Origin of the sequence: Alicyclobacillus sp. TC (assembly GCF_016804365.1) — a bacterium.
Taxonomy (GTDB): Bacteria; Bacillota; Bacilli; order Alicyclobacillales; family Alicyclobacillaceae; genus Alicyclobacillus_I; species Alicyclobacillus_I tolerans.
On the sequence record NZ_CP044434.1, the window covers coordinates 805,383 to 920,725 of the forward strand.

At 44.7% G+C, this 115,343-nt stretch carries 112 protein-coding genes, 2 tRNA genes, 1 pseudogene and 1 other annotated feature (1 of these 116 only partly in view); of the genes and pseudogenes, 87 read left to right on the forward strand and 28 right to left on the reverse strand.

Annotated features, from left to right (window positions below):
* Nucleotides 1-914, forward strand: partial view of a sodium:solute symporter family protein gene (locus FY534_RS03845; protein ID WP_072874336.1) — the 3' portion only. The gene continues 700 nt to the left of window position 1, outside the view; the window shows 914 of its 1,614 coding nt (coding positions 701-1,614); its start codon lies off the left edge, out of view; its stop codon occupies nt 912-914.
* Nucleotides 915-1,095: 181 nt separating this feature from the next.
* Entirely contained in the window at nt 1,096-2,103 is a 1,008-nt protein-coding gene (locus FY534_RS03850) for an LLM class flavin-dependent oxidoreductase (RefSeq protein WP_238413650.1), read from the forward strand.
* 77 nt (nt 2,104-2,180) lie between these two features.
* Here FY534_RS03850 and FY534_RS03855 read toward each other — a convergent pair whose 3' ends face one another.
* Both FY534_RS03855 and FY534_RS03860 read right to left on the reverse strand, forming a co-directional pair.
* Nucleotides 2,181-3,356, reverse strand: a complete 1,176-nt coding sequence (locus FY534_RS03855; RefSeq protein WP_072874335.1) for a S53 family peptidase — start codon at nt 3,354-3,356, stop codon at nt 2,181-2,183.
* Between the two features lie 63 nt (nt 3,357-3,419).
* Nucleotides 3,420-4,484 carry a G1 family glutamic endopeptidase gene (locus tag FY534_RS03860; RefSeq protein ID WP_072874334.1) on the reverse strand — a complete coding sequence of 355 codons (1,065 nt, stop codon included), beginning with the start codon at nt 4,482-4,484 and terminating at the stop codon, nt 3,420-3,422.
* A gap of 327 nt (nt 4,485-4,811) precedes the next feature.
* On the opposite strand from FY534_RS03860, the gene FY534_RS03865 reads away from it, so the two are divergent.
* The 4 genes from FY534_RS03865 to FY534_RS03880 all read left to right on the forward strand — a co-directional run bounded on the left by FY534_RS03865 (nt 4,812) and on the right by FY534_RS03880 (nt 9,550).
* Nucleotides 4,812-6,020: a helix-turn-helix domain-containing protein gene (locus tag FY534_RS03865; RefSeq protein WP_203115255.1), complete on the forward strand. Its 1,209-nt coding sequence runs from the start codon at nt 4,812-4,814 to the stop codon at nt 6,018-6,020.
* Nucleotides 6,021-6,305: 285 nt separating this feature from the next.
* Nucleotides 6,306-7,172, forward strand: coding sequence for a glycosyltransferase family 2 protein (locus tag FY534_RS03870; protein WP_072874332.1), 867 nt, complete (start codon nt 6,306-6,308; stop codon nt 7,170-7,172).
* 47 nt (nt 7,173-7,219) lie between these two features.
* Nucleotides 7,220-8,200, forward strand: coding sequence for an aldo/keto reductase (locus FY534_RS03875; protein ID WP_072874331.1), 981 nt, complete (start codon nt 7,220-7,222; stop codon nt 8,198-8,200).
* Nucleotides 8,201-8,350: 150 nt separating this feature from the next.
* Nucleotides 8,351-9,550, forward strand: coding sequence for an ornithine--oxo-acid transaminase (locus FY534_RS03880; RefSeq protein ID WP_072874330.1), 1,200 nt, complete (start codon nt 8,351-8,353; stop codon nt 9,548-9,550).
* Between the two features lie 86 nt (nt 9,551-9,636).
* On the opposite strand, the gene FY534_RS03885 is transcribed toward FY534_RS03880, so the two are convergent.
* Complete coding sequence (locus FY534_RS03885; protein WP_072874329.1) at nt 9,637-9,993, reverse strand: winged helix-turn-helix transcriptional regulator; 357 nt, start codon at nt 9,991-9,993, stop codon at nt 9,637-9,639.
* Between the two features lie 152 nt (nt 9,994-10,145).
* On the opposite strand from FY534_RS03885, the gene trxA reads away from it, so the two are divergent.
* From trxA to FY534_RS03905, 4 genes are all read left to right on the forward strand, one after another.
* Entirely contained in the window at nt 10,146-10,466 is a 321-nt protein-coding gene (trxA, locus tag FY534_RS03890) for a thioredoxin (protein WP_072874328.1), read from the forward strand.
* A 284-nt stretch (nt 10,467-10,750) separates the two neighbouring features.
* Nucleotides 10,751-11,935, forward strand: a complete 1,185-nt coding sequence (locus tag FY534_RS03895; protein WP_072874327.1) for a M20 family metallopeptidase — start codon at nt 10,751-10,753, stop codon at nt 11,933-11,935.
* Nucleotides 11,936-11,957: 22 nt separating this feature from the next.
* Complete coding sequence (locus FY534_RS03900) at nt 11,958-12,146, forward strand: DUF3311 domain-containing protein (protein WP_072874326.1); 189 nt, start codon at nt 11,958-11,960, stop codon at nt 12,144-12,146.
* 3 nt (nt 12,147-12,149) lie between these two features.
* A complete protein-coding gene (locus FY534_RS03905; RefSeq protein WP_072874325.1) occupies nt 12,150-13,589 on the forward strand; it encodes a sodium:solute symporter family protein in 1,440 nt (479 codons plus the stop codon).
* A gap of 63 nt (nt 13,590-13,652) precedes the next feature.
* Here the strand turns inward: FY534_RS03905 and FY534_RS03910 are convergent, their stop codons facing one another.
* On the reverse strand, nt 13,653-14,048 hold the full coding sequence (locus FY534_RS03910; protein WP_072874324.1) for an acyl-CoA thioesterase: 396 nt from the start codon (nt 14,046-14,048) through the stop codon (nt 13,653-13,655).
* Between the two features lie 132 nt (nt 14,049-14,180).
* On the opposite strand from FY534_RS03910, the gene FY534_RS03915 reads away from it, so the two are divergent.
* Both FY534_RS03915 and FY534_RS03920 read left to right on the forward strand, forming a co-directional pair.
* Nucleotides 14,181-15,305, forward strand: coding sequence for a zinc-dependent alcohol dehydrogenase family protein (locus FY534_RS03915; RefSeq protein ID WP_072874323.1), 1,125 nt, complete (start codon nt 14,181-14,183; stop codon nt 15,303-15,305).
* A 12-nt stretch (nt 15,306-15,317) separates the two neighbouring features.
* Nucleotides 15,318-16,412, forward strand: a complete 1,095-nt coding sequence (locus FY534_RS03920; RefSeq protein WP_238413651.1) for an NAD(P)H-dependent flavin oxidoreductase — start codon at nt 15,318-15,320, stop codon at nt 16,410-16,412.
* A 22-nt stretch (nt 16,413-16,434) separates the two neighbouring features.
* Here FY534_RS03920 and FY534_RS03925 read toward each other — a convergent pair whose 3' ends face one another.
* From FY534_RS03925 to hutU (FY534_RS03945), 5 genes are all read right to left on the reverse strand, one after another.
* Nucleotides 16,435-17,397, reverse strand: coding sequence for an agmatinase family protein (locus tag FY534_RS03925; RefSeq protein ID WP_072874322.1), 963 nt, complete (start codon nt 17,395-17,397; stop codon nt 16,435-16,437).
* An 18-nt stretch (nt 17,398-17,415) separates the two neighbouring features.
* Nucleotides 17,416-18,684 (reverse strand): imidazolonepropionase, encoded by a 1,269-nt coding sequence (hutI, locus tag FY534_RS03930; RefSeq protein WP_072874321.1) that lies wholly within the window; start codon nt 18,682-18,684, stop codon nt 17,416-17,418.
* Between the two features lie 82 nt (nt 18,685-18,766).
* On the reverse strand, nt 18,767-20,431 hold the full coding sequence (gene hutU, locus FY534_RS03935) for a urocanate hydratase (protein ID WP_072874320.1): 1,665 nt from the start codon (nt 20,429-20,431) through the stop codon (nt 18,767-18,769).
* 185 nt (nt 20,432-20,616) lie between these two features.
* The gene (locus tag FY534_RS03940; protein WP_072874319.1) at nt 20,617-21,567 is read right to left on the reverse strand and encodes an AraC family transcriptional regulator; all 951 of its coding nucleotides are present in this window, start codon (nt 21,565-21,567) and stop codon (nt 20,617-20,619) included.
* The gene (gene hutU / locus FY534_RS03945; RefSeq protein ID WP_238413652.1) at nt 21,564-23,177 is read right to left on the reverse strand and encodes a urocanate hydratase; all 1,614 of its coding nucleotides are present in this window, start codon (nt 23,175-23,177) and stop codon (nt 21,564-21,566) included. The genes FY534_RS03940 and hutU (FY534_RS03945) overlap by 4 nt, the downstream gene beginning before the upstream one ends.
* A gap of 153 nt (nt 23,178-23,330) precedes the next feature.
* Here hutU (FY534_RS03945) and FY534_RS03950 point away from each other — a divergent pair, with 153 nt between their 5' ends.
* The 3 genes from FY534_RS03950 to FY534_RS03960 all read left to right on the forward strand — a co-directional run bounded on the left by FY534_RS03950 (nt 23,331) and on the right by FY534_RS03960 (nt 27,873).
* Nucleotides 23,331-24,698 (forward strand): purine-cytosine permease family protein, encoded by a 1,368-nt coding sequence (locus FY534_RS03950; RefSeq protein WP_072874317.1) that lies wholly within the window; start codon nt 23,331-23,333, stop codon nt 24,696-24,698.
* 142 nt (nt 24,699-24,840) lie between these two features.
* A complete protein-coding gene (locus FY534_RS03955) occupies nt 24,841-26,085 on the forward strand; it encodes a beta-ketoacyl-[acyl-carrier-protein] synthase family protein (RefSeq protein ID WP_072874316.1) in 1,245 nt (414 codons plus the stop codon).
* 48 nt (nt 26,086-26,133) lie between these two features.
* Entirely contained in the window at nt 26,134-27,873 is a 1,740-nt protein-coding gene (locus tag FY534_RS03960; protein ID WP_072874315.1) for a class I adenylate-forming enzyme family protein, read from the forward strand.
* A gap of 145 nt (nt 27,874-28,018) precedes the next feature.
* Here FY534_RS03960 and FY534_RS03965 read toward each other — a convergent pair whose 3' ends face one another.
* Nucleotides 28,019-28,324 (reverse strand): LysM peptidoglycan-binding domain-containing protein, encoded by a 306-nt coding sequence (locus FY534_RS03965; RefSeq protein ID WP_072874314.1) that lies wholly within the window; start codon nt 28,322-28,324, stop codon nt 28,019-28,021.
* 172 nt (nt 28,325-28,496) lie between these two features.
* Between FY534_RS03965 and FY534_RS03970 the strand changes: the two genes are divergently transcribed.
* Complete coding sequence (locus tag FY534_RS03970; protein WP_072874313.1) at nt 28,497-29,417, forward strand: DMT family transporter; 921 nt, start codon at nt 28,497-28,499, stop codon at nt 29,415-29,417.
* 85 nt (nt 29,418-29,502) lie between these two features.
* Here FY534_RS03970 and aceA read toward each other — a convergent pair whose 3' ends face one another.
* From aceA to FY534_RS03985, 3 genes are all read right to left on the reverse strand, one after another.
* A complete protein-coding gene (aceA, locus tag FY534_RS03975; RefSeq protein WP_072874312.1) occupies nt 29,503-30,783 on the reverse strand; it encodes an isocitrate lyase in 1,281 nt (426 codons plus the stop codon).
* Nucleotides 30,784-30,863: 80 nt separating this feature from the next.
* Entirely contained in the window at nt 30,864-31,067 is a 204-nt protein-coding gene (locus FY534_RS03980; RefSeq protein WP_072874311.1) for a hypothetical protein, read from the reverse strand.
* A 153-nt stretch (nt 31,068-31,220) separates the two neighbouring features.
* A complete protein-coding gene (locus FY534_RS03985; RefSeq protein ID WP_072874347.1) occupies nt 31,221-33,263 on the reverse strand; it encodes a S9 family peptidase in 2,043 nt (680 codons plus the stop codon).
* 137 nt (nt 33,264-33,400) lie between these two features.
* Here FY534_RS03985 and FY534_RS03990 point away from each other — a divergent pair, with 137 nt between their 5' ends.
* On the forward strand, nt 33,401-34,522 hold the full coding sequence (locus tag FY534_RS03990; protein WP_072874310.1) for a hypothetical protein: 1,122 nt from the start codon (nt 33,401-33,403) through the stop codon (nt 34,520-34,522).
* Between the two features lie 47 nt (nt 34,523-34,569).
* On the opposite strand, the gene msrB is transcribed toward FY534_RS03990, so the two are convergent.
* A complete protein-coding gene (gene msrB / locus FY534_RS03995; protein WP_072874309.1) occupies nt 34,570-35,007 on the reverse strand; it encodes a peptide-methionine (R)-S-oxide reductase MsrB in 438 nt (145 codons plus the stop codon).
* A 134-nt stretch (nt 35,008-35,141) separates the two neighbouring features.
* On the opposite strand from msrB, the gene FY534_RS04000 reads away from it, so the two are divergent.
* From FY534_RS04000 to FY534_RS04040, 9 genes are all read left to right on the forward strand, one after another.
* Complete coding sequence (locus FY534_RS04000; protein WP_072874308.1) at nt 35,142-35,513, forward strand: hypothetical protein; 372 nt, start codon at nt 35,142-35,144, stop codon at nt 35,511-35,513.
* A 134-nt stretch (nt 35,514-35,647) separates the two neighbouring features.
* On the forward strand, nt 35,648-35,785 hold the full coding sequence (locus FY534_RS04005; RefSeq protein ID WP_165611988.1) for a hypothetical protein: 138 nt from the start codon (nt 35,648-35,650) through the stop codon (nt 35,783-35,785).
* 217 nt (nt 35,786-36,002) lie between these two features.
* Entirely contained in the window at nt 36,003-36,815 is an 813-nt protein-coding gene (locus tag FY534_RS04010; RefSeq protein WP_072874307.1) for a DUF4430 domain-containing protein, read from the forward strand.
* Nucleotides 36,812-37,747, forward strand: a complete 936-nt coding sequence (locus FY534_RS04015) for an energy-coupling factor transporter transmembrane component T family protein (protein WP_072874306.1) — start codon at nt 36,812-36,814, stop codon at nt 37,745-37,747. The genes FY534_RS04010 and FY534_RS04015 overlap by 4 nt, the downstream gene beginning before the upstream one ends.
* The gene (locus FY534_RS04020) at nt 37,744-39,465 is read left to right on the forward strand and encodes an ABC transporter ATP-binding protein (protein ID WP_072874305.1); all 1,722 of its coding nucleotides are present in this window, start codon (nt 37,744-37,746) and stop codon (nt 39,463-39,465) included. The genes FY534_RS04015 and FY534_RS04020 overlap by 4 nt, the downstream gene beginning before the upstream one ends.
* On the forward strand, nt 39,447-40,205 hold the full coding sequence (locus tag FY534_RS04025) for an ECF transporter S component (RefSeq protein WP_072874304.1): 759 nt from the start codon (nt 39,447-39,449) through the stop codon (nt 40,203-40,205). Before FY534_RS04020 ends, FY534_RS04025 begins: the two co-directional genes overlap by 19 nt.
* Nucleotides 40,206-40,226: 21 nt before the next feature.
* Nucleotides 40,227-41,459 carry a prenyltransferase/squalene oxidase repeat-containing protein gene (locus FY534_RS04030; protein WP_203115256.1) on the forward strand — a complete coding sequence of 411 codons (1,233 nt, stop codon included), beginning with the start codon at nt 40,227-40,229 and terminating at the stop codon, nt 41,457-41,459.
* A 146-nt stretch (nt 41,460-41,605) separates the two neighbouring features.
* The gene (gene aspD / locus FY534_RS04035) at nt 41,606-43,303 is read left to right on the forward strand and encodes an aspartate 4-decarboxylase (protein ID WP_238413653.1); all 1,698 of its coding nucleotides are present in this window, start codon (nt 41,606-41,608) and stop codon (nt 43,301-43,303) included.
* Nucleotides 43,304-43,359: 56 nt separating this feature from the next.
* On the forward strand, nt 43,360-43,632 hold the full coding sequence (locus tag FY534_RS04040) for a GIY-YIG nuclease family protein (RefSeq protein ID WP_203115257.1): 273 nt from the start codon (nt 43,360-43,362) through the stop codon (nt 43,630-43,632).
* On the opposite strand, the gene FY534_RS04045 is transcribed toward FY534_RS04040, so the two are convergent.
* Nucleotides 43,596-45,377 (reverse strand): M3 family oligoendopeptidase, encoded by a 1,782-nt coding sequence (locus FY534_RS04045; protein ID WP_238413654.1) that lies wholly within the window; start codon nt 45,375-45,377, stop codon nt 43,596-43,598. The two genes, FY534_RS04040 and FY534_RS04045, sit on opposite strands and share 37 nt — an antisense overlap.
* A 147-nt stretch (nt 45,378-45,524) precedes the next feature.
* Between FY534_RS04045 and msrA the strand changes: the two are divergent.
* The 6 genes and pseudogenes from msrA to hemZ all read left to right on the forward strand — a co-directional run.
* Nucleotides 45,525-46,042: pseudogene (msrA, locus tag FY534_RS04050) on the forward strand (peptide-methionine (S)-S-oxide reductase MsrA); the annotation flags it as partial.
* A 16-nt stretch (nt 46,043-46,058) separates the two neighbouring features.
* Nucleotides 46,059-47,504 carry an MFS transporter gene (locus tag FY534_RS04055; protein ID WP_238413655.1) on the forward strand — a complete coding sequence of 482 codons (1,446 nt, stop codon included), beginning with the start codon at nt 46,059-46,061 and terminating at the stop codon, nt 47,502-47,504.
* A 102-nt stretch (nt 47,505-47,606) separates the two neighbouring features.
* Nucleotides 47,607-49,037 carry an amino acid permease gene (locus FY534_RS04060; RefSeq protein ID WP_203115259.1) on the forward strand — a complete coding sequence of 477 codons (1,431 nt, stop codon included), beginning with the start codon at nt 47,607-47,609 and terminating at the stop codon, nt 49,035-49,037.
* Between the two features lie 75 nt (nt 49,038-49,112).
* Entirely contained in the window at nt 49,113-50,579 is a 1,467-nt protein-coding gene (locus FY534_RS04065) for an amidase (RefSeq protein ID WP_203115260.1), read from the forward strand.
* 31 nt (nt 50,580-50,610) lie between these two features.
* Complete coding sequence (gene metA, locus FY534_RS04070; protein ID WP_072874299.1) at nt 50,611-51,525, forward strand: homoserine O-acetyltransferase MetA; 915 nt, start codon at nt 50,611-50,613, stop codon at nt 51,523-51,525.
* A 33-nt stretch (nt 51,526-51,558) separates the two neighbouring features.
* Complete coding sequence (hemZ, locus tag FY534_RS04075) at nt 51,559-53,130, forward strand: coproporphyrinogen dehydrogenase HemZ (protein ID WP_203115261.1); 1,572 nt, start codon at nt 51,559-51,561, stop codon at nt 53,128-53,130.
* Here hemZ and FY534_RS04080 read toward each other — a convergent pair.
* Nucleotides 53,085-53,489 carry a phosphotransferase family protein gene (locus FY534_RS04080; RefSeq protein WP_203115262.1) on the reverse strand — a complete coding sequence of 135 codons (405 nt, stop codon included), beginning with the start codon at nt 53,487-53,489 and terminating at the stop codon, nt 53,085-53,087. The two genes, hemZ and FY534_RS04080, sit on opposite strands and share 46 nt — an antisense overlap.
* Before the next feature lie 11 nt (nt 53,490-53,500).
* Nucleotides 53,501-54,025, reverse strand: a complete 525-nt coding sequence (locus tag FY534_RS04085) for a hypothetical protein (protein ID WP_203115263.1) — start codon at nt 54,023-54,025, stop codon at nt 53,501-53,503.
* Between the two features lie 26 nt (nt 54,026-54,051).
* On the opposite strand from FY534_RS04085, the gene FY534_RS04090 reads away from it, so the two are divergent.
* The 18 genes from FY534_RS04090 to FY534_RS04175 all read left to right on the forward strand — a co-directional run bounded on the left by FY534_RS04090 (nt 54,052) and on the right by FY534_RS04175 (nt 71,110).
* Nucleotides 54,052-54,297 carry a hypothetical protein gene (locus tag FY534_RS04090; RefSeq protein WP_083574248.1) on the forward strand — a complete coding sequence of 82 codons (246 nt, stop codon included), beginning with the start codon at nt 54,052-54,054 and terminating at the stop codon, nt 54,295-54,297.
* 36 nt (nt 54,298-54,333) lie between these two features.
* Nucleotides 54,334-56,484: a HelD family protein gene (locus FY534_RS04095; protein ID WP_203115264.1), complete on the forward strand. Its 2,151-nt coding sequence runs from the start codon at nt 54,334-54,336 to the stop codon at nt 56,482-56,484.
* A 112-nt stretch (nt 56,485-56,596) separates the two neighbouring features.
* Nucleotides 56,597-56,899: a hypothetical protein gene (locus tag FY534_RS04100; protein ID WP_072874294.1), complete on the forward strand. Its 303-nt coding sequence runs from the start codon at nt 56,597-56,599 to the stop codon at nt 56,897-56,899.
* Between the two features lie 240 nt (nt 56,900-57,139).
* Nucleotides 57,140-59,086, forward strand: coding sequence for an acetate--CoA ligase (gene acs, locus FY534_RS04105; protein ID WP_203115265.1), 1,947 nt, complete (start codon nt 57,140-57,142; stop codon nt 59,084-59,086).
* A gap of 147 nt (nt 59,087-59,233) precedes the next feature.
* Nucleotides 59,234-59,824 carry an acetate uptake transporter gene (locus FY534_RS04110; protein ID WP_072874292.1) on the forward strand — a complete coding sequence of 197 codons (591 nt, stop codon included), beginning with the start codon at nt 59,234-59,236 and terminating at the stop codon, nt 59,822-59,824.
* A 226-nt stretch (nt 59,825-60,050) separates the two neighbouring features.
* Nucleotides 60,051-60,136: transfer RNA gene (locus FY534_RS04115), tRNA-Leu, on the forward strand.
* A gap of 120 nt (nt 60,137-60,256) precedes the next feature.
* Nucleotides 60,257-60,649: a hypothetical protein gene (locus FY534_RS04120; RefSeq protein ID WP_203115266.1), complete on the forward strand. Its 393-nt coding sequence runs from the start codon at nt 60,257-60,259 to the stop codon at nt 60,647-60,649.
* 321 nt (nt 60,650-60,970) lie between these two features.
* Nucleotides 60,971-61,171 carry a cold-shock protein gene (locus FY534_RS04125; protein ID WP_072874290.1) on the forward strand — a complete coding sequence of 67 codons (201 nt, stop codon included), beginning with the start codon at nt 60,971-60,973 and terminating at the stop codon, nt 61,169-61,171.
* 145 nt (nt 61,172-61,316) lie between these two features.
* Nucleotides 61,317-61,391 (forward strand) — tRNA-Val (locus FY534_RS04130).
* 302 nt (nt 61,392-61,693) lie between these two features.
* Nucleotides 61,694-62,092 carry an IS200/IS605 family transposase gene (gene tnpA / locus FY534_RS04135; RefSeq protein WP_203115267.1) on the forward strand — a complete coding sequence of 133 codons (399 nt, stop codon included), beginning with the start codon at nt 61,694-61,696 and terminating at the stop codon, nt 62,090-62,092.
* Nucleotides 62,093-62,100: 8 nt separating this feature from the next.
* Nucleotides 62,101-62,439, forward strand: a complete 339-nt coding sequence (locus tag FY534_RS04140) for a helix-turn-helix domain-containing protein (RefSeq protein WP_203115268.1) — start codon at nt 62,101-62,103, stop codon at nt 62,437-62,439.
* On the forward strand, nt 62,397-62,966 hold the full coding sequence (locus FY534_RS04145) for an RNA-guided endonuclease InsQ/TnpB family protein (RefSeq protein WP_203115269.1): 570 nt from the start codon (nt 62,397-62,399) through the stop codon (nt 62,964-62,966). The genes FY534_RS04140 and FY534_RS04145 overlap by 43 nt, the downstream gene beginning before the upstream one ends.
* A 346-nt stretch (nt 62,967-63,312) precedes the next feature.
* A complete protein-coding gene (locus FY534_RS04150) occupies nt 63,313-64,878 on the forward strand; it encodes a malate:quinone oxidoreductase (protein WP_203115270.1) in 1,566 nt (521 codons plus the stop codon).
* Between the two features lie 67 nt (nt 64,879-64,945).
* Nucleotides 64,946-65,842, forward strand: a complete 897-nt coding sequence (locus FY534_RS04155) for a 3-hydroxyacyl-CoA dehydrogenase (RefSeq protein ID WP_203115271.1) — start codon at nt 64,946-64,948, stop codon at nt 65,840-65,842.
* Nucleotides 65,843-66,014: 172 nt separating this feature from the next.
* Nucleotides 66,015-68,093 (forward strand): TasA family protein, encoded by a 2,079-nt coding sequence (locus FY534_RS04160; protein ID WP_203115272.1) that lies wholly within the window; start codon nt 66,015-66,017, stop codon nt 68,091-68,093.
* Nucleotides 68,081-69,124, forward strand: a complete 1,044-nt coding sequence (locus tag FY534_RS04165; RefSeq protein ID WP_238413656.1) for an alpha/beta hydrolase family protein — start codon at nt 68,081-68,083, stop codon at nt 69,122-69,124. The genes FY534_RS04160 and FY534_RS04165 overlap by 13 nt, the downstream gene beginning before the upstream one ends.
* A 92-nt stretch (nt 69,125-69,216) precedes the next feature.
* Nucleotides 69,217-70,407, forward strand: a complete 1,191-nt coding sequence (gene nagA, locus FY534_RS04170; RefSeq protein ID WP_072874285.1) for an N-acetylglucosamine-6-phosphate deacetylase — start codon at nt 69,217-69,219, stop codon at nt 70,405-70,407.
* A 232-nt stretch (nt 70,408-70,639) separates the two neighbouring features.
* Nucleotides 70,640-71,110, forward strand: coding sequence for a C40 family peptidase (locus tag FY534_RS04175; protein WP_072874284.1), 471 nt, complete (start codon nt 70,640-70,642; stop codon nt 71,108-71,110).
* A 367-nt stretch (nt 71,111-71,477) separates the two neighbouring features.
* Here FY534_RS04175 and nadA read toward each other — a convergent pair whose 3' ends face one another.
* Nucleotides 71,478-72,437, reverse strand: a complete 960-nt coding sequence (gene nadA / locus FY534_RS04180) for a quinolinate synthase NadA (protein WP_072874283.1) — start codon at nt 72,435-72,437, stop codon at nt 71,478-71,480.
* 289 nt (nt 72,438-72,726) lie between these two features.
* Between nadA and nadC the strand changes: the two genes are divergently transcribed.
* The 6 genes from nadC (at nt 72,727) to FY534_RS04210 (ending at nt 76,548) form a co-directional block, all read left to right on the forward strand.
* Nucleotides 72,727-73,569, forward strand: a complete 843-nt coding sequence (gene nadC, locus FY534_RS04185; RefSeq protein WP_203115274.1) for a carboxylating nicotinate-nucleotide diphosphorylase — start codon at nt 72,727-72,729, stop codon at nt 73,567-73,569.
* A 38-nt stretch (nt 73,570-73,607) separates the two neighbouring features.
* Entirely contained in the window at nt 73,608-75,203 is a 1,596-nt protein-coding gene (gene nadB, locus FY534_RS04190) for an L-aspartate oxidase (RefSeq protein WP_203115275.1), read from the forward strand.
* Between the two features lie 66 nt (nt 75,204-75,269).
* Nucleotides 75,270-75,524, forward strand: a complete 255-nt coding sequence (locus FY534_RS04195) for a hypothetical protein (protein WP_072874280.1) — start codon at nt 75,270-75,272, stop codon at nt 75,522-75,524.
* A complete protein-coding gene (locus FY534_RS04200) occupies nt 75,521-76,015 on the forward strand; it encodes a hypothetical protein (RefSeq protein ID WP_072874279.1) in 495 nt (164 codons plus the stop codon). The genes FY534_RS04195 and FY534_RS04200 overlap by 4 nt, the downstream gene beginning before the upstream one ends.
* Before the next feature lie 13 nt (nt 76,016-76,028).
* A complete protein-coding gene (locus FY534_RS04205; protein WP_072874278.1) occupies nt 76,029-76,277 on the forward strand; it encodes a hypothetical protein in 249 nt (82 codons plus the stop codon).
* 19 nt (nt 76,278-76,296) lie between these two features.
* Nucleotides 76,297-76,548, forward strand: coding sequence for a hypothetical protein (locus FY534_RS04210; RefSeq protein WP_072874277.1), 252 nt, complete (start codon nt 76,297-76,299; stop codon nt 76,546-76,548).
* 100 nt (nt 76,549-76,648) lie between these two features.
* Here the strand turns inward: FY534_RS04210 and FY534_RS04215 are convergent, their stop codons facing one another.
* Nucleotides 76,649-77,617 (reverse strand): type I phosphomannose isomerase catalytic subunit, encoded by a 969-nt coding sequence (locus FY534_RS04215; RefSeq protein WP_072874276.1) that lies wholly within the window; start codon nt 77,615-77,617, stop codon nt 76,649-76,651.
* A gap of 304 nt (nt 77,618-77,921) precedes the next feature.
* Between FY534_RS04215 and ytxC the strand changes: the two genes are divergently transcribed.
* The 16 genes from ytxC (at nt 77,922) to FY534_RS04295 (ending at nt 91,285) form a co-directional block, all read left to right on the forward strand.
* The gene (gene ytxC, locus FY534_RS04220; protein ID WP_072874275.1) at nt 77,922-78,791 is read left to right on the forward strand and encodes a sporulation protein YtxC; all 870 of its coding nucleotides are present in this window, start codon (nt 77,922-77,924) and stop codon (nt 78,789-78,791) included.
* Nucleotides 78,792-79,509: 718 nt separating this feature from the next.
* A complete protein-coding gene (ltrA, locus tag FY534_RS04225; RefSeq protein WP_203114930.1) occupies nt 79,510-80,925 on the forward strand; it encodes a group II intron reverse transcriptase/maturase in 1,416 nt (471 codons plus the stop codon).
* Nucleotides 80,926-81,061: 136 nt separating this feature from the next.
* Complete coding sequence (thrS, locus tag FY534_RS04230; RefSeq protein WP_203115526.1) at nt 81,062-82,978, forward strand: threonine--tRNA ligase; 1,917 nt, start codon at nt 81,062-81,064, stop codon at nt 82,976-82,978.
* Nucleotides 82,979-83,027: 49 nt separating this feature from the next.
* Nucleotides 83,028-83,155: a sequence feature (ribosomal protein L20 leader region), on the forward strand.
* 28 nt (nt 83,156-83,183) lie between these two features.
* Nucleotides 83,184-83,702 (forward strand): translation initiation factor IF-3, encoded by a 519-nt coding sequence (gene infC / locus FY534_RS04235; protein ID WP_072872737.1) that lies wholly within the window; start codon nt 83,184-83,186, stop codon nt 83,700-83,702.
* 164 nt (nt 83,703-83,866) lie between these two features.
* Nucleotides 83,867-84,064, forward strand: coding sequence for a 50S ribosomal protein L35 (rpmI, locus tag FY534_RS04240; RefSeq protein WP_072872736.1), 198 nt, complete (start codon nt 83,867-83,869; stop codon nt 84,062-84,064).
* 101 nt (nt 84,065-84,165) lie between these two features.
* On the forward strand, nt 84,166-84,525 hold the full coding sequence (gene rplT / locus FY534_RS04245) for a 50S ribosomal protein L20 (RefSeq protein ID WP_072872735.1): 360 nt from the start codon (nt 84,166-84,168) through the stop codon (nt 84,523-84,525).
* 127 nt (nt 84,526-84,652) lie between these two features.
* Nucleotides 84,653-85,459, forward strand: coding sequence for a TrmH family RNA methyltransferase (locus tag FY534_RS04250; protein WP_203115277.1), 807 nt, complete (start codon nt 84,653-84,655; stop codon nt 85,457-85,459).
* Between the two features lie 45 nt (nt 85,460-85,504).
* Nucleotides 85,505-86,056, forward strand: coding sequence for a divergent PAP2 family protein (locus FY534_RS04255; protein ID WP_238413657.1), 552 nt, complete (start codon nt 85,505-85,507; stop codon nt 86,054-86,056).
* A 144-nt stretch (nt 86,057-86,200) separates the two neighbouring features.
* The gene (locus FY534_RS04260; RefSeq protein WP_072872733.1) at nt 86,201-86,422 is read left to right on the forward strand and encodes a spore coat associated protein CotJA; all 222 of its coding nucleotides are present in this window, start codon (nt 86,201-86,203) and stop codon (nt 86,420-86,422) included.
* Complete coding sequence (locus tag FY534_RS04265; protein ID WP_203115278.1) at nt 86,419-86,682, forward strand: spore coat protein CotJB; 264 nt, start codon at nt 86,419-86,421, stop codon at nt 86,680-86,682. The genes FY534_RS04260 and FY534_RS04265 overlap by 4 nt, the downstream gene beginning before the upstream one ends.
* A 162-nt stretch (nt 86,683-86,844) precedes the next feature.
* Nucleotides 86,845-87,849 carry an aldose epimerase family protein gene (locus FY534_RS04270; RefSeq protein ID WP_203115279.1) on the forward strand — a complete coding sequence of 335 codons (1,005 nt, stop codon included), beginning with the start codon at nt 86,845-86,847 and terminating at the stop codon, nt 87,847-87,849.
* A gap of 17 nt (nt 87,850-87,866) precedes the next feature.
* On the forward strand, nt 87,867-88,889 hold the full coding sequence (locus tag FY534_RS04275) for a LacI family DNA-binding transcriptional regulator (RefSeq protein WP_072872730.1): 1,023 nt from the start codon (nt 87,867-87,869) through the stop codon (nt 88,887-88,889).
* A gap of 139 nt (nt 88,890-89,028) precedes the next feature.
* The gene (locus tag FY534_RS04280; RefSeq protein WP_072872729.1) at nt 89,029-89,823 is read left to right on the forward strand and encodes a glycosyltransferase family 2 protein; all 795 of its coding nucleotides are present in this window, start codon (nt 89,029-89,031) and stop codon (nt 89,821-89,823) included.
* The gene (locus FY534_RS04285) at nt 89,790-90,509 is read left to right on the forward strand and encodes a glycosyltransferase (RefSeq protein ID WP_072872728.1); all 720 of its coding nucleotides are present in this window, start codon (nt 89,790-89,792) and stop codon (nt 90,507-90,509) included. The genes FY534_RS04280 and FY534_RS04285 overlap by 34 nt, the downstream gene beginning before the upstream one ends.
* Before the next feature lie 125 nt (nt 90,510-90,634).
* Entirely contained in the window at nt 90,635-91,078 is a 444-nt protein-coding gene (locus FY534_RS04290) for a hypothetical protein (RefSeq protein ID WP_072872727.1), read from the forward strand.
* 12 nt (nt 91,079-91,090) lie between these two features.
* Nucleotides 91,091-91,285 carry a hypothetical protein gene (locus FY534_RS04295; protein WP_072872726.1) on the forward strand — a complete coding sequence of 65 codons (195 nt, stop codon included), beginning with the start codon at nt 91,091-91,093 and terminating at the stop codon, nt 91,283-91,285.
* On the opposite strand, the gene FY534_RS04300 is transcribed toward FY534_RS04295, so the two are convergent.
* Nucleotides 91,264-92,037: a glycosyltransferase family 2 protein gene (locus FY534_RS04300; protein ID WP_203115280.1), complete on the reverse strand. Its 774-nt coding sequence runs from the start codon at nt 92,035-92,037 to the stop codon at nt 91,264-91,266. The two genes, FY534_RS04295 and FY534_RS04300, sit on opposite strands and share 22 nt — an antisense overlap.
* 246 nt (nt 92,038-92,283) lie before the next feature.
* On the opposite strand from FY534_RS04300, the gene cobU reads away from it, so the two are divergent.
* The 4 genes from cobU to FY534_RS04320 are packed head-to-tail and all read left to right on the forward strand — an operon-like array spanning nt 92,284 to nt 95,608.
* The gene (gene cobU, locus FY534_RS04305; RefSeq protein WP_203115281.1) at nt 92,284-92,832 is read left to right on the forward strand and encodes a bifunctional adenosylcobinamide kinase/adenosylcobinamide-phosphate guanylyltransferase; all 549 of its coding nucleotides are present in this window, start codon (nt 92,284-92,286) and stop codon (nt 92,830-92,832) included.
* Nucleotides 92,829-93,788 (forward strand): adenosylcobinamide-phosphate synthase CbiB, encoded by a 960-nt coding sequence (cbiB, locus tag FY534_RS04310; RefSeq protein ID WP_203115282.1) that lies wholly within the window; start codon nt 92,829-92,831, stop codon nt 93,786-93,788. The genes cobU and cbiB overlap by 4 nt, the downstream gene beginning before the upstream one ends.
* A complete protein-coding gene (gene cobS, locus FY534_RS04315) occupies nt 93,776-94,522 on the forward strand; it encodes an adenosylcobinamide-GDP ribazoletransferase (protein WP_203115283.1) in 747 nt (248 codons plus the stop codon). The genes cbiB and cobS overlap by 13 nt, the downstream gene beginning before the upstream one ends.
* Nucleotides 94,523-94,534: 12 nt before the next feature.
* Nucleotides 94,535-95,608: a pyridoxal phosphate-dependent aminotransferase gene (locus tag FY534_RS04320; RefSeq protein ID WP_203115284.1), complete on the forward strand. Its 1,074-nt coding sequence runs from the start codon at nt 94,535-94,537 to the stop codon at nt 95,606-95,608.
* Here FY534_RS04320 and FY534_RS04325 read toward each other — a convergent pair.
* On the reverse strand, nt 95,605-96,198 hold the full coding sequence (locus FY534_RS04325; protein ID WP_203115285.1) for a histidine phosphatase family protein: 594 nt from the start codon (nt 96,196-96,198) through the stop codon (nt 95,605-95,607). The two genes, FY534_RS04320 and FY534_RS04325, sit on opposite strands and share 4 nt — an antisense overlap.
* Nucleotides 96,199-96,336: 138 nt before the next feature.
* Here FY534_RS04325 and FY534_RS04330 point away from each other — a divergent pair, with 138 nt between their 5' ends.
* On the forward strand, nt 96,337-96,906 hold the full coding sequence (locus FY534_RS04330; protein ID WP_072872719.1) for a manganese catalase family protein: 570 nt from the start codon (nt 96,337-96,339) through the stop codon (nt 96,904-96,906).
* A gap of 96 nt (nt 96,907-97,002) precedes the next feature.
* A complete protein-coding gene (gene pcp, locus FY534_RS04335; RefSeq protein ID WP_072872718.1) occupies nt 97,003-97,665 on the forward strand; it encodes a pyroglutamyl-peptidase I in 663 nt (220 codons plus the stop codon).
* 155 nt (nt 97,666-97,820) lie between these two features.
* Here pcp and FY534_RS04340 read toward each other — a convergent pair whose 3' ends face one another.
* The 4 genes from FY534_RS04340 to dat form a co-directional block, all read right to left on the reverse strand.
* Nucleotides 97,821-98,237: a spore coat protein gene (locus FY534_RS04340; protein WP_238413658.1), complete on the reverse strand. Its 417-nt coding sequence runs from the start codon at nt 98,235-98,237 to the stop codon at nt 97,821-97,823.
* An 11-nt stretch (nt 98,238-98,248) separates the two neighbouring features.
* On the reverse strand, nt 98,249-98,470 hold the full coding sequence (locus tag FY534_RS04345) for a hypothetical protein (protein ID WP_072872716.1): 222 nt from the start codon (nt 98,468-98,470) through the stop codon (nt 98,249-98,251).
* Nucleotides 98,471-98,573: 103 nt separating this feature from the next.
* Nucleotides 98,574-99,383 (reverse strand): substrate-binding domain-containing protein, encoded by an 810-nt coding sequence (locus FY534_RS04350; RefSeq protein WP_203115286.1) that lies wholly within the window; start codon nt 99,381-99,383, stop codon nt 98,574-98,576.
* Entirely contained in the window at nt 99,380-100,243 is an 864-nt protein-coding gene (gene dat / locus FY534_RS04355; RefSeq protein ID WP_203115287.1) for a D-amino-acid transaminase, read from the reverse strand. Before dat ends, FY534_RS04350 begins: the two co-directional genes overlap by 4 nt.
* A 169-nt stretch (nt 100,244-100,412) precedes the next feature.
* Here dat and FY534_RS04360 point away from each other — a divergent pair, with 169 nt between their 5' ends.
* The 3 genes from FY534_RS04360 (at nt 100,413) to FY534_RS04370 (ending at nt 106,193) form a co-directional block, all read left to right on the forward strand.
* The gene (locus FY534_RS04360; RefSeq protein ID WP_072872713.1) at nt 100,413-103,250 is read left to right on the forward strand and encodes a 2-oxoglutarate dehydrogenase E1 component; all 2,838 of its coding nucleotides are present in this window, start codon (nt 100,413-100,415) and stop codon (nt 103,248-103,250) included.
* Between the two features lie 90 nt (nt 103,251-103,340).
* The gene (odhB, locus tag FY534_RS04365; protein ID WP_203115288.1) at nt 103,341-104,570 is read left to right on the forward strand and encodes a 2-oxoglutarate dehydrogenase complex dihydrolipoyllysine-residue succinyltransferase; all 1,230 of its coding nucleotides are present in this window, start codon (nt 103,341-103,343) and stop codon (nt 104,568-104,570) included.
* Between the two features lie 312 nt (nt 104,571-104,882).
* On the forward strand, nt 104,883-106,193 hold the full coding sequence (locus FY534_RS04370) for a S1C family serine protease (RefSeq protein WP_203115289.1): 1,311 nt from the start codon (nt 104,883-104,885) through the stop codon (nt 106,191-106,193).
* 91 nt (nt 106,194-106,284) lie between these two features.
* Here FY534_RS04370 and FY534_RS04375 read toward each other — a convergent pair whose 3' ends face one another.
* Nucleotides 106,285-106,770 carry a hypothetical protein gene (locus tag FY534_RS04375; RefSeq protein WP_203115290.1) on the reverse strand — a complete coding sequence of 162 codons (486 nt, stop codon included), beginning with the start codon at nt 106,768-106,770 and terminating at the stop codon, nt 106,285-106,287.
* 146 nt (nt 106,771-106,916) lie between these two features.
* Between FY534_RS04375 and FY534_RS04380 the strand changes: the two genes are divergently transcribed.
* Complete coding sequence (locus tag FY534_RS04380) at nt 106,917-107,666, forward strand: glycerophosphodiester phosphodiesterase (protein WP_072872710.1); 750 nt, start codon at nt 106,917-106,919, stop codon at nt 107,664-107,666.
* A gap of 55 nt (nt 107,667-107,721) precedes the next feature.
* On the opposite strand, the gene FY534_RS04385 is transcribed toward FY534_RS04380, so the two are convergent.
* Together FY534_RS04385 and FY534_RS04390 are read right to left on the reverse strand one after the other, a co-directional pair.
* Nucleotides 107,722-108,945 carry an MFS transporter gene (locus FY534_RS04385; RefSeq protein ID WP_165611916.1) on the reverse strand — a complete coding sequence of 408 codons (1,224 nt, stop codon included), beginning with the start codon at nt 108,943-108,945 and terminating at the stop codon, nt 107,722-107,724.
* A gap of 176 nt (nt 108,946-109,121) precedes the next feature.
* Nucleotides 109,122-110,552: an NAD-dependent malic enzyme gene (locus FY534_RS04390; protein ID WP_072872708.1), complete on the reverse strand. Its 1,431-nt coding sequence runs from the start codon at nt 110,550-110,552 to the stop codon at nt 109,122-109,124.
* A 220-nt stretch (nt 110,553-110,772) separates the two neighbouring features.
* Between FY534_RS04390 and FY534_RS04395 the strand changes: the two genes are divergently transcribed.
* The 5 genes from FY534_RS04395 (at nt 110,773) to FY534_RS04415 (ending at nt 115,304) form a co-directional block, all read left to right on the forward strand.
* Entirely contained in the window at nt 110,773-111,876 is a 1,104-nt protein-coding gene (locus FY534_RS04395) for a PucR family transcriptional regulator (protein ID WP_203115291.1), read from the forward strand.
* Between the two features lie 129 nt (nt 111,877-112,005).
* Nucleotides 112,006-113,157 carry an ABC transporter ATP-binding protein gene (locus FY534_RS04400; protein WP_203115292.1) on the forward strand — a complete coding sequence of 384 codons (1,152 nt, stop codon included), beginning with the start codon at nt 112,006-112,008 and terminating at the stop codon, nt 113,155-113,157.
* 47 nt (nt 113,158-113,204) lie between these two features.
* Nucleotides 113,205-113,462 carry an HPr family phosphocarrier protein gene (locus tag FY534_RS04405; RefSeq protein ID WP_072872705.1) on the forward strand — a complete coding sequence of 86 codons (258 nt, stop codon included), beginning with the start codon at nt 113,205-113,207 and terminating at the stop codon, nt 113,460-113,462.
* A gap of 231 nt (nt 113,463-113,693) precedes the next feature.
* A complete protein-coding gene (pfkA, locus tag FY534_RS04410) occupies nt 113,694-114,653 on the forward strand; it encodes a 6-phosphofructokinase (RefSeq protein ID WP_203115293.1) in 960 nt (319 codons plus the stop codon).
* A gap of 99 nt (nt 114,654-114,752) precedes the next feature.
* Complete coding sequence (locus FY534_RS04415; RefSeq protein ID WP_072872704.1) at nt 114,753-115,304, forward strand: CHRD domain-containing protein; 552 nt, start codon at nt 114,753-114,755, stop codon at nt 115,302-115,304.
* The last annotated feature ends 39 nt before the right edge of the window (nt 115,305-115,343 follow it).

Here is a 115,343-nt window from a genome sequence, read left to right on the forward strand (position 1 = left end):
TTAGTGCTCAGGCTGAATTTCAGACAATTGCTTCGGCTAAAAATGTAAAGAAAGGCAAGATGGGAGTTTATTTGTCATCGGTCGTTTTAATTGCATTTGCCGTAGTACCAGCTTGGCTAGGTGTGGCTGCAAGAATGGGTCATCCTTTACAAAAAAATGGCTTATTGGCTTTTCCTGCTTATTTAAAAATCGTGGCACCTCATTGGGCCATTGTCTTGGTAGGGTTGGGATTTTGGGCTTCTGCGCTCATCTGGTGTGCGCCACTAATGTTTTCTGGAGCATCAAGTTTAGGATTGGATCTCTTGAATCGTAAGAGTCTTTCCCATAACCATGATCGTATTCGTCGTTTGGTTCGCTTGTCCATGTTGATTCAGGGAATGATGATTGTTCTATATGCATTGGCGCGACCGGGAGATCTTGCTTGGTGGGCTGTATTCGGTTTAACATTGCGCAATGCTGCGATTGTTGGCCCTACTTTATCTGTGTTGCTTTGGCCAGCCGTACGGGAAAAAACTATAGTTTTTTCGATGATTGCCGGAGTTTTGGCTGGATTTGGATGGAATGCTGTGACAGGTTTGTCAGCAACGGTCTTTCCTTTCGGGATTAATCCTATGTGGGTAGGCAGTGGTCTGTCATTGCTGGTTATTTTGCTAGGAACACTCATCGAAAACAGAGACAACTTACAATGGACAGCCGTCAAAGCAAGACGTCGATGGAGTGCTGTATTTATCTTTTTCTGTGTGGCATTGCTAATTTTAGGAGTTTATCTGCCCAAATTGCATTTTCAATCGTTTTTAGGAGCGGATTTATTTCTGATGATTTTCACGCTCTTCCTAGCGACAGTTCTGTCTACAGAAAGAATTCAGGATACCTCCCCTGTACCGTTTTCCATGGGAAACAGGGTTCTTTCCTGAAATTCCTTTACTTTTCGCTGATTTATTTTTCTGACAAGATAGAAATATGCCGTTTGGGATGATGTTCGTTTAACGATTGGGTAAAATAAAAGAATACAATTCATTTATTGGAAGAGCTGCCCTGGCGGCTTTTTATCTTGATGATCTCATCTTTATGAAAATTTTTAGGGGGATATATAGGTTGTCTAAAACATTTGCGGATACTGGTGTCCGTTTGTCGGTCTTGGATTTAGTGCCCATCGTGCAGGGAAATACGGCAGCAGATGCCCTTCGTAATAGTTTGGATTTAGCTCAACATGTTGAGAATTGGGGATATCATCGTTATTGGCTGGCCGAGCATCACAACATGCCCGGTATAGCGAGTTCTGCTACATCGGTGGTTATTGCGCATATTGCTGCAGGTACCCAAAAGATTCGCGTAGGCTCAGGTGGAATTATGTTACCCAATCATTCTCCGCTCATGATTGCTGAACAGTTTGGAACATTGGAATCATTGTTTCCTGGTCGTATCGATCTCGGTCTAGGACGGGCACCTGGCTCCGATCATGCAACCATGCGGGCTATCCGCAGGGGATTACAGCAAGATGGCGATGATTTTCCTGAATTGCTGAATGAATTACAACAGTATTTTGAATCGCATGGTGAAGAAAGGCGCGTTCGAGCTATTCCCGGTGAGGGATTGTCCATTCCTATATGGTTGCTCGGATCCAGTGATTTCAGTGCCAGACTAGCTGCGCGACTTGGACTTCCTTTTGCTTTTGCTAGTCATTTTTCTCCAGGTTATCTGCTGTATGCTATTCAACAGTATCGACAACTCTTTCAATCTTCATCAGCTGAAGCTAAGCCATACGTAATGGTAGGTGCAAATGTGATTGTCGCTGAAAGTGATGAAGAGGCAAAATTCCTGGCTACCTCCATGCAGCAGCAGGTGCTCAGTTTAATCAGAGGAAAACCTGGTCAACTGCCACCACCTGTGGAGAATATAGATGAACTGTGGAATCCAATGGAAAAGGCAGCGTTAGAGGAAAGAGCAAGGTATACTTTTATTGGAACTCTTTCTACAGTTGAAGCAAAGATTCTAGACTTCATTAGAGAAACATCAGCGGATGAAATTATTATCAGTTCGTCTATTTATAGTCATTCTGCAAGAGTAGAATCTTATCGCCGGCTGGGCAAATTATTGCAATAGTTTGTTGGCGGTTATGTATCGCGTTGCATCATTGGCATTTTTGCCAATGATGCAACGCATATTGGCTTACGGTTACATCATGGAGCTGAAACAAGCGCGCCTAGCAAATTGTTCATTTGCCCACTGCCAATCCCAGTGACCAAGTCGTAACCGGGTAAAGCTGGGTTGCCATTACTGCCGGAAGTAATATCGTGAAAGTAAGTTTCGTATCCAGTGCTATCTGTTGTACCCGCAAGATTATAGAGATCGGTATTTAATTGAATGTTGGAAAATGGATTTTTACCGGCAGCTACTCTTCCCTCATCAGCCAATGCTATCATGGCTGCCCAACTAGGAGCTCCAACACTGGTTCCGCCAACTACAAACCAACCTGACTGTCCTTGATCGGGCGTACTGTCATAGATAGCAACACCTGTACTTGGATTGGCATCCCAAGCCACGTCAGGAATACCACGTTGCGTACCTACGACGGATTGCCAGTTGTTTTGATAAGCTGGACGGGACTCATATTGACTGGTCCCTCCGCCTGAGTCTGACCAAGCTGTCTCGCTTTGCCATGTACCATTGCTGTTTAGATTTAGAGTTGTGCCACCGACAGAGAGGACGTAAGGAGAAGCGGCTGGCCATTCTGCACCAGCTCCACTATCACCTGCAGAGGCGGTATAAACAATCCCTTGATGTTGAAAATCGCTGTCGTAACTTGTTTCACCTGAAAATTCGGAACCACCCCAACTATTGGAAACCACTTGAGCCCCATGAGAAGACGCATAGTTAATAGCATTAACTAAATCGGATGTAGAAGCTGATTTGGCTACCACTAATAGGATTTTGGCATCAGGTGCTAAAGCATGTACCCATTCGACGTCAAGGGAAGTCTCTAAAGCCCAACCACTGTCAGTTTTATTCGGTGTTCCATCAGGATAAGCAATCGTTACATTGGCGCTTGGCAAACCAAATTGAGAATCAAATGTATTCAAATCGCTTTGGATTGTTGGACTGCCATACGCGTCTATAATCGCTACGGTTTCTCCCGCACCGGTATAGGATGTGCTGTTTATGCCATAAGCTGTTTTAATCTGTAAAGGGGTATATCCTGATTGATAAGAAGATGTTGCATTGCCTCGAATGTGAATAGGAGGATGGGCTTCCCACACGGGCTTATGAACACTGACTTGTGGCGAAGCAATTCCGACAAGAGCGAGAGGGCTTAAAGAGAATAAGCTTATAGGTAATTTCCAATTTTTAATTCCCATTTTTCTGCCACCTCATTAAGATGTAAGTTATTTATATGGGATATTTTCGTTTAGAAAATTGGATTAATTTCCACTTGCGTACCATGTGGCATTAAAGGACGTCGAAGAGAGTAAAGAACCTACTCCGGATAACAGTTGACCACTGGAATCATACATATCAATTCCACTGTTGTTGTCATCTCCAAGATTTTCCCAATTTCCTGTATATGCGTTATAGGCTTGGGCTTGTGTCCAGGTTTGAGATCCATAATTGGCTAATTGCGAAAGGCTTCCATTAATCTCTGGACGTTCATTAATCCATTCCGCAGTTGATCCATCATAGTAAGCAGAACCTAAATTGACCGTGGCAGATTGGGATGTTCCGTTCGTTTCGTCCTCTACATAAAATTGGGCTTGTCCATTGTTAGGATTGTAGGACACAAACGTGTACATCTCGTCGCCTGGATTGACGGTGATATTATTAAAATTAATCTCCGGTACCCCTAAACCCCCGTTACCCAGATATTCATACCAAGCTCCATACTGTCCTGCGTTCATTTGTGTTCCATCCTGAATCAGTGCCCCTGAATTCACTCCGCCGAGGCCAACCCAACTCGATTCGAATTTATTAGCAGATGTAGAGTAATCGGTAGGTTGTGCAAATGTCCCCTGTACGGCATCCCATTGATTGTAGCTTGAGTCTGTATAGTATCCGGACCAATTGGAGGATTCTGCTGTATTGTGCATTTGACGGGAGAGTTTGTGCAGAGGTTGATTGTAAATTTGAGTAACGGTAATTACAGGAGCGGGAGATGCTTTCCAGGCAGACATTGCTTTTTTCCAAACTGCAAGTTGTGCAGGATTCGTTGGTCGGGTTGGAAATCCATACATTTTTAATTCAGTATTACTCGCAGTTAGTGGATGAAAATCAATCGGTGGGGTGGTGATAGTGTTAACAGCTCCATCTACGGTAAATTCGTATTGTTTGGCACCATTTCCAAGACTTCGTACCATAGTTGGATGAATAGTCATTGGACCTGGATGGGACAAAATTGGAGGAGCCGCGGCGCCCATTGTCGCTAAAGGAATGCAGACCATTCCAGCCAACATACTGCTGCCAATCAACATCTGCTTAACTTTTTTTTCCATATTTATGCCTCCTTTGGATGGTCGGCTAAAAGAAATGAACTTTTTCTTTTAGCCTTATCTAGTGGTTATCGACTCTACTTTTGTGTAGGTCGTGTTTCTATTATCCGATATATTCAGAAGATTGCTAGAACAAGTTGATTAACAAAATGTTAAATGATATATCATTTCAGTCGATGTGATTCAGTGAATTCAGTCTAAAAAAGAGGAAAATACACGAAAAATGCGAATTCTAAAGATTTATTAAAGATTTATAAACGGTTGAGAAAATAGTTTGTAAAAGTAGTCATCATTTTGTTAAGCAGATTTATCGATTTGGGAGGTGAAAAAATGCCCACATTCGGTGAAATATTACGTACAATACGTACAGAAAAACACTTAAAGCAGACCGACATTGTAGTTGAGGGGATAACATCGGCTACCATTAGTCAGTATGAAAGCAATAAGCGGTTGCCCTCGTTTGAGATCCTGACAGCGCTGGCTAAGAAATTAAATGTATCAGTTGCCGTTTTTTTCCCTGACTCAAACAATGAGGGATACAATCAGGTTTTCGCAACGCTGATGAATCAAGCGGAACGACATGAACGGCGCAAGCAATGGGAAGAAGCTCTCGAAAGTTGGGAAGCCGCACTATTATTCTGTCGTTCCCATCATTACACCAGTTATCTCTTTCAGATTTTACAACATAAAGGAATTGTTTTGGCAGAATTGAATCGCAATCAAGAAGCGATAGATACGCTTCTTGGACTCTTAATCCATCCTGAATTTACGCACGATCGCGACGAGTCCTACCAAATTCTTTCCGTGCTTGGCAAATGTGCTCGAGAACTCGGGCAAACAGAACAGTCTATCACTTTTGCCCAATTAGCAGCGAGTTTGGTAGGCCCTTCTGACGAACGATGGATTCGAATGCAGATCAATTTAGGTTCTGGTTTTCAAAATCTTGGTGAATGGGATCGCGCTATTTATTATTTCGAAAATGCAGTTGCTCGTTCTCGAGAAATTGGACATGGACTTTTAGAAGCATGGTCATTGGTAGGACTTATTTCGGAGTATTTGAGCAAAGAAGAGCTGGATTATGTGAATGAGTATTTTGAAAGAGCCAGACAGTTGGCTGAATTATTACAAGATTTGAAACTTCGCAGATCGATTAAGCATACAGAAATCGTTTATTATCGGCTAAAAAAACAATGGATGCATGCTAAACAAACGCTTTTTGAGTTATTGCAGAGTGATGAATTATCTGATCAAGTTCGCGCAGAGTTGCTTCATGAACAGTTGTTGATAGCGGCAGGTAGTAAAGACTTCAGACTGGGTGAGGAGGCGCAACATGCGTTTGAATTTCTTTCGGTGTCGAGCTCCATGATGGGATTATTTTGGCTAGGTGCAGCTGAGTTTTATATTTCCTTTCAGAATGAAGAAAGGGCCAATGAAATACTTAGGCATGCAGCTAGTTTTTTAAAAGTCTCCCATTATCACGACACCAAACAATTATTGCAGCTTGCTAGTCTGCTTGAAAGGAGGGGCAGTCATGCGTAAAAGTCTATTTAACCAATGGATAGTTGCCACTTCGGTCTTGGCAGTAGTCGCCATTGTAACAGTTGCACCGCTTATTGGTCCTTCTCCGCCGTGGCTTTAATACCCTTTACATTTGCTCTTTAACGGAACTTTTTTGATTTTTCTATTTGACAAGTTCGTGTATTTGCAAGGATGCCGCAATCACCACGAGCTATTCTGGCTCGGGGTGTTGCGGCTTGTTTGTCCTGCTCAAAATCGGGTCCTCTTTCATACCCTGAAGTATAAAGGTGGACAGGAAGTGAAGATGTGGAATCCGATCGTTTGGCTATTATTGTAATAAGTTATAATACGAGAGAAAAAACAAAACGTTGCATCGAACATCTCTTGCGTAATACAGATTTGCCTTTTTTACTGTGGATCGTTGACAACGGATCGACGGATGGCAGTCTAGAGATGCTGCGTGTGTTTCAACAGAGATATGAAAAAAAGATTACTCTTCTGGAAAACCGCCTAAATTTAGGGTATGCAGGTGCTATGACTCGTGTTTATAGGCAAATACCTGAGGACTATCATGTGGCGTATGTCAATTCTGATGCCTATGTAGGTCCGGGGTGGGCAAGTCGTTTGTGTCGGCACTTCTATCGAGATGAACGAGTCGGTGCTGTAGGACCGCTTGGCGCGATTCTAGGCGGCCAACATGATTTTCTACATCGTTTTGGTTCTATTCCCGTAGATTTAGCGCAACCTTGGTCATCTGCACATGAAGTATTCCTGACGAAAGTCAATCAGCAATTGTCAAGTCAAGAAGTTGTGGCAGAAACCAGCAAACTGCTCATTGGTGCTGTCATGATGGTCAATGCTTACGCTCACCAGCAGTTGGGAGGGCTCGATCCGCTCTATACTTTTGGGGTGGACGATTTTGATTATTCACTCAGGTTGCGTATTGCATCTTGGAAACTTCTCATCGCGTTAGATACGTTTGTATTTCATGACAATCGTTCTACAGTCCAACTGGTCGGGCAAGGAAATCATTTCACAGAAACTGCTTGGAACTACTTTAACCGTAAGTGGAGTGGCTGGTTTTCTGATCTGAACTGGGACGATTTATTTCTTAACCGCGCTTCTACAGTTTGGCCACCATTTGAGTATAAAGAATATTTGAGTGTAAACTAAATTTTAACGTTTCATGATGGAAGGAAACGGGGACGGAGGGGTGATTTATGGAATATGTTAAATTTGGCCGTACAGGACTTGAAGTTTCGCGAATTTGTCTGGGTTGTATGAGTTATGGTGCACCGGAACGAGGTAATCATCGCTGGGTATTGCCGGAAGCGGAAAGTCGACCTTTTATCAAACTTGCTTTGGAACTTGGCATTAATTTTTTTGATACGGCTAATGTGTATTCTGACGGGACGAGTGAAGAGATTTTAGGAAGAGCTTTGCACGATTTAGTTCCACGCGAGGAAGTGGTTATTGCCACTAAGGTGCATGGAAGAATGCGTTCGGGTCCAAATGGTGCGGGATTGTCACGCAAGGCAATTTTTCATGAAATTGATCAGAGTTTGCGTCGTTTGGGAACAGATTATGTTGATCTTTATCAAATTCATCGATGGGATTATCAAACTCCCATAGAAGAAACCATGGAAGCCTTGCACGATCTCGTTAAAGCTGGGAAAGTTCGTTACATAGGTGCTTCATCCATGTATGCTTGGCAATTCATGAAAGCTCAACGGGCGGCGGAACGCAATCATTGGACACGTTTTGTTTCCATGCAAAATTATGTCAATCTGTTGTATCGAGAAGAAGAACGGGAGATGTTACCGCTTTGCAAAGAAGACGGAGTCGCGGTTATCCCATGGAGCCCTCTTGCTCGTGGTCGTCTGACACGCAAATGGGATGAGGTAACGGCACGCTCGGAAACGGATGAGTTCGGTAAGTCGTTATATGCGGTAACTGCTGATGCGGACAAACGTATTGTGGATACTGTGGAGGCCATCAGCCGGGAAAGAAACTTACCCATGGCACAAATTTCACTCGCTTGGCTCCTGCAAAAAGAAGGCATTACCGCGCCCATTATTGGAGCTACAAAGATGAGACACTTGAAGGACGCTGTCGCTGCACTGGATGTACATCTAACTCATGAAGAAGTGAAACGATTAGAAGAGTTTTATGTACCGCATCCGGTATTAGGATTTCGTTAAGTTTTGATTGAAGATTTTCTTCATTTCGGCTTGTCTTGCAAATTATTTGCAATCTTTCTCACACAATTTGGGCGAATTCGATAGAATAGAGTATATAGGCGCAAGCGCCGCCAATAGGCGGCGCTGCGTATGTAGAAAGGGGACAGTCTGATGCAGGCGGTCAAGGCTATGGACTTAGAAGAACAGTTAGGAGCACATAATTATCATCCTTTACCGGTGACACTGGTCAAAGGTGAAGGTGTTTGGGTTGAGGATGAGCATGGCAAACGTTATATGGATATGTTGAGTGCGTATTCAGCGCTTAATCAAGGGCATCGCCATCCTAAAATTATTCATGCTCTAAAGGAACAGGCAGATCGGATTACTTTAACTTCACGCGCGTTTCATAATGACAAACTAGGAATTCTTTATGAACGACTAGCTCAATTGACAGGGAAAAACATGTTTTTGCCGATGAATACAGGTGCGGAAGCGGTGGAAACAGCTGTTAAAGCAGTTCGACGCTATGCTTACGATATCAAAGGCGTACCTGAAAATCAGGCAGAAATTATTGTAGCAAGCGGTAATTTTCACGGGCGAACGACTACAATTATTTCCTTTAGCTCAGATGTAGAATATCAGCGTGGATTTGGACCGCTTACACCAGGTTTTCGTATTGTACCCTATGGAGATATTGAGGCATTAAAAGAGGCTATTCAACCCCATACGGCTGCCTTTTTAGTCGAACCTATTCAGGGGGAAGCGGGGATTATCATTCCGCCCAAAGGGTATTTGCAACAAGCTTATGAACTTTGCCAAAAACATCAGGTGTTGTTTGTGGCAGATGAAATACAAACGGGGCTGGGCCGAACCGGAAGAATGTTTGCTTGTGATTGGGAAAATGTTACACCTGATATGTACATCATTGGTAAAGCTCTGGGCGGAGGAGTCTTTCCAGTTTCGGCTGTTGCTGCAAATCGAGAAATACTTGGTGTTTTTGAACCTGGTTCACACGGTTCAACATTTGGCGGAAATCCATTGGGGAGCGCCGTAGCAGTAGCAGCATTGGATGTTATAGTTGAGGAGAAGTTAGCCAATCGTTCTGCAGAATTAGGAGAGTATTTCTTAGAACAATTGCGGCAATGCCAAAGTCCGGTCATTCGTGAAGTGCGCGGGCGAGGTCTGTTCATTGGAATGGAGTTAACCCAACCAGCGCGGCCATTTTGTGAGGCGTTAATGAAAGAAGGTCTGCTTTGCAAGGAAACACATGAAATGACCATTCGCTTTGCTCCACCGCTTATTATTCAAAAACAAGAAATTGATTGGGCTGTAGAGAGAATAAAAAAAGTGATCATGGAAGCCGGTCAATAAGTCAAATCAAAACTAACCCCCTGGATGGTTTATTAGGGGGTTAGTGATATCCAATGGATTCATATAGCCCGACATACGATCTAAGTTCACGCTCTCTGGCTATTTGATGGAACTGTATGATCCTCCTGTTGCCCTTTGCACCATTTGTTAGCCCAAACTTGAATGGATTCCAGAGCTGGCGCTAAATCGCGGCCTTTTTCGGTAAGTTTATATTCTATACGAACGGGAGTTTGCGGATAAACAATCCTCTCCAGAATTCCAGCGTTCTCTAATTCTTTAAATCTTTCTGTCAGCATACGCGCACTCATTCCAGGAATAGATTCTTCTATTTCTGAAAAGCGCTTGGCTCCATCCAGCAGGGATCGCAAAATAAGACCTGTCCAGCGCTTACCCAAAAGCGAGAAAGCTTCTTCAAATTTAGGACAGACAGTATATTCCTGCATGATTCATCACCTCGATAGATTCATCTTAACATATCTGCTTGACAAAAGTAATTAAATTATATAGTATGATATTAGGTTACTAAAAATAATCAAATTACACAAACTAACCCTATTGTGAAGGATAACGTTGAACTGAGAAAGGAGTTTTCTAAATGGCTACACAGAAAGTTACTGATCAAACATTTGCTTCGTTGCTTCAACAAGGCAAACCCGTTCTTGTTGATTTTTGGGCGGCGTGGTGTGGTCCATGTCGCATGATGGCTCCTGTACTGGAGGAATTGTCTAACGAATATGCTGATAAACTGATTGTGGCTAAGCTTGATGTGGACGAAAATCCCCAAACCGCAAGTCAATTTGGCATTATGAGCATCCCTACGCTGCTTTTATTTGAAAATGGTCAAGTAAGCAAATCAGTTGTTGGTTTCCGTCCCAAAGAACATTTAGTGGCGGAATTATCTAGCGTACTTACTTAACTTTTCTTTTAAAAAAATTCTATAAGATTGCATGTGTGATTAGAAATAAATTTCTATTGCCGACTGGGTGTACATGATGGATACTGCCAAGTCGGCAGTTTTTTGCGCTTTTTTGCAGATAGAGTATGAAACTTTTTTCCACAGTACATATGGAATTTCTACTTTCAAAAAAGTGCGTACATATTTGGTTTGTCGTGATCGTACTTATCATTCTATATTTGTCAATCTTGTCTATAGGGCATTTGAGTCAAGCAGAATTTTAAAATCAGTAGGGAGGCGTTGGAATGTCTGTAGAAATATCAGAATTATCGGATATGATTGCTTCCATGCGAGATCAGTTAATCCGTTGGAGACGACATTTACACCGAAATCCAGAGCTGTCGTTTCAAGAGAAGAAAACATCTCAATTTGTCTATGACACGCTAGTTCAGTTTCCTAATTTGCTACTTTCTAGACCTACACCTACGAGTGTCATGGCTCGCCTTATAGGAGCACATCCTGGTCCGGTACTGGCGATTCGAGCCGATATGGATGCTTTGCCTATTCAAGAAGAAAATCAATTTGATTTTATATCTTCAGTGCCGGAGACTATGCACGCTTGTGGCCACGATGGACATACTGCCATTTTGCTTGGTACAGCGAGGATTTTGAGTGAATTGCAGTCCGAATTGCATGGGGAAGTTCGCTTTCTTTTTCAGCATGCTGAAGAATTGTTTCCAGGTGGAGCTTCACAAATGGTGGCTGCTGGTGTCTTGGATCATGTAGAGGCTGTTATAGGGTTACATCTTTGGTCGCCGCTTGAAGTGGGCAAGATTGCCATTAAATCCGGGCCGTTTATGGCAGCCCCAGATGTATTTCATATTACCATTCAAGGCCGGGGGGGTCATGCCGCTATGCCTCAAGCTGTGGTCGATCCGATTCTTACGGCTGCCCATGTGGTCACCGATTTGCAACAGATTGTTTCACGCAGAATAAATCCATTACAACCAGTTGTTCTTTCTGTGACGCAGTTTCATGCGGGTACAGCTCATAATATTATTCCTGAGAAAGTTGAATTAAATGGGACGGTACGTACTTTTCAGGCAGAATTGCGCAAACAGATACCACAGATGATGGAACAGATTGTCGCTGGGATTTGTAGTGCACATGGTGCAACCTACTCTTTCCACTATGAAGAAGGATATCATCCTGTGGTCAATGATGAACCATTGACGGATAAAATTCGAGCCGTGCTGATTGAAGTTTTTGGGGATGAGACTGTCATTGAAGGAGAACAGCATATGGGGGGAGAGGATTTTTCAGCTTACCAGCAATCGGTGCCAGGTACGTTCTTTAATGTGGGGGCTGGAAATGTGGAAAAAGGAATTATATATCCGCATCATCATCCCAGATTTACGATTGACGAGGATTCCCTACCAGTAGGGGTCAAGGCGTTTGTCAGTATAGTTCTACGTACAATGGTCGATTGATAACCAAATAGGAGGGGTGAAAATGGCCATTCGTTGGCTAGCTTGTTTACCTATTATTGTAATTTTTGGAGGCGTTTTTTTTGTCAATCATGTTTATCCTATTTTACTAGGTATGCCATTTCTCTTCTTTTACATGGTGATGGCTATTCTTTTCACTTCTGTTTGTATGGCTGTCATATATCATTTCGATCCGGCCAATAAGGAGGAATAGAGCATGCATGAAGCTCCCATCATTCTCATATTTGCAACCATGTTGGTGGCACTATGTCTGGCGCTTTTATCGAAAAAAAGAAAACGTTTGGATATGGAACAATGGTCGGTAGGCGGCAGAAGATTTGGAGTTCTTTTTGTTTTTCTTTTGTTGGCAGGAGAAATTTACACTACGTTTACGTTTCTTGGTGGCAGTGGATGGGCTTATGGAACAGGTGGTCCAACAGTCTATATTTTGGCTTATGGAGCAGTAGCCTATTTGTTCTCATATTTTCTCTTGCCTCCTATTTGGAGATATGCCAAACGTCATCAACTCATTTCTCAACCAGATTTTTTTGTTCGTCAATTCAATAGCCCTGCTTTAGGTGTTTTAGTTGCTTTGGTGGGAGTTGTCGCTATTATTCCTTATCTTCAGTCACAGATGACAGGGCTTGGTCTGATTGTTCAAATGGCTTCGTATGGCGCTTTGCCTCAATGGGTGGCTATTGCTATAGCCATGTTTCTGTTGGCGATATATGTAACCGTTAGTGGCATTTATGGTACGGCATGGACAGCTGTATTAAAAGATATACTCATTCTGGCAGTTGTTCTAGTTGTAGGTATTGCTTTACCCATTCGTGCTGGTGGCTTACATCAATTGATGGTTCATATAAATCAAGAGAAGCCTGGATTTTTAACACTTGGGCAACATGGCATGGGAATTCCTTGGTTTCTCTCCACAGTTGCCTTGACAGGACTCGGATTCTATATGTGGCCACATGCTTTTGGTGCGGTTTATACCGCTAAAAATGAACGAATCTTTCGAAGAAACGCTACTTTTTTACCGCTGTATCAACTGATTCTATTGTTTGTCTTCTTTGCAGGGTTTGCTGCCATATGGATTGTACCTGGTCTTAAAAATACTAACCTAGCATTGCTGGCTGCAGTCCAAAAGACATTTCCGGCTTGGCTTGTTGGTGTGATAGGTAGCGCAGGTGTGTTGACAGCGATTGTGCCTGGTTCACTCATGATGATGTGTGCAGGGACACTTGTGGCAGAAAATCTTTACAAACCATGCTTTAAGAATGCTTCTTCTCAACAGGTGCAACGGGTGGCGCGTGTTGTAGTTTGGTTGGTAGCCATTGTCACTTTTCTTTTTTCCATTCATAGCAATGCTACAATCGTTGCGCTGTTACTCATGGGATACAATTTTGTTTCTCAATTTTTCCCCACTGTGCTTTTGACCTTATTTGCTCCATCGAATGTGACAAAAGCAGGGGCTTTCAGCGGGATCGTCATAGGAGTGGTTTTGGTGGTCTACTTTACGCTCACTAAACAATCCATTCTTTGGGGAGCCAATACAGGTTTTTGGGCGCTCCTCGTCAATATGCTGGTTGTACTCTTGGTTTCTGTTGCGACACGTCAGAAAAGTTTATCTCCTGCGCAAGTCAACACAGGGATGTAAGGTTTCTATAGACTTGCCAATTCAGCGGCCGAGATTGGATCGGCCGCTTTTGGGTTGTGAAAATTATTTTTCAATGAGATGTGCTAATAATTGATGGCGTATAGTTTCAGGAATGGGTTCGCTTTTTTGATGGATAAAGTTAAAGTTGACATAGACAGTTGTCGCAGTGACACAGAGGTTGCCCTCCTGCTCAATCTCTTCGTTGAGGGTCAAACTGCTGTTGCCAATGCGTTCAATGGCTGTGCGGATTTCTACTTTTTTACCATAAAAAATTTGGTTGAGATAACGGATACGCGTTTCAGCTACAACCATCTTCCAATCAGCAAAGGATAAGTTGGGTGTAAAGAGACGAAACAGTTCTTCTCTTCCAGCCTCAAGCCAAACAGGGATAGTGGTATTATTGATATGTCCTGAACCGTCGGTTTCTGAGACTCTTGGTTGAATGATGGTTCTCCACATTGTTTTTATCGCTCCTCATCGCCATTCTATGGATGATTTTAACCTTTGCTTTAACTAAGGCAAATTTGATAAGTAAGTTTTCTTTTTATGGAATAGAAAAAAGATAAAAAGTTCAAAATGAGGTGTATCTAGTTGAAAATGCGTGCCGCTGTTTTGCGAGAAATGGGGTTACCCAAACCGTATTCTCAGAGTAAACCATTGTCTATTGAAGAAGTAGAATTGCATCCGCCTCAAGCGGGGGAAGTATTGGTGAAAATTCATGCTGCCGGGCTCTGTCATTCGGATTTATCTGTTTTAGAGGGTAATCGCCCACGTCCCATGCCTATGGTACTGGGGCATGAAGCGGCAGGAGAAGTGATAGAAGTCGGGGCGGGGGTGCAAGATATTCGTCCAGGACAGAAAGTCGTCTGCGCTTTTGTGCCAAGCTGCGGACATTGCGCGCCATGTCGCGAAGGCAGGCCAGCCCTCTGTGAACCAGGTGCGGTAGCCAATGGAGCGGGAGAGTTGTTGACGGGAGGTCGACGTCTCTATGCTGGGAAAAATGTACTCCATCATCATCTAGGAGTTTCAGCGTTTGCTGAATACGCCGTGTTATCGCAACATTCTATCGTCCCTGTGGAGACAGAACTTCCTTTTTCTCAATTAGCTCTATTTGGATGTGCTGTCATGACCGGAGTAGGGGCGGTTATTCACACAGCCCGTTTACCTGTTGGGGCGAGTGTTGCTGTGGTTGGTCTGGGAGGTGTTGGCCTTTCAGCGTTGATGGGAGCACGGTTGGCGGGAGCTCGCCAAATGATAGCCATTGATACCCAGCCGGCTAAATTAGCTCTTGCAAGCGAGCTTGGTGCTACGCATACGTACGACGCTCGTTTGGACAATCTGGTTGAACTTGTCAGAGAAGAAACTGGTGGTGGCTTGGAGTTTGTCTTTGAGACGGCTGGCGTGGTTACTGCCTTGGTCAATGCTTATCAGATTACACGTCGAGGAGGGACCACAGTTACTACTGGATTACCTCATCCTCATCACATGTTCTCTATTCCACAGGTATCAATTGCTGCTGAGGAACGAACAATTAAAGGCTCGTATGTAGGTAGTTGTATCCCCTCGCGTGATATTCCACGCTTCATTCAACTTTGTGAACAAGGTTTGCTGCCTGTACAGAAGTTGCTTTCCAAAACAATGCCATTGGAAGATATCAATCAAGGATTTGATGAACTGGCTGGCGGTGAAGCTAGTAGATTGGTAGTTGTCATGTAAGGGGGAGATGTTTTGGGAATCGATTGGATAACAAAAGTTGGCATTCAAATTCCTATCATTCAAGCTGGTATGGCAGGAGGACCTACGACTCCTCAATTGGTAGCATCGGTTTCCAATGCTGGCGGTCTAGGAACGCTTGGAGCTGGATATATGAAGCCTGGCGATTTGCGTGATGCCATTCGCCAAACGAAATTACAAACAGAAAAACCGTTTGCGGTCAATTTGTTTATTCCAGAAAAAAATAATCGATCGATTCATCAAGAGCATGGTCAGCAGATGGAAAAAGCTCTTCAAAAGATCCGCCTTAGACTGGGACTTGCCGAGCAAACCCAATGGCCTCAGAGTCAGGAATCACTTTTTGAACAACAAATGGAAGTTGTCATCAATGAAGGGGTTCCTGTTTTCTCGTTTACATTCGGACGATTATCGCAAGAATGGATAAATCTTTGTAAACAAGCAGGGATTTATATGATAGGTACGGCCACAAGTGTGCATGAAGCTGAACAACTGGAAAAAGCCGGTGTGGATGCAGTAGTCGCGCAAGGCTACGAAGCTGGCGGACATCGTGGTACGTTTGATCATGCTGTGGAAGAGGCTTGTATAGGGAGCATGGCTCTATTGCCTCAAGTGGTGGATGCTGTGCAAATCCCGGTCATAGCCGCAGGAGGTTTGATGGACGGCAGAGGTGTGGCGGCCGCATTTTTGCTAGGCGCGCAAGCTGTTCAAATGGGAACGGCTTTTTTGACTTGTTATGAGAGTGGAGCACACCCTGCTTATCAAGAAAAACTTCTTCAAGCTGAAGAAACGGATACGCGTTTGACAAAAATTTACTCAGGAAAATCTGCTCGTGGTTTGATCACGGCAATGATGAATGAACTGGTTGATTTGGAAGATGCCACGTTGCCGTATCCTATACAGAACGAGTGGACTCGCGATATTCGCAATCGTGCCGCACAAATAGGAAATGTGGACTATATGTCACTTTGGGCCGGACAAGGAATTCGTTTGCAACGCAGGCGTCATGCTGCAGAACTCGTAAGCGAGACCTGGCAAGACGCCTTACACCGATTGGACGACTGGGGAAAGATTGCCCGCAGTTTCCTATAAAAGTCCAAGTACAATGCTTGCTTTATTTCGTGGATGAATTGAGTGCCTGCCCTGTCAGAAAGCTCATTAATAAAGTCGTAGCAGCACGCACAGTCAAGTCACGCACATCGCGTTCTGGGTCAATACAAACGAGATCGAAACCTATAACGTCTGGCTGGCTGCCGAGCCATTCCAGGGCTTCAATTGCTTGCCACATATCCAGACCACCGCTGCTCGGCGCTGGTACAGCGGGCGCAAAACTTTGGTCTATGACATCCATGTCAAAGCTGACGTAGATAGCGTCCACCTGCTTACGCAATCGATTTACTTCTTGCTCGATTAAAGTCATCAGCCCAGTATGTCGCACTTGCCGGGCGCTGTGGACTGTTACTCCGTGTTGCAGAACGTACTCATGATAGATCCGGCTGTTTACATAATCCTGGATACCAATCTGTACAATATTTTTGCCCTTAAAATTCCCCGACTCTAGTACCGTACGAAATGGAGTGCCATTGCTGCGTCCGCCATCTTGCAAGTTACGCACATCATGATGCGCGTCAAAATGGAGGATTCCATAGTTTCCCGGTCGAGCTTGAGCCAATCCGAGCAGCGATGCCCCGGTTATTGCGTGATCGCCACCTAAAAGAATCAAACGTTGATGAGGAAATTGTTTCCAATAATCGAGACAAGCCCATTCAATGGCTTCCAAGCAAGCGTTTAAGTCTGTCAAATGCATGCGGATATTTCCCATGTCTACCAAACGTAAATGTTCGCTCAAGTCCAGACGATGGTGAATTGAAAAGGGAGTAAAAGTTTGAAATAGAGAACGAATAGCGTCTGGCAGGCGAAAGGCCGCAGAGTGGCTGATGGATGTTTTGGATAGTGGGGCTCCAAGTAACGCTGTGTCGAATTCAATCGATTCGTCATAAGGACGTATCCAGTCCATAACTTTTTGATCAAGATGGTCACGAAAGCGAGTGTCTGCTTTTTCTACACCGCGAATCATAAGTATTTTTCTCTCCAATCAAGGATTATCGATATAAAGACCGTTTACCACCACATGTTGGCCTTTTTTCCAAACATCTGCTATATGGTTGATACCAAAGTGGTAGACCAAATAGGCAGGATTGTCCGCGTTGAATAGACAGAGATCTGCCTGTTTACCTACTTCAATAGAGCCTACGCGATGAGCTTGGCGAATGGCATGTGCGGAATTGATGGTTACAGCTGTCAAAATTTCTTCAGGCGTCATGCGCAGTTCATTGGCTGCCAGAGCCATAATGAATTGCAACGATTCTGTCGGACAACTGCCAGGATTATAATCTGTAGCCAGTGCCACGGGGGCTTGAAGCGTATCTATAAGAAAGCGTGCGCGCGCAGGCTTGGCACGTAAGTTCCAGGAAGTTCCGGGTAACAGTACAGGTATGACGCCAGCTGATACCAATGACCGCAGACCGTTTTCACTGGCTGCTAATAAATGGTCAGCAGAAACAGCTCCGAGTTTAGCGGCTAGTTCCGCACCACCCAGCGGTTCGACTTCGTCAGCGTGAATTTTCAATCCGAAACCAGCTTTTTGAGCGGCTTCCAAAAATCTTTCGCTTTGTACCACACTGAATACACCATGTTCGCAAAAAATATCGGCAAAATCAGCCAACTGCTCAGTTTGGATGGCTGGCAGTAATTGAATCATCTGTTCTAAAAAAGCATCCGGACGATCTTGATATTCAGGCGGTATGGCATGTGGGCCAAGGAAGGTTGAAATAATTTCCACAGGCTGCAACTTCCGTAACTCTTGAGCCACACGCAACTGCAGCAGTTCAGTGGGCACATCTAGACCGTAACCGCTTTTCGCTTCTACGGTTGTTGTGCCCCAGAGGAGCATCGTTCGCAAGGAGCGAAGTGCTTGCTCTATGAGTTCTTCCCGACTTGCTCTGCGTGTAGCATGGACGGTCGAAAGAATACCCCCGCCTTGTTGCAAAATTTCCAAATAAGGGATACCGGCCAGCTTTTGCGCCAGTTCATTTTCGCGCGATCCGCTGTGCACAAGATGTGTGTGTGGATCGACGAGACCAGGCGTCAACAGTCTGCCTCGAGCATCCAGACACTCTTTGGTCTCCAGCGCTGCAGCATCTTGGCTGCTGCCCACAAAAGCAATATTGCCATCTATGATGCCTACGGCTGCGTCGTTCAATAGTCCTATTTCACGCATGGCGCTCCCGCAGTGGGGGGCAGAACCGGCTATGGTAGCGACTTGAGCGTGCACAATTAATGAATCGAATACTCTCTCTGTCATGCCAAAACTCCTTTTCCGTGAGTTCATCCTGCCCATGGATGAGCAGGATGGTTGTAATTGGTTTTTGGAGGAATGGATGACATTAATTTTCCCACATTGGAATGTTGACACCTTTTTCGCGTGCTACTTGTTCTGCTTTTTCATACCCTGCATCCACGTGACGGATGATACCCATGCCTGGATCTGTCGTCAACACGCGCTCCAGTTTACGCGCTGCGCGTTCGCTGCCGTCAGCCACTACGACCATTCCCGCATGTATGGCGTACCCCATACCTACACCACCACCGTGATGGACAGAAATCCAACTTCCTCCTGCCGCTGTGTTGACCAGTGCGTTTAAAATCGGCCAGTCAGCCACTGCATCACTGCCATCGCGCATAGCCTCCGTCTCACGGTTGGGGCTTGCCACGGAACCACAATCAAGGTGATCGCGACCAATCACAATCGGTGCGCTTAATTCACCGCTTTTTACCATCTCATTTAAGGCGAGACCAAACCGCACACGCTCACCATAGCCCAGCCAACAGATGCGTGCTGGCAACCCTTGAAATTGTACACGTTCTCTGGCTAAGGTTATCCAGCGACGCAAATGTTCATTGTCCGGGAAAAGTTTAAGAACGAGATCGTCCGTTTTATAGATATCTTCTGGGTTTCCAGAAAGCGCTGCCCAGCGAAACGGTCCTTTGCCTTCGCAAAACAAGTCGCGAATGTATGCGGGAACAAATCCAGGAAAGGCAAACGCGTCTGTTACACCCTCGTCGTAAGCTACCTGGCGAATATTATTGCCATAATCAAACACAGTCGCTCCTAGCTTTTGCAAGGAAAGCATAGCTTTTACATGTCTAGCCATACTGGACTTGGCAAGTTGAATATATCTTTCTGGGTTCTCCAGACGTAAGCGCGTGGCTTCATCTAGAGACAATCCTTGCGGGATATAACCGTTGAGCGGGTCGTGAGCTGAAGTTTGGTCAGTGACAAAGTCGGGAACCATCTCTCGCTGCACCAATTCCTCCAGAACATCCACGGCGTTGCCAAGCAGTGCTATGGATAATGCTTTTTTCTTGATTTTAGCTTCTTTAGCCAGAGCAAGTGCTTCATCCAGGCTGTTGGCCTGCACATCGCAGTATTTCGTTTCGATACGTCGGGCGATTCGCTGCGGATCGACTTCCACCACAATGGCGACGCCTTCATTCATAGTCACGGCGAGTGGCTGTGCGCCTCCCATCCCTCCCAGTCCAGCAGTTACAGTAAGTGTACCAGCCAGTGAAGGAAGTCCCTTTTGTCTAGCCGCAGCAGCAAAAGTTTCATAGGTTCCTTGGAGGATACCCTGTGTACCAATGTAAATCCAACTTCCAGCAGTCATTTGGCCAAACATCATCAGACCTTTGGCATCTAATTCTCGAAAATGCTCCCAAGTTGCCCAATGCGGTACTAACATGGAATTGGATATCAGGACTCGTGGGGCATCCTCGTGAGTGCGAAATTTTCCGACCGGTTTACCCGATTGAATTAACAAGGTCTCATCGGATTCAAGCTGTTCTAGATTGCGCACAATGGCGTGGTAGGCTTCCCAATTGCGGGCAGCCTTGCCAATCCCTCCATAGACGACCAAATCTTGTGGACGTTCGCCTACTTCGGGATCCAAATTGTTCATCAGCATACGCAATGCGGCTTCCTGTTCCCAGCCTTTACAGCGGAGTGTTTTTCCGCGAGGGGCGTGAATCGGATATTCAAGTTTAGCAGACATCCAAGCTCTCTCCTTCAAGGGACATCAATGGCAATCAACAAACGTATCCCTTCTATGGTCTTTTGCCCATCATGATAGCGTATTCAAACAGGTATGTCGCTGGAGCGGTTTGCGAAGTTAAGGCAAAGATTTGCTGACTGCAGCTTTCAGGATGCTCCAGTAATTTAAGAATTTAAGTAAAAATTTTACTCTTGAATGGATGCTTTTTTATGGCGTCTAAACTCACTAGGCGAGAGAGCGTATGTAGCACGGAAACACTTGCTGAAATAATTGGCGTCAGCCATGCCAACCGCATCTGCTACTTCGTTGATGCTTTTATCGCTATTGGCAAGCAGTTCAGCCGCTTTGGCAAGCCGTGCAGATCTTACATAAGAAGTCACAGTAGTCTGTAAATGTTGGCGAAAAAGATGGCTTAAATGAAAACGGCTGACAGCTACTTGAGCTGCGATTTCTGGGAGTGTCAAAGCAGATTGCAGATGACTGTGTATATACGCTACAGCCTGTTCTACAATAGGCGAAATCGCAGGTGTTTCTCTGGCGTCATGAGTTTGCCAAGCAGGGATAGGTTGATCATCATTTTTTTCGGCATGATGGTTAGGTGCATCACAATGGTCTAAATCGAGTTCCATTTCCTCCACCGAGAGAATCTGTATCTGATGTTCCATGGCTTGCAAGGCAGCCCTGCGTGCCAGGCGCAGCGCTTGTGGAATTTGTACTACCGTGTCCACCACTTTTTCCACTCCGATAAAGAGTCGCACAGGTAAAGGAATGGGTAAGCTGGCTAGAATGGCTTGCAACATATTGGAGAGATTCTCTTCATTCAGTACAGAATGATAGTGTGGAAAAGAGATCCACTCGTCTTCTTCTTGCCAAATTTGCAAGCATTGAGGAATATAATCGCGAGCAATCTCGGTAATATGTTGACGGATAGTAAATTTTTGCGTGTCACCCAGAAAAATTTGCGCCTCTTTGTCTAATTGCCAGCGTAAAACCATGACTTGATGGGGTGCCTGTTGCCAATCGAGATCGCTAAGAATATTCCAAAGCATCTTGGCACTCAGTGGTTGACCCAGTATCCAATGCCTCAGCAAATATTCTTCACTCTGAACACGTTGCCAATCATACGGTTTTTTCATATAACGCCATCTTTCCCTTTCCTCTTTGGCTGGGGTGGGTAACCAGCATTTTGGTAGCGCAGTACGCCAAGTTTGGCTTCGCCCATTAAAACGCGCTGCAATCTTGTGGGTAAGTCCTCTGTAGAATGCAGTACCAGTGTCATTCCCGAGTGTAGAGATTGGCCCACACCGACACCTCCACCTTGTTGCACGGTTACCATTGTGGCGCCACTTGCGGTCATGAGCAGAGAATTTAGAATCGGCCAGTCAGCTACTGCATCGCTTCCATCTGGCATGGTTTCTGTTTCGCGATGCGGAGATGCCATGGTTGATCCGGCAAAATGATCGCGGGTGATAGCCAATGGTGCTTCAGGTGGTTGCTGGTTGAGATATTCTGGGAGCCATTCGCATAATTGTTCGCGTTCTTCGTAAGTCAACCAAACAGAACGGGCAGGCAATCCCTGAAAGTGCACGTTTTCTTGAGCATAATGCAGCCAGTGTGTCATGCGTTGATTATGTGGGTAGTGTTTGAGCAAAGCAGCATCGAGTTGAAAAATATCCTGTGCTTTTCCAGAGAGTGCAATAAATCGTAAGGGGCCATCTCCTCGACTGAGACGTTGACGGGCAAATAAAGTAATAAAGGAGGGAATATTGACTGCCTGTTCTAGACCAGCTTCTTTTGCTGCTGCACGCAAATGGTTGCCATATTCAAAGATGATGCTGCCCATTTTGGCAAAACGCAACATAGCCGCGGTGTGGCGAACCACACTTTGAGCAGATAATGTCAAATAGTGACTAGGATTTTCCGTCCGTAAACGTAAAGCTTCCGACACACTGCATTCATCTGGAATGTAGCCTCTTAACAAATCGTGGGCAGGTGTCTGGTCAGTCACAATATCAGGGACCATCCCACGGTTAGCTATAGAATCGTAAATTGTTCCAGCATGACCGAGCAAGCCAATAGAAAGGGGGTATTTCTTGCGGCATGCTGCCTGAGCCATTTGCAAGGCATTTTCTATACTGTTTGTAGCTACGTCGATATATCCTGTATCGAGTCGCCGCTGAATCTGTTCTGCGCTTACTTCTGCTACAATGGCCACTCCGCCGTTCATTTTGACGGCCAAAGGTTGCGCACACCCCATGCCGCCAAGTCCACTTGTCAAGACCCACTTGCCCAACAGTGTACCGCCCCAGGATTCGGCAACTTCACGAAGCGTTTCGTAAGTATTCTGTAGAATGCCTTGAGCGCCAATGTATGCCCAAGATGCGGCCGTGGACTGTCCATACATCAGTAAACCTTTTTGCTCTAATTGATAATGGTGATCCCAATTTGCCCATTTGGGCACGAGCATGCCATTTGAAATAAGAACGCGCGGAGCCATGGGATGAGTAGCAAAAACGGCAACAGGTTGGCCTGACTGAATAAGCAACGTCTCGTCTTCTCGCAAGTCAGCAAGTAAGTTTTGTGTTTCTAGCAGTGCTGCTTTGTTGCGAATCGCTCTGCCGGTACCATAAACCGTCCATTCGTAAGGGTTTTCGGCTACAGCGGGGGAAAGAACATTCTCTAATAAGCGATACAAGCCTTCCTGTGGCCAACCTTGACAATGCGTAGGTTGCATTCGATAAGACATCATGTCACTCCGTTCTTTCTTGCCGTTCGCAATGAAACGCTTTCATTACCACAAATTCCTGCTAAAAGTTCGCAATATTTTGCGTAGTCTGTTGATTGAAACTGCGTTAGTCTTCCTATGAGAATCCACAATATGAGGAGGTAGTCAGCGAACATGTTCATGGAAAAGCACAGTATTGATTATATTCCAAGTCATGAGCGACATGGAAAGGCCCGAAGTTTGTTCACGATTTGGTTTTCTGCTAATGCTCAAATCACGACTGTGGTTACTGGAGTCTTGGCCATTGTACTGGGACTCAATCTAGGCTATGCCGTGCTAGCCATCGTGATCGGCAATCTGCTTGGAGGTCTCTTTATGGCTTATCATTCTGCTCAAGGTCCGAAGCTTGGCGTTCCGCAAATGATTCAAAGTAGGGCACAATTTGGGAAGATAGGGGCTATTCTGCCACTTATTTTAGTTATCGTCATGTATATTGGTTTTTTCTCGAGCAGTGCTGTGCTTGGTGCGCAGGCACTGTCTGGGGTTCTCCATCTTTCTGTCACCATGAGCATCATCATCGTGAATATCGCAGCAGTTTTACTGGTAACAATCGGCTATGACCTGATTCATACTTATGAAAAATATGTAGCTATTGTTTTTGTGATTTTATTTCTCTATATCAGTGTGCGTATGATGCAATTTTTACCGCATGTTCACTCGACACCCGTTCCGTTTCACTGGAGTGCCTTTTTGCTGGTCATTTCCATCATGGCAAGCTGGCAACTGACCTACGCTCCTTATGTAGCAGATTATTCTCGCTATCTGCCGGAGAACACGTCGGTAACAGCTACCTTTTTCTGGACCTATTTGGGTTCAGTCATCAGTTCATCCTGGATGATGATACTAGGGGCTATGGCTGCAATAATTGCACCTAAACAATCTGCGGATATGGTTCAATATCTTGAACAACTTTCTGGAACTCATTGGTTTTTTGTCACGGGTATCATCATTTTTCTGGGCGTTCTGGCTATTAATGCTCTCAATTTGTATGGAGGATTTATGTCGGTAACGACAACGCTAGGGGCCATTCGTCATTTACATGTTACAGGTTGGCAACGCATGCTTTTTATTTTGTCAGTTGGAGCCATTGGTACGCTCATCAGCATTCTTGGACAGGGGGATTTTTTGACAGAGTACTCAAATTTCATTTTGCTGTTACTTTATTTTATAGTGCCTTGGACGTCCATTAATCTAGTGGACTTTTACTTCTTACGCAAGGGGAAATATGACATAGAAGGTATTTTGGGACGTAACGATGCTTATGCTGGCATCAATCTTGCAGCTATTGTAGCTTATGTCATAGGTGTTCTTGTACAGTTTCCCTTTATGAATACAACCTTACATGAAGGATTCATCGCTAAATGGATGCATGGCGCAGATATTGCCTGGGTGGTGGGACTGTTTGTCTCAGCATTCTTCTATTATCTGCCCATGCGTCTCCAAATGAATCGGGAACTTAGCAAGACTCAGTTAAATTTGTAAAAAATCAGAGGAATTGTTTCAAGTGAAGACGAAGTTTACAATATTGTTGGATTTATGGTTAGTTTTTCGTTTGCGATGATAGATGTCCATGAAGATTCTATTTTTTTGACAAGCATCCGAGAGAACGGCAGGAGGTTTTTTTGTGCGGGTTGTCGTGACGGGGTATGGCATCGTATCGCCGTTAGGGTTAGGGGTTCCAATCTTTTGGGATTCTTTGTTGGCGGGTGTTTCTGGTATTCATGCTTCACCCGCCTCTTTGGCCAATTGGTCACCGGCGAGCGCAGATATTCCTGATTTTCAAGCGGAGCAATTTCTAGATAAAAAACGAGCGTCGGAATTGGATCGGGCAGCGCAGATGGCGATGGTAGCCGCTCGGGAGGCCCTCACTCAGGCGGGTTACGAACAAAGTGGTGAAGTAAACTGGGGAGTACCTGTTCATCGAGTAGGTATTGCCGTTGGGACTACTTATGGAGGTGTGGGTTCGCTGGTAGAAGGTGCGGAGGCGATTTATCGACAGGGTAGGAATCGCGTCAGTCCGCGTCTGGTTACCAAATCTATGCCGAGTGGCACGGCTGGTGTACTGGCTCGTCATTATGGCGTGATGGGACCTGTGCTCACCATTTCTTCCGCTTGTGCTTCTTCGGCCAATGCTATTGGCGAGGCGGCTGCATGGATTGCTGCGGGGCGAGCGGATATTGTACTGGTGGCTGGCACAGAGTCGCTGTTCAATCCACCAATTTTAGCGAGTCTCTCTGCTTCTGGGGCGCTTGCTAAAACGGGGAATGGCGACCCATCCACCTGGTCCCGTCCGTTCGATCGCGATCGGCAAGGGATGGTCATGAGTGAGGCAGCAGCTGTGTTGATTCTTGAGTCAAGGGCACATGCTGAAGCACGTGGTAAAGAAATTTTAGCTGAATTCGTTGGTTATGGAATCTCGAATGATGCCTATCATGATACTTCCCCTCATCCGGACGGTGTTGGCGCGGCGCTCGCTATGGAACAAGCTTTGCAGCAAGCTGGACTCCAGCCGAAGCAAATTGGTTATATCAATGCCCACGCCACTGCTACGCAAGCGGGTGATGTGGCAGAGTGTCGGGCATTGCGCAAGGTGTTTGCCGATGCGTTGGCAGATATTCCTGTTAGTTCAACCAAAGGAGCTACAGGACATGCTTTGGGGGCGGCAGGTGCCTTAGAAAGTATTGTCGCTCTTTTGGCACTGCAAACGAGCCGCTTGCCAGTGAATTTGCATTGTGATGCACCGGATGAAGAAGCGCCTCCGCTTTTGGTTTTAGGTGAGGTCATGTACCGCTCTGTAGATTATGTTCTTTCCAATTCTTTTGGTTTTGGTGGGCAGAATGCTTGTTTAATTTGGAAGAGAACGATATAAAGTCATTTCTCTAAGAAACCAGGAAATAGAGAAAGGAGAAGCCAGCACATGGTCATGACGGCTGAAGAACGTCGGCAGTATTTGCAAGACTTGTTTCCGGTTTGGCCGCGATATACCTTGTCTCAGCACTTTGAACATTTATTGACTCTTTATGCCCATCGTCCACTTCTGATTGTTGAAGATAACGTGTTTACCTATGAAGAAGCGTGGGAAAAGGGAAAAGCGTTTGCCAAATCTCTTCTCAAACTTGGTGTCAAACGTCGTCAACATGTGGCGTTGCTGATGGCTAATGAGGCGGACAACTTCTTTGCGATGCTCGGAGTATGGATGATCGGTGCTGTTTGTGTGCCCATCAATACCATGTTGCGTAGCGATGAAATCCACTATCTACTGCGTCAATCAGACAGCCGTTGGTTGATTATGCACCAGACTGCCAGTGGTGTGGCTCACGATGTTGAAATAGAGAAGATTTATGATGAATTGACGAATCGTGATCGGTCTATACATCTTGAACAGGTTGTTTGCATTCAAAATAGTGAACGGCCGCTTGACGGGCGATTTATATCCTGGGAAACTTTTCAGCATCTTGCCGACGATGTCAGTGATGAGATTTGGCGCAGGGAACTTGAAAAGAATCGTTATCCAGACGAAGTGGCAGATATTATCTATACATCAGGATCAACTGGGCTGCCAAAGGGTGTCATGATTACGCACGATATGTTTTTGCGATGCGGTTTCTCCACTGCACTCAGTCGTGCTTTTGAAGATGGACGAAGAATTTATACGGCGTTGCCGCTTTACCATGTCTTTGCATTGGTGGAGGGGATTTTAGCGGCTTCTTTTGTTGGCGGTACACTGATTACTTCGCCACGATTTACCGCAACGACTACTTTGCAAATGATGGAAAAATATAAGGCGACGGATTTTCTCTGCGTACCTTCAATGCTTGTGGCAGTTGTCAATCATCCTGAAGTTTCGCGTTATGATGTCTCTGTACTGAATGCGCTGATGTGTGCAGCAGCACCTGCCCCCATTGCCATTTGGGAGCGAGCGGTAGATGTGCTCGGAGTTCAGGAAATTTGTGCGGGTTATGGTGGAACAGAGGCGACTGCAGCCACAGTACATACTGAAGTTGGGGCTCCAATTGAGATTGTGGTCAACAAAGTAGGGCGGATTAAGCCAGGTGGCTCCAGTGGCTTACCGGAATTCGGCGGGGCAAATTGTCAGTATAAAACCATTGATCCGTTTACCGGGGAGGATTTACCACCTGGCGAGGTAGGAGAGTTGACGGTCCGTGGCAATCTGGTAACGCGTGGCTATTACAACAAGCCAGAAGAAACGGCAGCGGTTATTGACAAGGACGGTTGGTTTCGTACGGGTGATCTCGGTCGAATCGATGAAGAAGGTTATCTGGAATTACTTGGGCGCAGTAAGGAACTCTACAAAATTTCAGGAGAGAATGTAGCTCCCAAAGAAGTAGAGGATGTCATTTGTAAGCATCCAGCTGTAGCTCAGGCATACGTCGTAGGTGTCAAAGATGCTATGACTCACGAAACAGGGGCTGCCTTTATTGAACTGAAACCAGGAGTGGAATGTTCGCGTCGTGATATCATAGAGTTTTGTCAAGAACGCTTGGCAAAATTTAAAATTCCTCGTCATGTATGGTTTGTCAGCGTTGAAGAATGGCCAATGACTGGAACAGGAAAGATTCAAAAATTCAAGTTGCAAGAGATGGCAGAAGCTCGTTTGAATCGTGATGAGAGTGATATGCGATTCATGGAATCCTGAACCAAGATGTCCAGGTGCCAAGAAAAATTTCTAACAAGCAAAGCTCAGCCAGCCATCTGGTGTTGGCTGGCTTTTTTCCTTGTCGGCATCGTCTGCAAGATGGGGTATTCTGACAGACCCTTACTGATGCGAGGGACTGTTACCATCAGGAATCGTATCCGTTGTGTTTGTGTGAACTGTGATATTTCTCGTCATGCATTTCATAGTGTTTGCTAGGATGCATGGAATGTGAATGCGAGTGCATGGAATGATGCATGGAATGGTGCATAGGACTGTAACTGGACTTGCTTTTCTCTGCGTAATGAGGAGAAGGTATTTTTAACATTTGTCCGGGATAAATCATATTGGGATTGCGAATACCGTTTGCTGATACGATAGCTTGCACGGTTGTCCCGTATTTGACAGCAATATCACCGAGTGTATCGCCCTTTTGAACCATATAACGTACCATGAATGGATGGACACTCCCTTCTGTTGCTAGATCGTGGACCGTGCAGTAGTCTATGCTGATATGCAAAAAGAGTAGCGGGATCAATGCCTATGAAGAGAATCCAAAAAGGCCTATTTAGGACGAAAAGATGATAGCGAAGTGCTGTGGTTGGAACAGGTTAGGAGTTGGCATCATGAAAACAGTCATCTTGTTGATTGTCACAAGTATATTATGGGCGGGAAATTTTGTAGCCGGTAAAGATTTGGTGGGGCATGCATCAGCTTTGACCCTGACAGAATTGCGCTGGCTTCTGTCCGCGGTTTGTTTGGTGCCTGTCATACGATTAACAGAACGCAAGTTTTGGCCTCAAAAATCCACTTGGCTGCCACTGGTGGGCATGAGCGCTACAGGCGTCGTGTTATTCAATGTATTTACTTATCAGGCACTTGAGCATACAAGCGCCGACCAAGTCGGGCTTCTTTCAGCGCTTAACCCACTTGCCATAGCTTTGGCTTCATTATTTTTTCTTCGTGAGCGACTGCGTGGTCTACAGTGGATAGGCATGTTTATCTCTTTAGCTGGCGTTGTCGTTGTGATTACGAGTGGTCGCTTGATGAAACTGTTGCAGTTACAGGTCAATCAAGGAGATTTATGGATGTTGCTCGCAGTCGCCATATGGGGAATTTATGCGGTCTTTAGCCGACAAGCGATGCGCGATGTATCTCCTTATCTGGCTACTTTTTGGTCAGCCGCTATAGGAGCCGTAGTCTGCCTGCCTTTTACAGCTTCCGGTTTATATCATTTGCCTGCTTATCCCGCTTTTTGGTATGCAGCAGGATATACTGCCGTGCTCGGTACGGTCGTGGCTATGGTTTTTTGGAATCTTGGCGTTTTACGTATGGGCGGAACCGTTGCGGGCATGTTTCTCAATCTCAATCCCATCTTCACGGTCCTCATTGCTTTTTTTACGCTTGATGAGACTGTAGGGTGGGCAGAATGGTTAGGCACAGCTTTAGTCATAGGAGGTATGCTCCTGTTTGCTGTACGTAAACCATTAAGAAGACATCGTGTCCAGGCAAAACTTGCAGATTCTTTATCCTGTCAGGAGGATTAAATCATCATCGGTGTCCATATACAGGAAAAAGTCCTCCTTTACCCACAGAGGGTCGGGAAAAGGAGGATTTTGTATAGGGATAGGCTCACACAAATTGCTCTTCTTCGGTCGATCCGGTCAAGGCCGTGGTGGAGGAGAGTCCGCCAGCAATCACTTGAGTTACTTCATCAAAATATCCTGTGCCAACTTCTCTCTGATGACGAGTAGCGGTATATCCTTCTGCTTCACTTGCAAACTCTGCTTGCTGAAGTTGCGAATAAGCAGCCATGCCAAATTGACGATATTGATAAGCGAGAGAGAACATGCTGTGGTTCAAGGCATGGAATCCAGCCAGAGTGACAAATTGGAATTTATATCCCATATCACCTAATTGTTCTTGGAAGGTGGCTATTGTCTTTTCGTCCAATTTCTTTTTCCAGTTAAAGGACGGAGAACAATTATATGCTAATAATTTGCCAGGAAATTGCTTGTGAATAGCTTCAGCAAAAGCTCTGGCCTCTTCTAAATTAGGTTCTGAAGTCTCGCACCATATCATATCAGCGTATGGTGCATAGGCGAGACCTCTGGCAATGGCTGCATCCAGGCCTCCACGCATTCTGAAGAATCCTTCCACTGTACGTTCTCCAGTCAAGAAGGCTTGATCTCTTGGATCCACGTCACTGGTTATCAAGTGAGCACCATTTGCGTCTGTTCGGGCAATAATGACAGTGGGTACACCCAAAACATCCGCAGCCAGGCGGGCAGCAGTCAAGTTGCGGATAGCTTGTGAAGTCGGCAACAATACTTTGCCGCCCATGTGCCCACATTTTTTCTCTGATGAAAGCTGGTCTTCAAAGTGTACGGCGGAAGCTCCTGCCTCAATCATTTGCTTCATGAGTTCAAACACATTCAGCGGACCACCAAAGCCAGCTTCAGCGTCAGCTACAATCGGCACAAACCAGTCTATATCACCTACACCTTCTGCAGATTGAATTTCATCAGCGCGCATGAGTGCCTGATTAATTCGTTTGACTACGTGGGGAACACTGTTGGCTGGATATAAACTTTGATCAGGGTACATATGGCCCGATAGATTCGCATCAGCAGCGACTTGCCAACCGCTTAGATAAATGGCTTTCAAGCCAGCTTTAACTTGTTGGACTGCTTGATTGCCCGTCAGCGCTCCCAATGCTTTAATATGGTGTTCTTGATGCAATAATTTCCAAAATTTTTCCGATCCGATTTCTGCAAGTGTATGTTGAATGCGCACGCTGCTTTGTAATCTAACCACGTCAGTCGCTTGATAATTTCTTGCAATTCCGCTCCAACGTGGGTTCGTATTCCATTCTTCTGTCAACTGGGCAATTTTCCGTTCTCTTTGGCTCATTCTGATCTCTCCCTCTTTTTCTGTTATATAACTTTTTATTCTTATTGATTATTGTTGTATAACAGTGGTGGTAAAAAAATTTATTCGTTGGACAAATTCATACAACGTTCACATTCATAGAGTGCTCCAGATGTACTTGTTGAAATAGGACGATTGCAACGATAGCAATAAAAACGGTTCTCATTTTCCGGGAATTCTGGAGACACCCATCCGAGTTGAACAGCAGGATGCAGTGGCTGATACGGTCGAGGTATCCATCCATAATCGTCATAAATATTTTTCATGAAGATTCTCCTTTCTTCACTTTCGGATGATTGTATAATATAACAAATGATCTGAAATTTCTACTGTTATAAAACAGTTTGTGAAAAAATTTTTATATAAAAAAATGCACATCAAAAAAGAGGTGTTTTTCAACGCCTCTTTTTTGATGTCAGTTATGCGTGAATGCCTATTTTGTCGAGTAGAAAAGCCATTTGTGTGGCACGTTCTTTCCACATTTCCAGACGTCCTGAAGAACCGAAATGTCCAGCTCCCATGTGGATACGCATGGCAATCATGTGCTCATCCGTCTTCATGACGCGCAATTTGGCGACCCATTTTGCCGGCTCCCAATAACCTACTCGCGGATCGTTCAAACCTGTAGTGACTAGCAGGTGGGGATAATCTTTCGCTTTCACGTTATCGTAAGGACTATAGCTCTTCATATATTGATAGTCTGTTTCATTTTCCGGGTTTCCCCATTCGTCATACTCCAATGTTGTCAGTGGAATGGTTGGATCCAGCATTGTAGTTACTACATCCACAAAGGGGACATCAGCCTCAATGACAGCAAATAATTCTCCAGCCATATTAGCGACGGCACCCATCAGCAGGCCACCGGCGCTGCCACCACGAGCCGCCAATATCTCAGGAGAAGTATAACCTTTTTTGATGAGGTGTTTGGCGCAGTCGATAAAATCAGTGAAGGTGTTCATCTTCTGTTGGAGCTTGCCTGACTCATACCAGGAACGCCCCATTTCGCCGCCACCACGAACATGTGCAATGGCTATGATCAAACCGCGATCGAGCAAAGGCAGATTTTGAGCTTGGAAGACAGGATCAAAACAAATACCGTAAGACCCGTAGCCGTTTAGAAGCAGTGGAGCAGGTCCCTTATGAAGTGCGTCCTTGCGATAGACGAGTGAGATGGGAATCTTTGTTCCGTCTTCGCTGTATGCGTATTCGCGTTGCTGTGTGTAGAGGGTAGGATCGAATTTTCCTGGTATCTCCTGTACCAGCAAAGCTTCTTTGGTAAGTTGCTGAAGATGAACGGCATACGTTGTTTTGGGTGTTAAAAATGATTCGTATTGCAGCAAAAGTTCATGGGTCTGAAATTCGTACTGTTCGAGTACACGAACGGTATAGACCGTTTCAGACCATTCCAAACGGTGCAACTCGCCTTGCGCATAGATCCAAACTTGCGTCAATCCGTTATCTCGACCCTCCAGCACTAGAGCATCAGCAAATGGATAAACGTTTGTCAAATAACGTGTCTCATCATAGGGAAAAACATCTTCCAGTGGCTGGCGATTGGTCGTTGGACATTTTTGAAGTCGGAAGTTCGTAGCATTTTCATTGGTTAAGACGAGAAAATCTCCCTGCCAGTGTTCCAGGGTATATTCGATATTCGGCCGTTTGGCTTGGAACAGTGTCCAGTTTTCAGTTGGCTGATGAGTATGCAAATAGCGTGTTTCACTGGTGGTCTTGCTGCTCGACTGCAAAAAGAGATATTGACCGTCACGTGATTGGCTCAGGCTAATGACGCAGGTCATATCCGCTTCTTCATAAATGAGTATGTCCTCTTTGTCTCCGAGCTTATGTCGCCATAGTTGATAGGGCCTTTGGCTTTCATCCACACTTATGTAAAAAAGGTATTGGCCGCTTGCATCCCATTCTATACTGTCGCTGATAAACACATTGGGCACTTCGTCACTCAGCCATTCCCCGCTGGCTAAATCTCGCACGCGTAAGGTATAGCGGTCTGTACCGTCTCTGTTTTCTAAATAGGCCAGATACTGTTGATTGGGAGAAATACGACGTTCTGTCACACTCAAATATTCTCCTGGTTTAGCTAATACATTTAAATCGAGCAGTACCTCCGGGGTAGAATGAGCCAAATCCGCCCGGTGATTAGCCTTTTGGCGAAAATAGACGGGATATTGCCAGTCCTTTGCCTGACGACGGGAGTAAAAGTAAGAGCCAAAACGCACTGGGATGGCTTGTTCTTCGTCTGGGATACGGGCAATAAATTCCTCGTAGAGATTTTCGGAAAGTTGGTTTAGAGGTTGCATAACTTCGTCATAATAAGCGTTTTCAGCTTCCAGATACCGTAGAACTTCATCATTGTCTTTCTGATTGAGCCAATAGTAATCATCAGTCCGCACATCTCCGTGTTTCCTTTGCGGTTGAGGATGGCGGGGAGCGAGTGGTGGCTGCATGGGAAAACCTCCAATTTGTTTCGTTTCAAAGTCGTTGCCGATGATCAACATTATACTCTTTTTAAGATTTTGATTGGTGAAGAAACGCATTTCGTGATACTCTTTCGACATACAACAGCGTGTGAGGATGAGATACCATGCAGACGCTCAAAGGTTTTGAGGCCATCAAGGTGGCGGAAGAATATCAGGTTCAGTTATTTGATACTGAATACCGTAGTGAAGTTAGTGTGGAGGAAGCGAAACAGTTTATTGCCAGTCAACGTCGACCGCAATCTTTTGTCTTGTCCAATTGGCCTGATTCGGAAGAAGAAGCGGAGTCTTTGGTCTTGCAAGTGATGGAAACTCATTTGCAGGAAACATGCAATGCTCAAATTCGTCTGGATGAAATGCTTGTAAAAATGGATCAGATGGGTCAATCCATGCATCCTTATGCAGTGGAATTGGCGGCAGAACGTTTGGTGGCGCAAAGAAAATTAATTTTGGCCAGCACACAAAAAGATGTACCTGTTTTAGAATTACCAAGAACCATTTATTTCCGAGATAGTTTTCTTGAAAAGATAGATGATTTAATCTGTCCCGATTGTGCTCGGCTCGATCTCGATGGACCTTTTCATGCAGCTTGTGTTGTCAAACTGGTCGACTTTCTGGCTAGTGGTACCTTTACTTTAAATGATATCACTGAGGAACGAGAACCTTCCACAGGCGCATCTCTGCTTGGCAAGTGGACATCTCGTCCGGGGTTGGATATCCAATGGCTATCCAAGAGGGCTCAAGCTGCTAAAACAAGGTGGCAATCTGTCATTAAACCGTTTTTTACGCGTGAAGATGAAGATGAATATACATTGCCGAATGCTTCAGCGAAAAATGTTTTTGTTTCTCCGCCGCCGTCAACGCCCGTTGTCCATGAGGAGACTACTGTGGAGAAGATCGAGGAGCGTCCGTTATCCTCGGTGGATAAGCGAATTAGCAAACAACAATTGATTGAATATCTCCAATCTGTTGAAATCATTGATGAAGGTGGAGAAATCGTCAGATTGCGCAGAGAGCGCGGAGAACTTGAAAATCGGCTGGAATTGCGTGAGCAGGAGATTCGTCGATTGCAAAAGGAACAGGCGCTGCTTGAAAAACAATGTGAAGAGTTACAGGCAGATGTAAACAAATTTGTGGAAGCTATGCAGATTGTCTCTAAACGCAGTTCACGAAGTCTCGTGCAAGAGGCATCCGCCACCCAAACGCTCGACAAAGATCATGAATCTTAAGCTACCCTTGTTTTTGCGATGGGGAGCGGCAAATCAGAGGAGATGGATTAAGAACGGTTCTCAAATAGTTTGAGATAAGAGCCGTAGCCTTCTTCCTCTAGTTTATCTTTCGGTATGAATCGTAAAGCAGCAGAATTAATACAGTAACGCAGACCGCCTTTGTCTAGAGGGCCGTCTTCAAAAACGTGGCCGAGATGGCTGTCTGCATTCTTGCTGCGCACTTCCGTTCGAATCATGCCATGACTGAGGTCTGTTTTTTCCATCAGACAATTTTTATCAATAGGTTGACTGAAACTTGGCCAACCACAAGCTGAGTCAAATTTGTCTAGTGAAGAAAAAAGCGGTTCACCACTGACGATGTCAACGTAAATTCCTTCCGCGTGATGATTCCAGAATTCATTGCGAAACGGGGGCTCCGTGGCGTTCTCTTGAGTGACAGCGTATTGAAGTGGTGTCAAGCGTTGTTTAAGGGTTGGACGATCCATATTTTCCCGCCTTTCGTTTCGTAAGGGTGTTGACTGCCTTTATTATGGCACTTGGACGAAGCGGCTTCAATGAAGCGAATAGCACAGGAGTAGCGATTTGGTGTGTAAATTGAACAGAAACGGATGGGATAAACTTGAGTTTAGAATGGATGGCTGGTTTTGCTCGTTTTTTGGCCGATCACGGTTATACAACGACGATGTGGGAAAATGGTTTTCATTCTGAGGATGCTAACGAAGTCTGTCAAACGTTGAGTCAATGGTTTCAAGAAAAAACTCATATGGATGGAGAGTTTTTAATCATTTGGGGTGCTCTGGATGGTGTGCGCTTTTCAGGAGACGCTGAACTTGCCTATTTTGACGGTCAACAGGCTTACGTTATGCCAAACCCTTTTCTGGAAGGCAATGGTGACGCTTTTGTAGCCGCATTGGATGCGCTTGCTCATGATAGAAAAGATTTGCTTTATCCAGCAGAAATTCAAAAGCGTATACTATTTAATGCTGTTTGATCTGCATTTTTAGAGTAGTTGTTGATAATCGGTAATAATTGCGAAGAATTTTCCTGGCCAATAAGGCTGAATAAAATAGTATACTAAGTAGTAGACATCGCATGAATGTTTAATAGATAAAGGAGTGGATCCTTATGTACGAATATATTCCTTGGTATATTGGTTTGGCAGTGAGTGTGGCTGTGCTGGGAACCTATTTTATCAATATGATTCACGAAATTCGCAAGGAAGAATCTGATGAAAGTTTTCATCATCCTCACACTTCTCATTGACATTGAGCAGTGCAGGGAGCGCCATGCGCGTTTTGGGCCCTCTTGGGCTCATTTTTTATGTTGCTTTTGGCCCGAACTGAGCCTTCAGAACGTAACGTAGGCGGTTGCGTCATGCGTGTTCTGAGAAGCCCCTGCCTTTAGGTATGGGTAGTGGCCACGGTGGATTTTAATGGTAGATAAAAAAAGCCTAGAAAGAAACTTTGAAGGAGGATGGGACATGCGGGGCGTTCAATGGCTGCGGCTGGTTCCTTTGTTCATTGCTGCTGCATCAATCGGCGTAGGTGTATATACCAGTGAGCATCAGTCTAAAGAAACGTCACCCGTTTCTTCCGCATGGTTACAGAAAGTGGGTCAAATTTCTGCCCAGTCATCCTCGCCTCAGCTTTCTGACCCATCTCCTGAAAAACATGCTTCTTTGCATAGTCGTAGCACCACAAATGCTAGGTTTGATACCAAACGTGTGTCGAAGGCAGCTCAAAAGCAGGTAAACGTTAAGCATCATGCAACGACTATAAGTTCGCTTAGCAACTCATCTGTCGTCGGATCCAATCAAAATTCCACTCAACAACAGAAAAGTAAGAACTCTGTTTCAACCCGTTCAGGTTCAGATTCAAGCTCAATTTCAGGGGCTTCCTCAGTTTCTGCTACCCAACATACATCAACACCCGAACAAAGCTCGTCAAGTTCAGAGCAATCGCATCCATATGGCGAATTCACATTGATTGTGAGTAAGTTTGAACATGTCATCGCTCAAAAAGAGATCCCTATTGTCCCTGACGAGAATCTGATGCAATATACCGAGCAGAATTTTCAAGTACAAACCGCTTATGGAGGCGGATTTGTAGTCTCCATTAACGGCATTCGTTCGCAATGGACGGGTGTACCTGTGAGTCAGCGTAAACCTTACGACTGGTTTTTATATATCAATGGTCAGGAAGCGCCCGTAGGTGCTCTCCAGATTATTCCTAAAGCTGGAGATGTCGATGTATGGGATTATCACAAATGGAATCCTGCCACAGGTCAAGGATGAATCAGAGACCAATAATAATTCGCCAACCTCATCCGTATGTTTATCTCTGTTTGGCAATAGCTTGGCTTTTTTTGATTTTTTCAATTACTTCTCTCTGGCAAATGATTTTTTTATGGGGTGTATCGGGCTGCTTATTCTTTCTGCAGCAATCCCGTACACGACGTTCTTTATTATCCTGGCGTTATTTATGGATTCTGGCTATTGTATATGCGATTGTACAGATATTCGCTGATGCAGGTACACCGTTTGCCCCTTTGATTTGGACGAGTGGACGTCTGTGGGGAGGCTGGGAGTTGCGTTTAACTCCGGAAGGCTTATACGCTGGGATACTGCAGACTCTTCGTTATCTGACAGCGCTACTATCCATGACGACTTTGGCTCTAGTTGTGAAGCCGGAAGATATTCAACATTGGCTGCCTCATTCATGGGCTCGTTTGCGTATTCTGCTTTCACTTCTTTTCAATATGTTGCCAATGGTGATGGATGAGTACCAGCAGATTCGTGAGTGGCTGTCGTTTCAAGATCGGCTTTTTCCCAGCAAACAGCGACAAAACGCTTTTCTGGCTGCAGTGTTGAAAGTGGGCGTTGCCTTGCGAATGTTGCTCTCACGTGCGCTCGAGCGATCCTGGAAACTTTCTGAAACCATGATGGTGCGTGGCTATGGAATAGGTCAGAGCAGCCGTTACTTGCGTATGCGTTTTCACAAATCTGATGGGCTGCGTGTAAGTCTTTTGATAGCGATTATGCTCGTTTACGGATATGCCTTACTGAATCTTTCTATCATCAAACCCGATTGGATTTCCTTAAATTCCTTTAAAAGATTCTGCGAGTGGACATCATTGCTTATGTTTCTCTTCACCTTATTCTCGAGCTTTTGGGGAGATGTTAGAAAAGGGAGACTTGATATACAGAAGAGGGGAAATGGTGATTGAGCTTCGCAATCGATATTGGTCAACTGCTTTATACTTACCCCAATCAACTACAACCTGCTCTCTCTATAGAGAACTGGCAAGTGGAGGCGGGAGAGTGGGTTTACATACAAGGAAAGAATGGCAGTGGAAAATCAACCTTTCTCAAAATACTCAGTGGTGCCCTGCCTCGTTTTTATGGTGGGGAGGTTGTAGGAACGGTGTCTTTCTTTGGCCATTCCCTCATCGGCATCGACCCAATTGAACATACACGCTTGGTTGGTTATGTACATCAACAACCAGAAGCTCAATCTGTCTATCAGCACGTTGCCCAGGAAGTTGCATTCACGATGGAAAATTTAGGATTTCATCCATCTCAAATGCACTGGCGGGTCACTGAAGTATTGGAAATGATGGGTATTTTACACTTGCGCGACAAACCGCTTGCTGAATTATCCGGAGGTATGCGCCAGCGGGTCGCGTTGGCCGCTGCCATCGCCCATCATCCTAAAATTTTGTTGCTCGATGAACCTACATCCCAGGTCGATCCTGCTGCTGCTCAGAGTATTTTGCAGATGATTCATCAGTTCCAGTTAGAATGGGGAATGACTGTGGTGATGACCGAGCATCAGAGTCAGTCCATCTATCCTTATGCTGGTCAGGTTGTTATTCTTGAACAGGGTTCCATGGTTTGGCATGGAGCTGCTTGTGAGGCCGTGGCATGGTGGCGACAGCACAATCCCATTTTTTTGCCGATCACGGCGCAATACCCGCTTTGTTCAGAAACATCACCATTAGAAGCGCCTCTTTCTGTTCAGGACATGCGTCAGAAATTGCTCCATGGGATGAGGCAGAAAACCGCTGGAGATTCAGCGAAAATCAGTTCGGAAGATAAGCAGATTGACAAACGGTGCATTGATTTCAGCAAGCAAGGGACGGCGAAAGTCGATCCGGTTCAAGGGTTGGTCGAGTTGCAAAATGTCAACGCCTATTATCCTCTAGCGGAAAAATTAGTATTGCAGGAGTTGTCGCTTTCCCTCAAGGAGCAGAGCAAAATTTGTTTAATAGGTCCAAACGGATCGGGCAAATCCAGTATACTGCGACTTCTTGCAGGCATGTTGTTTGTGCATTCCGGAAAAGCAAAGGGAAGTTTGTTGGCAACCCATATGCGCAAGGGAAAGCGAATGATACTAAAAGACATTGCCTATTTGCCTCAGAATCCAGCTCAATGGCTGTTTGAAGAGAGTGTTGAGGAAGAATTTCGCCGAGTCTTTCGCCGATTCAATCAACCTTTGACGGAAGAACGGCTTGTTCAAATGCTTAAGCAAGTCCATTTGCTTGCAGAACGTCATCGATCCCCGCAAGATTTATCAGGTGGAGAGCAATTGCGCCTGTCGATCAGCTTGACTTTATTGCTGAAACCACGTTTGTTGTTGCTCGATGAACCCACACGCGGTCTGGATGCAGATACAAGGATTTGGCTTCTTGACGAGTTAACTAGATGGGATGGTACAGTATGTATGGCAACGCACGATTTGGAACTTGTGGCAGAATGGGCAGATGAGGTAGTCTTTATAGACAGTGGACAGGCTGTCGTCGTCGATAATCCACGCCGCTGGATGAGTCAGGCGATGCTTTATGCTCCGGTGCTGGCACGAGCTTTTCGGGGAGTGGATGACGAGGTGTTTACCTGGAAAGATGCCGGACTCCGGGGGTGGACCCTATGCAAGAGTCCATGTTAAACCTGCGTCGTCTTGAAATGCTGCAGATATGTGCGAGTCTGTTAGTAGCCTTAGTGGTGTTGATTTATGGTAGTTTGCATGGGTGGGCCTGGTATTGGATAGCCTTGGCTGTACTCGGTTTGGCTGGCTATGCAGGCATTTTGACCATGCAAAGAAAACTGCAGGATGCCCGGCTGTTGACCGTAATCGCTACATTGGCGGCGATTGCTTCGGTAGGACGAGATAGTGTGCAGGGGATTCCAGATGTTCAGCCAGCTACGTTTCTTATTCTCATGTCTGGTTTCAGTTTCGGACCGACAGTCGGCGCTGCAGTTGGAGCATTGACCGCAATCGGTTCAAATTTAATCTTGGGTGAAGGAATATGGACACCCTGGCAGATGGTTGCTTGGGGTGGGATAGGACTTTTAGCTGGGCTGATTCGCAAATTTTGGATTCGCTTTCCTGTCTGGGGATTAATTCCAGTTGCCGTCCTTGGAGCGTATGGATTTGGCTGGTTTATGGATATTCAATACGTGATAGGCGAACAGCACTTGAATTGGCACACTTATCTTCTGGCCTGTATGAGTAGTTTTTTTCCTTTCGACACAACACATGCAGGGGTTACAGCAGGTCTAGTGCTTGTGGCTGGGAAACCCGTTTTTCGCTTGATGGAACGCTACAAACAGCGCATGGAGGCAAAGACGATTTCAAATCGCTCTGTCCAGGAAACCTCGCAAGAAACTTCGCAATCTATGAAATAAATAACGAGAGGGGTTTTACAAGTGAAACATATTCTTCGTTTTGGCACAGGATTCTTAGCCGCTAGTCTCTTAGTCGCGCCCATGACAGTGTATGCAGCCAACAACAATACTCAACCAACTGTAGCAGAAGCTGAGGCGTCGGCTGTTGCTTACATGAACTCGACTCAAGCAAACAGCTTGGTGAATTGGACCAAAATTGCTGATTTTGCAGCAGGACATATGGTTGCTTCGCCTACATGGCCAGCCAAAGACTTGTCTGCGTCTGCTAGTACAGGAACGCTTGTTAAAGTGATTTTGAGCATGCTTGCTACTCATCGTGATCCGCATCAGGTGCATCATGTCAATTTGGTGCATGTATTGGCTAGCCGACAAATCTTAAGCGGTAAAAATGCAGGTTATTTTGCGGATGACAATAAAGGCACTGTCACAGGCAGTGTGACGAATCAGGCGCTGGCCATCATCGCACTTGAGGACGCTGGGAATACAGAATGGAATCCTAAACTTGCTGAGACGTGGTTGCTCGCACAGCAAAATAAAGATGGTGGTTTCGGCTATGCAACAGGAGTAGCGAGCGATTCCAACGATACAGCTTATGTGATTGCTGCGCTTAGTTCTCTGGGACTGACAGCAAAATCTCCAGCTATAGCGAAGGCGTTGCAATACGAGCGTTCACTTCAGCAGTCGAATGGTGGTTTTCTCTATCAAAGCAGTTCCCAATTTACAGATGCAGACTCTGATGGAACGGTTATGGATGCTCTTGCCAGCGTAGGCATTCGTCCTACAGCATGGACGGTAAATGGTCATTCACCCTTAGATAACTTAATGTCACTTTACGATGTAAAATCTGGTGGTTTTCGTTATATGAGCAGTGGCGAATATTCAGGAGTCAATGGCTATTCTACGCGTGATGCCATTTTTGGCTTGGCTGCCAGTGTAACGGGTGAATCTGTGTTCCAACGTCTACGCGCACCTCATTTAACTTCATTGAATCATTACTGGCACTCTATTGAAGTCAAGGGTGGTGCTTGGATCAATCATCATTGGATTCCTTTTATGCAGTTGAGGGATGTAGCTGCTGCAGGTACTTATCTGAATGAATTGAATCCCTACTGGCAAAACGTTGCCAAACATGGCGGCTTATGGGAAACAGTAGATGGCCATCCTGTATGGGAAGCTTGGAATTATCAACTCGCCAAACAAGCCTTGTCTGCTACATTTGGTGCGGATGCGGTCTATATTTCTCATCTATCCTGATACTTAGCAGTCAGAAAAATGTATCATTCTTAATGAGAGAAAGCAGCTTCCGCGCGGCAGCCTTGATGGTCGCGCGGAAATGGTACATACCTGTAAAAATTGTAGCCGATACTAGCAGCAGGTAATCTGCAGGGAGGTATCGGTTTTTGAACGCTCAAGGGCCAGGACAAGTTAAATTAGAGAATCATTTGCGGCAACATCTGAGTTTAGATGATCGCCGCAAAATGGAACGTTCCTTTGAAGCCATTAGTCCATTTGAATTTAAGAATGAGTTGATTCGTCTTGCTTCTGAGAAAAGCAAACAGGGCGCGGCGACTTTGCTCAATGCTGGTCGTGGAAATCCTAATTGGATTGCAGCCACACCTCGTGAGATGTTCTTCATGCTTGGCAACTTTGCTCTAGAAGAAAGCAAGCGTGTTTGGAGTGCAGGACATTTGGCGGGTAAGCCATCGAAACAAGGAATTGCTGAACGCATGCATATATTTTTAAATAATCATGAGACGGATGAAACTTCCAAATGGTTGCGTTCGTTTGTTGAGTACGGCAATTCACGTGGTTTTCCACCGGATGACTGGGTATTTGAACTTGTTGATGGCATCATTGGCGATAACTATCCCGAGCCTGATCGGATGCTGACGTATACGGAAAAAGTTGTCCATGACTTTCTGATTCGGGAAATTTGTCAGAATCAGTCCCCCTCCAGCAACTTTGAACTATTTGCTGTCGAAGGTGCAACAGCTGCCATGTGTTACCTGTTTAATACACTTTTGGAGAATCATTTGTTGAATCGCGGCGATAAGATTGCTATTGCAGTTCCGATTTTCCCGCCTTATGTGGAAATTCCAGAATTGCATAAATACAACTTTCATGTAATCAATCTTTATGCCAGTGGGATTGATAATCGTGGAGAACATACTTGGCAATATCCAAAAGAGGAATTAGATAAACTCAAAGACCCTTCTGTCAAAGCGCTTTTTCTCGTCAATCCAAGCAATCCGCCATCTGTTGCTATGAGTCCGCAATGCATAGATGAAATTGCCCAAATCATTCATCAGCACAACCGAGAATTGATCATTATCAGTGACGATGTCTACGCTACGTTTGTCGACGAGTATTGTTCATTGCTTGCCAAGTTGCCCCGCAATACGATTGGAGTGTATTCGCTTTCCAAATATTTTGGTGTCACCGGATGGCGTCTTGGAGTTATTGCCATTCATCCCGATCACGTTTTGAATGATAAATTGGGTGATTTACCGGATCAGATTCAAGAAGAACTTGCCAATCGTTATCGTTCGTTGACTCAACATCCGGAAAAATTAAGTGTTATGGAACGGCTGGTAGCTGACAGTCGTGAAGTTGCCCTCAACCATACGGCTGGATTATCCACGCCTCAGCAGATACAAATGGCTATGTTTACGTGGTTTGCGCTAACGGAAGATGGGCAGCGTTATAAACAGCAGACACGTGATATCTGTCGACATCGAATGGCGCTTCTTTACGAAGGTTTAGGATTGCCGCAACCGAATTTAGCGTACTGTGCGGATTACTATACAGAGTTCGATCTGGAAGTATGGGCAAAGCATCACTATGGAGACGCTTTTTTTGAATTCCTTGCTGCCCATTATGAACCTGTGGATATACTCTTTCGTCTTGCTGAGCAATCCGCTATCGTTTTACTCAACGGTGGAGGCTTTGCCGGACCCAAATGGTCGATACGTGTTTCTCTTGCCAATCTGAATGATGAGGCTTACTCAGACATCGGTAAATATCTTCATCAAGCTCTGGAATCGTACGTTGCGGCGTGGCGGGGACAAGAATCGCCAAATGGCTTACCATCTTCATAAGTTTCCTAACTTGAGTTTGCAAAGCGAGGGCCTTAGCAAAAGTGTATTTTGTTTATATGGTGAAGTGTAATGATGGTTCGTATTATACTGGTGTGACAACCCATCTGATGCAACGAGTAAAAGCTCACAATTCAAGTGCCAAAGGAGCCAAATATACGCGTAGCCGTCGACCTGTGCACTTGGTGTATAGTGAACCGAGTTTACACAAGTCGGCGGCCTTGTCGCGGGAATATGCGCTCAAACGCTTATCACATGCTGAAAAAGCCGCTATGGCAGAAGCTTGGCTTCAGTATCACAAGTCACTTGGTGAGAAGGCTGAAGATTCTTGAAGAAATGTTTTCACATCAGCCATTACTGCGTTTGCGGCTTCTTGCCAAAAGTCGCTTTGGGTCAAATCGACGCCCAGATGCTGTTTTGCTAAATTCTCTACATTCATACGACCTGTATCTCGAAGCAGGGTCACATATTTATTGCCAAAGGAAAGACCTTCGGCTTTCGCTCGCGCATAAATACCTGTGCTAAAGAGGTAACCAAAAGTGTAAGGGAAATTGTAGAACGGTGTTCCCGTAATATAAAAATGTAATTTGGATGCCCAAAAATGTGGATGGTAACTAGATAAAGCGTTATGGAAAGCGTCTTTTTGCGCTTGAGTCATCAATTCGTTCAAATCCTGGACACCAAGCATGCCGCGCTTTCTCTCTTCATAAAAACGTGTTTCAAACAAGAATCGCGCGTGTATGTTCATGAACATAACAACACCGCGATCGACCTTATCTGCTAGAAGAATTAAGCGTTGTTTCGGGTCACTTGCTTCTTGCATAGTTGCATCAGAGACAATCGCTTCTGCAAATGTAGAGGCTGTCTCAGCAACATTCATAGCATAGCGAGTTTGGTAATACGGAAGTCCACGCATAACGTGCTGATGAAAGGCATGACCGAGTTCATGCGCTAGCGTAGAGACGTTTCCCGCCGATCCAGAAAAGGTCATGAAAATGCGCGTCTCTTGACTGATGGGAAAGCTGGTACAAAAACCACCTGGACGCTTGCCGGGTCTATCCTCGGCTTCAATCCAACGTTTTTCAAAACATTGGGAAGCGAATTTCCCCATTTCAGGATTGAAACGGCTGAATTGCTCGACGATTAAATCCCTGGCTTCTTGGTAAGAAAAGCGTTGTTCCATTTGACCAAGCGGTGCATCCACGTCACACCATGAAGGTGCATCTACGCCAAGAAGCCGTGCTTTTTCTTTTAAATATTCCAGTAGTAGAGGTTTATTTCGCTCAACGGTATCCCACATGGCTTCCAAGGTTTCCTGACTCATTCGATTGATAAGCAGCGGTTCAGAAAGCGGCGAAGACCAACCTCTGGCACGGTAGAGTGCTAGACGATAACCTGCTATATGATTCAAAGTAGGCTGAAACAAATCGGCTTCTTTAGCCCAAGTATCTTCCCAAATTTGGAAAATAGTTTCCCGTTCTTGGCGATTTTGTGAAGACATGCGATTAAACGCCTGACCCATGGATAGTTGTTCCGTTTTTCCGTCTTTATGTAATGTTATAGACATACGTCCAACTAAAATATTGTATAAATCCCCCCAGGAACGGTAACCGTCGATACCAAGTTGCACTGCCAAATCTTCCATTTCGGCTGGTAATTTGTCTTTAGCCCGGCGCGCGCGTTCGTTAAGCCAGAACCGGAATTCATCCATCTCAGGAGCTTTGAGAATAGTTTCTAATTGTGTGGCATCCAAACGCAAAAGATGCGCATCCAATTGAATCAGCAGCTTTTGATAAAGGGCATCTAATTCGTAGAGACGTGTTTGCAGCTGTTTGGCTTTTTCGTCCTTAACATCTGCTGATACCAAGCAGGAAAGGTAAGACCCGACTTCATGTAAGCGTGCGCCACAATTCTGAAGTTTTTGGATGACGTGCAGCAAAGAATCCGTTTTCATTCCCTCTTCAAGAAATTGCAAATGTTTCCGTGTTTCTTCCATGAAATGTGTAATTTCTGGAGAGTTGCTGTCTCCAGGAAATACGCTTTGCAAATCCCAACGCATCATGGACATATCCGACATTTCATCCCACCTCCAAGAGTCAGTATATCGAAAGACATGGAATTTGGGCTATAAGGAAAAGTGATAAAATATAAACTAGTGTAAAATAAGGGACTGGGCTTTCTATAGAGATCTATTGTATAGAACATTGATGGGGAGGTCATCCAAATGAATCGACAAGAAATCGCTATTTTTGCGGGTGGATGTTTCTGGTGTATGGTAAAGCCGTTTGATACATGGCCAGGGGTACTGCGAGTTGAATCAGGGTACACGGGTGGTGACGTACCCAATCCCACTTATGAACAAGTTTGTAGTGAAAAGACAGGACATGTGGAAGCTGTCCGTATCACGTATGACCCGGAAAAAATATCTTATCAAGAATTGCTGAATATTTTTTGGAGACAAATTGATCCTACTGATGCGGGGGGCAGTTTTACGATCGCGGTTCTTCCTATCAGACGGCGATTTTCTATTTCACAGAAGAGCAACGTCAGGAAGCGATACAGTCCAAAAACGAATTGGCTGCAAGTGGTCGCTTTGACAAACCTATTGTTACTCCTATACTTCCGGCTAAGCCATTTTATTTAGCTGAGGATTACCATCAGAACTATTATCAGAAACAACCTTTGCATTATGAGCGGTACCACCGAGCTTCTGGACGCGCAGATTTTACAGAACGCCATTGGGGAGGTTCAAAGTCAGTTGAATGAAACATCGATATGGAAAAATAAATGGTTTATTCTAGCAAATGTGTGTGTAGGAACATTTATGGCAACTCTTGATGGGAGTATAGCCAATGTAGCTTTGCCTACCATGTCACATGCTTTGCATGTGCACTTGCAGGAGATTCAGTGGGTTGTCACAGCGTATCTGTTGACGATTTGCGCATGGTTGCCCATTGTTGGCAAATTGGCAGATATGTTTGGCCGAGGCAGACTGTACAATTTCGGTTTTCTAGTGTTTGCCATGGGTTCAGCTCTTTGTGCGTTATCTGGCTCCTATGTTTGGCTCATATTGTCACGCATACTTCAGGCCTTTGGAGCTTCGCTTCTCATGGCTAACAGCCAAGCGATTGTCTCCGCTACTTTTCCAGGCAGTGAGCGGGGAAGAGCGCTGGGGGTGACAGGGGCTATGGTTTCTGTTGGTTCATTGACCGGTCCAGCTCTTGGTGGTATTTTAATTGCTGCTTTTGGATGGTCTTCTATTTTTTGGATTAATGTACCCATTGGAGTCCTTGGTTTTCTCGTGGGGACACAGACATTTCGCAGACAAACCAAACGTCAACTGGAAACGAACTATTTTGATTGGGCAGGTTCTATGCTCTTTATGATTGCAATTATTTCACTGCTTTACACGGTCTCCAATGCTGACACATGGGGCTGGGGTAGTGAGTTGACACTGCTTGGATTTTTTATATCTATTGTGGCCTGGGTGCTTTTTGTATGGCGGCAATTGCGTGCTAGCCAGCCAGTTGTCGATTTGCGACTCTATAAAATCAATGCGTTTCGGGCAGGAAGTATTGCTGCGTTACTTTCCTTTGTCTCTTTGTTTTGTACAAATGTGTTAATGCCATTTTATCTGGAAGGTGTGCTTCATTTGGATACGCGTGTAACAGGCTACACTATGGCAGCGTATCCGTTGACGATGGCTTTCGTCGCGCCATTTTCTGGTTGGCTTTCTGACCGGATCGGCCCACTCTTTTTAACCACAGGAGGACTTTGTGTCAATGCGTTGGGTTTTGCCTTGTTGAATACGCTTGGCTTGTATGAACGAGCCATATCAGTCGCTCTCTTGTTAGCAATGTTCGGCTTGGGTCAAGGGATGTTCCAATCTCCCAATAATTCAAGCGTCATGGGAGCTGTTCCGAGAGAACGCTTAGGAACGGCAGGTGGACTGAACGCATTGGTCCGCAATATTGGTATGATTCTTGGCATCACGCTTTCTGTTTCACTGCTCAGTTGGCGACTACACCAAATGACTGGGAAAATCGTGCCTGTTGGTGCGCAAATTAGCCAGCCGATGGATTTCCTTGCCGCATTGCACACTGTCTTTTGGTCGGCTAGTGCAGTATGCGTGCTAGGAGCGCTCTTTTCCATCACCAGAGCGGGCGCTCGCAACCAAAAACTTTCCTCTGCTGAGGCTCGCTGAATGAAGTGGTGAAGCATGCTGCATACTACCTTCTGATGTCAAGCAGGTTCAAAGGGATAAACAGTGTTTTCTCTTTGCCCTGACAGCGAGGGAGGAATCGCTATGCAGAGCAGCGGAGGCAAAAGGGCAAGTTGGCGTCCAATTATTTCAAATACACCATCCCTGCACCATCATCATGATGTAAAACCGGAAAAAGCACCTGGTGTCCCTATGCTGACGCTGATTGGTATCGGGGGTATTATTGGCGCAGGTTTTTTTCTTGGCTGCGGCGTACCCATTCGTTTAGCAGGACCATCTGTTTTGATTGCATTTCTTATTGGTGGAATTCTTACCGCTCAAGTGACAGGCGCTCTTACTTCGATTGCTGTCAAGGAGCCTGAAGAAGGCTCATTCAAAGTTTATGCCGATCGTTATCTTGGTTCCTATGCTGGCTATTTGCAGGGATGGATTTATTACTTGACGAGTGTATTGACGATTGCCAGTGAAGCTGTAGCTATGGCTGTATTTACCCATATATGGCTACCCCATATTGCAGAGTGGCTGACTGCCTCCATATATTCCATTATTATTCTTATCATTAATGCGTTTGGTGTAAGGAATTTCGATCGCGTTGAGTCTTTTATGTCTGTTGTAAAGATTGCGGCTTTGGTCGGTTTTATTCTTTTTGCTGTTCTTTTAATCAGTGGTTTATTAACAGGGATGCCGCATCCAGCAGCTTTCCTTTCTTCATCGGAGACTTTCTTTACACACGGTTTTACGGGACTTATGCAGTCCATGTTGATTGTCGTCTTTGCTTATGCGGGGATAGGTGTCTTTGCTACTGCAGCTGTCAAAACACCGCGTGGTCGGGATGTCGAGTTATCTGCAATTCTTACTATTCTCATCCTGACGGTACTTTACATTGTGGCCGTGGGCTTTGTTATTTGGTTTGAACCGACACAAAGTGTCAATACATCGATTAGTCCATTTGTGTTGACTTTGCAGCGCCACGGTACAATTTGGCTAGCTGACATTTTCAATGCTGCCATTCTAATCGCCTCATTTAGCGTCATGGCAGGCGCCGTTTTTTCTTCCATGCAGATTTTGTACAGTCTTGGCGAGACAAATGAAGCGCCGCGTTTTGTTAAGATTCAAAATCAACGCGGAGTTCAATATGGGGCTCTACTCGCTACAGCGATTGGAATTGCGCTTTCGCTGATTCTTGCTTATGCTCTGCCGTCTAATGTGTATCAGTTTTTAATCAGTGCGTCCAGTTTCATGACTTTTTTCTATTGGTTTGTTATGTTGCTCACTTTTATCAGTTGGCGCTCTCGTTTACGCTCTGCCAGCCAATCCTTTCAAGTTTCCAAGCTAGCCTTCGGTGCGCCTGTCTCGTCCTATGTATGTCTCGCTCTCATTGTGGCATTGACGATTTACGCTTTGTTTCAGCCATCACAGCGAATCGCATTTTATGCGTTTGCTGCTATTTATCTATTGCTTACCATCGCTTATTGGTTTGTTCGCAAAAAGATTCAAAAGAGTGCAGGAAGCTAGGTCATAGATGGCGTAATCCCTACAGAACATTCGCGATAGTAAAACAGTTTGCGGATGAACTTAGGAGGGACAATGATGAGTCAAGTTTCCATGGATCAACAATCCATTGAAGAATTACAACAGTCAATGCAAAAGGGAGAATTCAGCGCTGTTGAGTTAACCCTTGAATATATGCGGAAAATCGCTGAGAACAATCAACAAGGAGCGTCATTGGCTGCAGTCATTGAAATCAATCCGGACGCTTTATTTCTTGCCGAGGCGATGGACAGGGAGCGTCACAGGACGGGGCCACGCGGGCCATTACACGGCATCCCTGTACTTATTAAAGACAATATCAATACGGCTGATGCCATGCATACCAGTGCGGGAAGTATGGCATTAGCAAAATCGTATGCAGGATATGATGCATTTTTGGTTCGCAAATTGCGTGCTGCAGGAGCAATTCTGCTCGGCAAAACCAATTTGACAGAATGGGCTAATTTTATGGCAGATCATATGCCGAATGGTTATAGTTCGCGAGGGGGCCAGACGCTCAATCCTTATGGACCCGGACGCCTCGATGTGGGTGGGTCGAGTGCCGGATCGGGATCAGCCATTGCTGCGGATTTTGCTACAGCGGCAATTGGTACAGAAACTTCCGGTTCTATTTTAAGTCCTTCCAGCCAAAACAGTTTGGTAGGTATCAAACCCACTGTGGGGTTGGTCAGTCGGCGAGGCATTATTCCGATTGCATACAGTCAAGATACTGCGGGACCAATGACACGCACTGTACGAGACGCTGCGCTATTGCTGAATGTTATCGCAGGTGTCGATCCCGATGATGCTGCTACGTTGACCTCTCAAGGTCAAATATTGGATGATTACACGGCAGGTCTTACACCTGAGGGCTTGAATAGAGCAAGGATTGGTGTTGTCAAGCAGTTTTTCAGTCAATTGAACGATTCTCAAAATCAACTTATGCAGGCGGCGTTTGACGTATTGCGTAAACAAGGCGCCATTGTCATAGAAGATTTGGAGTTGATAGATCCGGAAGAGGGAGATGCGGGCTACGAAGTACTGATTTATGAATTTAAGTCAGCGTTGAACGCCTATTTGAAAGAGTTGCCCCATCATGTGTCTATCCGTTCTCTTCAAGATGTCATTCGATTTAATGAAAAAGATCCAGAGCGTCTTTTAAAATTTGGTCAACAGATGTTATTGCGTGCCGAAGCTACAAGCGGTACGCTCACAGATGCGGAGTATTTAAACGCGCGTAGACGCGATTTACATTGGTCAAGACAACAAAATCTCGATCGCCTGATGGCAGAACATTCTCTGGATGCTCTAGTCTCGCCTGGATATTTTGCATCGTCCATTGCCGCTAAAGCGGGGTATCCTTCTGTCACAGTTCCGGCTGGCTATGATGATGAAGGGATGCCTTGGGGTTTGACCTTTACAGGTTGTGCGTTTTCTGAGGCGCGCCTATTGCAGCTTGCCTATGCTTATGAACAAGCAACGCTGCATCGACAAGCACCAAAGCTTTCGTATCGCTCAGAGAATTGAAAAACTTTGATTTGGAAAGGAAGGTGCGTTCATGCCCATCAAATTGCCTGAAGGCTTACCGGCTAAACGTGTTCTGGAACAAGAGCATGTATTTGTGATGGACGAGCAACGGGCCTTCCATCAAGATATCAGACCGTTAAAAATTTTGATTCTCAATCTTATGCCTATTAAAGAGACTGCTGAGACGCAACTTCTGCGTTTGCTCGGCAATACACCTTTGCAGGTGGAAATCACTCTGCTTAGAATGGAGACGCATCAAGCAAAGAATACGTCAACTGAACACTTGCAAGCGTTCTATACGACTTTTCGCGATATTGAGAGACAAAATTTCGATGGCATGATAGTCACGGGAGCGCCAATAGAACATTTGCCGTTTGAAGAAGTTGCCTATTGGCCGGAATTGACTCGCATTTTGGATTGGTCCCGTCAGCACGTTACATCCACCATTCATATCTGCTGGGGTGCGCAAGCAGGGTTATATCATCATTATGGTATTGCCAAGCGTCCGCTTGCAGAAAAAATGTTTGGTGTATTTACTCATGAAATTTGTCTGGACATTCCTCTTGTCAGAGGATTTGACGAAGGATTTTTAGCGCCCCATTCACGCCATTCTACTGTGGATGAAAAAGATGTTTTAGCTTGTCCAGAATTACAGTTGATTTCAAAATCTAAAGAAGCAGGCGTTTACATTGTAGCTACGGAAGATGGACAACAAATTTTTGTCACCGGCCACTCGGAATATGATCGGGAGACACTAGCGGAAGAATATCATCGTGATATTGAGCGTCAATTGCAAGTGCCATTGCCTAAAAATTATTTTCCGAATGACGATCCTTCACAAACGCCTCTGCACAACTGGCGTTCACACGCATATTTACTTTTCTCTAACTGGCTCAATTATTACGTTTATCAGCAAACCCCTTACGATTTATCCAGTTTGCACTAAAAGTGAGCATAAGGTGAGAAGGGGGATACCGTTTTGAAAGTTTGGCTTGCCAGGCAGGAAGATATTGGTCAAGAGCTGATAGAGAGATGCATTCATCGCTTTCTTCCTCTGGCTGAAATACAGCACTGTACTCTCCGACATTCTATAGAGGAACGGTTCATAGAAGGGGATTGGTTGCTATCCCTTTCTTCTCAAATGGAAAATCAGTTGATTCATATACAAGGAAGTTTATTCGGCGCAGAAAATAAGATTCAAAAAGAAATTCGATGTTCATTGCCTGCTCATTTGCAAACGAAAGATAAAGAAAAGAAGATAAAGAGAGCGTATCTATTGTTGGTCTATCGGCTGCTCGAAGAAGGATTGCAACATTCATTGCCGTGGGGCATTTTAGAAGGCATTCGACCTATCAAAATAGTCCATCAATTGTTGCAGCAAGAGTGGGATACACAACGGATTGTCAATCAATTACAAGATGATTATGGCGTTTCATCATCTCGAGCTCAACTCGCTGTAGAAGTTGCTCAGCGGGAATTAGCAGTTGTTCCAGATTTATATCGTTTATCAGGTGAAGTCAGTCTTTATATTGGGATTCCATTTTGTCCAACACATTGCGCTTACTGTACATTTCCAGCTTACTCAATGGCCGACAAAGCGTATTACGTAAACGATTTTCTGGCTGCTATGCAAAAAGAATTGAAGGCTATTGCCAATTTGCTGAAAGAATACCGCATTCCTGTTACAACAGTCTATCTTGGCGGGGGTACACCGACAAGTCTTCGCGCTTTGGAATTAGAAAAATTGCTGGATTCGATTCGCCGATGGATTCCTGGCTATGGTCAATGGAGGGAATTCACAGTCGAAGCGGGTCGTCCTGATACAATAACGCCGGATAGACTGCGAGTTTTGCGTCAATATGGTGTCAACCGTATTAGCATCAATCCTCAGACATATAGGGAGCAGACACTTCGCTTGATTCAACGGGGTCATACACCACACATGGTTGACCATCGTTTTTACGCGGCAAGAGAAGCAGGTTTTGACAATATTAATATGGATCTCATACTGGGTCTGCCGAGTGAAACATTGGCCGATGTTCAATATACGCTCGAACGAACACTCGCTCTCCAGCCTGAAGCCATAACGGTGCATGCGCTCGCTTTTAAAAGAAGTGCAGCAGTACGTGAAGAAAAAGAAAAATATTCCATTCCAACAGATTCTGTGGTTCAAGAGATGATGAATGAAGCCATGCACAGTTTGCGTCAAGCCGCTTATCATCCGTACTATCTTTATCGACAACGAGATATCCTTGGACATATTGAAAATGTAGGAATGGCACGTGCAGGTAAAGAGAGTCCTTATAATGTGTTGATTATGGAGGAGAAACAAACCATTCTTGGCATTGGTGGAGGAGCTGTAAGCAAATGGGTTCGGCCATCGGATGGCAAAGTAACAGGACGGTTTGCTAATCCACGCGATCCCCATACTTATGTGCAGACCATAGATGAAGTCATTGTCCGCAAGATGACTCAGTTTCGAAAAATATGGGACAAGAACACGCATCATTCAGCGGCCGCTTTTGCTAGTTCCATTAACAATGACATGTAATGCTGCATTTTTTCATTTTTTGCTGGATCGTTTTCTGTAAGGTGTAAAAAGCCTATCATCATTACAACGTGATCGACCAAACTAAGCAGAAAGAACTTTTCTTCTAGCTTCCAGCCTGCTTCTTTCATATTCGTAACATAGTTAGACCACAGAGAGCAGGCTGCATGAAGGTTGGCAGCTTCCGAAAGTAACATCGCCATATCCCGATATGGCGTGCTGACATACGCATATGCCCAGTCAATCAACAACCATCCCCGCCTGCTATGTACCCAGTTTGCACGGTGAAGATCTCCATGTGTCCAAGTTGTCCGCCCCTGATAAGTTTCATTAATGTACGACCAGAGACGAGGTTGATTCAACCATTCTATTTCTATAGGGATTGACCAGTTTGGTACGCTTCTTCAAGTGCAGTCAAACCACGGGTTCTCCATGGTTCAAGTTTGTAAGGTTGAAGAATGGATGTCCAGCCTGCCTGAAGCCAATGTTCAGTGTATGAACTGCATTCAAGGTGCATACGCAGCACTAATGGAAGAGCATCTGTTATCCACTCATCGTTTGTGTTATGATATAGATTCAAGTCTGTTGTATGTTTGTTTGATGATTTTTCTGGAACGCTTTCATCTAAAAGCAAAATAGCACGGTGCTTTCCTTCTTCATAGATACCCAGTAATTGGGGGGTGAATTCTGAAATGAAAGGATAAATATATTTACAAACCATCCATTCGTTCTCAGTCTCCGGAGGGCACTTTACAAATGCCTCTAAAATTTCTCGATCTGACTTTAAAGTAAGATGATAGACGTTTGCTGTCGTTGCCATTGAGATGGGTGTGGCTTGCAGCAATATCCTGTTCTCTGCTTCCAATTGCTTCGTGAACCACAGCAACTGTTTTTTCATCCTATCCCTCTTTTCCGCAGGCCACATTGCTTAAAAATGATAAAGAATCAGGTGATACAGTGACACATGTTCTGCTTATCATCCTTGTTGTGCTGGCAGTGCTCATTTTTATCTGTCTGGCTATCCTATCCTTTTTAGCACTTTCTGTCTATTTTACTCTTCAGCCGATTCTTAGCGTACTTGGCCGGTTGGCCATGGTTTTAGGAATGGCAGAATGGTCAAAAAAATGGCTTGACAGATGGGAGCGCCGTCAACATCAACGTCGTCCATGACTTTCATTTCTATTTTGGATTCAGGAGGGGAAACCGGTGGAGACTGAGTCAGCCACTACGTCCGCTACAGATCAGTTAATTCAAGAAGAAGCAAGCAAGTTGAAGGAAACATTAGCGTGGATCGATCAGTCTTTGAAAAGATTAGAAAACATTCCGCGAGAATTTCCCAATGATGAACGTGAGCCACAAACAGCTGATGAAGTCGCTGCGCAGGCGGTTGATCGTTTGCGTGATGAGAGAATCGATGCATTGCGCAGAAGCACTCAGGAACCTTACTTCGGTAGGTTGGATTTTCAAACCGATGGTCAAGTCGAGCCGGAAATATGGTATATCGGCAAGCGTGGTCTCCAGGATGATACAGACGGAACGATAAGAGTCCTGGATTGGCGTGCTCCAGCCGCCAGTATTTTTTATGCTCATGCTGGGCAAGACAGAGCCACCTATCAAGCTCATGATGGTGAAATCAGTGGAACAGTTTGGAGAAAACGGAATCTTGCCATTCGTCGCGGTCAATTGGAAAGAGTAGTGGATTCGTTTGTTCGTGGAGAACAAAATGGACAAGTAACAGATGAGTTTTTACTCTACCGTTTACAAGAAGGAAAAGATAATCGTTTGCGAGACATTGTCGCCACGATTCAGGCAGAACAGGACACCATTATTCGCGCTGAGAAAAATCGCGCCATCTTTATTCAAGGTGTAGCCGGATCGGGCAAAACCACAGTCGCCTTGCACCGTCTGGCGTACTTGCTCTATCAGCATAGTGAGCAGTTGAAGGCAGAAAAAATGGCCATTTTTGCACCTCATCCAATGTTTATGGAATATATTTCAGAAGTTTTGCCGGAGCTTGGTGTAGGTGGTGTTTTGCAAACAACTTTCAGTGAATTCGCTTTACGTGAATTGGATTATCGATTTAAATTGATACCTGAGGGTCAGCGTGTTCAAAGATGGTTTGAAACAGGGATGGATAGTGCAAGTCGCGAGTTCGCCACCATTTACGCCAAAGGACGGTTGGCCTGGCTGAAACGCTTGCAACAAGCTGTCTCTGAAGCAGAACAAATGTCTGTCCCTGACGTCACTTTTACACCTTGGCCTGGAGTACAGCTTGAGGCTCATTGGATCCGCAAATGGTTTACAGAGGATTACCGACACTATGCGTTAGCCGTTCGAGTGATGCGTGTACAGGCGCGTGTCAAACGTTGGATGGATATGGAGTATAAACGAGTTCAAGCAGAAGATCGGCAGAAAAAATTGAAAAAGGCAGCAAACACAGCGTACCAGAGTTACTTGAAATTATGGCCTGCGTTGGACGAGTGGACAATGTATCAAAATCTGATGCCAGAGGTTTGGCAGCAGTCTCTGTCGCAGGTAAAACGAAAACGCGGTGAGCGCATTTATATTTGGCCGGAAGACTTAGCCAGTTTACTCTATCTGCGCCTTGTGCTCTATGGTGTTCAACCGGATGCAAAATTACAGCATGTGGTCATTGATGAAGCTCAGGATTTTTCACCTGTACAATTAGCAATCCTGCGTTTTTATTGCCAAACAGATTCGTTTACCATTTTGGGCGATCTCGCTCAAAGTATTTATTCCTATAGCGGGGTTCAAAATTGGGAAGAACTGTCTGGCTTGTTTTCTGAAGAGAGTGTTCAAAATTTCCAATTACAAGTCAGTTATCGATCGACACAAGAAATTGTCGAGTTTGCTAAATCTGCAATTGCTGCCTATCCACATTTGCCGCTTCCTGTCCCCGTATATCGATCAGGAGAGGCTGTGAATTTGTTGCATTACACTGATCAAACAGCTCAGCAAAAAGAGTTGCTAAAGTGCATAGATAGTTGGCAAAGTGAAGGGAGAATGCACTCCATTGCTGTGCTTTGTCCTAATGAAGAACTGGCTCAACACTATGCAGATTTGTTGCAGTCGACTGGATACAAGGCCACTCAGGTTACATGGGATCAGCGAGAATTTAGCGGAGGACTGTCGGTTATGCCGGCCTATCTTGCAAAGGGCTTGGAATTTGATGCTGTTCTTTTGACTGATGTGAGTCAACACTTTTATCCAGGCAATGAATCGTATGCTAAACTTCTCTATGTGGCCAGTACGAGAGCATTGCATCGACTCGCTGTATTGTATTCAGAACGCGAACCTTCACCTCTTTTGTCCCAGGCTCTCCATAGCCTTGACTGAGAAAAATCAGCTTCTGTGTAAATTGTCCAATCCGCATCTGCCCCTTCCGCTTCTCTCCTGAGCACATAGTCTACATTGTAGTCCCAATATGTGCTTAGGGGAGGTTAAATCAATGCATCCGTTGTATCATCACGCCATTCGCCTGCGTGGCCAATCGGTGTATGTGCATCACTTGAATGGAACGGTTTATCATGGAGTATTGCACTCTGTCACCACGAAAGGCATCTATCTTTTGCCCCATCGCCCCGGTGGACGGCTTGCTTCCGCTCAGTCCAATGAGTTGCAGGGCCAGAATGCACTTCATGAACCGCAAGATATGCAGTTAGAGGAAATTTTCTTTCCTGCCATGTTTTTTGGGTTTGGAGCCTTGGCGGGACTTGCAGCAGCTTCTGGTCCCTGGGGATGGGGTTGGTAAAAAATTTTTCTCATTTTATCCTCGGTGCTTTAAAGCCCGAGGATATTTTCATTTCATCCTACTTATAGATGATGGATTAGAGAAATAGCAGGCGGGAATTAACTCAATCGTCATATTATTTTGATAGACGTTTACGCATATATATGATAGATATAGGAGTAAGAAGTAAGTTAGATACTTCCTTTTAGTGATTCGGCTATTCTCACTGGCCGAAAAAAGAGTGGAGAAAGGAGCCCTGTTATGTCTAATCATCTCGATACACTTTTACAGGAACAAAGATTGTTTGAACCATCCCAGTCATTTCGTCAACAGGCCAATTTTTCTGATCCATCCATCTATGATCGAGCCAGTGAAAACCCGGAAGAATACTGGGCTGAACAGGCAACTTATTTAGATTGGTTTGAACCTTATGAAAGCGTTTGCGAATGGGATCCTCCGCATGCCAAATGGTTTGTAAACGGTAAGTTAAATGCAGCATACAACTGTGTTGACAGGCATGTAAGGAAAGGAAAGAAAAATAAAGTAGCCATCTTTTGGGAAGGTGAACCTGGAGACAGCCGCGCAATAACTTATGGAATGTTGCAGAAGGAAGTAGATGTGGCTGCGCGGATGTTGCAATCTCTTGGTGTGAAAAAGGGCGATCGCGTTACTATTTATTTGCCGATGATACCAGAGCTTCCTATATCTCTGTTAGCATGCGCTAAAATCGGCGCTGTCCATTCTGTCGTATTTGGCGGATTTTCAGCTAAGGCGCTTCGAGAACGCATTCTGGATGCGGATTCAAAGGTACTCATTACAGCTGATGCAGGATATCGCCGCGGTAAACCGATTCCTCTCAAAGCAAATGCGGATGAAGCTGTTGTGGATACGCCGATTGAAAAAGTGTTAGTTGTTGAGCGTTTTGGTAAAGACGCTGGCATTGAAATGAAAGAGAATCGTGATATTTATTGGGCAGAGTTGGCTGCTAAAGTTTCTCGTGAACCGTTAGCTGCTGAACCGATGGATGCTGAGGATATTCTCTACCTGCTTTATACTTCTGGAACAACTGGAAAACCGAAAGGGATTGTTCATACCACTGGCGGTTACTTGGTTGGTGCGAATACCTCTTTGCGCAGTGTATTTGATTTGAAAGATGACGACGTGTTTTTCTGTACGGCAGACATCGGTTGGGTTACAGGCCACACTTATATTGTTTATGGGCCACTGTCTGCCGGGGCCACTGTGGTGATGTATGAAGGTTCTCCAGATTATCCAGGAAGAGATCGCTTTTGGGATATTTGTGAAAAATACGGAGCTACGATTCTTTATACTGCCCCCACCTCGATTCGCATGTTTATGAAATGGGGTCCGGAATACGTCAAGCAACACGATCTTTCCAGTTTGCGTTTGCTTGGCTCTGTTGGTGAACCCATCAATCCTGAAGCTTGGATGTGGTACCACGAGCATATTGGTCAAGGTCGATGTCCAATTGTGGATACTTGGTGGCAAACGGAGACCGGATGTGCCATGATTGCTCCTTTACCAGGTTTGGTTGCGACAAAACCGGGTTCGGCCACCAAACCGTTACCAGGTATTTTTGCCGATGTGGTAGATGAAGAAGGGCAACCGGTGGAACCAGGAAATGGCGGTTATTTGGTTATCCGCAAACCGTGGCCATCCATGTTAAGGACAGTTTGGGGTGATGATGAGCGATTCCGCAACACGTATTTCGGTAAGTTTGAGGGTGTTTATTTACCAGGAGATGGAGCGCACAAAGATAAAGATGGTTATATATGGATTTTAGGCAGGATTGACGATGTCATCAATGTATCCGGTCATCGCATTGGTACAGCAGAGGTAGAAAGCGCAATGGTTTCCCATCCTTCTGTAGCAGAAGCGGCTGTGATTGGTCGATCGCATGAAATCAAGGGGCAGGCTATCACTGCTTTCGTAACATTGCGTGAGGGAGTGGAATCAAGCGAAGACTTGGTGGCTGAGTTGAAACAGCACGTGGTTGAGAAAATTGGCGCTATGGCCAGACCGGAAGAAATTATTTTCACAGCAGAACTTCCTAAAACGCGCAGTGCTAAAATTATGCGCCGATTGTTAAGGGATATTGCAGAGGGTCGAGTCTTGGGTGACACGACAACATTGGCCGATCCGTCTGTGGTTGATGAATTGAAATCTCGATATAAAGAGTCAGACTAAATTTTATCAGGATTTGGCTGAACGTTTCTTCTTTACAGAAAGGGGGATGACTTGGCGCTGCGGTTTCTCTAGAGCGGTTTTCCTGTTGATCTCGGTAGTCGTCTGTTTCCAATGGGGGATTTCTAGAAAAAGAGAGGCGGATGAAACATGTCAGAACAGATTAAAATTGCTGATCCAGGGCCGCTTGGTCTTGCCGGGTTCGGAATTACAACTTGCATTCTTTCTTTAATTAATGCGGGCATTGTTAGTTCAAGTGCAATTGGAGTCGTTCTTGGATTGGCGCTTGCTTATGGTGGTGGTGCTCAATTATTGGCAGGAATGTGGGAATTTCGTAAAGGCAACACGTTTGGTGCTACTGCCTTCTCTTCATATGGTGCTTTCTGGATTTCTTTTTACTTTATTGTTAAATCTGGGACAACAGCAGGCTTGGGTGTTTACCTGCTCTTTTTTGGCATCTTGACACTCTTCCTATGGTTTGGGACTTTCTATCTTAGCCGGGCTTTGTTCTTTGTGTTTCTTTGTCTATGGATTGCCTTCTTTTTACTGGCGCTGAATGGATTCCATCTCATGTCTTCAACAGCGGGTGGATATGTTGGATTGCTTTGTGGCATTCTTGCTCTTTATACATCTTTTGCTACTGTTATTAATGCAACTGCCGGTCGAACGGTACTACCGTTAGGTAAACCCTTGGCCAAGTCTCAGCAAGACTCTGCAACCCTCGTTACAACTGCGCATTAAGCTGCGTTTCGAATTCATAAAAATGGGATGATATCTGGTTACTGTTAGTTCTTACTACCTGATGCGACTGTTCTGTGAGGAGAATATGCATCAGGTAGTAGGCTATTTTTAATCGGATTTTTCAGGAATAAAATGTGGGTTAAGTAGTGTTGTTCAGAAAATATTATCGTTTTTCTCGTTTTTGGTTGACTTTTTTTGTCCATCCATGTTATCGTTATGGTTGCTTGCCGGAGTGGCGGAATGGCAGACGCTAGCGACTTAAAATCGCTTGTCCGTAAGGGCGTGCGGGTTCGAGTCCCGCCTTCGGCACCATTGAGTATTTTTGTTTTATGATTTTCAGAAGTGGATTTTGTCCCTCACAGAAAACCTCTTTCGACATAGTATGTCTAACGGGATTTCCCCAATAGATGAAATGTCAAGGAGGTTTTTGACGTGAGTGGAAGTTCAAAACTTGTATCTATTTTGAAATCACGTCGTTTGTATACATTGGTTGTAGGTATATTGGCTGGCCTAAAGTTGATTCTTGACGCTTTTGGTATCCATATCATCACATCGACTGAAGTGAACCAAATTGCCAATGGTTTTGCCGCATTGTTTAGCATTTTGTCTTTGCTGCTGGCTCACCAGTACCAGGGTGCCAATATCCAATCGAGTGCAAAGAGTGCAATCCAATCTATATCTGCGAATGATGTTACTACACAGACTGACGCAACTCATTCGGAACAGAATCAGTTTGGTTCGGTTGCAATCAATGAAGCGGAGTATCCTCCACAAGCGGCTTCAGATGGATTGGCGCGTCCAATAGAAAACGACCCTAAAGAATAGATTCCATCTCCCATCTTTTCGCATGGAGCCGGCTTTGGTCGGCTCCATTGGTTTGTGCTATTTCTCGAAAAATTTATGCATATGGGGTTTACTTTTAGAGAAAATGAGTTATGATGATAATGAACTATGCAAACAATCCTTTAGAGTTCCCGTACGACCGATAGCCGATTCTGGGTGTCCGTTGTCCCGGAAATCGGTTTTTTTACATCAAGGCCACAGCGAAATTATTCGTTGCTGCTTGTGTAAGTCTCAGGATACTCCTTTGCGGTGTTTGCTGGTCTTATGAATGTGCACGTTTTAGTGCTCTAGGAGGTTTTTTTCATGCACGAAGGTACCGTAAAGTGGTTCAATGCTGAAAAAGGTTATGGTTTTATTGCAGTGGAAGGTGGCAATGACGTATTCGTTCATTACAGCGCCATCCAAGGCAACGGTTTTAAGAGCTTGGAAGAGGGTCAGCATGTTTCCTTTGAAATCGTTGAAGGTCCCAAAGGTCCTCAAGCAGCAAACGTTGTGAAATTTTAATTCCTTTTTCGGACTGTGGCCGGCGAGCATTTGTTCGTCGGTTTTTATTTTGCCAATAGAAGATGACAAAAAGTCATCCATTTTCTTTATGAGTTGACATAGGAGCGTGTTTTGCGTTATAGTAGTTCCCGTTGACTCAAAGCATGCGGCTGTAGCTCAGAGGGAGAGCACCACCTTGACACGGTGGGGGTCACAGGTTCGATTCCTGTCAGCCGCACCATTGAAAGAGTTAAAGCAATAATGCGCACAGCAAAGGCCGCCTCCTGTGAACACAGGAAAGGCGGTCTTTGTCACATTATACGGCGACATCGGTCATTGACAGAACACAATTACCGAAGAATCAGCTTTTCCATCTTAGGGCCCCTATTAAACAAAAAGGTTATTCTCTTATCAAATGGGCCGTAAAACCGCTTGCTTTAGCTATGGGGATATAAGGCGCTCGCCGTGAGGCGAATCTTTTTAAACAATAGATAGAACTGTGGTATCTAATGTATTGTACTATACTATTTGTGGTGATTCGTCATGATTCGAGATGTAGATTCAAACCAAAATGTCACGTTCGACTGCAAATACCATGTTGTCTTTTGTCCGAAATATCGCCGAAAAGTGCTTGTTGAACCCATTGATGCAAGGTTAAAGGCGTTGCTTTCGGAAAAGGCAACCGACATTTCGGCGGAAATCGTTGAAATGGAAATCATGCCTGATCATGTTCATCTTCTCATTAAGTGTGATCCGCAATATGGCATTCACAAAGTCGTAAAACAACTCAAGGGATACACTTCCAAAGTTCTTCGTGATGAATTCAAATCACTAAAAAGTCGATTGCCTTCCCTATGGACGAATGCCTACTTTGTCGCTACGGTGGGCACTGTTCAACTGGACGTGATCAAGAAGTATATCGAAGAGCAGAAATCGAGGTGAGGTCGATCATGCGAAAAGCATACAAGTACAGACTTTACCCCGCGAAGGAGCAAGAAGAGAAAATTCAGTTGACCTTAGAACGCTGTCGCCTGCTCTACAATCGCCTGCTTGACGAACGGCGGTTCGCCTATGAAACAGACAAGACCACGCTAAATTACTATGATCAGGCAAATACGCTGAATGAGCGCAAAAAGTACATTCCAGCATTGAAGCAGGTTCATTCGCAGGTATTACAAGACGTGGTAAAACGGCTTGACAAAGCCTTTCAAGCTTTCTTTCGTCGTGTGAAGTGGAACCCAATACCTTGCCTGAGTCCAAAGAAACAGTTGGGATCGATCTTGGTGTGAAGCATCTTGCCATTACGTTCGATGGGGAATTTTACGAACACCCGAAATTTCCGCGGGAATCCGAACGGAAATTGCACAGGAAGCAACGAGTCGTATCACGCAAGAAAAAGGGGGCTGCTCGTCGCCGCAAAGCCATCAGAGAACTGGCGAGATTGCATGAGCATATCGCAAATCAACGTAGAGACTACGCGCACAAAGTATCTCGAAAATTGGTCAATTCATATGGGCTGATTGCCTTCGAGAATCTAAACGTACAAGGCATGGAGAAAAATCACCATCTTGCCAAGAGCATTGTTGATGCGGCTTGGAATCAACTTGTGCGGTACACCACGTACAAAGCGGAAGAAGCTGGTCGTGGTGTCGTGCTAGTCGATCCCAAAAACACAAGTCAACCCTGCTCGAATTGCGGGGAAATCGTCTCTAAAAAGCTGTCGGAACGCATGCACCATTGCGAACACTGCGGATACGTTCAAGACAGAGACATAAATGCCGCACAAAACATTTTGAAACGTGCCTTAGCTGGATAACGTTTCTTTTGGCTCGGACTGAGCCTTCAGAACGTAACGTAGGCGGTTGCGTCATGCGTGTTCTGAGAAGCTCCTGCCTTTAGGCATGGGGAGTGGTCACGATAATGATGAAATGATGATTTTAGGCATTTTTACATTCAGTCCTCGCTTTAGTATAGAGGGTGGGTAGTTGCCTAAAGGCTTGTGTCAACAGGACAAAGTCATCGAATTTTAGAATGGTCTGTGATACAGTAAAGTTAATGAAGAATAAAAAGATGTTCCTATGGCATGTTATTTCAAAGAAGTGTCTCAGAACATCGATTCTATATGTAGATATATAAATATACAGATGTAAAGAAGGTTAACTATGAGTAGCATGCAAAAAGTGACGGATGTAATTTTAATCGGTGCTGGAATTATGAGCGCAACGCTAGGAACACTGTTCAAGGAATTGGCCCCGGATTGGGATATTAAAGTTTTCGAAAAACTCGGAGGGCCCTCGGAAGAAAGTTCTAATGAATGGAATAATGCTGGAACAGGGCATTCAGCGCTATGTGAATTAAACTACACTACTGAAAATCCTGATGGAACAGTGGATATTAGCAAAGCGATTAAAATTAATGAGCAGTTTCAATTGTCCAGACAATTTTGGTCGTTTCTTGTGAATCGTAATTTGATTCAAAATCCACAGAACTTTATTATGCCCATTCCACACATGAGTCTAGTACAAGGCGAAAAAAATGTAAATTTTTTGAAAAAGCGATATGAAGCTTTATCGAATAGCCATTTGTTTCAAGGTATGGAATACTCAGATGACCCTGAAAAACTTAAGGAATGGATACCGCTGATTATGGAAGGTCGCACCTCGGACGAGCCTATTGCGGCCACTAAAATTGATTCAGGTACGGATATTAACTTTGGTGCCTTAACAAGGATGTTGTTTGAGCATTTGAAAAAAGAGCAAGTTGAAATTAAATACAACCATAGCGTTAAAAAAATCAAAAGAACCAGCAATAATCTATGGGAACTAAAAGTTTATGATCATGTTCAAGGGAAAACAGAAAGTCATTTGGCAAAGTTTGTATTTCTTGGTGCTGGCGGAGGAAGTCTTCCCCTATTACAAAAAACCGGGATTCCCGAGGCGAAGCACATCGGCGGTTTTCCTGTCAGCGGGCTTTTTATGGTCTGTCATAATCCGGAAGTTATTGAGCAGCATCACGCTAAAGTCTATGGAAAAGCCAAAGTTGGAGCACCTCCTATGTCGGTTCCGCATTTGGATACCCGTTATATTGATAACAAAAAATCGTTACTTTTTGGACCGTTTGCCGGTTTCTCACCCAAGTTCTTAAAGGCTGGTTCAAATTTCGATTTGATTCGGACGGTCAAACCTCATAACGTTCTCACGATGTTAGCGGCGGGCGTTAAAGAGTTTGCGTTGACGAAATATTTAATTCAGCAAGTCATGCTGTCTAATGAGAAACGTATGGAAGAACTAAGGGAATTTATACCGAATGCTAGGAGTGAGGATTGGGATATCGTCGTGGCGGGACAACGTGTACAGGTTATCAAAGATACGAAAACCGGTGGTAGAGGGACACTCCAGTTTGGTACAGAAGTAGTCAGCTCAGCTGATGGTTCGATTGCCGCTTTGCTCGGAGCTTCACCTGGCGCTTCTACAGTGGTCCATATCATGCTGGAAGTACTCGAAAAATGTTTTCCGCAACGTATGCCAGAATGGCAACCTAAAATTAAAGAAATGATTCCGTCTTATGGTCTATCTTTGGCAGAAAATCCAGAGTTGTTCCGCGAGATATTTGAAGATACAACGAAATCTCTAGGTTTGGATAAAGAACATACTGTTTCTGCCGAGGATTTGCAATCTCCGAGCTATGAGGATGGTTTTGTAACAGCTGAAGGATATATTACAGAGTAATCGAACGTGTAGATCCAGGTTTTGGATATACATTTACTTCCTGTTGATCACCTAAAGGGGGATAAATTTGGTTTTTCAGCAGATAACAGTTGCGGGATGTGGTGTGTTAGGAAGTCAGATTGCGTTTCAAACTGCTTTTAAGGGATTCGATGTGACTGTTTATGATCTCAACGAAGAAGCATTGTCGAAAGCAAAAGAACGAATTCTAAAACTAATGAACATGTATCAAAAGGACTTGCGGGCATCTCAACAAGATGTAGAAAATGCTTTTCATCGAATTTATTTCAGTTCCAATTTACAAGAGGCTATTGCACAGGCAGATTTACTCATTGAAGCTGTACCAGAAGTGATCCAAATCAAAACGGAATTTTATAAACACTTGGCCAAGGTGGCTCCTCCTAAAACCATCTTTGCTACTAATTCTTCTACATTTGTGCCGAGTCAGTTTGCGGAATTCACAGGAAGACCAGAAAAATTTCTGGCTCTGCATTTTGCCAATTCGATTTGGATTCATAACACGGCAGAAGTTATGCAGCATCCGGGAACAGATAAAGAAGTTTTCAAAGATGTGATCGCTTTTGCGGAAAAAATCGGTATGGTTCCGTTGCCTTTATACAAAGAACAGCCTGGTTATATTTTAAATTCATTGCTTGTTCCTTTTCTGGAAGCAGCACAGTTTCTATTGGTGAATGAGATTGCAGATGTGGCAACGATTGATAAAACTTGGATGATTGCTACAGGAGCTCCTGCTGGTCCTTTTGCTATTTTGGATACGATAGGTGTAAATACAGCTTATAATATTGCCAAAGAGAAAGCTAAGGCTGGGCATCCAGAGTATGAAAAATTAGCTAATATGTTAAAAACTCAATATATGGACAAAGGTAAACTGGGTCGGCAAAGCAACGAGGGATTCTACACATATCCTAACCCTCGTTTTCGACAGCCTGACTTTTTGAAAGGATAAATTGTATTGCACGATCCGATATAGAATACAGTAAAATGGATTTCGCAAGCATTTCAGTACCGCTTACAGTTCGTACGTAAGCGGTAATTTTTATTCGTTGACGTCGATTATATAATTGTTCTATAATAAGAACAAAATACTTTATATAGAAAGGCTGTTTGGAGGGGTAAGGGTGAAAATACAATCAAAATTGAGTATGGCCGGTATAACGGCTTTATCTGGTCTTGCCATGTTGGGTGCTGGAAGCTTTGCGTTATTTACAGCAGATGCTCATTCTTCTCAGCAGAACTTCGGAGCAGGTGTTGTTGATATCACGTTACATGGGGAATCAAATGTTTTTTCGAATGTTAAAGAGATCCCTTATTTTAATATGGTTCCTGGCGATCGCGCTGGTGGATATGTAATTTTGCATAATACAGGAAGTGTAGCGGAGATTCTTGATTTGCAAAATAATGTTCATGGACCTATATTTTGGGATGATGGATTGAACAATGGGAAGGTTGTCACATTAAACGGATTTGTAAAAGGTTCTAGTCAAGAGTTGAATCAACAAGCACTTTTAGCAGATTCACCATTTGGTCGTACAGTCTATCAAACATATAAAAATAATTGGCAACCAAGGTTGTTAATAGGTGGCCCCAAGTTAATTCCAGGATTCGGGTATGAATCTGTAGATTACCATGGTTCGAGCCCATTGAACGAATATCAAACTGACAATCATCCTGCTTATTATGTGCTTCAATACGCTATTTACAATAGCCTGCCCAAAGTCGTGGAGGCTCCTCATGAATACCCACAAGCGATAGGCTATCGTGTCAGTGGCTCCATTGTAAATACAAATTTATCTGTACCGTACACTTATCAACAAGCAGGTTATAACCTAAATGGTGGGGATTTTTCAGATTCGACGGGAACTTTGAACGTTGAATCGTCTGATGCATCGTTTGATAATGAACTTATTCAACCCACTAAATTTAGCGGATCGACCGATTTGAAAGGAATTGTGTTACAACCTGGTCAATATCTTTTGGTTACGTATCGAGGAGGATTGCCCAAAGAAGCAGGAAATGACTACCAAGATGCTTGGGGTAGTGTATCACTTTCGGTGCTGGCTGAACAATATGAAAATAATCATCAGAACATCCAAGTAACTGGCTCAAATGGAAATGGCGGTAATCCAATACAGTCCGGTCAAGGCTCTACAACCTCTCCGACTCCAAATCAATATTTTTCTAGTTTAAACGCAAATCCATTTAGTTCAAGTACTATATATGCCGGTCAAAATGTGAATTACACTTTGCAATTGTGGGATTCTAGTCATTCACCTCTTGAGGTTCCGGTGTCCGATATTTCGTTGTCGGTAACGAAGGGTACGGCAAAAGATGTTGTTTTCAGTCCAATTGATTCTCTCGGTAATGGATTTTATTCTTTTTCAGTCAGTGACAGTCAAGCAGAAGTACTTCAAGTTGAAGCAACTGTTATGGCAAATGGCGTAAGTGTTCATGCAGAATCTAAGCCTATTCAGTTGGCTGTGGATCATAGCATTTTGAGTTCACTCTCCTTTGATCAATCTTCGGAGCAGGCAGGTCAGTCGGATACTTATACGCTATCATTAAAAAATGCTGCCAATCAGCCGCTTCAGGGATTAACTTCAGACATATCTTTATCCACTATCAAGGGAACAGCACAAGATATTGAATTTGGGCCTATTGTTGAAAAAAGCCCAGGCTTATACCAATTTTCAGTCAAAGATACGAAGTCTGAACTCATTCAAGTGAAGGCGACTATCAATGCTCTGGATACTGAACAATCGGTGACAGCTTCAGAAGAACAAATTACTCCCGGACCTGCCGCTCAATTGATCTTTTACCCTGATTATTTAGATTTCGCAACAGAAAATAGTAGAATCCCAGTCACTATCTCACTGGAAGACAAATATGGAAATATTGTTCCACAAAACGATGTACTTACCTTTCACTATCAAGGTCCATTTAATATTATAGGCGTAGATGGCTATGCGCAATTAACGAATGGTGTTTTTCATGGTACGGCCATAAATCAGTTTAATCCAACTTACAGTAACTATATGTACCAATATAGTCAATTACCCACAGGCTATTTCTTTGCAATCTTAGGAGATTCTAATTCTGTTTCTGACAATAGTAATGGATTAAATGCAACTTTCTCAGGAGAATTGTCTCCCCAATCACCTTCTTCTGGAGAAGGGGGTGGCTGCGGTTGCCTCTTCTAAAGCCAATAACATTCATATCTATCTTGGTGCTGATGGCCACAATGATGACGGGATGCGATGTAAAATCGCATCCCCATTTGACTCCATTACCCCAATCCACTTCTTCGCAATTGATTAATGATTCATCCATCGGCCCTTTTGCCATCCATATCCATACTCAAGATGGTAAAAATGGTCAGTTGGCTTCGGTAGGCCTCGTCTCGCTTCCGACTCGAAGTACATCTGGTCTTTCTGTATATCAGGTATTTTATTGGAGTCAAGGTCAGCAGGTTGAGGCTTACTTGACTCTTCCTTCCAAACCTGGAGATTACCCTTTGCTTGTTTTACTTCATGGGGGATGGGAAGTTCCCAAACCCGGAATGTATCATTCCCCATTTTCATGGCCAGTGTCCAATCAATATTCCAATCAAATTATTACTATTGCATCTGAATATCGAGGATACGTACAAAGTGAGGGAACTGTTCATGGTCTTCTTGGCGATCTCGATGATACTGAAGCTGCCATACAGTGGGCCTCACATATCCCAGGATATTCAATTCGGGGCCTCTATTTATTTGGTGAATCTCTAGGCGGCGGTGTTGCCTTGCAATATGCTGCGCAGCATCATGTTGATGGGGTAGTCGCTCTTAGTCCTTATGTGGGCCCTGATGCCATGGACAATTGGTCTAAAAAATTAGATTGGCGTCCTGACCCTGCGGCAGAGTATGCTACAGCATATGGGCCAGAGTATTTACATGGAAAACTGTCTTTACGATATGAGAAACGTTCTCCTTACGATCAAGCTCTTGAGATTCAAGCTCCTGTATTATTTTTACAGGGACAAGAAGACCATCATGTGATATGGCAATCTGTAGCTGCTATGGCATTAAGGATGAAAAAGGCAGGAAAAGATGTAAAACTTTTATTGTACAAATACGGCCACCATGGGTTACAGAAAAAATATCGATCCGTTACGCATCAGGCTATAGAAAAATGGTTTGAACAGCATGGACTTCCTGGCCCTTGGCCCACGTCAAGTAACATTCATTAATTTCTGCCTCAGAATACAGAATGGAAAGTATTCGCTTGTTTTCTTTTCTTTATTTTTCAACTCATTGGATTTGGAGGGGATGGGAGTATCCAATGATAGGTGACTCGTTACTACTGATCAATGCTCGCATTGTTGGCGAAGATAAAATTTTGGATCCCGGCTGGATGCATGTCACTGAAGGGGTAATTGGTGAGCTTGGACATGGAGCACCACCGAATGAATTGTTTTCAGGATTGGCGTATCATCAGGTTGATGCTCGTGGTCAGTGGGTCGTTCCAGGTTTTATTGATATGCATGTGCATGGTGCTAATGGAGCAGATGTTATGGACGGTACATCATCTGCTATTGAAAAAATTGGTCAATTTCACATTCAACATGGTACTACAGGCTGGTTGCCGACTACACTTACCGCCCCTATAGAAGCTTTGGAGAAGTCCATTCAAGCATCGGGTATCGCACAACAAACAGCTTGGAGGTCAGGTTCAGCACAGGTGTTAGGTGTACATTTAGAAGGTCCTTTTCTATCTCCATCCAAAATGGGGGCTCAAAATCCTGTGTTTGTACAGCCCCCCAACATATCTATAATGAAACGGTTACTGGAGACGGTGCCTGGCCTTGTGCGCAAAGTCACTTTGGCTCCCGAACAGCCAGGAGCTTTGCAGTTAATTCAGTTTCTTAGAGAGGAAAAAGTCATTGTTTCTATTGGGCACACAGTCGCTTCGTATGAAGAAACCATAAAAGCTTTCGAAGCTGGAGCAACGCATGCGACGCATGTATTCAATGCAATGAACAGCATTCATCATCGCGAACCCGGTGCTGTCGGTGCCTGCTTACTTTCACAAAATGTTATATGTGAACTCATAGCTGATGGACATCATGTACATCCAGAAGTTTTGAAATTAGTGATGCGATTGAAAGGTAAAGATGGTGTTATTTTGATTACGGATGCTATTGGAGCAACAGGTAAACCGGATGGAGTTTATCAGCTGGGGGGGATGAATATTGTGGTGAAACAGGGCATTTCGACGCTACAAGATAGTCAATCCTTGGCTGGTAGTACACTAACCATGGATGAGGCCATTCGAAATATGATGATTCAAGTTGGAGTAACCCTGTTTGAGGCAATACAAATGGCGAGTCTGACTCCTGCACGTGAACTGGGGTTGGATCATCGAAAAGGAGTTTTGGCGGTTGGGCACGATGCTGATTTTGTACTCTTAGATGAATCGTTACTCGCAAGTGAAACATATATTTTGGGCAGACGTCTATATCGGCGTTCATAAAGTTGGTAGATTGGTTATTTTGGAAAGCTGTATGCTATACAACTTGTATGGAAATCTTTGTTCAGTTAAAATAAGCATAGTCTCGTTGATACTCGGTGTATAAATTTACTTGAAAAGTAGACAAGACCGTTCATCCAGGGTGGAAGGGCTATTATGCTTACCACGGTGGAGAGAACGGTTTTTGATTTTTGTAAGCTTTTCAACTTTCGGTAGAATGGAGGGCTAAAGTAAATTGCAATTAGGAGATTTGATCTTTATACGGGGCACTCAAGGATTGGCGGGGCCGATTCGTAAAATTACTCGTAGTCCTTATACGCATATTGCTGGTTTGGCGCATCCGGAACAAGTTATCGAATCTCAGGCTTTACGGATTACAGGTTATGAGCATGTCCAAACCTATAAAGGTGTGGCAGATGTTTATCGATGTGAAGAATTAACGGATCGGCAAAGGAAAGAAATTGTAGAATTTGCTAGAAGTAAAATTGGTACAAGGTACGATTATCTGCTTTTTTTCTGGTTAGCAGGTAGACATCTTTTAGGTCAAAGCGTTCCACTCATAGCGAGTCAGAAACGTCGTATTTGCACAACGCTCTGGGCAGATGCTTATCGGTCTGTTGGCATCGACTTATGTCCAGGAATTGAATATCCAACTCCGGGGGAATTAGCCAATTCTCAATGGCTTAAAAAAGTGGATAGTTATTAAATAGGTGTACGGAATGCAGGATGTATAGCTTGCAACTTTTAAAATAAAAAGCCGCATTGCTGCGGCTGTTGAATGAAGATTTTCATAAGTTTTACTTACCGATGGCAGCGGTGTTTTTTCTCGCATTTGACAAGAATTTTTTCGCCCGGATGCAGGATAATGACGATAGGGCGATGGCGATGATGTTTTTTCATGACCTTAACACCTCCCTGCAATAGCTGTAGAAGATCTTATGTACAAGAATGCCAAGGTGTATGGACATTCAGGGGGAGGCATCAGCGGGTTTCCTACTTCATCCTGTACTTGCTTCTAGGTGTTACCCATTTGAGAGGAATCAATATCTAAAGATGGGTCGCAAATTTGAACTTTAACCAATTGCAATCATTCGATCAATGGGGAGTCTGGCGCGTTGACGGATTGTTTCAGAAACAGAAACAACATGTTGATTTTCTTTTAAGGATTCTAAGACTTTAGGCAAAGTTATCATTTTCATAAATGGACAGACGGCTGAGCGGTTTGCGGCGATGAAGGTTTTGTTTGGATTTTCCTTTTCCATCTGATGAAGAATTCCAGTTTCAGTTGCGATGATGAATTGGCTGGAGGGAGAATTTTTTGCCCTCTCCAGCATGCCGCCCGTCGATAATAGATGAGTTCGCTCTTTTGGAAGTTGACCTTCTGATAATAAATACATGCTGGAAGTCGAACATCCGCATTCTGGATGGATCAATAATTCTGCATCAGGATAGTCTCTAAACACGTTGTCTACGTCTGCGGGGGAGATTCCTGCATGTACGTGACACTCCCCCATCCATATGTGCATATTTTTACGACCTGTGGCGCGTTGTACATAAGCCCCCAAAAACATATCGGGTAAAAATAAAATCTCTTTCTCTTCAGGTATACTTTCTACAACTTTGATAGCGTTAGAAGAAGTGCAGCAATAATCACTTTCTGCCTTGACTTCTGCAGATGTATTGATATAAGACACAACTGCGGCGTCGGGATATGCTGATTTCCAATTGCGGAGATCGGCGAGTGTGATTGAATCAGCCAGAGAACAGCCTGCGTGAATATCGGGCAACAGGACAGTCTTGTCTGGATTCAGAATAGCGGCTGTTTCAGCCATAAAATGAACGCCACAGAAGACAATCACATCAGCGTATGTTTGAGCGGCTGCTCTTGCGAGTGTTAATGAATCCCCTAGAACATCTGCAATATCTTGAATTTCTGGTAATTCGTAGTTGTGGGCAAGAATGATAGCGTTGCGTTTTTCTTTCCATTCCATAATCTCATATCGTAAAGAATCTTGATCATTTACAGAGGACATCAGGGTGGCTCCTTAGATATCAGTTTTCATATAGCTGAGATCATCTTTTCTCTACTTCAAAACGGTGAACCATTCATCATGGGATGAAACTTACTACATCAAAGATTTATTCAAATCAAGAAGTGATTATACTGAAGTATATACAGTTGTATTCTTGTTGATCAACTGTTTTATTTGGATTGAACATAGTAGTATATACACATGTAAATATATAAAAATAAAGATAGGCTAGTTTTCAGAAATGATCGATGAGATTGATTCATTTTCATTCAATCTGGGAGGTATATGGATGTACATCAACGAGACCACAAAAATGTTGATTCGAATGGCGCTTGCGGAGGATATAGGTAGAGGAGATTGTACAACCGAATCTGTGATTGATTCTCATCTCCACGCTCAAGCTTTGATCTTTGTAAAGCAACCTGCACGAATTGCTGGATTACCAATCGTTGAGGCAGTATTTTCTGAACTTCATCCAGAAGTGAATGTTCATCACTTGGTAGAAGATGGAGAAGAACTGAAAAGTGAGAAAAATGCAGTTTGTCAAGTGGAAGGTCCGGCTCGCGCTCTATGCATGGCTGAACGTACAGCGCTTAATTTTTTAGGACGTCTTACGGGAATTGCTACATATACAAGTTTAGCCGTTAAACACTTAGAAGGTACAGGGACCCAATTGCTAGATACTCGCAAAACAACTCCTGGTTGGCGTTTGTTAGAAAAATATGCGGTAAAAATGGGCGGAGGACAAAATCATCGTTATGGTCTGGATGATATGGTTCTTATAAAAGATAACCATATTGCTATCTGTGGAAGTATCACTTCAGCAGTTCAGAAAGTACGCGCTAGGGTCGGGATGTCCTTCAAAATAGAGGTAGAAGTTGATACCTTGGAACAATTGAAAGAAGCGTTAGAGTTAGAGGTTGATATGATCCTGCTAGATAATATGGATATCCCTACATTAAGACAAGCAGTACAACTAACGGATGGACGAGTAGAACTAGAGGCTTCTGGGAATATGACTATCCATCGATTGGCGGAGGTTGCTCGTACAGGCGTTTCCTACATATCCATGGGAGCTTTAACCCATTCTGCAAGCAGTGTAGATGTGGGCATGGAAATTGTATTTGTGTAAACGGTGAAACACTTTCATACCGAAGAGAGGCCATCGTGATGGAAACGTTAAAATATGATTTCGTTATTGTAGGAAGCGGACTTGCGGGCATCGCAGCTGCGTATCTGCTTAGTTCGCATGGCAGTGTACTGCTTCTCTCTAAAGATTTTCCTACGGAAAGCAATTCTTTTGCCGCCCAAGGAGGAATGGCAGCCGCTATTGGAATGGATGATAACGTAAACTTACATGCAAAAGATACATTAGAGACGGGGAATGGATTATCTGATCCAAGAGCTGTCCAATGCTTAGCAGAGACAGCTCCTCGTATCGTTCATTGGCTGCAAGAAATAGGAGTTTCATTTGATCAAAGCTCAACGGGACAGATTTCCTTAGGCTTGGAAGGTGCACATTCAAGACGACGGATATTGCATGCTGGGGGAGATGCAACAGGACGAAAATTGATGGAAGCTTTGATGGTCGCTTTGAAAGAACGACCTAACATTCATCAGCTGGTCAATATGCACGTTCTTACCCTCTTGCAAAATCAGAATGGGCGCGTGATAGGTGCAAGGGCACAGTTTGCAAATCGCACACAGGAAAAAATTGAATTTTATGCTAGACGTGCAGTCATTTTAGCCACAGGTGGAGTAGGGCAGTTATTTCAAAGAACAACCAATCCAAGAGGAGCAACAGGTGATGGACTTGTCCTGGCATATGATGCAGGTGCAAGTTTGCGCAATCTGGAATTTATTCAATTTCACCCAACAACCCTCTATTTTAATGGATTTCCCGCTTTTTTAATTTCCGAAGCTGTACGCGGAGCGGGTGGCATATTAGTAGACGATTTTGGAGAAGCCGTCATGAAAGATTATCCATTAAGAGATTTAGAAGCGCGTGATTTGGTGGCTAGGAAGATTTATCAGCGTATGCAAGAAGGCAGACATGTATATCTGGATTGTCGCCACATCCAAAATTTTCAACAAAAATTCCCCAATATTTTTGCCAGATGTATATCTTATGGAATTCATCCTACCCGAGATCTTCTGCCGGTTTTTCCTGCAGCCCATTTTATGATGGGCGGAATAGCTACTGAGATGAATGGTCAAACAGATGTAGAAGGTCTTTACGCGATAGGCGAAGTCGCTTGTACAGGGGCGCACGGAGCCAATCGATTAGCCAGTAATTCTTTATTGGAATGTTTGGTGATGGCATTTGCTTTAGACGAACATTTCCGCTCTGAGAACAACGAAGAAAGTGAAGTTAACGTTTCCTTAACCCAGTATCAAATGGAAAGAATTCCAGATAGCCAGGAACTGTTAGACCAAGTCCAAAAAGTAATGTGGAAAGCAGTGGGTATCGTTCGTGATCAATGCTCTTTGGATAAGGGTTTGAAAACCATTGTTGAACTTCAGCAAAAACATCCGCAATCTGGTCTTCTTTGTACAGCAAGATGGATTATAGCATCAGCGATTTCTCGGCAGGAAAGCAGGGGAGCACATTTCCGTGAAGATTTTCCTGTCCCCGATCCTCGGTTACATCATGTGGATACTTGGCTGCGTCGAGAAGATTTCCCTTCCATTTATAAAGATGCATGCGATGATTTTAATATCTCACAGAAGAATCGGCGTCTATCAGTCGTAATGGCAGAAGTTTGACATAACATTAAATATCCCGTCATGGTATCCGCTTCATGCGCGGGTGAAATTTAAGGGAAAGGAACCATGCGCATGTCTTTGCAAATTTTGTTCCGCCAAATGGATATTCAGATGGCACAGGAAAATTGCGGGGTATTTGTGGGACAAATTCATGTTTCTGGACTGGATTCCAGTGGAAAACAGAATATTGTTCATGACTCAATGCTCGGCAGTGTAAATTATTTGTATCAAAATGTTCAAATTGTAAATGACAGAGACATTTTTGTAGATGGTTTCATCCAAGACCAGGATATGAAACCGCAATGGAGTAAAACGCAATGAGTCAGCAAAATCAGTTACCGGAAATTATTGTAAAAGTGGGCTCTATTAGTGATAATTCTGGCGTATATATATCTAATCAAAACGTCATTCTGGGTATCAGCAATCATTCTAAAACGAATAGCGGGATAGGTTCTATAGATTCCCACAATGCGCTTTTGGGCAATTTAAGCATCGTTTATGACAATGACGGAATTGATACCCCGATTGACGATCGCGATGTGAAAATCTATCAGTCACAGCCGGATGCTTCTGAGAAGATGACGCAGATTGCATTTGATAGTATCCAAGTGTTGAGTATATCGCAGAATTCGGGAGTATTTGTAGGAGATGTGAAAATAACAGGACTTGATTCTCATGCGAAGCAAAATTTAGCACGCGGAGCCACGAGTGGCAATCAAAATGTTGAAGCGAAAAACGTCAATTATATTGAAGATGCAGATTTTGTGGACGGAGTGATTTTTGATCAGGATTTTAAGGCGCTCATTCGCTAGGAGGTTCCTCTCCATGCCAAACATGATTTGTATTGGTGCAATCAACATCAATTGTCCCCAACAAAATGCAGGGGTGTTTATTGGCGAGATTAACTGTGGCGGTTGGGATGCAAATCAAAAGCAAAATCAGGGATTCGGTGCTTTGAACGGTTTATTTAACTTTGTATGTTTTCAGTCGGCCTATCTTTATGACAATTTTGAGTTGATAGATGGTTTGATGAACGATTCGGACTTCAAGCCGCTGATAGGGATGAATATCTAAAGAAAGCGAGGTTGGTTTCATGCCGGTCTTTGTAATGATAGGAAATATTAATTCCAGTACACCACAGCAAAATGCCAACGGCATTTTGGTTGGCGAGTTTAATTTCAGTGGTTGGGATGCCAATATGAAATACAACGCAGCTTATGCGGGTAATTACGGCGTGTTTAATTTTAGTAATGGTTTATACAATATGTTGAATGATGGGTTTGAAGGTATAGATGGTGTGATCAACGATCAAGATTTCAAACCGGATATGGGAGGGAATATGTAAGAAATAGGATTGTTGTTGTGCTCCCCGAAGGCAGATTGCTATCACAAACAACATGTGTCTATGGGGAGCACATTCGATAAGATACTGGCAAAATCCTCAGTTAATCGTGATAAGTGACTTGCAAGAAAACAACGTCATCTTGCGCTGTCAATCTGGTTTCACTTCCTACGGGAATCATCCAGGCAGCAAAATGTTTCACAGCGTGTGCAGGAAGAGTGTCCCACTCCATAAATGCCGTCCCAGAGACCATGATGATGGTTATGGGGGATTGGATTGGCGCGATGGTGTGAACAGTGTTAGCCTTCAATTGAACGCGATCGATATGAAAAAATGGACAGTCGATAAGAACTTCGACATGATTTCTCTCTTGCCGGTAAGGTTTGAGCGCTTGATGAGATAGTTGAGTATTGTAAGATAAAACATCAGCCGCTTTATCCACATGCAATTGGCGCGGTTTTCCACTCGTATCAGTTCGATCCCAATCATAGACACGGTAAGTGACATCGGAGGTTTGTTGAACCTCAAGCAGGACTGTGTCAGCTAGCAATGCATGCAATGTCCCCGCTGGTACATAGACTAAATCTCCCTCACAAATCGATTGATAAATGAGATATTCACGCACTCGTTTAGACTTTACGGCTTGGATATATTCCTCACGATTCTGAAAGCGGTGTCCATAAATCATTTGTTGGGATGCCGGGCTATTCAGGATGTACCAAGCTTCGCTTTTACCATAATCTTTTTCATATTGAAGGGCATAGTTGTCGTCAGGATGAACTTGTACAGACAAATCCTGCCGCGCCTCAATCAACTTGATCAGGATTGGGAAACGAGGTTGCGGAGAGTGCCCTAAATAAGCGTCTGGGTATTTTTCTGTCAGTTCCTGCAATGTTTTTCCTGCTAAAGGACCATTTTCTACTACACTTAGAGCATTTGGATGAGCCGAAAGCAACCAGTATTCACCGATTGGGTGAGACAAATGTTCTACAGAGAAGTGTTTTTTCATGGTGTGTCCACCCCAGAGGCGTTCTACTGGAATGGGACGAAATTGGACTGGATAAGGCTTCATTGGTTACAGTCGTCTCCTTTTGGGTTCCTGGACGTAGAGGCTAACTCTATTCGATCATTTTACAGGAAAATAAGAATGGGCTGTATGAAATTTTCAATATTTGGGTGTTTTGCAAGTGCGTAATCTCATGCTTAGGAATACGATTGAGATGGAGGCGTATCGAGTCTATTGGAATTGAGAGTAGATTGGGCGAAGGGATTATTGCAGGGAGTATGACAATTAGAAAACATCGCCATACTTGAAGCGTCACAGTCAACTTTCGACATCTTAGCATCGAATCGCGCCAAAGGAAGGACGTGTGAACGTGTACAGCGTAGAATTGCAGACTAGAGCAGCGTTCACGGAATTGTATCATTTTTTGAGTGGCAAGGGTTTGCGTCTTTCTGTGGTAAGCAGAGGTGAACCGTCACAAGATACGTTAAGGCTCTTTTTTACACATCCTGATGAGATCGCTGTATTGCTGTCTACTTTTTTGTGCGAAATATGGAAACCGTTGTACCTGAGGCACTTGCTTACCATCAAAGCACCTTGTCTGGAAGCTGATGAACTCGAGTATATTTCGCTTTTAGTTCTCCACGAAGTACGTCGAAATGAGATACAAACGCAACACGAAACGCTGAATATACAGGAAGCCATTATGCAGTCCATCCATTATGCGCAAGAAGCATCGGTACCAATTATGTTGGATATGATTGCGCGCTTTCGTTTTCAACAGAATTTACAACTTGTGGAATGGGAAATTGATCATCAACTACAACAATTTTTTTCTGATCGTGAATATGCGGAGTCTGTAGAAATTCTCCGTTTGATTCTTGATGAACAGCCGCAACATTTGGAAACTTTCGATGTTTATATTACAAACCATCATATATGGATATGCAATCAGACAGGTGAGTTGGTACGTGATCGAGAAATGACTCAAGCACTGATGCGAGCGTCAGCTTCGGAAGAGATTCATCCTGAAGATTTCGCTATGAGTCTCCTGATTACGAAATCTCCTCAGTGGATAAAAATTCATAATTTAGCGCACAATCAACAATATCCAACCTTTGCTGAGACACTCAAGCGAGTATTTCGTGAACGTGCCATTTTTTGCGGCGGTTGTTCTACTTGTCAACTCCTTCATCAACAGCAAATTGTGTTTTTTCGCACTCCGGGCGACATGGAGACTTGACACTTGACATTCGTTTGGCATAGGATATCGAAAATAGGATGATCATCAACGGAGCACTGAAGAAAGACGAGCTTTTCATTCTCGGACATTCAGAGATTTCTCGCCGCGGCTGAAAGCGTGAAACCAGCAGAGTGAAAAGACACCACTTTCTGAGCTTCTGGCAGGGAGAGAGGCTGTATAGGCCTAAACTCGAAATGCTGGACGGGGCGTACGTTATACGCACAAAGTGGCAGTTTGAAAAGGGCTGCAATTTTGGGTGGAACCACGGAAACCAAGCGTTTTCGTCCCATGGGGACGGAGCGCTTTTCTTTTGTGCGCCCGGCATGGGCGTTGTCTCTACGGTGAGAGTCCGGAATGGTGAAGGTAGCAGTAGCCATTAGCTTAAGCCAAGGGTGTCCACCGTGAGGTGGAATCTGAAGGAAGGCGGCGGCAAACCTCCGACCCGAGGTTCACGAACTCCAATCGAGGCTAGCGACAGTTGGGTGAGTCTGCAAAACAAGACAAAGCCCTTGCTACCGAAGGCTGTCGAGAGTAAATGGAGCGGGTAGATGGAGGGAAAGACAACGTTCTTACCCGGGGAGGTCTGTCCGGCACGCCAGCGATGCTGGTAAGCGTTTCTGAAAGGAAACGTTGAACGGACAGAAGTCAGCAGAGGTCATACTACCTGCAAGGGGACGCCCAAGCAGGGAAGGACTGAACATGATTGTGAGGGTTGTTCATGGCAAGTTCGAGAGAGAAGCAAAGACAGCCGAATATCCCACGAGGGAGCTATCCTCAGGAGGAAGTGGTGAATCCACGGGGGACTGAGGAAGCGCCGAGTTTCTCTCCGGCACGACCCAATGAACCAGTCCGCGAGGAAAGTTGTATTGACCTGATGGAACAGGTAGTAGAGCGGGAAAACCTACTCTCAGCGCTACGCCGTGTGGAGAAGAATAAGGGAGCTGCCGGTGTCGATGGAATGGAGATAAAATCCCTTCGTCCATTCCTGATGGAAAACTGGGGGCGTATCCGAAGCGAACTCCTTCATGGAACCTACCAACCATTGCCCGTACGTCGAGTCGAAATCCCGAAGCCAGACGGTGGCGGCAAAAGGATGTTGGGAATACCAGCGGTGCTAGATCGCCTGATCCAACAGGCACTTCTGCAAGTATTGACACCCATCTTTGACCCAGAATTCTCATGGTACAGTTATGGTTTCCGCCAGGGGCGCAATGCCCACCAAGCGGTCAATCAGGCACAGATGTACATTGCCCAAGGCTACCGCTATGTTGTGGACATGGACTTAGCTCAGTTCTTTGACCGGGTGAACCACGACATGCTTATGGCACGAGTGGCTCGCAAGGCAAGAGACAAGCGAGTTCTGAAACTGATTCGTGGATACCTAAACGCAGGTGTCATGGAACACGGCGTATGTGTCTCTACCGAAGAGGGCGTTCCACAAGGCGGTCCACTCAGTCCATTACTCGCCAACATTATGTTGGATGACTTGGACAAAGAACTGACGCGACGCGGACACCGCTTCGTCAGATATGCCGATGACTGCAACGTGTACGTGAAGAGTCGCCATGCAGGAGAAAGGGTCATGGAAAGTGTGCGCAGATTTGTGGAAGAGCGACTCAAGCTTAAAGTCAATGTGGATAAGAGTGCAGTAGACCGACCGTGGAAACGCAAGTTTCTTGGGTTCTCATTCACACCTAACAAAGTGCCGCGAATTCGAATAGCACCAAAGTCACTGAAGCGATTCAAGGACAAGGTCAGACAACTTACCTCGCGAAGTCGGGGACAGTGCATGGAACAAAGACTCGATTGGCTCAACGCATATCTAAGAGGGTGGGCAGGCTACTACCGCCACGCTCAGACCCGTAGTGTGTTCGAGGACTTAGACAAGTGGATACGTCACCGATTGAGAATGTGCTTCCTTAAGCAATGGAAGAAACCTAAGACAAAGCGACGAAACCTCGTCGTCCTTGGGATTCCCGAGGAATGGGCAGTCCTGATAAGCGGTTCACGCAAGGGCTACTGGAGACTCTCAAATACCCCACAAATGAATAAAGCCCTCGGTCTTGCCTATTGGCGTGACCGAGGACTGGTTAGCTTAGTTGAGCGATACGATGTGATTCGTTCCACAACATGAACCGCCGTATACCGAACGGTACGTACGGTGGTGTGAGAGGACGGGGGTTAGTCACCCCCTCCTACTCGATTGTCAAAGCTGTCCAATGGGATTGGCTTCAGATGAAAATAAAAATGCAAAAAAAATGGAGGTAACGATGTTGGAACACCAAATTACGCTCAAAGACGGTCAACAAATTGCGGTGGAGAGCGGTACCACCTTGCAACAACTTGCTATGCGCCTCTCTGCCCGGCTTGGCAGAGAGGCAGTAGTGGCTAAAGTGAATGGTCATTGGATGGATTTGCAGCGCACTGTTCATGAAGACGCTGTAGTCGAGTTTTTTACTCTAGCAGACGCAGAAGGTTTGGAAGTTATGCGCCATTCCGCAGCTCATGTAATGGCGCAGGCAGTAGCAAGACTGTTTCCAGGTACCAAGTTTGCCATTGGACCCGTGATTGAAAATGGATTCTATTACGATTTTGCCGATCACGATTTTTCTCCTGAAGAGTTTTCTGCTATAGAAACTGAAATGCAAAACATTATTCGCGAAAATCTACCTATCATTCGAGAAGAAATTAGTCGTTCCGATGCGCTCGAATTTTTTCGAACCCGTGGCGATCGTTTCAAGGTAGAAATTATTGAAGACTTGCCTGCGGATACGACACTGACACTCTATCGACAAGGCGAATTTGTCGATCTTTGTCGAGGCCCGCATCTTCCATCTACAGGCTATATTAAAGCCTTCAAAATTATGTCCTTGGCGGGAGCTTATTGGCGAGGAGATAGTCAACGAGAGATGTTGACCCGTTTATACGCAGTAGCGTTTGCAAAAAAATCTCAACTGGAAGATCATTTAAAATTTTTGGAAGAAGCGAAGCAACGCGATCACCGTAAACTTGGCAAGGAGCTAGAACTATTTATGTTCTCTGAAGATGCTCCGGGTATGCCGTTTTATTTGCCAAATGGATTGGTTATTCGCAATGAGTTAGAAATATTTGAACGGCGTTTGCAAGTTGAGGCCGGATACCAGGAAGTCCGCACACCAACGCTGATGAATCAGCGGCTCTGGGTCGAATCAGGCCATTGGGATCATTACAAAGAGAACATGTATGTCTCGGAAGCTGACGATGAACTTTATGCGCTCAAACCGATGAACTGTCCTGGACATATGTTGATTTACCGCAATAAACTGCGCTCTTATCGAGAATTACCGTTGCGCATAGCAGAGTACGGTCATGTACACAGACATGAATTGCGCGGAACACTCGGTGGTATGATGCGTGTGCGGGCGTTTACGCAAGATGACGCTCACATCTTTTGCCAACCGAATCAGATTGGCAGAGAGATTGAGAATGTGCTTGAATTAGTCTCTAAAATCTACGGCGTGTTTGAATTCCCTTATCATATCGAGCTATCCACTCGTCCAGAAAATTCTATGGGTTCGGATGAACTGTGGACAGAAGCTGAGTCAGCTTTGCAGGCAGCTCTTGATGGAGCGGGTGTTGAGTATCGCATCAATCCGGGGGACGGGGCATTTTACGGACCTAAAATCGATTTTCACATTCGTGATGCGATTGGACGTACATGGCAGTGTGCAACAGTCCAATTGGATTTCCAATTACCAGTGCGTTTTGATTTGGAATACGTCGGTGAGGATGGAAAAATGCATCGTCCGGTGGTTATCCATCGCGCAATCTTTGGGTCTATCGACCGTTTTTTGGGAATTTTGACGGAACATTTTTCGGGAGCTTTCCCGGCTTGGCTTGCTCCTGTACAAGTACGTGTCGCTAGTGTCGCTGAAGAATTTTCAGGCTATGCTCAAGAAACGGCGGAGTTTCTCTCTCAACGTGGTTTTCGAGCAGAAGCGGATGTTCGGCCAGAGAAGATTGGCTATAAAATTCGTGAAGCTCAAGTGCGCAAAATTCCATACACACTGGTTGTGGGTGAAAAAGAACGGGATAATGGCAGTGTATCGGTAAGAAGGTATGGAAAAGGAGATATGGGTCCCCTACAATTGTCCGAGTTTGCTGAAATGCTCGCTCAAGAGATTGCAGAGAAAAAATTGTTGGTATGATGTTTTTTTTGTGAATTGCTGCTATAATGGTATTGTGTGTTTACACGTAATTCTAAAGAAGAAGCGCTCGCTTCTCACCTGGCTGGTACGGCTGGCGGGTTGAAGAATTGTTGATTTGCGATTATTGGGTGCAAATAAACAAGAGCGCGGATGATTGCCGCGCTTTTTTTATGGCGGGCTTGAATTCATCCGGAGGTGACAGCAGATTAGCAAAGAAGAGTATCAAGTCAATGATGGGATACGCGCCAGAGAAGTGCGGGTAATTGACGAAAACAACAATCAGTTGGGGATTATGCAGTTGCGTGATGCTCGCCGTTTGGCTGAAGAACGCAGCTTAGATCTCGTCAATGTGGCGCCTACGGCGAAGCCGCCCGTTTGCCGCATCATGGACTATGGCAAGTTCAAGTATGAACAGAGCAAGAAGGAAAAAGAAGCTCGTAAAAATCAAAAAGTTATTCTGCTCAAGGAAATTCGCATGACCCCGAATATTGAGGAGCATGACTTTCAGGTTAAGCTAAAAAATGTAATGAAGTTTTTGGCGGATGGGGATAAAGTGAAAATTTCTGTTCGCTTTCGTGGAAGAGAAATTACACACGCTTCTCTCGGTCAGCAGTTGTTGATGAAATTTGCTGAAGCCGTCAAAGATTCAGCAACGGTTGAACGCGTTCCTCGCCTTGAGGGACGGAGCATGATTATGATTCTGGCGCCCAAATCGTCCACTTAAAATGAAGAGGCTCTCGGCAAGTTGTATAGAGTGGTACGACTTGATGTAGGAAGTAAGCGGAACAGTAAAATCTATACCATGTTTTTTGATGAATAGATGAAATCCGCCGCCCGGCGGTGTACTGCAGGTTGCGGCGGGTTTACATGGTTTGGGAGGAAACGAATATGCCAAAAATGAAGACTCATAGTGGTCTCTCCAAGCGAGTAAAGCGTACTGGCAATGGCAAACTGAAGCGAGCCCACGCTTTTGCGTATCATAAAGCCGAAGTGAAGTCGGCAAAACGCAAGCGGACTTTGCGGGGGACGACACTTGTCTCTCCATCAGATGTCAAGCGTATTAAACATTTGGTCAGCTATCTTTAATTAGTTTTGGAATGAATTTAGATTGGACAACCCCATACGCACTCGATAGCGGAGTGAGGTTTGCAGATTCGCTGTGAGGCATCTGAGGAGGAAGTTGGAAAATGGCAAGAGTAAAGTCTGGTAAAGTCACTCGTCGTCGTCATAAAGCGATTTTGAAACTTGCGCGTGGTTATCGCGGTTCTAAACATCGTCTGTATCGTACGGCTAAACAGCAGGTTATGAAATCTCTCGTATACGCGTACCGTGATCGTCGAGTCCGTAAACGTGATTTTCGTCGCCTTTGGATTCAACGTATTAATGCGGCTGCGCGTCAGAGCGGTTTATCTTACAGTAAGATGATGCATGGATTGAAATTGGCAGGTATAGAAGTGAATCGCAAGATGCTAGCTGATTTGGCTGTGACAGACGGTGCGGCCTTTGCTGAATTGGTCAAGGTTGCGCGCGCTAAGATAGAGGCGTAATCAACCGTCGGTCAACACACATTGCAACACTAAGGTCAACCCGGCTTTTGAGCGTTCGGTGAATTTGATCCGAACCGTCTCTTTGTGGCCGGGTTTTCTTTCTTCATTTTGGTGGGGAGATGAATCAATGACCGTACAGTATATCGAGTCGCCGCAAAATCCAAAAATTCGCTCTTTAGCTCGCTTAAAGAAAAAAAACGAGCGTTGGCAAAAGCGTCGCTTTTTGGTAGAAGGTGAGCAACTCGTTCGAGATTTATTGGAAAGTGAACTATGCATCGAGACACTGGTTTTGCTCTCCACTCGGCAGAGAGATTTTTCCGCACTCGAGTCACTGTCTGGCTATAAGAAAATTGAACATGTATGGGAAGTATCTGAACAAGCTTATGCTCTCGTCAGTGATACAGAATCTTCACAGGGTATTTTGGCTGTTGCTGTCTGGCCGGAAGAAAAAACTCGCCCTCAATATCCTGAACATGTTCTACTCTTAGATGGGCTACAAGACCCTGGGAATGTCGGTACACTGATTCGCAGTGCGGAAGCGTTTGGCGTTCAAGAAGTATGCTGTGGAATAGGGACTGTTGATTTTCTTTCTCCAAAAGTGGTACGCGCTGCAATGGGTGGATTGTTTCGGCTATCGGTTGTGGGAGAAGCATTGTCGGTTTATATTGAAGAATGGAAGCGTTGCTATCCTGGAGGTCACGTGATTGCTGCTCAAGCTGATGCTGAAAGAATGTGCCATGATGTTTCTTTAACTGCTCCAACTCTCTTGGTCATTGGCAGTGAAGCGCATGGAATTTCGGCTAGCCTTTTGCATTTGATTGATGAAACGTTGTCTATTCCCATGCAGAAAACAGTAGAGAGTCTCAATGCTGCAATGGCTGGCAGTGTTCTTCTGTATGAAATGTATCGTCAACGTCTAACTCAAATCCTTTAGTGGGTTCCCACAGCAAGTAAGGATTTGATAATGGAGGAAACTAATGTGATATTGAGAGAATCCGCTTATATCTGGATTGCTCCGCTGGTGGCTATGGTCACTGCCCAGGTACTGAAGCCTATTCTCATCATGATTCAAGCTCGCCGTTTTGATTGGCAGCGTATGCGGCAGTCTGGCGGTATGCCGAGTTCACACACAGCTTTGGTGGTTGCTTTGGTTGTTGAATTATGGCTACGTTATGGCGGTCAAAATCCAGTTTTGGGATTAGGCTTGTTTATTGCCATCATTGTCATGTACGACGCAGCTGGGGTGCGCTGGCAAACTGGTCGTCAAGCCGCTGTGTTAAATCGATTGCTGCACGATTTAAAAGGGCAACACGCTTTGCTCCATTCTCAAAAAAATGTGAACCAGGGAAGTGGGCAAGGTCGAGTGGATTCTACAAACTGGAAAACCAACAAAATACCAGCTATGCGGATTGCAAAATTGCCTTGGTGGCTGACAGATTGGCCCGTACTGAATGAACATGTTGGCCATAGGCCAATTGAAGTACTCGGCGGCGGTGTGGTGGGGCTTGTAGTAGCCTTACTATTGCACTAATATTTTCAAATGAGTCGTGGTATTGCAGCAGTCTGGCGTCTGTAAACTGTCCTATTCGCATATCTCTATGCTATACGTATCGTCATAGAGAAGGGCTTAGCCTTTTTAAAGGCTGCTAAGACCTGCGAAAGCGAGGTTTTGCCAGTGCAGTTTCACCAGTGGGCTGCTTACGCACCCTACCGCAGTCCGTACGATCCTTGTCCCGGCAGGGGATTTGTTCGTTTTGTCATTCCACCCAACCAGTGGATAACCGTACAACCTACGCAATTGAAACAGTATTCTCCTCAACAGGCACTTCGCCACGGAGTACTGTGGCCCGACTTGTTCAGCCCCTATCCTTACCATGATGGCAAAGGGGGGCGATGAGTATGTCAGTTTCCTCCCAATACTATCACTATTTGCAGGAGTTGCAGGCTGTCGATTTTGTACTGGTTGATTTGACCCTCTATTTGGATACGCATCCGAATGATTCAGCAGCACTGGCTCAATTTCAGCAATTTCAAAAGCGTAAAGCCAATTTAATGAGTCAGTTTGAAGCCAAATTTGGTCCTCTTCAACAGTATGGCAACAGCCCAACAGGTGAGAGCTGGGCGTGGTCGAATACGCCTTGGCCCTGGCAAATTTGAAGAGAATATCGTGAAATGTTGAATGGCAGGAGCGCTAGCTGCTGCCTATTTTTATATTGTCTTTCTTGAAGAAAATGTAAACTTTTTCTATGAGGCGCAAAATCCACTTTTCAACCGTAGGATGCCTTACGGACATCTTGCTTGAAGAGGGGGAAGCGTGTCATGATGAGACATATCCCATCCTATTTGGAGCGAAAAAAAAGCAAGCGGAGAAGTGAAGGGTATTTTAACTGGGATACAATAGGTCAAACTCAGGTATGGGTAGGAGAGAATGGTTACCTGAAGGTCGTGGTCGTGCCATCATTGGGCGGCAAAATCGTCTCACTGTCAACAGTCAACGGCCGTGAGTGGTTATATCCAGCCAATGGTCATATGGAAAATTCAGGATATGATAGTATAGTTGAGATGGGTGACGCACGTGGTTGGGACGAGTTGTTTCCAAATCTGGATGCGTGCCACGTCGATAAATTTCCCTGGCAAGGTGTGATTCTGCCCGATCACGGTGAGGTTAGGTCGTTGCCGTGGCAAGTGCAGGAAGCTCGTGCAGAAGAGTTGGTATTGTCCGTGCACGGTGTGAGACTCCCATACACGTTGACGAGATCCTTGCGATTGGTTGCTGAGGATACTCTGCGTCTTGAATATTTACTGGAGAACCATTCACCGTTTGAGATGCCATATTTTTGGTCAGCCCACCCTTTATGGACGGTCAGGCCGGGAGATAGAATTGAACTGCCAGATAGCGCTCAGCAATTCAGGGTTGCGCATTCCACTGACTCTGAGCTCTTACCAGAGACAGTCTGCCGCTGGCCCAATCCGGAGACAACAGAAAAGTATCATCTCGATAAACCAGGCTGTTCGTTGAAACCATATGCCCATAAAATTTACTTCGTCAATCCAATCCCGGAAGGTTGGGCAAGAATCGTCACTGCAGATGGCGGAGAGTCGCTTGAATTGCGTTACGATACTCAATACTGTCCTTATTTGGTGCTATGGCTGAATGACAAAGGTTGGAATAATCATCTCAATGTATCCATACAGCCTGCAAGTGGTATGTTGAATCCAATTCAATCCGCAAGGAAATTGTGGACCAGCACGAATGTTCCTGGGCTTGGCAAAGTTTCGTGGTGGGTAGAAATTACAGTCGTTCATCAGAGCGGATCGACTTAAGAGAAGGAATGATTTGATTGGCTACCAGAATTGACGTCGCAAAGCGAGCAGGCGTTTCGCCTACCACTGTCTCACGAGTCATCAATGACAATGGTTACGTAGCTGCTGACGTACGTAAACGAGTTTTAGAGGCAATAGAATTTTATCATTACGTACCGAATAAGTTTGCTCGTGTTTTGCGAACGCGGCAAAAGAAAGAGATAGCGTGCATTACGCATAGTATCACTAATCCTTTTTATGGAGAAGTAGTTTTGGGGATTGAAGAAGTAGCCTTTCAAAATGGTTATACCTTTTCTCTCTATAACGCTAATTTTCACGATCGCGATTATCGCCGTGTGCTGGAAGAAGGTTTTTATGGTGGATTAATTGTGCTTTCACCTGTAGAGTTAAGCAAATTTGTCCGCCTTGAACAGGTGAAAGAAGCATTGCCGACAGTGGTTTATTGGGATTGGCGAGGAGAAGCGCCTGTTCCGGCTGTCTATGTTCAATTGCAAAACGCTATGCGAGAAATGGTTCATTTTTTATTGTCGCAAGGTCATCGGGAGATTCTATTTCTTGGTCATGATTCATCTCAGGAGTGGGAAAATCCAAGACTTTTTGGCTATCGGCAAGCGATGCAGGAAGCTGGCCTGGATGCTGAGAAGCATGTCACGTTAATACCAGAGTGGCAAGACTCGTTGCAAACAGGGTATACAGTAATGAAAAAAATTTTGCAAAGTAAGCAAGGTTTTACGGCAGTTGCAGCCTCAACAGATCTTTTGGCCATCGGTGCTATGCGTGCATTGCAAGAAGCGGGTTTGCGAGTACCAGCAGATGTATCTGTTGCAGGTGTAGACAATCTTGAGATTTCAGCGCTTGTCACACCTTCTTTAACAACTGTTCACCTGCCAAAGCGAGAGATTGGTCAGCGATTGATGCAATTGCTCTTGCAACAAATACAAGGAGTTTCCCATTCCCTGAAAGATATTTTTCCTTATCAACTAATGGTCAGGGAGTCAGTAGGAGCGTTCCGTCCTTCTTCATCTGTACACCCATGCTGAACTAAAGAGCATCGGTCAGGACAGGATCTGTTCATCTCCGTTATTGGATGGTGAGCAGGTCCTATTTGCCGTGTCCCATTTTTCTTAGGATGCGTAAGGTAGCATAGATGAGGAGTCATTTGGCAAAGGATGTGTTGCTTTGGAAAAATTAGTGGATATTGTTGTGGTGAGCTACAATACGCGTTCGCTCCTTTTAGAATGTTTACAGTTGATTTATAAACACACTTCTCTACCATTTCAAATTTATGTGGTGGATAACGGCAGTCAGGATGGGTCAGTACAGGCTTTGAAGAAGAACAGTTTTCCTCATCTGCAAGTATTAAGAAATACTCGAAATCTCGGCTATGCACGTGCATGCAATCAAGGTATTTTGCAGGGGAACAGTCCTTATATCGTTTTATGCAATAGCGACGTGATGGTGCAGGAAGGATGGCTTGAACCCTTAATGGCATGTATACAATCTGATCCTAACATAGCCGTTGTGGGACCTAAAATGATAGATGGACAAGGAAGAATTACAGCGGCTGGAGTATTTGGCACTGTTTTTGATCACCAACCTCGAGGTTATTTAGAACCCAATGGACTCCATCTCTACAATGAACAAGAAGATTGTCTCAGTGTCTGTGGCGCACTGTACATGATACGCAGAGATTTGTTGTCCGAACTGGGCTTGTTTGACGAGAACTACTTTTTTTACTTCGAAGAAACTGACTATTCGATAAACGCTCGCTGGCATGGATACAGGGTGGTTTATTGTCCGCAAAGTGTGATTCGTCATGATGTTGGCGGGAGTAGTCGAAATCACCGTCAACTGCGGCAATGGTTTGAAAACAGTCGAAACTATTTTGAAAAGAAATGGAAGACAAATTGGGCAGAACACCCAGGAGAGGAAGTAGGAATATGGCAGGCAGGAAGTCATCAGGAAACAAATTGACCGCCATGATGCAAGTTAAAAATGAAGCTCATCGCTATCTGCGTATGGTTCTTAATGATTTATCGGAATATGTAGATGAAATCGTAATTTTGGATGATGGGTCTACCGATGAAACGGTAGAGATATGCAGGTCCTATTCCAAAGTGGTTTCACTCGCTACTTCCAATGAATCCATGTTTGGAGTCAATGAACGAAACTTGAAAATGAAGCTTTTTTATCGCACTCTGGCCACGAAACCTGACTGGATTCTAGCTATTGATGCAGATGAAATGTTTGAAGAGAGATTTAAACAAGAGGTTCGTTCTATGATCAATCAAGCACGATGGGATTGGTACGCATTCCGCTTCTATCATTTTTGGCATTCTATGACGCACTACAGAGTGGATAAATTATGGGCTCCCGTACAATATGGTCCGAGGCTGTTTCGCTATCTTCCCGGATCAAAATATACATGGAATCCGCAAGCTTTACACGGTGGCAGTATTCCTCAGAATGTCATAGCCGATTTTCCAGGCAAAAAATCAGACCTTCGCATTCGTCATTTTGGGTATGCTGGAACTCTCGAAGAAACGAGACGCAAATACGAGTTTTACATTCAGCGCGATCCCGATTCAGAATTTTGTCCACGTGAACACTATGAATCTATCCTGGATGAGAACCCTGTCTTGGAAGCATGGGTAGAGTGAATTGATCAGGCGGATGAGGAATTCGGAGAGTCTATTTTGGAATATATCCAACGACTGTCCCATTCATTGATTCAATCATTGGAATAATGTAAAAGAAAAAAATTTACTTTCAAGGAGAGTTGAACATGGTCAAACTGGAAGTGCAATCGTTGCAACATTTTCCGCGCTTTCGAAGAAGAGTAAAGATGAAGATTAAGCATCTTGAACATGTTGTCCACAGAATTCAAAGAGAACTGGCAGAAGAAAGAGTTCGATTGCGGCACTTAGAAGGCGAAGTTCATGAATTGACAGGGCGTATACCAGGACGCATGTTCATTGAAGGACAAATTGTAGCTTTAGAACAACAAATTCGTTTTATTAGGCAGGCATTGGAAAGTGGCTTAGCAGCTAACCCAGCCTTGCGCAGTTTTTTTGAACAACACAAAGGCTCGACGGTCACTGTTGTTACACCTTCCGGCAGTTTGACAGGTACAGTTCAAATTGCAGGTATCAATGCAGTGCAATTAATAGAACAGAATAGTGATGTCGTGATAGTTCCGTATAGCAAAATCAGCGCTGTTTATGCATAAGGAGTGAAGACAATGACATTTCAAGAGATGGTAAGGAAATTTATTGGCAACCAAATCGAAGTTGCAGTTAACCCGTCGTATTATGAAGGAACGTTGAAAGAAGTAACAGAAACGGTCATTGTTATTGAAGAATCTACAGTGTATGGCCAGTCAACTGAGGTAATATTGAACGATGCACAAATTGATTATGTGCGTGTGTTGGCGTAAAATTTCCAATTCTCAGGAACAAAAGGTTGGATTTGGCGATTTGGGTACTGGCTAAAATATGCACTGAAAAGCGATGAATAAAGATTTTTTGCTTGTTGGCTGTTACTTTTTCGATGCAGGACGCGATGATAGAGCACGTCATTGCAACGAGCAATTTGATATTGTTGGAGGAGAACGGTTGTCAGAAAAGCATCTTCAAAAAAGCGGCCTTCAGCATAAGCTAGCCACTCTGACCAACCTCTTGCCTGTTCCACTGCTGAGCGGCGATAACATCGAGGAATAGGAACTGAAGCGCGTGTAGGCAATATGAAAATAGGGTAAGCTGCCATGGCTCGACGATAGACCATGCCTCTGGCCTTGTCGAAAGACCATAATGTATAAGATGATGTGAGTAAGGCCACGTCCTCCGGAAGATGGGAAAAGTATTGAAATACTTTGGCGGCCGCTTCAGGGGCAAGCCAATCGTCATCGTCAAGTTCTATCCAGATATTTGCACGTGCTATATTTCTAGCCTGTTCGAGCGCCCAAGACTTCCCACGGTTTTTTTCTAAGTGACAAGCAGTTATTCTAGAGTCTTGAAATGATTGTAAGACTTGTTTGGTTTCATCGGTCGATCCGTCATCAATTACTAAACACTCCCAATCCGGAAAAGTTTGATTGATGACGGATTGCAAAGCTGTTCTCAAAGAAGATGAGTGGTTATACGTACAGAGTAAGATGCTGATTTTAGGAGCGATTTTTGAAACAGTCAATGATAGTCCTCCTCTCTATAGTTTAAAATGACATATAGAGCATTTTCCGGACGGTTTTAGTCTATGCCTGATTAGCTTGCACTGGTGAAAATGTAATGGTTTCGACAATGGACAAGCGTTAGAGGCATATGCTTGACGAATCGCAGACATTCTCATAGCATTACGGGAGAATTGAATGTGTAAGATTTGCTGGTACTCCGTTGTGAGCCAGTGATTTATGATTTGGCGTAAAGGAGTACGGTCAAAATGGGATTTTTTTTGGTGCTTGGTGGTGCCAGAAGTGGTAAAAGCGCATATGCAGAACGTTTAGCTGAAGGTTTAGCCCATCGCCATTCACTCAATGTGACTTATGTGGCAACCGCACAAGCCAGTGATAAAGAAATGCTGACACGTATTGATCGCCATCGCCAAGAGCGTCCGGATACTTGGGAAACTGTAGAAGTGCCTCTTTTATTAGAACAATGGCTGAAAACGTGTGAAACGTCGAATGTGTTGCTCATTGATTGTTTGTCTTTATTGTTGAATAATTGGATGTTTCTGGATGGTTGTGACGAGGGTGAGATACGTCGACGCAGTGAAAATTTGCTTCTTGCTATGAAGGAACGGAAGCAACCGGTAGTTATCGTCTCTAGTGAAGTGGGACAAGGTATTGTCCCAATGGATTCTTTCACAAGACAGTATCGAGACAGTCTTGGTTGGATAAACCAAAGGATGGCCAGAGACGCTGAAAAAGCAATCTGGGTTGTGGCTGGAATCCCAATTGACTTAAAAAGTATAGAGGTTACTCTCCCATGAATTTATTTTTCATAACCTTTTTAGCGTTAGTTTTGGACAGGATTATTGGAGATCCGCATTGGATTCCGCATCCCGTTATTATTTTAGGCAAATATATTGCCTGGTTTGAGAAAAGATGGAATACCCCCGGTCATTCTCGACAGATGCAACGGATAAAAGGAATACTATTGACCTTATCAACTCTTTTGATAGCTTCTGTTCCATTCGCTTGCCTACTTTTTCTTCTCTACCACTACATATTCTGGTTAGCTGTAGCCATCAATGTTTTCGTCATTGCTACGACTATCGCCTGGAAAGGTTTGGAGGATGCTGGATGGGGCGTTCTGCACCGATTGCAAAAGGAAGGACTAGATTCCGCGCGTAATGAGGTTGCCAAAATTGTCGGTAGGGATACTGAAAATCTGTCAGAAGTCGAAGTATTGCGAGCAACTGTCGAAACGCTTGCGGAAAATATTGTAGATGCCATTGTATCGCCCGTTTTTTACGCTTGTATAGGTGGAGCTCCGCTGGCGATGCTTTATCGTGCAACTAATACGCTGGATTCTATGGTCGGTTATAAAAATGAACGATATCAAGAATTTGGCTGGGCCTCAGCCCGGTTTGACGATTTTCTCAATTTTATCCCGGCGCGGTTTACGGCTGTGCTTTTGTGGATAGCTATTGGATTAACAGGAAACAATGCGCGTCAGGCATGGAAAATAATGTTTCGCGATGCCCGTAAACATCCCAGTCCAAACAGTGGAATCGCTGAGTCCATGGTAGCGGGTGGTTTAGACCTACAGTTAGGGGGCGTGAATTATTATGGGGGTGTTCCATCCCATCGCGCTCTGCTTGGGAATCCCACTCGTTCTTTGGAATCCAAAGATATTGTACGTGTGATTCGCATCATTCAAGTTACATGCCTTATCTTGCTGATGTTGACTTCACTTGGAGGAGTTCTGATATGGCGATTGTGAGATGGCTCCTTCTGGCTTTTCAATTTACAACCATTGTACCTACGCCTGAAATTCACAACGTTTCTGAACAAGATATTCGCAAAAGTGTAGTTTGGTTTCCAATCATCGGAGGGTTATTGGGGGGTGTCCTCTGGCTTTCAGATTGGTTTTTCTCCAGATATTTGTCCTCAATGGCAGCGAGTGCGATATCGCTTACGCTCTATACATGGCTCACCGGAGCTCTCCATTTAGATGGTTTGATGGATACAGCTGATGCACTAGGTAGCAGACGCTCTCGTGAAATTGCGCTCGAGATTATGAAAGACAGCCGTATTGGTGCCATGGGGGCAGTGGCGGCACTCTTATTGTTGATAGGCAAGTTTTCTGCTTTATCTAGTTTATCTCCTCCCTATTTGGGTTATTTTGTGGTTGTCCCCATGTTCTCCAGATTGAGTATGGTATGGTCCATGGCGTTTTTCCCTTCAGCTCGTCAGGAAGGACTAGGATGGTTTTTTTCTCGAAAACTTCCTTTTTGGGTGACCTTGGCAGCCACATGTATGACATTGTTGTTATCTGTTTTGCTCTTGCCTATCCAGGAAGTCTTTTGGTTATGGCTTGTTTCCGTGTTCGTCGTTTTACTTTTTAATGGATGGATGTTCAAAAAATTTGCTGGCAACACAGGTGATACCTATGGGGCTTTAAATGAAATCGTTGAATGGGTTGGGTGGATGTTACTCGTATTTTTCAATCGTTAGGAGAGATTGTCCATGCATGGAGGGCGAATTTATGAATATGCAGAGCAGAGTGGCAGAAGCTTGACAGAACTGCTTGATTTCAGCGCTAACATTAATCCACTTGGTCCTCCAAGCAGTGTGATGTCTGCAATTCAGGATGCATTAAAAGAAATTCGTCATTATCCAGACGCGCGTCAATCTCGAGTCATTGAAACCATACGCAGCAAATACGGCTTATCAGAAGATTATGGAGTATTTTGCGGGAATGGAGCTTCAGAGATCCTTGATTTAACTATCCGGTCACTCAGTCCGAAACGCGTCTGGATTCTGGAACCTGCCTTTTCCGAATATCGTCAGGCAGCATATCGAGCGGGCGCAAAAGTGATGGAAAAAACAATCGGAAATACTTCTTTGCAGAATACTCTCTTGGAAATTGTGGACTCTTCCATGAAGGGAGATTTGCTAATTATCAATAACCCGCATAATCCAACAGGATATTGTTGGCGCCAGGAAGAATTCTCGGCTTCTTTGCCCATGCTCTGTAGAAAAGAAGTTACAGTACTTTTGGACGAATCGTTTATGGACTTTCGATTGGATGAAGAGAACAGGACATTGATGCGTCAGGTGATCCACCTGCCCAATTTGGTTGTGGTTCGATCCGCCACTAAAATGTATGCCATTCCAGGACTGAGATTTGGTTATGGCATCGCCCATCGAGAATTGTCTAATCGAATCGAGCATAACCGAGACAGATGGAGTGTCAATCATCTTGCTCAAGCAGCTGCAACAGCAGCTTACCAAGATAGAGCATTTTCTGAAGCTACCTGGAATTGGCTGTCCCATGAACAGCAGTATATTTTAGCTACTTGGGGCAGCTCAAATGCTGGACATCTGTTTATGCCAAGCGTGAATTATTTTCTATTTCGTTTCCATGAAAACATACCTGTGCACAAAATATTGAAACGTCTTGAAGCAGAAGGGATATTTGTTCGGCGCTGTCATGACTTTGCTACGTTGTCAGAAAGGTATATACGAGTAGCTATTCAGACACATTCTGCAAATGAGAGCTTATGGAACGCATTGAATCAAGCATTACAAGCTTTTTAGCGGTTGTCAATCAGCAGAAAAGAGTCATTCTTTCGTTCAACTCGTGTGATGGTACCATGACGAGGTTGCCAATGCCTAAAACGACCTAATGAATCTCCATGCAGAGTAGCTAGCCAGAGTCCTAACAGACCACCGTGTGTCACAACACAAATATGACCATGAGGATGGCGTGAGCAGATCTTATTCAGAGCTGTATGGAACCTTTGCAATGCTTCGCTTCTTCGTTCCCCACCTGGAAACGCAAAATCGGTAAGAGACTCGTCTAGTGCTTCATCGAGTAAAGAACGATAACGTTCGTAGGCGAGAAAGGAAGACATACCATCAACGATACCAAGGTTTATCTCCTGCAGTGAAGGACAAATTTGTACAGGTAATGAATGGTGTGTTTGAGCAATACATTCGGCAGTTTCCAGGCAGCGTTTGAGAGGACTAGTATACACCGTTTCTATTTCCTCATTCATTAATGTTTTTGCAACTTGATGGGCCTGCTCTATACCCTGTGGGTGCAAAGAAGGGTCCGTATGCCCGATGAGCGTATATTGGAGATTTTCTTCAGTTACGCCGTGTCTGACAAAGAACAGCGTAGTCATTTTCATTCACTCGCTTTCAATATCAAACTAACATGATGAAAAATCGTGATCGAACTTATTTTTGCTATGATAATTTGCATAGGTACAAACTATTTTCGCATATCCATCCCTGACAGTATCTGCAACGGGGGTGGTTTCATGTGGATATATGAGAAAAAACTGCAATATCCTGTACGTGTAGGAAAATGTGATGTACGTCTGGCGAAAATATTGATGGAACAGTATGGCGGTTCAGATGGAGAATTAGCAGCAGCTCTGCGTTATTTAAACCAGCGATATACCATTCCAGATAAAGTGATCGGGCTTCTTACAGACATTGGGACAGAAGAATTTGCCCACCTCGAAATGATTGCGACAATGATTTATAAATTAACGAAAGATGCCACACCTGAGCAAATGAGAGAGGCAGGTTTGCAACCTCACTTTCTCAATCATGGTCCGTCTTTATTCTACACCAATGCAGGCGGTGTGCCTTGGACAGCGGCTTATATCGCTTCCAAGGGCGATCCGATTGCTGATTTATATGAAGATATTGCAGCTGAAGAAAAGGCGCGTGCTACTTACCAATGGATGATTGATTCAACAGATGATGTCGATATTCAAGACAGTCTAAAATTTTTGCGAGAGCGGGAAATTATTCATGCTTTGCGTTTCCGCGAAGCTGTTGAAATGTTGAAAGAATATCAAGAGGAGCAAAAAATCTTTTAATAGGGTTTGGAGTTCATTCAGACATGGTAAACTTATATTTGTCGTATACGCTTTCATGAAGATGCAAGAATTTCTGCTCAGAAAGGTCTGGTTGTTTTGCGGAAATTTGTTTTATTGACTGGTTTTGAACCATTCGCCGGAGATATTGTCAATCCCTCCATGGAAGCAACACGCTGTCTACAGGGGAAAACATTTGAATTGAACGGTGACGAAGTTGTTTTACAAGCAGTAGCTATTCCTACTGAATTTCATAGAAGCATAGAAATACTTCAGCAAGCGATTGAAGATATCCATCCAGAGATAGTGATTTGTGTAGGTCAAGCGGGTGGACGTATGCACATGACTCCAGAAAAAATTGCGATTAACCTAGACGATGCGCGTATTCCGGACAATGCAGGACAACAGCCCATCGATAGACCGATAGTGGAAAATGGACCTACAGCTTATTGGAGCAGTCTGCCTGTTAAAGCTATGGTTCAAGCTATGCGCGACGCAGGCATACCTTCTTCCGTTTCCTATTCGGCTGGAACCTATGTATGCAATCATCTCTTTTATGGGTTGATGCATCTTTTGGCGACACAATATCCACATATACGAGGCGGCGGGTTTGTTCATATTCCCTTTTTACCCGAGCAGACCGTGCAGCGTTCGGAACCTTCTATGAGTTTGGAGATGATTGTTCAAGGATTGGAAATTTGCGCGCGTACAGCAATGGCTGAGAAGAAGGATATTTTTCTTGTGACTGGAACGGAACAGTAGGTTTTCATTCTATGAATTCAAGAACGGGTCGATCGTAGAGAATAGAATCTTCAAAGATGCCCAGACAGGGCAAGGCAGTTTATTCCCATCTTAAAATCTGATAGGACACCATGTCTGGGCGATGGTTGTAAGAAGCGTTCATGATAGACAGCGATTTATTGATAGTGACCGTTAGGATAAAGAGGAGTATATGCGGAAGTCTGGTTTGGTGGGATGGGTTGTTGTGGCTGTGATCTATGCTGTTGAGCCCATTGACGCGTTTTTTGCTCAGACTGGCGATACTGCTGTACCTGCTTGTCTAATTCGCTGCGTATCGCTGGTGATGATGTGTTATACCAACCTTGCTGTTGCATCAGGTGATAGAGTTCGGCCTGAAGTTGAAGTGAATCGTTTAAAAGACTGACAAACATTTGCCGCACTGCTGGACAATTAGATTCTGTAGCGGCTGTTGTGTATTCGCGGCAGACGCGTTTCAAATCTGCCAAAACGGTATATGCCAAATCCTGATCTTCCATCCAGGAATTCGCTGCCATTGATGTTTGTGTATAGGGATTGGGAGATTGCGGATACACTTCCATTCCTCCTATCTTTGGCTCTGTGAAGGCGCTAAGGGAGCATGCTGTTGAAGAACGTCTAGCAGATGTTGATAGTGTCTTGCGTGACGATCTTGCAATTGGTTGCAGAAATTTTGCAATACCTGACTTTTAGCCTGTCCTGTGGCAATGACACTCTGCTTAAGAAGCAAATCTTCATTGGACATGCTATCCACGATATATTCAAGTTCTTTAGCCGTCAAAGGTTGCATAGGGAGCCTCCTTATCGCATGAATGACAAGCGGGTGTAGTGTATGCGATGAGGAAGCTCCTTATACAAAATGTGGTTCTGGCCTTTGCCCTTGAACAGGAAATTTAATGGGCGATCCGCTCAGGCCATTTGGCATGTTTTCTTCGTTCCCAGAGGCGATTCAGCCATGCGGATTGTTCATCGCTGTTGATTGTTGTTGGCAATCGCTCAAGCTGTGAGCGAATATCAACTGCGATGGACTGGATGCTGGATGGAGATAGATTGGACATGTGTTGTTGCAATAGTTGCTCGCATGTTTCCATTGTTTCTGGCTGGACTATCTTTTCAACTGCCTGTTGGTATTGATTTAAAAAATTTTCAATCAGAGGCGAATGTCTATGTTCAGAAAGACATGCCGCAACCAGTAACGGATCGTCCAGAGAAGGTGCAGCAAGAATAAACCAGTCGTTTGCCTGTGCCAGATTGGAAAATGGTGCGTGCAGTAAACCAAGTTCTGCTTTACCGTGCAACATTGCTTCATATCGCTGACGTGTGCCTCCAGCGGAGACAACTTCTATATCTTGCAGAGACAAACCTATACTCTGAACTGCCTGATAAGCAATGAGGGCATAGCCGCTCGCAGGATGATCAACTGCCAGTCGCTGGCGTTCTCGAAAGCCCGGAGTTGCCATGAGATAGAGCGGCATCATCGCTGCTGGGTGAATCATTTCTATATCTTTTGCATCATCTTGCAGCAGGTTGTCGGGAGCGGTATAAATCAAGTCAACCTGTCGGTCGTTTAATAGCTGAAACTGTTCATCACGGGATGAAGTGTATTGCAAATCCAGCATAGTCTCCGGGAAATTTTTTTGCATATACCAAAGGGGTAAATTTTGTGCTCCAGGAAAAACGCAAATTCGGCAAGTTTGACTCATATGGCATGCTCCCAAAACCATTCTGTGCTCAGACTGCCCATGAATTCTTCGTGTAATCGCCGCGTCAATGGACCTGCACACCCGTTTTGTACAGGATGATGATCAATCTCTACCACAGCGGCAATTTCTTGCAGAGTTGATGTGACGATGACTTCATCAGCGTTAAGTAATTCCTGTAAAGAAAAAACCCTTTCTTCATAAGGGATTTGTAAGGACTTCGCTAAAGCCAGTACGTATTGGCGAGTAATCCCGTTTAAAATCCATTGGTTTGCTGGATGCGTAATGATCGTTCCTGATTGAACCATAAAAATGTTAGAACTGCTTCCTTCTGTGATATGTTCGCTAGAACGATAAAGAATGGCTTCATCCGCACCATGCCGATACGCTTTCTCTTTAGCCAGAATATTGGGAAGCAAACTGGTGGCTTTAATGTTGCAGTGCATCCAGCGTTCATCTGGAAGTGTGACCGTTTTTAGTAGTTGAATAGCGTTCTTTGCGGGTAGAGGAGAGAATGTACATATGACATTAGGACGGGTATGCTCAGGAAATCGATGATTTCGTATGGCAGTGCCCCGTGTGACTTGTATGTAGATCTGACCGTCCTGGCCGCTGGCTTTTTGTAAAATTGCCTCAAGAGAAGCTTGCAGTTCGTTTTCCACACACCCATAGTCGAGCATAATAGCTGCGGATGAAGCGGAAAGTCGGGCCAAGTGTTGCTTAAGAGCAAATGGTGTACCGCGATAAAGGCGGATAACTTCGTAAACACCATCACCAAATTGCAGCGCCCGATCTTCTACAGGCAACAGCGCTTCTTCAGTCGGAAGAAGTTTTCCGTTTACACATGTCCAACGATTTTGCAAGATTCAGTCTCCTCCTTCGCAATCTCGCCATCTCTTGATGTTATCTATAGTAGCAGTTCTGTCACGATTTTTGTGCAAATTGACGCAGGGAATTTGGGAATGGAATGTACGGTTATGGTACAATAGTCAAGGTGTAATTTTAGGAGTCGCTCATGAGGAGGACGCTTCAATGCAGGATCCCAGCAGACAAACTGACACAACGTCATGGCGGAGCTTCTATGGTCCAAATCTTGGTTATGCTGCCGAGATGTACGAGTTGTACAAAACCAATCCAGATGCTGTTGACGCTTCATGGCGGGAATTTTTTGCGACGCATGGGGCGCCGTTGCCAACCAGCGAGGAGCATGTTGGTGAGAGCCAATCGGCGGCTGGATCCGCTTATGCGATTCAGAAAGTCGTCGCTTTACATGAATTGTTGCGCAATGTTGTGGAGTATGGTCATCTGCTTGCAGAAACAAATCCGCTCCAACCTGAGAAAGTGGATACCCCTGTACTCGACCCAGCCTATCATGGCTTAAGTGAAGAGGATATGCGTTCTATTCCAGCGCAAATGGTTTTGCCAGACGCGCCAGCATCTGTGGAAACCGGGTGGGACGCTTTTCTCTGGCTGAAGTCGCTCTATACGGGCAACATTTCGTTTGAGTTTGCTCAAGTTCACCGTCCGCGTGAACGGGAGTGGCTACGCAAGTTTGTCGAACAAAATGAAGCTTCTTGCCATCTTGGTTCAGATGAGAAGAAACAACTTCTTGAACGTCTCACAGAAGTTGAAGAGTTTGAGACGTTCTTGCACAGGACATTTGTGGGGCAGAAACGATTTTCCATCGAAGGCGTGGATGCTCTTGTGCCCATGATGGATGAAATTATTCGCAACGCCATAGCTAAAGGTGCGAAAAACGTCATGATTGGCATGGCGCATCGCGGTAGACTCAATGTATTGGCACATGTGTTGCAAAAGCCTTATGCCAAAATATTCTCAGAATTTCATACTGCCGTCAATAAGGAACTTGTCCCTTCTGAAGGTTCTACGGGTATCAACTTTGGCTGGTCAGGTGATGTCAAGTACCATTTAGGCGGAACGCGCACCATGAATGGCGAAGGCGCGCAGTCCGTACGTTTGGTATTGGCGAATAATCCTAGTCACCTGGAATTTGTCGATCCGGTTGTCGAAGGTTTTGCCCGCGCAGCTCAGGATGACCGTCAACGTCCGGGGACCCCACAGCAAGATGTGGATTCCACACTGGCGATACTGGTACACGGTGATGCGGCGTTTCCCGGTGAAGGTGTTGTGGCTGAGACGTTGAATCTGTCTCGACTCGCTGGGTACAGCACAGGTGGAACCATTCATATTATTACAAATAATTTACTCGGATTTACGGCCACATCCCAGGAAGGTCGTTCGACGCGATATGCCAGCGATTTGGCCAAAGGTTATGAGATTCCCATTGTGCATGTCAATGCGGACGATCCAGAAGCTTGTTTATTCGCTGTACGTTTGGCACATGCCTATCGTGCTGAATTTCATAAGGATTTCTTGATTGATTTAATTGGCTATCGCCGTTGGGGACACAATGAAGGTGACGATCCGTCTGTAACCTCGCCGCTTTTATACGAGAAAGTCAATGCCCATCCACGTGTGCGTGAGATCTACGCAAAGCGTCTCGAGGCCAACCAAGTCATACGGCAGGGTGAAGCGGATGAGTATGTGGCCCGTATCCAGCAGACGTTGAAAAATGCTTATGCTGATGTGGCTAAGGTAACGGAAGATGAGGCCGACAATGGTATGGCTGCGGAACTGTTGCCGCCTGCTCAAACGGGTGTCAGTAAAGACGAATTGATGCAAATCAATCAAGAATTGCTGCAATTTCCGGAGTCATTCACACCCTATCCTAAGTTGCACCGCATTCTTCAACGTCGCCTGCAGGCATTTGAAAAAGATGGTGCAGTAGACTGGGGACATGCAGAAACGCTTGCCTTTGCTACTATTTTGCGCGAGGGAACACCTATCCGACTGACTGGACAGGATTCTGAGCGGGGTACCTTTAGTCAACGCCACTTGGTTTTGCATGATATGAATGGGGGTTCCAGTTATTGTCCGCTCCATGATTTATCTGGTGCTAAAGCCAGTTTTGATATCCATAATTCGCCTTTGTCAGAAATGGGTGTACTTGGTTTTGAGTATGGATATAACGTATTGGCTCCAGAAACGATGGTTCTGTGGGAAGCGCAGTATGGAGATTTTGCCAATACGGCACAGGGGATTATTGACCAGTTTATTTCAGCGGGCTATTCCAAATGGAAACAACCTTCAGGATTGGTTCTGCTCTTACCGCACGGGTATGAAGGTCAAGGTCCAGAACACTCAAGTGCTCGCTTGGAACGCTATTTGTCGCTTTCGGCTGAAAATAACTGGCGTGTGGTTTATCCTACAACCGCCGCACAGTATTTCCATTTGTTAAGAGATCAAGCTCGCCGCTTACAGTCAGAGCCGCGACCTTTGATTGTGATGGCGCCAAAGAGTCTATTGCGTAATCCTCATGCGGCTTCTGCTTGGGAAGAGTTTACTAAAGGCGGCTTCCAACCTTTGTTGTTAACAGCGGGACAGGAATTGCCTGATGCGGATGTTCGTCGTCTGGTTGTCTGCACAGGTAAAGTAGCTGTGGAATTTGAAACTGCCTTGTCTGAAACTAAACAGAAAGTTGAAGATTTGCGTGTTTTGCGTCTCGAACAATTGTATCCTTTCCCGGAAAAAGAGATTCAGGCACAGTTACAGCAGTTGCAAAATCTTAAAGAAGTCGTTTTCCTGCAAGAAGAGCCTATGAATATGGGTGCGTGGTCTTATGTACAACCACGTCTGCTGAATCTGCTTTCCAAAGAAGTGGAGCTTCGTTACTGTGGTCGTCCGGAGCGTTGCAGTCCTGCTGAAGGTAAAGCTGGTATGCATACAGCAATGCAAAAAGCAATTCTGGAACAGGCAATGGTTCCTTCGACAGGGCGCGTTTTGGCGTAAACAGAGTATTTTATGGACGGAATAAGCAATCTCAACTAATAGCCAATATTACTGACGATGGATTGTGATGGAGAGAGGGAGTTGGACAAAATGGCAGAAGTTCGCGTACCAGAAATGGGCGAATCGATTGTAGAAGGCACCATCAGCCAATGGTTGAAAAATGTCGGCGATACAGTCAATGCTGGCGACGCCATTGCAGAGTTGGAAACCGACAAAGTAAATCTGGAAGTCATGGCAGAAGTGTCTGGTGTACTTGCTTCTGTGAATAAACAAAATGGGGATACAGTGACTGTTGGAGAAGTTATTGCTGTGATTGATGAAAACGGATCGGCAGCTACACCTTCTACACAAACGGCTGCCAAGCCGGCAGAACCTGCTGCCCAAGCTGTTCAATCGGCAGCTAGCACGGCGACTTCAACCAATACTTCAACAGCTGCGCACTCGCCAGCTCCACAGCGCGAAGATGTAAACGCGCCACCGTCCATTCGCAAATTGGCGCGTGAAAAAGGTGTGTCAGTGGCAGAATTGCAAAAAACTGTCGTATCAGCCTCCGCTCCTCAAACGCAAACCAAGGCTCCAGATGCACAACCCTCAACAACTTCATCAGCATCGGTGTCTGGAAAGCCGGAAGAACGCGTGCGTATGAGTCGTCGTCGCCAAACAATTGCCAAGAGACTGGTAGAGGCTCAGCATACAGCAGCCATGTTGACTACTTTCAACGAAGTGGACATGACCGCTATTATGAATGTTCGTAAACGTCGCAAAGATGAATTTAAGGACAAGTTTGGTGTTGGACTCGGGTTTATGTCATTCTTTACCAAGGCTGTAGTGGGCGCATTAAAGCAATTCCCTCGTCTCAATGCAGAGATTCAGGGCGAAGATATGATTCTTAAACACTATTACGATATTGGTGTGGCTGTTTCAACCGGAGAAGGATTGGTCGTGCCAGTAGTTCGAGATGCGGACAAGTTGACTTTTGCTGGTATTGAGAAAGAAATTGCTTCATTAGCAGCACGTGCTCGTGAAGGCAAACTCACGCTGGCGGAATTGAGTGGTGGCACATTTACCATCACCAATGGCGGTATTTTCGGTTCGCTCATGTCCACTCCGATTTTAAATGCTCCGCAGGTGGGTATTTTGGGCATGCACGGTATTAAAGATCGTCCAATTGCTGTCAATGGGCAAGTGGAGATTCGTCCCATGATGTACATTGCGCTGTCTTACGATCATCGCATTGTCGATGGTAGTGAGGCTGTAAGATTTTTGGCAGCCGTGAAAAACATGGTGGAAGACCCTGAATCACTGTTGCTAGAAGGTTAATTCATGTAAGCCAGTTTCTTTTTTACCCGCAGTTCCCGTGTACCCTTGTGGTATGCGGGGATTTTTTTATGAAGCGGAAATGAATTTCCTCTGAAGTAACAATTTTTACATAGGCTATTTTTGAATTCAATGTAGAAAAAAACAAATCAAAAGGCTTCTTTCAAGAGTATTTCAAGAAAGTCTGTCTATACTGTAAGACGTTGAAAGTGATGGTTCGAGACTGTAGTTCATTAGCCCTCAAGGCTTACAAAACCTCTATTTAGAGTTTATGAAAAGCGCACAGTCAGAACCGCAAAGCGAGGAGGAGTTGTGATGGGTTTCTATCGTGATAGAGAGCCAAAACACCTGCAAGCTACTGGCAGCACAATTCGCTCTGTGGGAAAATGGGCAAGCGTTGTCATACTCTCGGCACTTGTCGGTAGCGGAGCTACTTTTGCCTTTTCGTCATTTTTAAGTACGCAAAATAATAACAATACGGGTTCCTTTCTACCCTATGGTTCAACTCCTAATGTAGCACCCGTATCAGAGAATATTAATGTCAATGTAAACAGTGCTATTACTCAAGTTGCAAAAAAAATGAAACCTGATGTTGTGGCAGTGGTCAATTATGATTCGGTTCAGAATCCGTTCAGCAATCAGTCTACTCTCCAGCAATCGGATATCGGATCGGGTGTATATTTCTATCAACATCAAAATACAGCCTATATTGTGACGAACAATCACGTCGTTCAAGGTGGAGCAGGTGTACAGATTGTATTGAGTAATGGTAAAACTGTCAAAGCACAGGTGGTTGGGACAGATCCCTATACCGATTTGGCCGTGCTCAAGGTGCCTAGCAAAGTATTTGCAGGTGTACAGCCAGCACAATTTGTCAACTCGAATCATTTACAGGTTGGAGAACCTGCTGTGGCCATTGGTACACCGGGTGGTTTAAATTTCTCGGAAACTGTGACATCCGGCATCATCAGTGGTCTTAATCGCGATATGCCAGTGGAAGAGCCCAATTCTCAACAAATTCTTGATTATCAACCGGTTATTCAGACAGACGCGCCCATTAACCCTGGCAACAGTGGGGGTCCATTACTGAATTTGCAGGGGCAGGTCATGGGCATAAACAGCAGCAAAATTGTGGCTCAAGGATTTCAGAGTATGGGTTTTGCCATTCCTTCCAATGAAGTGCAAGAAATAGCGTTTGAAATTATTCGCACAGGTCATGCTGTACACCCGGCACTTGGTATCACAGCAATGTCGTTGCAGTCGGTTCCTCAACCGTATTGGCCGAATGTTCCTGTAGATTACGGCGTGTATGTGCAGTCGGTGGATACACCATACGCTCAAGCATCTGGCTTAAAAGTGGGCGATGTTATAGTGGCTTTGAATGGTCATCAAATTACAGATGCTGCTGATTTGCGTACAGAGTTATTTGGTATGAAACCAGGAGACGTTGTAACGTTGACGGTTTATGACGGTTCGAAAAAAGAGACCTTACACGTAAAACTGAGTGAGTTGAAATCACCAAATACAACTGATACAGGTGGAAACAACAGTCAAAGTAACCAGAACAGCAATCCTTTCATAACGCCGCAAGTTTCTGGCGGAAATAGCAGTTCGCTCTTTAATTAAAATTGGACGATCCGTTCATTTCAGTATGTGGCAGGGACGCGTAACGTCTTTCTGCCACTTTTTTGCTGTTGTACACAGTTGAAAAGAGAAGTTACAGGTTATCTGACATCAAGCCGTGCTTTCGGCGGCGATCAATAAGGGCTTGTTTGTACCAGGTTAGCCAAACGGGTAAAAACGCTTCGTTTAAAAAAGACTGATGGATCGGTCCCTGATAGAGTATTTGTTCATCGGACCAAGCTTGTCCTCGATCTGACCACTTACCATTGTTTACGGTAAGTTTGACATCTTCAGTTCCTTCCAGCATTGTGAGTGTCACAGTACATGCAGCCAAATCGTCCGTTATCAGCAAACTGTTGACTCCAACCGTAGGATTGAGGCAGACGTGAATAGCAGGATCGGTCTGCTCAATCGTAGTTTTCCAAGCTTTTAAAATTTCTGTTAATGTATCCGTATTTTCTTGTATCGTATTTGAGCTTGTTTTTGTCGGAACAGGTTGGCCGGATGGAAGACGCAATTGCTCCTGCAGATGAATCATGCCACTTTCCAGCTTGTCTACGATACCAATCCCTCCTTTCATTCCTCAAAAACATGCCTGATTTCTTCGCAAAGATATGTACATTTTGCCCAAAATTCTCAAGATGAACTCTTTTTTTACGAGATCTTCATAATGGCGTACTATCATAGATGTAGCTGTGATTATATCCTGGTAGTGGAGGAAATCCATTGGAAAAACGTACACAAATTTGGGCGCATAGAGGATATTCTTTAAAATACCCGGAGAATACAATGCTTGCATTTGAACAAGCAAGCATTCATGGTGCGGATGGTATAGAACTGGATGTCCACTTGAGCGGTGATGGTGTGCCTGTCATTATCCATGATAATAGATTGGAACGCACTACGAATGGTAGAGGATGGGTGGAAGAAAAAAGTTCTCATGAACTTCGACAACTTGATGCGGGAAGTTGGAAAGGTGCAGAGTTTTCTGACTGCCGCATTCCTACTTTGGAAGAAGTTTTGGACTGGGTTGTAAAGCGGGCGCCGTATATGACTGTCAATCTGGAATTGAAAAGGAGTAGGGGCAATCCGTCCTATGACAGACTGGCACAACGTGTTTTATCCTTGGTAAAGCAATATCGAATGTTGGAGAAAGTTATTTTTTCGTCTTTTCAGCACCCTTTGCTATGTATTTTAAAGGAAATGGAATCTCAAGCTCAGACAGGTCTTCTGGTAGCAGAGCCAATTCATCAACCATGGGTTTATATGAAACATTGGAAGGCAAACGCTTACCATCCGGACTATCGGCTGCTTGACCTGTCCACGCTTGAGATCCTACAAGCCCAGGGCATACGAGTTCATGTCTATACAGTCAATCACCGAGAGGCAGCGCAAAAACTGACAAGTGCAGGAGTTGACGCTATGATCACAGATTGTTTGGAAGACATTCGCGATGCCCTGGAAGAAAAGAATTGAATCAGAAGCACAGCGGGTTGATGCATCGGGCCGATGGTTAAGCCGCATCCATAGATTATATAGGATAATCGGCTGTGTCTCTTATGGCCATTTCAATTGCTGTGCGCCGACGGTTATCAAGCAAATGAGTAGCCAGCACTGAGAGAAGCACAAAGGCAACCAGTAGCGGGAAAATCCAAAACGCTTTTTGCAGTCCGAGTTCTGTTGCCAAAAAACCAATGATGGTGTTAATAGCCAGGCTGCCAATGCCAGCTGCTGTAAAGAGAATTCCTAAGACTGTTCCTACATTGCGTGGGAATGCGTGACTCGCAATAGCCACAACAGTTGGAAAGATAACGGAGCATCCGGCTCCAGCTACCATAAGGAGGACGGTTGTGGATGGGAAGCATACAGTCACTAAGAGACTGAGCAACAAGAGACTTCCAGCCAAATAAATGGAGCGGTATTCTCCTAAGCGATGTACCCAAAACTGTCCGCTCAAGCGACCACAGGTGAACAAAAAATAGAAGCCTGTTAAGTAGAGTGAGCCTACATGAAGGGTTGTTCTGTGTACATGTACCATATAAGTGGGCAGCCAAGAAGCCAGCCCGCTTTCGATCATGACATAGACGGTAAGTGCAGTAGCAAAGCCAAAAAAAACAGGGCTACGCCACGGGGAATGCTGCTTTGTCACTTTCAAAGTATTTTTTACAGGCGATTCTTTGCTGGGGGCGACTTTGCGATATGGAAAGAAAAGCGTTGCAAGAAATAGGGTTACCATTAAAGCGGATGTGAGCCAGTAACCACTTTGCCAGTTACCGCTGCGATGCATAAGCCAGGCAGCAAGAACTGGGAATATGACACAACCTACACCGTAGAAACCGTGCAAGGTATTGAAACGACGTGAATTGTCAGAAGGTTCTCTAGAAATTAAGGGTACAATGCCGTTGACACCAATTTCCAATACACCTGTACCAGTGCCGACAAAAGCGAAACTAACCATGGCTAGTTCATAGTTTGGAGATTGTAAAACGCCAATAAGACCCATACTAGAAAGCAGTGCACCTGCTTTTGAACAAGCAGATATGCCAAATCTATCAAGAATCCAGCCGGCGATAAAGGAACCGAGTAAGTAGCCGAGAGAGTTGATGGTAAATAAATAGCCTAGTTGTAAGTAACTGAGATGCCATCCTGATTGCATGAGTGGCGCTGCTACACCGCGTGTCATGTCGATCGCGCCAAACGTGAACATGCCAAAGAGGGATAAGAAAAACGCTAGTCTGTACACCAAGGTGCTCACGTTCCTTCCTTACAATCTACAGACGCAAGCATACACGTGTCTTCCTTGGTGAGCAAGACGTAAAATAAAGAATTTAATTTTAGTCGTGCAGGTTTTCAGATGTTTTTGGATTTCCTGGCTGGGGCTGCCCATAATCTATCGAGATGGCTTATGGGCAGCCCCGTTTCAGAGGATTGTTAAAAGTTGTAGGTTGCCGATATGGATTCGCGTCGTGCCACTCCTGAAGCGACTGCTGCTTTAGCCACAGCGTCAGAAACAGCTTTGACTACGCGCGTATTAAATACAGAAGGAATAATATAGTCTTCCGTCAATTCTTCGTCCTTAACACTGTTGGCAATGGCGTGCGCCGCTGCCAGTTTCATTTCTTCGTTAATGGTGTATGCTCGTGCTTGCAATGCGCCTTTAAAAATACCAGGGAAGCAGAGCACATTATTGATTTGGTTCGGATAGTCCGAACGGCCAGTAGCTAGTACTCGCACGTACGGCGCAGCTAACTCAGGTTGAATCTCAGGTGTTGGATTAGCCATGGCAAAAACAATGGGATCTTTGGCCATACTCTTAATATGTTCTACTTTGAGGACGCCTGGGCCAGATACACCAACAAAAACGTCTGCACCCTGAATGGCACTGGCGAGATCGCCCTCAACGTTTTCTGGATTGGTATGTTCAGCATACCAATTCCATATGTCGTTTTCATACGTTTTGCCGCGATGAAGAACGCCTTCCAAAGTTACGCCGAGAATATTTTTGATTCCTGCCGCAAGCATCATTTTTGTGCAGGCTACACCTGCAGCACCAATTCCTACGACGACAACTTTCAGAGATTCCATCGGTTTTTGGACGATTTTGGTGGCGTTAATAAGACCAGCCAAAAGTACAACAGCTGTGCCATGCTGATCGTCATGGAAAACGGGGATATCCAATTCCTGTTTCAATTTTTCTTCAATGTAAAAACAACGTGGTGAAGCGATGTCTTCTAAATTAATGCCGCCAAATGCTGGTGCAATAGCTTTGACAATAGAGACAATTTCGTCAGGGTCTTTTGTATCCAGGCAAATGGGGAAAGCGTCAACATTGGCGAATTGTTTGAAGAGCATGGCTTTCCCTTCCATGACAGGCATTGCGGCACGAGGTCCAATATCTCCCAAACCTAAGACTGCCGTGCCGTCCGAGACCACAGCCACCGTGTTGCGCTTGATGGTCAACTGGAACGCTTTTGATGGGTCTTCGTGAATAGCCTCGCAAATACGAGCAACATGTGGCGTGTATACACGGCTTAAATCGTCGCGGTTTTTCACTTGAAGTTTTGGCGTTACTTCAATTTTACCGCCCAGATGGACAAGGAAAGTCCGGTCTGATACAGCAACCACTGTAATACCGTTTTCTTCATTGAGAAGCGATGCAATTTTATGACCGTGATCGCGATTATTTACATTAATGGTGACGTCGCGGACCATGGTCTCTTTGCTGACGCGAATGACGTCCACAGCGATGATGTCTCCGCCGTTGTCACCAACCAAGCTTGCCACGCGTGCAAAAGACGTGACGTTTGTATTCAACTCAAGGCGGAAAATGAGAGAGATAGCTGCACCATTATGGACTTCCATAAAAAATGATGCCTCCTTGTAAAAGTAGTGGTCTCGGAGGAAGCAAAGACACAAGTCCGTTGAAAAAGAAACCCGCTGACACTGGGAGCAAGGAACTTGCAATGCTTCATGTTGTATTGAATGTCCTTCATTGTATCATGTTTAATAGAATCCTTGGGTCGATTACTGTCGATAGAATCGTACATTTGTTGGGATGGCCTAATTCATGGGGGTGAAATGCTTGTGGAATGAGTTGAAACCTTTGCTAGAGTACTGGTTGCAGGCTGCGCAGGCGGAGTATCGCTGGGTTTCTGCTGCTTCCAGAAGCCAACAGTCACTTTCCAGTGAGGAATCGTTCTTTGCCTTTGATGACGATGTCTGGTTGGTGGTGAAAAATCAATATCTGACGGCATCCTTGCGCAATGCGATAGAAGAGACTCGTCGTCTGTTTCGTGCCCGGGTCGGAATGGGGAGAAAATCTTTTCAACCCCATGTTTGGTTAACAGAGGCCAACTTGTTAACGTTACCAGCGCTCATAGAGCGTTGGTCAACCATAAAGGTGGAAGACGAGGATAAATTGGATACTTTGGTACCGGCTTATTTGCTCTGGTTTCAAATGAAACCAGGTGTTTTAGAAGATGAAATACGTCAATTGACGGAAGAAATTATACTGGCCCATCTCTCTCCCGATTGGATGTATTGGTTTGAGCAAGGAGAATCAGCTCTGCTGTTGGCGCAACCTTTGTCATCTTTGGATACGGGGTTTCAGTTACTGGGCTCTCCTTTGGCAGATGGAGAGGAAAGTGAGCGGACAAGTCTCTGTCAATTGCTCTATAGCGTGATTGCTGCCTTGGAGTCGGATGCACTTTTGACGGCACGTGTATTGGTCTCGGAGCGCATGGATGATGCACGGCTGACCAAGCGTGCTATTCTCAGTCTGGCAATGGTCCACCAATGGTTTGTGCAGCGTCACCAACAGGAGGCGCAGCAGCGGCTGCTGACTTTTGCGGAAGGTTTGCCATATCTCACTTTGATGTCGATTGATGGCTCCTATGACCGATTGCTTTTACATGCTGCTTCTTCACGAGTCAATGGGTATCCATTTCCTCTGCCACCCGATTTGGCGGGAACTTTGCAAGCTATGATGCAGGCTCATTTGAATGTCAGTGAGGCAGCACGCAGAATGTTTGTCCATCGCAATACGCTGCTCAATCGAATTGAGCGTTTGCGCGAATCTACTGGATATGATGTACGCCGCTTTGAAGATGCACTTTCTCTCTACTTGGCCAATGAAGTGGCAAAGCGAAACAGCCATCAGAAGTTTCCGGGAACAGAAGCCGAATAGGCAGGTTGCCTATCTGAATGAACAAAGAGCGTGCAAGTTGCCCATCGCCTGCAAAACGAGTTTCAGTTACGATGGAATGAGCAGAAGACGGGCTCGCCCTGTCATACTTGGAAATGGGGAGGAACTTTTGTGGCACGCGTAAAATTAGATCATATTTATAAAAAATATACTGCTGACACAATTGTTGTAAAAGATTTCAATTTAGAAATTCAAGATAAGGAATTTGTTGTTTTTGTCGGACCATCCGGTTGTGGTAAAACTACCACGTTACGAATGATTGCTGGTCTCGAAGATATTACAGGCGGCGATTTATATATTGGCGATCGCCGTGTGAATGACGTAGCGCCTAAAGATCGAGACATTGCTATGGTTTTCCAGAACTATGCGCTCTATCCTCACATGTCAGTATACCAGAATATGGCTTTTGGTTTGAAGTTGAGAAAATTCTCTAAATCAGAGATTGACAAACGTGTTCGTGAGGCAGCTAAAATTTTGGATATTGAGCATCTGCTCGATCGTAAACCAAAAGCTCTTTCCGGTGGTCAGCGTCAACGTGTTGCGCTCGGTCGAGCTATTGTTCGCGAGCCGCAAGTCTTTCTGATGGACGAACCGCTCTCCAACCTTGACGCCAAATTGCGCGTTCAGATGCGCGCGGAAATTCGTAAATTGCATCAACGGATTCAAACAACCATGATTTATGTAACCCACGATCAGACGGAAGCTATGACAATGGGTGACCGGATTGTGGTAATGAAAGATGGTATTGTCCAACAGTGCGACACACCGCAAATTGTCTACAGTCGTCCTGCCAATATGTTTGTCGCCGGATTTATCGGTTCACCAGCCATGAACTTCTTGCGTGGTGAAATTGCTGAAGAAGCAGGGAAACTTTATTTCCGTGCTCCAGGCTTCTCCATCCTCTTGCCGGAAGGGCGTTATGCAACCCTGAAGAGTGAGGGGGCGGTAGGTAAAGAAATGGTTCTTGGTGTGCGTCCAGAAGATGTACACAATGAAGAAATGATGCTTTCTACTTATCCAGAAGCAGTAGTCGACGCTAAAGTTGAAGTTACGGAGCATATGGGTTCTGAGGTTTATCTGCACGTGTCGGCTGGTAGTCAGTCTATGATTGCGCGTGTAAATTCCAGATTCCATTTCCATCCTGGTGAGCCAGTGAAATTGGCGATTGATTTAAACAAAATTCATCTTTTCCACGCAGAAACAGAGCAGGCGGTAGTTTTCCACCACACGGAAAAAACTTCGCCCGTGACAGTAGACGCGTAAGCGTCTGGATGGCAAAATAGTCTGAAGGAAAATCAGGAGGGATTTGCATGCGTGAAAAAGATGTGCAGATTCAACTAGTGCAAGGCTTATCAGCGAGATCGGCGGCAAATTTTGTAAAAACTGCTTCTTCGTTTAGCAGCGATGTAAAAATCGGAAAAAATGGTCAGTTTGTAGATGCTAAAAGTATTCTGGGTGTTATGTCTATGGCCTTTGCCAAAGGAGAACAAATTACACTCCGAGTTGATGGATCGGATGAAGAGGCCGCTCTGGATTCGCTGGTCAGTCTTCTTGAATCGAACGAATAAGCAAATTATTCTTGGGATACCCCGACCATTTCGGTGCGGGGTTTTTCTCTGATAAAAGTTTGTGCAAAATTCATGTCAATCCAAAGCTTGTCTAGTACGTGAAAATGGAAGCTATCCCGTGATAGAATAAATAGAGAAGAAGTTGGATAGGTGAATCAGTGGTTCTGCAGACCTTGCGGGACTGATTTTGTCAATGCGGGACTAAAATTGTCCTTTATTGGAGGTGGCGCTTTGAATAAAATCGCGGTACTCACGAGTGGCGGTGATGCGCCCGGTATGAATCCAGGTATTCGAGCTGTAGTTCGAGCCGGGATTTATCACGGATTAGAGGTCGTTGGTGTGCGACACGGATATGCGGGTTTATTGCGTGGGGACTTTATCCCTATGACTTTAGAGTCGGTAGGGGACATTGTGCAACGTGGTGGTACGTGTTTGTACACTGCCCGGTGTCCAGAATTTATGACACCTGAAGGTCAACAGCTCGGTTTTGAACATTTGCGCCAATCAGGGATTGAAGCGTTGATTGTTTTTGGGGGTGACGGTTCTTTCCATGGGGCGTTACGTTTACACGAAATGGGTATTCAAACGATTGGTGTACCTAGTACGATTGATAACGACATAGCCTGTTGTGATCTAACCATAGGATTTGATACGGCTGTACAAACCGTGATTGAGGCGATTGACAAAATCCGCGATACTGCCACATCGCATGAACGCACATATGTGGTGGAAGTCATGGGGCGCTCGGCAGGTCATATTGCTTTGCAGGCTGGCTTAGCTGGAGGTGCGGAGTCGGTTTTGATACCAGAAGTGCCGTACCAGTTGGAAGACGTCATCAAACGTCTGGAGCGCGGTATTGCTCGGGGCAAAAAACATTCCATTATTGTAATTGCCGAAGGTGCCGGAAGCGGAGTGGAAGTTGGGCAATATGTGCGTGAACACACGGGTCTGGACGTGCGTGTTACGGTTCTTGGCCACGTCCAGCGCGGCGGTGCTCCCACGGCGACCGATCGCGTTTTGGCCAGTCGCTTAGGGGCATACGCGGTCAATCTTTGTATGGCTGGAGAATCAGGCAAAATGGCGGCGACCCAGAATGGCGAGTTGTGCGCCGTGCCCTTCGAAACAGTTTTCAACAGTGTACGCGCGCCGGAAATGTCCGTTTATCAATTGGCAGATATTCTTTCTATTTAGTCACATTCTCGCATGGTTTCTCTGCGTAGAAAAAGAAAATTGCAAACGGATAAATTCTCTAGGCAAGGAGACGCTAAAGGTCACGAGGTGAGATGAGAGATGAATCAAGTGCGTCGAAGACTCGTGACCCTTTGCGCTTTCATGTTGGCTGGAACCGCCAGTATACTATTTTCATGTGCGAATGCAGAAGCTGCTGCTCCGCATATGCCGCTCAATCGGCAGGATCATCGTATGTTATCTTTAGATCAGCAGTCGCCACACCTCATCTTTGCTGTGGCCCATTTGCAGCCAGAACACCATTCGAATGTTCATGGTAAAGCAGAGCTGATATGGGATGAAGCTACCCAATCCCTTAGTGTTCGAGTAGATGCCACTGGCTTGCAACCACAACATAACTATCCCCTGCGGCTTCACAATTTTACTGTGGCCGATCACGGTCCTACGCTGTATGCACTGACTAGCCTTTACACTGACAAAAACGGTTCTGGTCATTCTCTGACGATACTACACAATGTGACCTATATACCGGATGGTCACTGGTTTGTTGCGATTCACGCCGGGCTAAATTTTGACACGGAATTGGAAACTCTTGCCGCGGGCAATATTCACGTGTTGCATCCGCTGCTGGGAGAACACCTGGAAGCCCGCTGATGCGTCTTTATGATGAAATAGCCATGATGGTTGAAAATT

Bases quoted from the DNA above. Each gene is read 5' to 3' on its own strand.
- FY534_RS04405 (WP_072872705.1), top strand. From the start codon at position 113,205: ATGCGTGAAAAAGATGTGCAGATTCAACTAGTGCAAGGCTTATCAGCG.
- acs (WP_203115265.1), top strand. From the start codon at position 57,140: ATGTCTAATCATCTCGATACACTTTTACAGGAACAAAGATTGTTTGAA.
- FY534_RS04330 (WP_072872719.1), top strand. From the start codon at position 96,337: ATGTGGATATATGAGAAAAAACTGCAATATCCTGTACGTGTAGGAAAA.
- FY534_RS04205 (WP_072874278.1), top strand. From the start codon at position 76,029: ATGCCAAACATGATTTGTATTGGTGCAATCAACATCAATTGTCCCCAA.
- FY534_RS04295 (WP_072872726.1), top strand. From the start codon at position 91,091: ATGACATTTCAAGAGATGGTAAGGAAATTTATTGGCAACCAAATCGAA.
- FY534_RS04370 (WP_203115289.1), top strand. From the start codon at position 104,883: ATGGGTTTCTATCGTGATAGAGAGCCAAAACACCTGCAAGCTACTGGC.
- FY534_RS03865 (WP_203115255.1), top strand. From the start codon at position 4,812: ATGCCCACATTCGGTGAAATATTACGTACAATACGTACAGAAAAACAC.
- FY534_RS04085 (WP_203115263.1), bottom strand. From the start codon at position 54,025: ATGAAAAAACAGTTGCTGTGGTTCACGAAGCAATTGGAAGCAGAGAAC.
- FY534_RS04045 (WP_238413654.1), bottom strand. From the start codon at position 45,377: ATGTCGGATATGTCCATGATGCGTTGGGATTTGCAAAGCGTATTTCCT.
- trxA (WP_072874328.1), top strand. From the start codon at position 10,146: ATGGCTACACAGAAAGTTACTGATCAAACATTTGCTTCGTTGCTTCAA.
- msrB (WP_072874309.1), bottom strand. From the start codon at position 35,007: ATGGATCGTCCAACCCTTAAACAACGCTTGACACCACTTCAATACGCT.
- FY534_RS03970 (WP_072874313.1), top strand. From the start codon at position 28,497: ATGAAAACAGTCATCTTGTTGATTGTCACAAGTATATTATGGGCGGGA.
- FY534_RS04345 (WP_072872716.1), bottom strand. From the start codon at position 98,470: ATGCAACCTTTGACGGCTAAAGAACTTGAATATATCGTGGATAGCATG.
- FY534_RS03950 (WP_072874317.1), top strand. From the start codon at position 23,331: ATGTTCATGGAAAAGCACAGTATTGATTATATTCCAAGTCATGAGCGA.
- FY534_RS03885 (WP_072874329.1), bottom strand. From the start codon at position 9,993: ATGCAGGAATATACTGTCTGTCCTAAATTTGAAGAAGCTTTCTCGCTT.
- FY534_RS03925 (WP_072874322.1), bottom strand. From the start codon at position 17,397: ATGATTCGCGGTGTAGAAAAAGCAGACACTCGCTTTCGTGACCATCTT.
- FY534_RS04290 (WP_072872727.1), top strand. From the start codon at position 90,635: ATGGTCAAACTGGAAGTGCAATCGTTGCAACATTTTCCGCGCTTTCGA.
- FY534_RS04320 (WP_203115284.1), top strand. From the start codon at position 94,535: ATGCATGGAGGGCGAATTTATGAATATGCAGAGCAGAGTGGCAGAAGC.
- tnpA (WP_203115267.1), top strand. From the start codon at position 61,694: ATGATTCGAGATGTAGATTCAAACCAAAATGTCACGTTCGACTGCAAA.
- hutU (WP_238413652.1), bottom strand. From the start codon at position 23,177: ATGTCTTATCGAATGCAACCTACGCATTGTCAAGGTTGGCCACAGGAA.
- FY534_RS04015 (WP_072874306.1), top strand. From the start codon at position 36,812: ATGAATCAGAGACCAATAATAATTCGCCAACCTCATCCGTATGTTTAT.
- FY534_RS03875 (WP_072874331.1), top strand. From the start codon at position 7,220: ATGGAATATGTTAAATTTGGCCGTACAGGACTTGAAGTTTCGCGAATT.
- FY534_RS04270 (WP_203115279.1), top strand. From the start codon at position 86,845: ATGATGAGACATATCCCATCCTATTTGGAGCGAAAAAAAAGCAAGCGG.
- hutU (WP_072874320.1), bottom strand. From the start codon at position 20,431: ATGTCTGCTAAACTTGAATATCCGATTCACGCCCCTCGCGGAAAAACA.
- rpmI (WP_072872736.1), top strand. From the start codon at position 83,867: ATGCCAAAAATGAAGACTCATAGTGGTCTCTCCAAGCGAGTAAAGCGT.
- ltrA (WP_203114930.1), top strand. From the start codon at position 79,510: ATGGCAAGTTCGAGAGAGAAGCAAAGACAGCCGAATATCCCACGAGGG.
- FY534_RS04285 (WP_072872728.1), top strand. From the start codon at position 89,790: ATGGCAGGCAGGAAGTCATCAGGAAACAAATTGACCGCCATGATGCAA.
- cobU (WP_203115281.1), top strand. From the start codon at position 92,284: ATGGGATTTTTTTTGGTGCTTGGTGGTGCCAGAAGTGGTAAAAGCGCA.
- FY534_RS04390 (WP_072872708.1), bottom strand. From the start codon at position 110,552: ATGGAAGTCCATAATGGTGCAGCTATCTCTCTCATTTTCCGCCTTGAG.
- cbiB (WP_203115282.1), top strand. From the start codon at position 92,829: ATGAATTTATTTTTCATAACCTTTTTAGCGTTAGTTTTGGACAGGATT.
- FY534_RS04195 (WP_072874280.1), top strand. From the start codon at position 75,270: ATGCGCATGTCTTTGCAAATTTTGTTCCGCCAAATGGATATTCAGATG.
- FY534_RS03960 (WP_072874315.1), top strand. From the start codon at position 26,134: ATGGTCATGACGGCTGAAGAACGTCGGCAGTATTTGCAAGACTTGTTT.
- FY534_RS03910 (WP_072874324.1), bottom strand. From the start codon at position 14,048: ATGTGGAGAACCATCATTCAACCAAGAGTCTCAGAAACCGACGGTTCA.
- FY534_RS03940 (WP_072874319.1), bottom strand. From the start codon at position 21,567: ATGAAAAAACCGTATGATTGGCAACGTGTTCAGAGTGAAGAATATTTG.
- FY534_RS04110 (WP_072874292.1), top strand. From the start codon at position 59,234: ATGTCAGAACAGATTAAAATTGCTGATCCAGGGCCGCTTGGTCTTGCC.
- FY534_RS04025 (WP_072874304.1), top strand. From the start codon at position 39,447: ATGCAAGAGTCCATGTTAAACCTGCGTCGTCTTGAAATGCTGCAGATA.
- thrS (WP_203115526.1), top strand. From the start codon at position 81,062: ATGTTGGAACACCAAATTACGCTCAAAGACGGTCAACAAATTGCGGTG.
- FY534_RS03900 (WP_072874326.1), top strand. From the start codon at position 11,958: ATGGCCATTCGTTGGCTAGCTTGTTTACCTATTATTGTAATTTTTGGA.
- FY534_RS04100 (WP_072874294.1), top strand. From the start codon at position 56,597: ATGCATCCGTTGTATCATCACGCCATTCGCCTGCGTGGCCAATCGGTG.
- metA (WP_072874299.1), top strand. From the start codon at position 50,611: ATGCCCATCAAATTGCCTGAAGGCTTACCGGCTAAACGTGTTCTGGAA.
- cobS (WP_203115283.1), top strand. From the start codon at position 93,776: ATGGCGATTGTGAGATGGCTCCTTCTGGCTTTTCAATTTACAACCATT.
- FY534_RS04265 (WP_203115278.1), top strand. From the start codon at position 86,419: ATGAGTATGTCAGTTTCCTCCCAATACTATCACTATTTGCAGGAGTTG.
- FY534_RS04140 (WP_203115268.1), top strand. From the start codon at position 62,101: ATGCGAAAAGCATACAAGTACAGACTTTACCCCGCGAAGGAGCAAGAA.
- nagA (WP_072874285.1), top strand. From the start codon at position 69,217: ATGATAGGTGACTCGTTACTACTGATCAATGCTCGCATTGTTGGCGAA.
- FY534_RS04010 (WP_072874307.1), top strand. From the start codon at position 36,003: ATGCGGGGCGTTCAATGGCTGCGGCTGGTTCCTTTGTTCATTGCTGCT.
- rplT (WP_072872735.1), top strand. From the start codon at position 84,166: ATGGCAAGAGTAAAGTCTGGTAAAGTCACTCGTCGTCGTCATAAAGCG.
- FY534_RS04415 (WP_072872704.1), top strand. From the start codon at position 114,753: ATGAATCAAGTGCGTCGAAGACTCGTGACCCTTTGCGCTTTCATGTTG.
- FY534_RS03860 (WP_072874334.1), bottom strand. From the start codon at position 4,484: ATGGAAAAAAAAGTTAAGCAGATGTTGATTGGCAGCAGTATGTTGGCT.
- FY534_RS04215 (WP_072874276.1), bottom strand. From the start codon at position 77,617: ATGAAGCCTTATCCAGTCCAATTTCGTCCCATTCCAGTAGAACGCCTC.
- FY534_RS03990 (WP_072874310.1), top strand. From the start codon at position 33,401: ATGCAGACGCTCAAAGGTTTTGAGGCCATCAAGGTGGCGGAAGAATAT.
- FY534_RS04065 (WP_203115260.1), top strand. From the start codon at position 49,113: ATGAGTCAAGTTTCCATGGATCAACAATCCATTGAAGAATTACAACAG.
- FY534_RS03895 (WP_072874327.1), top strand. From the start codon at position 10,751: ATGTCTGTAGAAATATCAGAATTATCGGATATGATTGCTTCCATGCGA.
- FY534_RS04210 (WP_072874277.1), top strand. From the start codon at position 76,297: ATGCCGGTCTTTGTAATGATAGGAAATATTAATTCCAGTACACCACAG.
- FY534_RS04250 (WP_203115277.1), top strand. From the start codon at position 84,653: ATGACCGTACAGTATATCGAGTCGCCGCAAAATCCAAAAATTCGCTCT.
- FY534_RS03905 (WP_072874325.1), top strand. From the start codon at position 12,150: ATGCATGAAGCTCCCATCATTCTCATATTTGCAACCATGTTGGTGGCA.
- aceA (WP_072874312.1), bottom strand. From the start codon at position 30,783: ATGAGCCAAAGAGAACGGAAAATTGCCCAGTTGACAGAAGAATGGAAT.
- nadC (WP_203115274.1), top strand. From the start codon at position 72,727: ATGTACATCAACGAGACCACAAAAATGTTGATTCGAATGGCGCTTGCG.
- FY534_RS03965 (WP_072874314.1), bottom strand. From the start codon at position 28,324: ATGGTACGTTATATGGTTCAAAAGGGCGATACACTCGGTGATATTGCT.
- FY534_RS04350 (WP_203115286.1), bottom strand. From the start codon at position 99,383: ATGAGTCAAACTTGCCGAATTTGCGTTTTTCCTGGAGCACAAAATTTA.
- FY534_RS04005 (WP_165611988.1), top strand. From the start codon at position 35,648: ATGTACGAATATATTCCTTGGTATATTGGTTTGGCAGTGAGTGTGGCT.
- FY534_RS04200 (WP_072874279.1), top strand. From the start codon at position 75,521: ATGAGTCAGCAAAATCAGTTACCGGAAATTATTGTAAAAGTGGGCTCT.
- FY534_RS04360 (WP_072872713.1), top strand. From the start codon at position 100,413: ATGCAGGATCCCAGCAGACAAACTGACACAACGTCATGGCGGAGCTTC.
- FY534_RS04325 (WP_203115285.1), bottom strand. From the start codon at position 96,198: ATGACTACGCTGTTCTTTGTCAGACACGGCGTAACTGAAGAAAATCTC.
- FY534_RS03855 (WP_072874335.1), bottom strand. From the start codon at position 3,356: ATGGGAATTAAAAATTGGAAATTACCTATAAGCTTATTCTCTTTAAGC.
- FY534_RS04040 (WP_203115257.1), top strand. From the start codon at position 43,360: ATGGTGAAGTGTAATGATGGTTCGTATTATACTGGTGTGACAACCCAT.
- FY534_RS04375 (WP_203115290.1), bottom strand. From the start codon at position 106,770: ATGAAAGGAGGGATTGGTATCGTAGACAAGCTGGAAAGTGGCATGATT.
- FY534_RS03980 (WP_072874311.1), bottom strand. From the start codon at position 31,067: ATGAAAAATATTTATGACGATTATGGATGGATACCTCGACCGTATCAG.
- odhB (WP_203115288.1), top strand. From the start codon at position 103,341: ATGGCAGAAGTTCGCGTACCAGAAATGGGCGAATCGATTGTAGAAGGC.
- FY534_RS04060 (WP_203115259.1), top strand. From the start codon at position 47,607: ATGCAGAGCAGCGGAGGCAAAAGGGCAAGTTGGCGTCCAATTATTTCA.
- FY534_RS03985 (WP_072874347.1), bottom strand. From the start codon at position 33,263: ATGCAGCCACCACTCGCTCCCCGCCATCCTCAACCGCAAAGGAAACAC.
- hutI (WP_072874321.1), bottom strand. From the start codon at position 18,684: ATGACAGAGAGAGTATTCGATTCATTAATTGTGCACGCTCAAGTCGCT.
- FY534_RS04125 (WP_072874290.1), top strand. From the start codon at position 60,971: ATGCACGAAGGTACCGTAAAGTGGTTCAATGCTGAAAAAGGTTATGGT.
- nadA (WP_072874283.1), bottom strand. From the start codon at position 72,437: ATGTCCTCTGTAAATGATCAAGATTCTTTACGATATGAGATTATGGAA.
- FY534_RS04150 (WP_203115270.1), top strand. From the start codon at position 63,313: ATGAGTAGCATGCAAAAAGTGACGGATGTAATTTTAATCGGTGCTGGA.
- FY534_RS03880 (WP_072874330.1), top strand. From the start codon at position 8,351: ATGCAGGCGGTCAAGGCTATGGACTTAGAAGAACAGTTAGGAGCACAT.
- nadB (WP_203115275.1), top strand. From the start codon at position 73,608: ATGGAAACGTTAAAATATGATTTCGTTATTGTAGGAAGCGGACTTGCG.